Source organism: Legionella drozanskii LLAP-1 (assembly GCF_001467585.1).
Classification (GTDB): domain Bacteria; phylum Pseudomonadota; class Gammaproteobacteria; order Legionellales; family Legionellaceae; genus Tatlockia; species Tatlockia drozanskii.
The window spans coordinates 780,246-895,588 of the sequence record NZ_LNXY01000020.1; the positions used below are offsets into that span (position 1 = coordinate 780,246).

The following is a 115,343-nucleotide window of genomic DNA, read 5'->3' on the forward strand; positions in this document are numbered from 1 at the left end:
CCTATCCCTCTGATAGTAGGAACAAAGGCCGAACGAGCCATTTGGACAGCCGCTCTAGCTTCTTGAAGTCGAGCAAATACGGCTTTTAAATCCTGGTTGCCAAAAGTTAATTTATTTTCTAATTCATTCAACACCGGATCGTCAAACACCAGCCACCAAGCGCCTACTTTATTGAGAGCAGCCAATCCAGCACCGGGTTTCCAATCCTTATTTTCTTTATAATGCACAGGAACTGGCATAGGCGGACGTTTATATTGAGGTGCAAATGAGCAAGCCAACAAAAAATGAATGATTAAACCGAGAAAAATAAATCGATTAATGTTTTTTTTGTTCATTTTAAGGGCGGCTCTTTTGGTGCTTCATTATCTTCAGGTGCCAATTGAACTTTTTGTCCTTCAATCAGGGAATCTGGTGGATTTAAAATAATGCGCTCTCCGATATTAAGTCCGGAATTCACTTCAACCTCATTACCAAAATCTCGACTGATTGTTATTGAACGAAGGCTCACCTTATTGTCCTTATTCACAACCGCAACCTGTAAATTCTCCGATCTAAATAGGAGAGCGTTAACCGGTATATGAATAAGTTTTCGCGAAAGTGGCATCTTAAAGTGCATTTCTGTAAAACCGCCTGGCAACAACTCCCCGTCTGGATTGTCCGCCCAAAATTGAGCAAGCAAAGTCAGCGACGTAGCATTGATAGCATCCGCTGTTTTATAGAGCTTTGCGGGAAAACTTTTGCCTGGATGTTCAGAAAAACTCAAAGTAACTATCATATCGGGTTTGATGTTAGAAACATAAGTTTGCGGGATTTGTACATAAACACGCAGACGTTTCGATTGCACGATATGAAATAAGGGAAACACCCCTGTACCACTGCCAGCATTGATCAGTGAACCAATATCAATAGATCGCTGGCTAATAATGCCGTCAAAAGGAGCGATAACTCGTTCGTAGCGCACCAAATCACGTAAGCGATCCCGGTTGGCCTGCGCCGATTGTTTCAAGGCCGCTGTTGCTTCTTGCCCGCTGATTTTTTCATCCGTTTCTTGTTTTGAGACAGAGGATGTTTTTAATAAATTGACCCAACGTTTTGCTGTGATAATCGCGAGGTTTTCATTAGCTATCGCAGTATTAAGATCCGCTTCTGCTTGATTTAACTGAGCATTCACTTCAGGCGCTTCAATTTCAGCAAGCAAATCACCTTTTTTAACATGAGAACCTATGTCGGCATACCATTTCCTAATATATCCATTTGTTCGTCCATAAATAGTGGCTTCATGCCAAGCTTGTACAGTGGCGGGTAAAATAATTTGCTCAATGGCAGGACCAGGTTTTGTAATCAAGGTAGCGACTACTAGGGTTGCTTGGATATTGGTATTTTTGCGTAGCTTATGATTCGCTTGAATACGCGAAAAGATAATTATCAGAGCAAGTATTAAAAATAATCCAAGCACCAACACTAGGTGGCGCAAGAATTTGGATTTTTTAGGCAAGTGACTTTCGTCAGTCATGCTTTTCTCCCTGCTCTTTCTTATATCTACGACTATGAATTATGCAAAAAATAGTAGGAACAAAAAACAAGGTAGCTACTGTAGCAAAGGATAAGCCACCAATCACAGCACGTCCGAGTGGTGCATTTTGCTCGCCGCCTTCTCCCAGACCAAGTGCCATGGGAAACATACCAATAATCATTGCTAAAGCAGTCATCAATACCGGGCGTAATCGTGTAGTACCGGCTTCAAGCGCGGAATGATAAGGATCATTTCCTTCTTTCATATGATCACGCGCAAAACTAATTACCAGAATACCATTTGCCGTAGCGACCCCCATACACATAATTGCCCCCGTTAAAGCAGGAACGCTTAAAGTAGTATGAGTAAGAAATAGTAACCAGACAATACCGGCCAAAGCAGCAGGAAGTGCAGTAATAATAATAAAGGGATCAAGCCATGATTGGAAATTAATCACGATTAGTAAATAGACCAAAACAATAGAAAAAATAAGTCCTATGTACAAACCTGTAAAAGCTTCATCTTTTGTTTCCATTTGCCCACGTACCACGACAGATGAGCCAAGGGGAACATCTTTTTTTGTATCCTTAAGAATTTTATGAATCGCTGTAGCCACCGAACCCAGATCCGTATCTTGTATGGAAGCAAAGATATCGATAACCGGCTGAACATTATAATGAGAAACTACTACCGGATTTATTGTGCGCGTATTTTTGCTTAGCGCACCTAAAATCTGTGCCTGAGCATTAGTTAATGGACTGGTGATAGGAATATTGCGCAAAGCTTGTAACGAATCCATGTAATATTGCGGTGCCTGAGTAGCGATGGGGTAAGAGACATGATTTTTTGGATTCACCCAAAAGTTAGGCGTCGTTTGGAAACTCCCAGAAAGAGTGATTAATAAATTATTCGCTACATCAAATTGGCTAAATCCTAGTTCGCGTGCTCGGCTCCGGTTAGCCTCCACAGCTATCGTCGGATAATTAAATGCTTGTCGAAAATGTGCATCGACCACGCCTGGCACATGCTTCACTTTTTTCAGTAGCATCTTGGCGTGTTCTATATTCTCCTTTGCTTTCCATCCAACAACTTGGATATCAATGACCGAAGGCAAACCAAAATTAAGAATTTGGTTAACGATATCTGCAGGTAAAAAAGAAAAAACCACACCGGGAAATTCTTTTTGTAATAGCGGCCTTAATTGACGAATATAATCTTTTATTGGTTTATGAACTTCATTCAGCGAAATCAAAATATCGGCATCACTTGGACCATTTGTGGCTGAATTACTATAAGACAAGTTAATACCACTGGTAGGTAAGCCAATATTTGCAACAATATTATTTAGCTCTTTTTGAGGAATGAGTCTGCGTATCATCGCATCAATTTCCCCCGACAAACGCGCCGCTTCCTCAACCCTCGTTCCCGTTGGTGCTTGAAAATGCAATTTAATTTGCCCAGCATCCACATCCGGGAAAAAATTGGAGCCAAGCCAAGGCCCCATTAGCGCAATTGAAACCAAAATGAAGGCCAGAAAAGAAAGCACAAAGAGTTTTCTATTGATTAAGGCTCGCTTTAGTAAGTTATGGTAGCCCTGGCGAAATTGATCAAACCGTTTTTCAAAACGACCATGGAAGCGAACAAAAGGATTAGAGTTTTCTTCCGCAGAATGACTTAAATCATGTCGCTTTAGTAAATATTTAGCCATGGTCGCAACGAGTGTTCGGGATAAAATATAAGACGCCAACATCGCAAAAATGACCGCTTCAGCCAAAGGAGCGAATAGGTACTGGGCTACTCCCCCCAAATAAAACATAGGCACGAAAACGATACAAATACAAAGCGTTGAAACCAAAGCAGGTATAGCAATTTGTTTTGCGCCATCCAAAATTGCCGTCTCTACATCCTTACCTTGCTCTAAGTTCCAATTAATATTTTCAATGGCGACAGTCGCATCATCAACCAAAATACCGACTGCGAGAGCTAAACCACCTAAAGTCATAATATTAATTGTCTCTCCTAGCGCTGATAATATCGCCAGGGAAGCCAAGATCGACAAAGGAATTGAAAGAGTAATAATTAAGGTGCTACGCCAACTTCCAAGAACTAGTAAAATCATCAATCCAGTTAAACAAGCAGCAATAGCACCCTCTCTGATGACGCCTTTTATTGCAGCAATCACAAAGACAGACTGATCAGCTATCACAGACAAGTTTAAGGCCGGAGGCATCATCTCTCTTAATAGGGGGATAAGCGCCTTAACTCGACTGACAATATTTAAAGTTGAAGCGGTCCCGGTTTTAATCACCGACATCATTACTGCGCGTTGACCATTGACCGTCACCACATTGGTTTGCGGAGGGAATCCATCGCGCACATGGGCAACATCGCGAATGTAGAGCACCCCATTTGGAATTGCCTTCAGCGGAAAATTGTTCATCTCATCAACTGTTTTGGGGCTGGCATTCAACGTGACATAGTACTCAAACAGTCCGATTTTTTGCGTTCCTGCAGGTAAAATAAGATTCTGCGCATTAATAGTATTGCTTATATCTTGCGCAGAAACACCATAGGTCTGCATTTTCCTTAAATTCAAATCAACCTGAACCTGTCTAACTTTACCGCCATAAGGAAAAGGCAACGCTGCCCCTTGGACCGTTGCAAGTTGAGTACGGATGAAATTATTGCCTAAGTCATTGAGATCTTGCTCAGGCAAAGTTTTACTCGATAAAATCAATTGGAGAACAGGAACCGACGAGGCATTATAAGCTAGGATTTGGGGCGGTGTAGTTCCTGGCGGCATTTGTTTCAACAACGTTTGACCTATTGCTGTCACCTGGCTTAAGGCTTGGGCAACATCAACGCCAGTATGAAAAAAAAGTTTGGTAACACTAATTCCAAAAAGCGATGCTGATTCAATATGCTCAATATCGTTGACTGTGGTAGTTACCGCGCGCTCAAAAATGCTCGTTAAGCGATCGGCTAGATCTTGTGGAGGCATGCCAGCATAAGACCATAAGACACTGACCACAGGGATATTAATATTAGGAAAAATATCAGTTGGTGTTCGTAATATCGCTAATGGCCCAATGATTAATAACATTAAAGCCAGCACGATGAAAGTATAAGGCCTAGATAAGGCAACCCAGACAAGCCACATAGCAATCCATGCATTGAAGATAAGAAATTAAGATATCTCGAACAGATAACTTCCTCATTATACTCAAGATACTTTAAAATACTAGAATGTAAAGTATCGCTTTTAAAACCCTTGATATTTTACAATAACATCGATAAATCCTGTTCGTGCCGCCAGGGGTGACGTTCTAAGTAATCCGCCGCTTGCATTTCCTGCAATCGACTTAGCGTGCGCTTAAACTCCCCTTTCACCTCACCATTTAAATACAAACTCTCTAACGGCACTGCTGCGGAAATGATTAAGCGAATTCCTCGATCGTAGAGTACATCAATAAAGTGAATTAATAAGAGGGCATGCACCGTATCATTTTCAGTTAACTGCGGGATATCACTCAAAAACACCGTATCAAAGCGCTCAGCAATTTCTAAATAATCCAAATTACTACGAGGTAAATTACAGATCACCCTAAAATCAAACCACACCTCTTGTTCACCGCATTTGATATAAGGTATCTCGCGATTTTGGATAAGCAAGACACCGTTATCTTGGACGATTTTGTTCAAACTGGCAAATTGCTCCGCCAAAATCGCATTATTTTTTTCATTGAGAGGATAGAGATAAGTTTCAAGCATCCGTGCTCTTCCCAGACGATAATCTTTGGGGTGGCTTAAGCTAATCACTTCACATCTTTTTTTGATGAGCTCGATCGCCGGTATAAAGCGTTCACGATGCACTCCGTTGAGATATAAATCATCAGGTCTAGTATTTGCAGTCACAACAATAATGATGCCGTTCGCAAAGAGTGCCTGCAAAAATTCGGCTAGAATCATCGCGTAAGCAATATCATGAACAAGAAATTCATCGAAACATAATATGCGAATACTTTTAGCAATATCGGCAGCAATATAGCGTAAGGGGTCTTTTTTTCCTTGTCGCTTGCGTAACTGAGCATCGATTTGTTGCATAAAATGATGGAAATGGAAGCGAGCTTTGTGTTTCTCATTGACGTCCTGATAAAACATATCCATTAGATAAGTTTTACCTACACCGACAGGACCATGCAAATAAATGCCTTTTATGGGTGCTTTGCTTCGCAAAGAAAACCAAGAAGGTTTGGGTTGTTCTAACTCTTCCAATAGTCTTTGCATAGAAAGCAAAACCTGGCGTTGTGCAGCGTCGTCCCTAATATCGCCTCGTGCAACGGCTTCTTCATAGTGCAGCACTAAGGTCATGGCCTGACCACCACATCAGAGATCGATTGAATGAGATGCTCTTTTAGTTCGATTAATTTACCGTGAAAAAAATGGCCTGTTTCTGCAAAACGAGAAACCGGTAATGGCGGCGAAAACTTCTCTGAAAAATCAAGAACAAGCGATAAAGGCACTACTTCATCGTTATCACCTTGAATCACTAGCCAGGGATAAGGCGCTGTAAATTCGCAATAATTATAATGATGAACAGGCGGGGCAATCGTGATTAATAACTTAGACTCAGACTGGGCTGCTGCTCGATAAGCGACATAGGAACCAAATGAAAAACCAGCAAAGATAAATTGTGCTTCGGGCATTTCTTGTTGACACAGACGCTTTAAGGCCAACAGGTCTTCGCTTTCACCTAAACCCGCGTCATAAACTCCTTCCGATTGTCCAACTCCGCGAAAATTAAACCGCAAACTAGGAATTCCGAGTTCTTTAAAAGCACGAGCCATGGTAGTAACCACTTTATTATTCATCGTCCCACCCTGCAAAGAATGGGGATGCCCAAGTAAAGCGAGATAAGGTCGATTGGCTGCAGCCGGCATGGTCAATACAGCTTCCAACTGCCCCGCTAAACCGGTAAAAATAAAAGGATGCTCTCCAGGGCTATTTAATTTATCGGTTAGGATCATAAAAAAACTCTTTTGATCTGAATCAAAGAATCATAACCTAACTTGCATTTTCGTGCGCGTGATTTATGATCTTAGATAAGCAATTTAGTTTTCTAATTGCTAGAGCGCCGACTTTTTAGAAGCGGTGACCCTATAAATTATTTGTGGAGGACTTGATCCATGCGACAGGTACCTAAATTTCTTATATGTTTCTTTCTTTTTTCTGTCACTCCTAGTTTAAGGAGGACGGCATGAAAATCCACGATTTCAAACGAAAAAAACAGTTACAAAATAAAATAAGCATGCTGACTTGTTATGATTATCCTTCCGCGCGCATTATTGCTGAATCAAATATTGATTGCGTTTTAGTGGGTGATTCCGTCGCAATGGCAGTGCACGGTCATGAAACTACCGTTACGGCAACTATGGATATGATGGAACTGCATACTAAGGCGGTCGCTCGTGGTTTGAAGACGCATTTTTTAATTGCCGATCTGCCCTTTTTAAGTCATCGCCTCTCGCAAGCAGACACCGTTAGCAATGTCAGGCGCCTGCTGCAAGCCGGAGCGCAGGGGGTAAAAATCGAAGGCGGCGATGCGGATACTTGCCAGACCATTTCCCATCTTGTTACAGCAGGTGTCCCCATTATTGGACACATTGGTTTAACCCCACAGTCTGTGCATCAATTAGGGGGCTACAAAGTACAAGGTAAGGAACAAGAGCAGGCTGCTCGTCTTATGCAACAAGCTGCCGATTTGGAAGCTGCGGGCTGTTTTGCCTTGGTCATTGAATGTGTACCGGCACAATTAGCAAAAGCAATTACGCAGTCCCTAACTATTCCAACCATTGGTATTGGCGCTGGCGCTGACACCGACGGTCAGGTCTTGGTTTGGCACGATCTTTTAGGGTTACAAACCGAGTTCAAACCCAAGTTCGTGAAACAATACGCACAAGGCAAAGACCTGCTCTTAGCAGCTATTAATGCCTATGCCCAAGAAGTCCAAAGCGCTAATTTCCCGACGAAGGAATATGCATTTTAGATCTCGTTTTGCTGATACGGACTGCATCCACTAGCATGGAGTCCGTAAGGAGTTTTACATGCAAGTTTTTCATGATCTTCAGGAGTGGATAACGGTTCGTCGTTCCTTAGATCCCAAGCTCTCGATCGGTTTTGTACCCACCATGGGTAACTTGCATCGCGGTCATGGCTCATTATTTACACATTCAAAACAAGAGAATGACTACACGGTTGCGAGTCTTTTTATTAATCCCACTCAGTTTAATCAACGCGATGATTTCACTCATTACCCGCGAACTTTAGATGCTGATCTGAAGCTTCTTGAGCAGGCTGGTGTTGATTTTTGCATCCTCCCCACGGAACAAGCCATGTACGCAGATGGCTATCGCTATCAACTACAAGAAACTGAGCTTTGCCAACTTATGGAAGGCAAACAAAGACCCGGGCATTTTACTGGTGTTCTCACTGTGGTGATGAAATTACTTCAGCTTGCCAGACCTCATCGCAGTTATTTTGGTGAAAAAGATTATCAACAATATTTGCTAATTCGCGACATGGCTGCCGCTTTTTTTATGAATATAGAAATTAAGGCCTGTCCGACTATTCGCGAAGAAAGTGGTTTGGCCTACAGCTCACGCAATAGCCGGCTTTCCCAGTCTCAAAGGCTCGAAGCAGAGCAATTCGCTAGAATTTTTCATCAGCTAAATGATTGTGAACAAATTATTGCAGCGCTTAAAAAACAAGGCATCCACGTAGAATATATTGAAGAATATGCAGGTCGGCGTTTTGCTGCAGTGAAAATAGGAGAAATTCGCTTAATTGATAATTACGCTCTCCGAAATGAGCAAAGCCATCAAACTTGACTTGCTGTTGATGGGTATAAGCCGCAAGGGCTGCTGCGATACGAATTTGTTGCAGCCCCCAAATCGATACCAGTTATTAGACAATCACACTGAAAAATGAATGAAAACTATTTGAGTTTATTTCAAGTTTCTATGCAAGAGGTATAGAAGAAACAGGCGAAAGCGGTGTCTCTATTGGATTCCCTTTGTAGATAAAGAAATAGACTCAAATCAGTTGCTACACCAGGATTTTGGCTATAATTTATTAATAGCTGCAACAGGATTTAAGAAGGCTAATTGGAAAGGGAGAACAATTAATTAATGGAACTTAATACCCAAAAGAAAATCGCCTTCATTTTCCAGCATAAAGCTCGAAATAATCCTGCAGAAAATAAAATCCTTTCCGAGCAAATCCAGTTGTTTTATAAGCAAAATTCTTTCAGCATCGTCATTCATTTCTTTGCAGCAATTTTCCTAGCCATTTCACAATGGTCTGTGGTTTCACATCCGTTGATAACCGCTTGGCTGGTTTATATTCTAATTGTCTATAGTGCTTGGTACCTGGCTATCTACTATTATCGAAAAAATCATGATTTTTTTACGCAAAATAGCTGGTTTTCCTTATTAGCAATTTTTGCATTTTTTGCTGGAATAGGATGGGGATTTTCAGGCTCGGTCTTGATTCCTCCGAACAATATTCTCCATCAAACATTTGTGCTTATTCTTATCTTCGGTTTAACCGCCGGATCAATACCCTTTTTTTCGCCAATTCTGTTGGTTTATGCCCTTTTCCTTTTTCCTACGTTTATCCCGTTAATCATTTGGCTTTTTGCTCAAGGAGGCGTCTATACTCTGTTAGGATTATGCGGACTTATCTATTTACCCATCCTTTTTGTTTGCTGTTATTATGTGAATAAATTTTTAATTAATACCCTGAGGCTTCGTTATAAAAATATAAATCTTGATACCTTGAATCAGCTACTAGAAGAACGAGTTAGTCGACGTGCAGATGAATTAGAAAAAGCACTGGCCATCACTAAATCGACACTGGAATCGACAGCCGATGGCATCTTAGTGGTCGATCTGAAAGGTCATATAGAATATTACAATCAAAAATTCTTAGATATGTGGCAAATTCCTAATTTATTCACTACAAGTCCAAACTTACAATTATTCATGGATGAAGCATTAAAACAAATAAAAAATCCAAAAGAATTTCTTGAAATAGTTAAGGAAAACAATAACAATCCTTCACACGAAAGTTTTGATGAAATAATAATTAGTAAAAACAAAGTATTCGAATGGTATTCTAAGCCTCATTGGCGACGTAACTTAATCGTTGGAAGAGCTTGGAATTTTCGTGATATAACGCTCAGAAAGCAGATGGAACAACAACTCGCCTTCCAAGCAACCCATGATCTCTTAACTGGGCTTCCTAATCGAACGTTGTTATATGATCGTATTAATCATGGCATTTCCTATGCCAAACGATATCAAACTAAATTGCACCTATTATTTCTTGATATTGATAATTTCAAACTAATTAATGACAACCTTGGTCATAATTTAGGAGATATTTTACTCAAAGAAATTGCTAAACGTCTTAAAAATAATACGCGTGAAAGTGATACAGTTTCCCGCTTTGGTGGCGACGAATTCATTATTTTATTTTTCACTAATAAATACAGTGATATATTAAAACTTACACAAAAAATGCTTGATGCAATCACCAAACCAATGCTGTTATTACAGCAAGAAATCGTCGTTACAGCTAGCATTGGTGTAAGTATTTATCCTAAGGATGGAGCCGACGCAGCAACTCTGCTAAAAAATGCGGATATCGCGATGTATCTTGCCAAGACCCAAGGTAGAAATAATTTCAAACTTTATGATCAAAGCATGAGAAGGCACACTGAAAAAAGCCTAGCGATGCAAATTGAATTGCGCAATGCCGTAGTTAATAATGAATTTTTTTTGCTATATCAACCTACCATCGACTTAAAATCCGGACAAATTACTGGTGTTGAAGCACTTGTTCGTTGGAAACATCCCAAGAAAGGTGTAATACAACCATTGCAATTTATCCCCATCGCGGAAGAATCAAGAATTATTGTACCCTTAGGTGAGTGGGTTTTTCGTACCGCCTGTTTACAAAATAAGGCCTGGCAAGACATGGGACTTAAACCCATTTCTGTCGCTATTAATGTTTCAGGAATGCAATTGATGCGCGAGAATTTTGTAAATCAAATCGAACTCGCTTTACATGAATCAAAACTCGACCCTAAATACGTAGAAATTGAGCTAACCGAAAGTGTCATCATGGATGATAGAAAACAAAACCTACACACTTTAAAAAAACTAAAAGAAATGGGGCTCAGTCTTGCAATTGATGATTTTGGTACCGGCTATTCCAGCCTAAATTATTTACGCGAATTTCCTGTTGCTAAACTGAAGATTGATCAATCATTTGTACAAAATTGCAACGTTAATAGCAGCGATGCCTCACTCGTCGAGGCAATCGTTGCGATGGGGCATGGCTTAAAATTGAAAGTACTTGCTGAAGGCATTGAAACTGTTGGACAACTGCGCTTTTTAAAACATTGCCATTGTGACGAGGGCCAAGGTTTCTTATACGGTCAACCCATGAGCGCTAAAGTATTTGCCAAACTTTTAAGTAGCAACTTGACCTACGATTAAGCTCGCAGAAAACGCTAAGCGCGGGCAAAAGTTTCCTTCGCTAAAGTTAAGCGTTTTTCAACCTCTCCCAACTCTGCTTTAAGCGACAAAACCACTTGGCTGTCACCCCTAGTCTGCATCTGTTGCAGCGATTTACTCATCGCTTCTTGCTGCTCAGTTAAACGATTAATATCCTGTTGTAATGACTGTAACCACTGTTGCCGAGTACTTATGCTATTCAATCCAAAACTCGGTTTCTTTTCATTTTTGGGTTTGTTTGACTGCAAATGACAAAGCGTAACCAAGACATTAATTTTTTGTTGGATTCGTTGGGCAAGATAATAGGCGCCTGAGGCCATTTTTTGTTCTGCTAAAGCTCGAATATCCGCTTTAATTTCTTCGATACAATTTGCTGCTGTGACTTCTAAACGAGGACGAAATAATCCTCTAGGAAGTGAGTGATTTGAAAGAGACTCTTCAAGTGCAGATATTTTCCATTCCAATTCAGGTAGCCGTGCAGTCAACTCCTGCAATAAAACCCTATAGTCCATGACTTATCCCAACTATGCCATTTTCTGTTGCAAAGCCGATACACGAGCCTGCCGCCAGGAACAGATGAAGGGTGGTAAGCACATCAAAATTAATCCAAACACTAAAGTGAATTCATAACGAGTTACGCTACCGACATTAATCCCCTCAGGAGGCATAAAACTCACAACTAATGTGGTCAAGGCACCAATAATTCCCACGCCGGCTACAAATAACATACCGTATAACCCTCCAGGGATTTGAAAAGCTCTGGGGTGATCGGGCGCACTCAATCGTAATTTTATCGCAGCAATAAACATGAGAAGATACATCAACATGTAGAGCTGAGCTGCTAAAGCTGTTAATAACCAATAGGAGCCATTGACGCTAGGCATAAAAAGAAACAAGGCTGACAAGATTGTGACGATAATTGCCTGAGTAACTAACATAACAACTGGCGCTCCCTGACGATTCGCGCGTTGGAAAAATTCTGGCAAATTACCATCTTCAGCAGCCACTAATAAACCTTTTGTTGGTGCAATAATCCAATTGCTCACGCCACCCAGTCCGCCAAGTACTAACATGATCGCCACAATTGGCATAAACCATACTAGATGGTATTTGGCAAAAAACGCATCAAAAGCTTGCATAATGCCCGCAACCAAATTGATTTCGTTTTGTGGCAAAACAATCGCGATAGCCAGTGAGCCTAAAATCAAAGTGCTTAAAATAATCAGCACAGAATAAACCAAGGCTCGCGGGAAAGCGTGCTGAGGATTATCAACATCATTCGCATGAACAGTCGCGATTTCAATACCGCAAAATGACATCATAATCGCAGTTAGCGAAACCCAGAGTGAGCGATCTTGCCAATGTGGGCTAATGCTCTGTACATCAAATTGCACTTGTAAAGGATTACCACCGACAATCCAAGCAGCGCCTAGACCAATAATTAAAGCCATCGGTAATAATAAACCCGACAATGCACAAATATTGCTAAATACTGCAGAAGAATGCATGCCTCGTAAGTTTAAAAGAGTCGCGCCCCAAAAAGAACTAATGATGACTACCCACAAAAACCAGGGGTTAGAAGCCATTGAAGGATTAATAAGATAGCCAATCGTTCCTGCCACAAAGGATAAAATGGTTGGATACCAAATCACATTTTCTATCCATTGCAACCATATCGCTAAAAATCCGGTTTGCTTCCCAAACGCTTCTTTAACCCAAATATAAATTCCACCTTGTTTCGGCCAACCCGAAGCCAATTCTGCAGAGACCAGCGCGGTTGGGATTAGAAAAAACAAAGCTCCCATAATGAAGAAGGAAATCAATTGACTGCCAAATAAAGCGGTGGCGGGTAAATTACGAATACTATCTACAGAGCCTACAGTAATCATTGTTAGGCTAAAAATGGTCAACGCGTGCTTATTAGAACTCATTGCATTCCTTCTCTGCTATTGCAAATACTTGGGTAACATCCTTTAGTAAGGACAAAACTCAAAAAAATCTTTCTACCTCTATCTCATTTCGAATACATGCGTGATTGTGTACTCAATCACGGTACGTCGAAATGTAGAAACCTCATTTTATCTGTTCTTTTATTTTTGTCCGCACAGAGAAAACTTTATTGTAACGAGACAAGCTTAAGATAATCTTAATAATCGTGTAAAAAATAATCAAAACCGTCTTACTCTACTTGAGTCTGCAAGCTTTGTAAATCACTAAAACGAGATAAAAATGGATAAATAGTTAATGATTTTAACAAATTTATGTCAACTTGTTTTTTAAATATTCCAAAAGATGTTTTATCAGAGATTTTTTATAAGGGTTGGGCCAAGGCCCAACAAATTCACGGAACGTTGAAAGCTGAGAAAATGTTGGGCTTTCGCCCAACCTACACACTAAATTCTCATTGAAGAGGCAGCTTCAATAGACTCATGGAAAGCTTCCGCTAAACCACTCTCTAAACGAATTTCACCTTCCTCTACAGGACGCCGCCAAAAAGAAACCGTAGTTTTACGCTGCGGAGGAATTTCATTACCAATTTCTTGGTACCCTGAAGAAATTTCTTCATGCTGGCTCACTGCTGGTTCTCTTCGCGAGTCAAGATTGTAATGAGGCTTGCCGATTTCCTTACTTCTCTTAGTATGTTCTGTTCGCCTCTCAACTAGCATAAGACGCAAACTCTCATAGCTGTCTGAGTCTTGTACCTCCACCATCACGTCATGGGCAAAAGCTAATTTTTTTGTGGAAACATCTTTGTTTCTAAAAATAAAAGTAATTATTTGTTGAAACCAGCTTGTGCGTAATTGAATATAATTCAACAAGGGTTGATAAATTTTTTGCTTTTCTTCACGGGGCATTTCATAGCCTTCGAGAGATAAAGACTCTTGGCCATAAACTGCTTTTAGGTCCTCAATAAATTGAATTGTACTGGTATTTTCTTCCGCTTTTCTTTTAAAAATGTTTCTGGAACTAGTAATGGTTGCTCCATTTTCTTCCAACCATGCGTCTATTTGTGTGCTAATAGTGCCGTTTGTTATCGTTAAAAGCCGTTGCTTTAATGCTTCCAACGCGTCAATTTTGTCTTGGGCGCTACGGCGAAACCAGTTCGCTGGTGAGCGAAACTGTTGAATATGTTGATCGATTTCATTAATGACTGAGAAAACTGGATCTTGAATAACAAATCGCTTCCGCAGTTCATTTTTTAATTTCTTAGCGAAAGCAGCATCTTTATTGTCTGATTCGTCAGCCTTAGATTTGGCCAGATCATAAGCCCCAGTAGCATTCATATTGTTATAATCTACATTACTAAAATCTGAAGCTGAAACTGTGTGCTCAGAACTCTCATCTTGTTTTGGTAAAAGCTCAGGCTTAACGATGGCAGCTCGACAGGCTGTAAGATAGTCAAAAGCCTGAGGAGACTTTGTGCCAGACTGATACTGTCGGGTTGCTATTTCGACAATTCTATTAAGATCTCTTAGGGATAAATGCGACATTTTTTTACTTCCTTAAAATACGATTTATATTCGCGGCGTATTTTACCCTATAAGTCATAAAAAAATCTAATTATTTATTACTTAGAATAATTGATTTTATTTTGCGCAAACATAAATCGGTTATGAATGCCTATTTTTTAATTTATCAGACTTAATATTGACCTAATAAATTCTCTTTATAATGCTAACCAGTTTCTATCAACACCAATGTGCTTATGTTAAGAAAAACACTAGTTCTTATTTCTCTTTTTCTCTTTTCATTAAATTCTTACAGCTATAAATTTGACACTATCGTCAGCTTTGGTGACAGCTTGTCTGATAATGGTAATTTATATCAGTTTATAGGCCAGATCATTCCTAAATCACCGCCCTATTATGAAGGCCGTTTCAGTAACGGGCCGGTATGGATTGAAAATTTATATCAAACTTATTTTGCTAATAGTAAACCAGAGAACCTCCTTGATTTTGCAGTGGGAGGCGCCGGAGCCATCCTCTCTTATAAAGAAAATTTACCTTATACCTTGGACGCAGAGCTCAATGATTATCTGTATTTACATAATTTTACTAATAAAAATAAGACCTTATTTATTGTTTGGATTGGCGGGAATAACTATCTTAATGGCCCCACCAATGTGGATGAGATTACCACCTCTGTAGTGGATGCTATTGGGAATAATCTCAAAGCATTAGTTGAGCGTGGTGGGGTCATGTTTTTAGTCGTTAACCTACCTGATCTGGGTAAAACACCAGAAGCCGCAAGAAGTAATAGTCAAGATTTGTTAACTAAATTAACCCTCACGCATAATCAAAAATTACTCGATAAATTGAATGCATTGAAAGAAGAATACCCTAATGTCAGTTGGACTTATTTTGATGTGTATAGCTTGCTAAATCAGGTGATGGACTCTCCTCAACAATATGGCATGAGCAACATCACTCAACCTTGTTATACAGGGGGTTTCTACGGTAGTTCTGCCGCTGCAAACGCTGCAAATAATCCCGTGCAACTTAATAATTATTTAACTCAGCAAGCGCAAATAAAAGATGTCAATTTAGACGAAAAAACGAAACAAGCTATTCTTGAAAATCCAGCGCTTAGAGAAGCGTTGAGTATGAGTTATCAAAACCAAATTCAACCCAGACTAGCTGCTGACAATGCTTCTTGTGAAGGTTATTTATTTTGGGATCACGTTCATCCTACAGCGCCTATTCATCAATTAATTGCGCAAAATGCAAAATCGGTATTGGATGAAGCAGGATTGGATCCGATTAAATAGCTAGAAAGCATTGGCGAACCAGATCATGCCGCGAGTTTCTCCAGAAGGTAAGTTGGGTCAAGCTCAGCTTACCATTCAACCTAGAAAATCAAACAAACCTCAGCTAAGATGTAACCCGCAACAAAGTTCCAGTATACTTATTTACTAAGTTTTCGATTCGGTCAACCGATGAATAATTATTCCCTCTATCATATTTTTATTTTTCTTGCAGCAGCCTGCATCATCATACCGCTGGCTAGCCGTTTTAAAATTGGTTCAGTGTTGGGCTATTTAATCATCGGGGTTCTTATTGGCCCTTTTGGCTTTAAATTGATAGGTAACGCTGAACAGATTATGCACTTTGCTGAGTTTGGCGTCATTATGATGCTTTTTCTTATCGGTTTGGAACTTGAACCAGAAACCTTATGGCGACTGCGCAAAGCAATAATCGGCTTAGGCAGCCTTCAAGTTATTTTGACTGCTTCAATTCTTACGCTTGTAGGCATCCTACTCGGCTATGATTGGCGAATTAGTATAGCGGCTAGTATGGCCTTGTCCTTGTCTTCAACTGCGCTGGTTTTGCAATCCCTGCAAGAAAAGAATTTAATGCATACAACAATCGGTGAAACGTCTTTTGCTATTTTATTGTTCCAAGATATTGCCGTTATTCCAATTCTTATCATCTTGCCATTATTGGTTATGGAAGGCGTAACCCCCATAGCCAAAACTGGTCTGCTTAGCTCCTTGCCCGGCTTGGAACAAGCTGGGATTGTCGCCGCTCTTATTGCTACTATCATTGTGATCGGGTATTTTTTTTCGCATTATTTTTTCTACATTATTGCGCAAACCAATTTGCGTGAAGTCTTTACTGCAACGTCATTAGCTTTGATTGTTGGCATTACTTTATTGATGCAGACAATAGGCATTTCGCCAGGTCTCGGAGCGTTTGTTGCCGGTGTCGTACTTGCAAACTCCGAATACAAGCGCACTTTAGAAACTGATATTGAACCATTTAAAGGTCTATTGCTTGGATTATTTTTTATCTCTGTGGGTATGAGAATGGATTTTACCATTCTCGCTCAGCATCCGGTTTATTTACTGGGAACTATCGCTCTTTTTATTACAATCAAAGCATTAATTCTTTTATTTCTCGGTCGTAGCTTTGGGCTCAGCAGAGTACAATCCATAGGAATAGCTCTTTTGTTGTCTCAGGGAAGTGAATTTGCTTTTGTCTTATTCCAATTTGCTTCTTCTTCGGAAGTTATCACTGAACCTTTAACAGATTTCTTTATTTTTGCGATTGCCTTATCTATGGCGACGACACCTTTATTGATGATGATTTACAGGCGTTTCATAGTTCCACGTTTTATGAGCAACCTACCCCCTCGATACGATACTATCGATGAGCAACACGCTGTTATTCTCGCTGGTTACGGACGTTTTGGCCAAATTATTGGCCGTTTCCTTAATGCTCAAGGGGTTAATCTTACCGTGTTGGAAAATGATCCTGAGCAAGTTGAATTACTGCGTAAATTCGGATTTAAAGGTTATTTTGGTGATGCCTCACGGTTGGATTTACTTAAAAATGCAGGCGCCGATAAAGCAAAATTGCTTATTGTCGCTGTGGATGATCCTGACACGAGTTTAGATATAGTAAGACTTGCTAAACAAGAGTTTCCTCAGATAAAAATCTATTCCCGTGCCCGCAACAGACGACATGCTTACGAATTACATAAGGAAGGTGTCGATTATTTTAGACGAGAAGTGTTTGATTCTTCCTTAACTATGGCGCAAGAAGTCATGACATTTTTAGGTTATAACCCTGATACTATGCGCAGAAAAGCACGTACCTTTAAACATTATGATGAACGTAATTTAGTGAAGTCCTTCGAGTTTTTTGAAACGGAACACGAGTTGATAAATTTTTCACGACAGGCTACAGGCGAGCTTGAACGGGTATTGCAAGAAGATAGAATATCGACAACTAAAATAAAGAAGCGTGATGGGATAGTTGGGTCAAAATGACCCAACCGTATTTACCGTCTAACTAATGTTATGCATTTTGTTGTAGCGCTCGATACTGGATAATATTTCTTGTCGAGCGGCTTCAGGACCTTCCCAGCCATTTAATTTGACCCATTTTCCTTCCTCAAGATCTTTATAATGTTGGAAGAAATGTTCAAGGGAGAGTAATAAATGACGAGGAATATCTTCAAAAGTCTTTATTGAGTCATACATTTTACTCAATTTGCTGGTAGGAACAGCCAATAGCTTCGCATCAACGCCTGCTTCATCCGTCATTTTAAGCATGCCTACTGGACGACAAGGAATAACTGCTCCACTGATTAAAGGAACTGGCGTAACAACTAAAACATCAACAGGATCACCGTCTTCAGATAAGGTGCTGGGAACATATCCATAATTAGTAGGATAGAACATTGCTGTTGTCATAAAACGATCAACAAACAAGGCCCCCGTTTCTTTATCGACTTCATATTTTACCGGCTCCCCATGCATAGGGATCTCAATGATGACATTGATTTCATTAGGAATATTACGACCGCTTTTAATATCCATTAAACCCATTTTTAGATCTCTCAATTAATAAGACTCGCTATTATGCGCAAAATAGGTTTAAAAGGCAAAATTTAACCCATCGATCGATTTCAGAAATTTATGTAAACACAGGGTCTGTTGTCAATTCCTTTGTCAGGGTATAATCCTTCGTTTAGCTAAAACCCATCAGGACGATCATGAGCTGCTTATTTTGCAAAATTGTATCAGGAGAAACTCCAGCGAAAGTGGTATTTGAAGATCCAGAAATAATAGTCATTCGGGATATAAAACCACAAGCACCCACGCATTTGTTGATACTTCCTAAGCAACATATTGCTACAATTAATGATACGGATAGCAAAGATGAACAACTTTTAGGGCGCATGATACTTACGGGAAAAAAGATGGCTAAGGCGGAAAAGCTTAGCGACGATGGGTACCGTTTAGTTTTTAATGTTAACTCTGGTGGCGGGCAGGAAGTTTACCACATTCATTTACACGTATTAGGTGGTCGTCAGATGACATGGCCTCCTGGTTAGGGCAAGAAACAATGCAAGAACTGTACAAACAAATTTTAGAATCAATCGGTGAAGATGTCGAGCGTGAAGGGTTGCGAGGTACGCCAGAGCGAGCTGCCAACGCACTTCGCTATCTTACGAAAGGATACCACGAAAATCTTGATGAAATTATTAACGATGCGTTGTTTGACTCCGATATGAGTGAGATGGTAATCGTTAAAGATATTGAAATGTATTCTATGTGTGAGCATCATTTACTCCCTTTTTTAGGCAAATGTCACGTAGGTTATCTACCTAATGGGAAAGTGTTAGGCTTATCTAAGATTGCACGTATCGTAGATTATTTTGCACGACGATTACAAATCCAAGAGCGTTTAACCTCAGAAATCGCTGATTGCATTGCCTCAATTACAAATGCACGCGGTGTCGCAGTTGTGATCGAAGCAAAACATCTTTGCATGATGATGCGCGGTGTTGAAAAACAAAATTCAATTATGACGACCTCAGTTATGCGAGGTGAAATGCGTGATAGCTCCTCGAGTCGCAGTGAATTTTTACGTTTAATTTCTAAAAGCTAATGGTGAAGCAAATAGCTTCATCATTCTAGCCTAAGTTACTTTTCTTAATATTTTGATCATTTTGATCAATTTTCGTCATTCTTACCTATACTGATAATAAATCGACTTAGCTGTCTATTCTAATCAAAAAGTTAGAGCCTTTTACAAGGAGGTTGCAAATGCAAAAACTAGGCATTGTTGCACTTTCAGTTTTTCTGGTGAGCTGTACAACAACTGGTAGTGGAAACTTACCCACTGGAGGGCCAGCAGTTACTTCCGTTTTATTTGATAAGCCCTATGGTACTTCGGCACCATTAGACAATCCACCGGTTGTATACACTGATCAAAATGAAAAACCGTTGAATTCCCAAGACATCAAAGCAATTAATGAAGCAATAGCTGCGGGACATCAGAAAAACTGGGCACCACAGGAAGAGGTTATGCAACAACACATGAGCGATGAAATTTAATTCTTTTTATCACAGCGCATTAGGACCTAAAACAAGAGCCGATGCGCTTCACCTTTTCAGCTCTATCTTCAAATCTCACAATAAGATCCTATAGATATAGTTTTATTGCTTTCACAAAAGATATAAGAACTACCAAGTATGAAATCACCTTTAATCCCTCAACGGCACTAATTACTGAAATTGCGGGGTAATCATGCCATCACCTAAAAGTAAACCTGCCCAATAATGCCAACATAGAAACATGCGGTAGAGTTTGCTGTAAGTCATAAATAGGACTCGTTCCTAAGTCGCTGTATACAAGACCAGTGCAGCTAAAGATAAGGGGAGAAGTTTTTGCCTTTCATCGGCATCCCTCCCATTTATCTAACACTAATTCTATAGAGTATAATGACTTTTCCGAGTTTGACAGCACAAATCAGGTTTCGATTAGCACAGCGTTAAGAAATTTGTTGTCACCCTGCGAAAGCTGGAATGACAATTCAAACATTAAGAGGCTCCGAGATTTCATTCACTCGGAGCTCTCTACAGGACAAATTACTCTTCTGATTTATCTTCTGCTTCCGCTTCAATTGAACCTGTTTCTTCAGATTCTTGTGCTTGCGGAGCATCAGTTTCTGCTGTTTGTGGCTTATCTTTCCACTCCAGCTTCACTCGGCCTTGTTTATCCACGCCAGCAACGTAAACCTCAATTTCTTGTCCTTCACTTAGCACTGCCTCAACTTTTTGTGAGCGATCAGAACAAATTTGCGAAATATGCAGAAGTCCATCTTTACCAGGTAATAAATTGATGAATGCACCAAAATCAACAATCTTACTGACTTTCCCTTTATAAGTTTGTCCCACTTCGACTTCAGCAATTAGGGCCTTAATTTGACGTTGAGCTTCTTCCAAAGCATCTGCATCAGGTGAAAATAGCTGTACAACACCACTATCATCGATGTCGATGGAAACCCCAGTGCTTTCGATTAGACCTTTAATCGTGCTACCACCTTTACCAATGATTGTACGAATTTTATCTTCAGCAACTTTCATAGTTGTAATTCTAGGAGCATGTTTTGACAACTCCTCACGATGTTCAGAGAGCGCAGTATTCATAACGCCAAGAATATGAATTCGGCCGGCTAATGCCTGATCCAAAGCCTGCTCCATAATTTCTTTTGTAATCCCAGTAATTTTGATGTCCATCTGCAGAGCAGTAATACCTTTTTCAGTTCCTGCAACTTTAAAGTCCATATCGCCCAAATGATCTTCATCACCAAGAATATCCGTCAGTACTGCGAAGCGATCATTTTCTTTAATTAGACCCATGGCAACCCCAGCAACTGGTGCTTTTAGAGGTACGCCAGCGTCCATTAAAGCCAAACTTGTTCCACAAACAGTTGCCATTGAACTTGAACCATTCGATTCAGTAATTTCTGACACCACACGGAGAACGTAGGGAAATTCACTTGCAGTAGGTAGCACCGCCATTAAGCTACGTTTAGCTAAACGACCATGACCTATTTCGCGTCGTTTTGGACTTCCTACCATGCCGACTTCACCAACAGAGTATGGAGGAAAGTTATAATGCAACATAAATCTATCTTTTGATTCACCACTGAGGCTATCTAAAGTTTGTGCATCACGTTCATTACCCAGAGTAGCTGCTACAACGGCTTGAGTTTCACCGCGAGTGAATAATGCCGAACCGTGCGTTCTTTCTAAGAATTTGGTACGAATTGCAATTGGACGTACAGTTTTTTGATCACGTCCATCGATACGTGGCTCTCCAGCAAGAATACGATTTCGTACAATTGCTTTTTCCAATGAACCTAAAACGTCACTTATTTGATCTTCTTTGAGCTCTTCACGTTCGCTCATTACTCTATCAACAAGCTGCTGTCTAATTTCATTCAGACGCTGATAGCGCTGTGTTTTATCTTTGATTAGATAAGCTTCGTTAACTTGGTCGGTAGCTAATTCTGCTACTCGTGTGGCAAGTCCAGTATCAACTGGCGGTGCCGTCCAATCCCAGCTTGATTTACCAACTTCTGCTGCCAACTCTTTTATTGCTCTAATTACGCCTTTCATCATCTCATGGCCATATAATACTGCACCAAGCATGACTTCTTCACTTAATTCTCGTGCTTCTGATTCAACCATGAGAATGGCATCTTCAGTTCCGGCTACAACTAAATCGAGATCAGATTCAGCTATTGCTTTAAAGCTAGGATTAAGTGTGTAGATACCCTCTTTATAACCTACACGCACTGCGCCAATAGGGCCTTCGAAAGGAATACCAGAGATGGCTAAAGCCGCTGAAGCGCCAATCATAGAAATAATATCAGAGGGCACTTCAGGATTTAATGACATCACTGTTGCAATAACTTGCACTTCATTATAGAAACCATCTGGGAATAAGGGTCTCAATGGTCTATCCATTAATCGTGAAGTCAAGGTTTCAAGTTCACTTGGACGACCTTCTCGTTTATTAAAGCCACCTGGAATTTTACCCGCGGCGTAGGCTTTTTCTTGATAGTTAACTGTCAAGGGGAAAAAATCATTGTTCTCCGCACCCTCTTTCTTAGCTACCACCGTAACCAGAACTTGTGTGCCTGCCATACTGGCAAAAACGGCACCATCTGCTTGTCTTGCTATTTCACCTGTCTCGAGCACAAGTGTATGCTCACCCAATCGAACTTCTTTAGTGATTTTAGCCACGTGAGTCACCTCTTAAAATTGGAATCCTAAAACCGCGATACAATCTGCCGCCAAAGCTGCAGCGAATCTTAAAGTATTTTTGATAACTTCCTATTTCACTCTATCAATGAAATATATTCCTCATTATCAAAAAAACTCTAACACTCACAGCTTCTGCATCCTCGCGCCAATCAACGCGATATTTAGGATGTTAATAATGAAAAAAAGGCGCAGAATACTGCGCCTTTCCTTTGAATTAGATCGTTGAACATGTTAGCTCTATTGAACATTGCTTTCTTATCAATAGGAATCTCGCAAGCCCAAACTTTGGATCAGAGTTTGATAACGCTCATGATCATTTTTTTTCAAATACTTGAGCAACTTGCGGCGCTTATTTACAAGCTCTTGCAAGCCTCGTCGCGAATGAAAATCTTTTTTATTAACTTTAAAATGGTCTGTTAAATACTTAATACGACCCGTCATTAATGAAACTTGTACTTCTGGTGAGCCAGTATCATTCTCAGCTCGCTTGTACTCATTAACAATTTCTGCTTTTTGTACGCTAGTTAGCGACATATTCACTCCCGAAGATAGCTATGTATTCTTTCAAAGGGGAGCATTCTACCAAGGCATGAGAATAGACACAAGTATTAGATGATAATTTGTGCAATATTTTATTTAAATAAATAAGCACTTGAGAGGAGTTCATCTCGCTTTAAAATGCCAGCAGACGTCTCACGCTCAAGCTACCATCCTCTTTTAACTCACCTAAGCCAATAAATTCATCCTGCAAATAAAGACGAACCTCTCCCCTAATATTACTTTCTTTTCCTTGAATCGCCTTTCCCTGACGTAGTGCCAATAACTCATCCGCATCTAATTGAACAAGAGGTAAATAATTTACCGCACGCTCCATTGGCAATAAGTAACTTGCTAATTCGGTCGTTGCGTTTTGTAAATCATCTATAGTATACATCCGCTCATCGACGAATCCTGCCGTGTTTATTCGATGAAGTTTAGTGACGTGTGCCCCAACACCAAGAAAATCGCCGATATCCTCAACTAAATTACGAATATAGGTTCCTTTTGTACATGACACCTTAATGTCGAAACTCATTCCATCAAAAGCAATTAACTGTAACTTATGAATGGTAACGTCACGCGCTTCACGCTCAATTGAGACTCCCTCTCTTGCGTATTTATACAACGGTGTTCCTTTATGTTTTAAAGCAGAAAACATCGATGGAATTTGTTTAATTGGGCCTGTAAATTGCTGCAGAGCAGAAAGCACTTCACTTTCTGTTAACTGAAAAGGGGGCGCTTGCTCAAGCACTTCTCCCATAGCATCACCAGTATTCGTTTTTATTCCCAATAAACCCGTTGCCTCATAAGATTTATCCGCATCGAGCAAGTATTGGCAAAACTTAGTCGCTTCTCCAAAACAAATCGGTAACATACCTGTTGCTAAAGGATCAAGACTCCCAGTATGACCTGCTTTTTTTGCACGGTATAATCGCTTCACTTGCTGTAAAACAGCATTTGATGATAAGCCTTGAGGTTTATTTACTAACAAAATTCCATTGATCGCTTGATCGCACTCAACCTTGTTCATCTTCATTATCAGTTGGATTTAAATTATCGATCAAACGGCTCAGACGTCTACCGTATTCTACTGATTCATCATAGACAAAATGCAGTTGTGGTACTGTGCGAAGTTTTACACTTCTTGCTAAGGCAGTGCGTAAATAACTCGCAGCAGAGTTTAAAATTGCCGTTGTTTTTTCAACATCGGCATTTAAAACTGTAAAATAAACTTTTGCATGTCCTAAATCCGCGGCCACCTTTACTGCCGAAACTGTCACAAATGGCGGCAAACGCGGATCTTTGATTTCCTGCTGAATAAGTTGCGATAGCTTGCGTTGCATCATTTCTGCAACGCGGTCTATACGCTTAAAGTCATTACTCATAAATCACGCTTAATTTCTATTGTCTCAAATACTTCGATTAAATCACCACTCTTAACATCATTGTAGTTCTTCACGCCAATACCGCATTCAAATCCTTGGCGTACTTCGATAACATCGTCTTTAAATCGTCGTAATGATTCTAGTGTTCCTTCATAGATAACCACGTTATTTCGGAGTACACGGATTGGATTATTACGCTTAATGATTCCTTCAACAACCATACAACCTGCAATTGCACCCAGTTTTGGTGAACGGAATACATCACGAACCTCAGCAATACCGATAATCTCTTCTTTAAATTGAGGAGCAAGCATACCGGTTAGAGCACCTTTCACTTGATCCACAATGTCATAGATAACACTATAGTAATGTAAAGATACGCCTTCCTGTTCTACCAAACGCTTAGCACCGCTATCCGCTCGCACGTTAAAACCAATTAACAAGGCATTGGAAGCAATTGCCAAATGGACATCGGACTCAGTGATACCACCAACCCCACTTGCAATGATTTCTACCTTGACTTCATCTGTAGAGAGTTTGACTAAGGCATCTGCAATTGCTTCAACAGAACCTTGTACATCGGCTTTCAATACAACATTAAGTATCTTCGCCTCAGCTGTCGTCATGGTTTCCAGAATACCTTCGATAGTCGATTTTTGTCGTCTAGCTAATTTAACATCGCGGTACCTTCCTTGACGGAATAGAGCTACTTCACGAGCTCTTTTTTCATCAGGAACCACAACAGCATCATCACCTGCATGAGGAATTGCTGAAAGACCAAGAACTTCAACAGGAATAGAAGGGCCTGCGCTATCAACTTGAGTACCATTATCACTTACTAATGCACGGACACGTCCATACTGCAATCCAGCGAGTAAAATATCGCCTTTATGTAGAGTTCCACTTTGAACGAGAATAGTCGCCACTGGACCGCGACCTTTATCGAGTCGTGATTCAATTACTACACCTTTTGCCGCCCCGTCGGTATTAGCAGCTAACTCTAAGACTTCAGATTGCAATAACACAGCATCTAATAATTCATCAATACCATCGCCTGATTTTGCTGAAATTTTTGCGAACATGGTATCGCCGCCCCATGCTTCAGGGATGACATCATGCACTGACAACTCATTCATTACTCTATCAGGATCAGCATCTGGTTTGTCCATTTTATTAACAGCAACAATAATAGGAACATTAGCTGCTTTCGCATGCTGAATTGCTTCAATTGTTTGAGGTTTGACTCCATCATCTGCAGCTACGATCAAAATAACGATATCAGTTGCTTGCGCACCACGGGCTCTCATCGCGGTAAAAGCGGCATGTCCTGGGGTGTCAAGAAAAGTAATTTTTCCTTTTGGAGTAACCACATGATAAGCACCAATATGTTGGGTAATTCCACCGGCTTCGCCTGCAGCTACTTTGGTTCTGCGGATATAGTCAAGCAAAGAGGTTTTACCATGATCCACATGACCCATGATTGTCACAACGGGAGCACGAGACTCCATGAGACTACCTTTACTTAACGCGTCACCTAAATCTTCTTCAATCGTATCTTCTTTAATTGGTCGTGGCCTGTGCCCCATTTCTTCGACGACAATAATGGCAGTATCTTGGTCAATTACCTGGTTGATAGTAGCCATTGCTCCAAGCCCCATCATCGCCTTAATCACCTCTGCTGCTTTAACTGACATGCGCTTTGCTAATTCAGCAACAGTGATTGTTTCTGGAAGTGCCACATCACGAACCACCGGGGCAGTAGGCATAGCAAAACCGTGCGTTAAAGCCTCTTCTGCTTCACGATACTTATCTGATTTTTCATTCGGCTTACGCTTCTTCACTTTGCCACGCTTATGACGACCTTGTACACCGCGTTCATCCTCGTCTCGCTCAGGCAATTGATATTTACTTTTTTTCTTAACTTTTTTGTACTCCATCTCGGATTCGACATCAGTTTTTTCGCTATGCTTTTTCTTGGAAGTTTTTTCTACTTTTTCCGAAGCATCCGGAGTAGCAGGCTCATTGGTTGTTGTAAGTTCAACATCAGTTTGGCCTGATAGATTTTCTTTTTTCTCTTCTGAATTGGTCTCAGTGAGCTTTTGATCGATCTGTTCTACTTCCTGCTCAGTCTTTTCGCCCTCTGTCGATGCAACCTCTGTCTCAACTGGAATTTCTGTCTCTAAAGCAGTTTCAACCCCATTATCTGTTTCAACTGGAAGTACTTGCTCTTCTTCATGCTCATCTTCTTGTTGCTGATCAACGAGTGTACTGCGTTTAACGTAGGTGCGTTTTTTACGTACCTCGATACTCACGGTTTTTCCACTATAACCATCATGACCAACTTTGACCTGCGTCAAGCTTTTGCGCTTTAAAGTAATGCGTTCTGGAGTAGTACGTGATTCACCATTAGCATGGCTCTTTAAATGAGTTAGCAATATCCGTTTCTGCTCTTCATTGACCGTTTGGGTATCATCAGTAAATGATAACCCTGCTTCTTGTAACTGGGTCAATAGGCGCTCAACAGGGATACCAACGACCTGCGCCAATTGTTTAACCGTCACATCCGCCATAAATTTAACCCCCCTTCAGCAATTTCTATCTATTAAATTGCTTTTAATTCTAATGATTCGTACGCTAAATCAGCGCAAGAAAAATAAGGCATCTGTTGCCTCAAATAATTTTCAGCTAGGTAAATGATAATATTATATTCGCCTAGTTTTATTGAAACCAAGGTTCACGAGCTTTCATGATTAATTCACCCGCTTTTTTTTCTGTCATTCCAGGAATATCAAGTAATTCATCGACTGAATGCTCAGCTAGCTCTTCCATGGTTGTTATTCCTTTACTTGCTAAACTAGTCGCCAATTCTTCTGTCATTCCTTCCATTGTAAGAAGGGAATCAGAAGGACTACCAGCTAAACCCTGACCAGAAGTTAGTGCTTGAGTTAATAGCATATCATTTGCTCGGTTTCTTAACTCTTCTACGATTTCTTCGTCGAACTCTTCGATTGCCATTAACTCTTCTTTGGGAACATAAGCAATTTCCTCTAATGAAGAAAATCCATGTGCAACCAAGAGACTGGCAATCTCTTCATCAATTTCCAGGGTAGAAGTAAACAAGTTAATGATCTTGCTTGATTCTTCCTGGCTCTTATTGTTGAATTCTTCGATAGTCATAACGTTCAACGTCCAACCTGTAAGCTGGCTTGCTAATCTTACATTTTGTCCATTTCGGCCAATTGCTTGTGACAATTGATCCTTTTGTACTGCCAAATCCATTGTATGGCTATCTTCATCCACAACAATAGATGAAATTTCAGCAGGTGCCATAGCATTGATAACGAGTTGAGCAGGATTATCATCCCACAGAATAATATCAACTCTCTCGCCGCCCAATTCGCTAGAAACAGCCTGTACCCTTGCTCCACGCATACCAACACACGCACCTACAGGATCTATTCGTCCATCATTTGTCTTAACAGCAATTTTAGCACGATTGCCAGGCTCACGTGCAGCTGCTTTGACATCGATTACGTTCTCACCAATTTCAGGCACTTCTATTCGGAACAATTCGATAAGCATTTCGTTACGAATGCGGCTGACAAAAAGTTGTGGACCTCGCGATTGCGGAGTTATTTCATACAAATAAGCACGCACTCGATCGTTTGGTCTGAACATTTCATTTGGAAGCATTTCTCCACGTGGCATAAATGCTTCTGCTTTTCCGCCCAAATCAATAATTATGTTATCGCGAGTTACCTTTTTAACCGTACCATAAACCAGCTGACCAAATTTATTTTTAAACTGATCAACTACTTGTTGTCTTTCCGCTTCACGAACTTTTTGCATAATAACTTGTCGAGCCGTTTGAGCAGCAATTCGACCAAATTCAATCGATGCCATTGGCTCTTCAATTTTTCCACCAAGATCAATGGTGGGTACACGCTCTTTGGCTTGCTCTACTGTAAGTTCTCTCTCTGGGAACTTAAGCTCTTCATCAGAAACAACATCCCAGTATCTGAATGTTTCATATTCTCCAGTTCGAGGATCAAGCCTCACTCTCACACCAATATCTTTATCGGTAAGTTTACGAGTGGCAGATTCAAGCGCAGCCTGAATCGCTTCCAAAACGACTTCTTTGCTTACACCTTTCTCGTTGGATAATGCCTCAGCAACTAATAACAATTCTTTGCTCATTGTTCGCCTCTCACTCACCTATCAAATTTGCTTTTACTATATGGGAAAATGGTATTTCTATTTTTTCTTCGCCCATTTGTAGTATCAATACATCTTCACTTACATCTAAAATGGTACCCTTTAATTTACGACTACCATTGACCGGTTTGAATAGTTTAATTTGAACATCCTGTCCTAAATATCGTTTATATTGTTCTTTATAAAATAGAGGACGCGGTATGCCGGGAGAAGAAATCTCCAAACTATAGTTACCCGGAATAGGGTCTTCAACATCCAGGTATGCGCTTATTTGCTTACTTACTCGTTCACAATCTTCAACGTTAATTCCATCCTCTTTATCTATGTAAATACGTAGTAGAGAATGTTTACCTTGCGATAAATATTCACATCCCCAAAATTCGTATCCTAGATCTTCAACAAGAGGCATTAACATCGCTTCAATTTCGTTTCGTATCATAACCTACTCATTAGTCGGCTTTTCTAAATCTAAACTAGATTCAGGCACCCTTTTCGAAATGATTATCTTTAACGAGTCATCTTGATGAATATGGTAGTACCCAAAACTACCGAATAAAACATAATAAAAAACCCCAAAAATGGGGTTTAATAAAATTGGTAGCGGGGGCAGGATTTGAACCTACGACCTTCGGGTTATGAGCCCGACGAGCTACCAGGCTGCTCCACCCCGCATCAACTGAGGGGAAGTATACTCACCCTTCCTAAACTTATCAAGTATTTTTATTGGTTAATACAGAATTCCTTACACATATTCATAAATGTCTGTTTTCAGTTAAGCCTAGCCGTACGAAATTAGGGAGAAAGGTTTCTCAGGTTCTTGTTTATGGTGTCTGGGCCACGTCAAATAAGGCTTCATGGAAACTGTCATCGCAGTACGGGCTGTCCTGGATCATTCGTAAAACTCAGCTTGAATGGATTTGTTCAATATATTAAACCTACCTGTCTAGGGTTAGGTAGAAACCTGGCTGTTCTAATAGTGCAAAAGGAAGAAGTAGTCGTATGGTTGAGCGCAATGGCACTTATCTCTAGGGCCCTAGAACCTGAGGTAACGTGCCTTTGGATAGAAAGGGTACCTAAGGCAGTTGTACAATGCAACCATACAAAATTGAGAAAATGAGCCTGCCTTTAGCTTTTCCTTAACCAGAAAAAGCATTCATACAAGCAGTCATTAATGCCGATGGAAATATTCCAAAATACAGTAAGGCAAGACAATTAATTGAATATATTATATTCATCGGAACAGAAAGCTTAACCGGTGTATTATCGGCCGCTTCATCAAAGTACATAACCTTAACGATGCGCAAATAGTAATAAGCACCAATGACCGCAAAGAAAAGACCAAGCACTGCAACCCAAGTTAAATTGACATCAACTAAAGCTTTTAAAACTAGCAACTTAACAAAGAAACCAACTGTTGGCGGTACACCAGCCATAGAAAACATAACGATCAACATCATAAACGCGAGCCATGGATTTCTTTTGTTCAATCCTTTTAGGTCATCAACGTTTTCAATTTCTAATCCTTTATTTGACATCAATGTGATTAAGCCAAACGCAGCTGCTGTCATGAGAGAATAAATCAATACATAATAAAGAGCGGCAGCATAGCCTTCAGGAGTAGCAGACAAAAGCCCGAATAAAGAATAACCTAAATGCGCAATGGCAGAATAAGCAAGAAGACGTTTTATATTATTTTGTACAACTGCTAATAGATTACCTAGACCCGTTGATAATAATGCCATTACTAATAAAAGTTGTTGCCATTGCTCTATCAAACCAGGTAATCCTAACCCTATGATTAGTATACGCATGGCCATACCAAGGGCCGCAATTTTAGTCGCAGTACCGATAAATAAAGTCACTGCTGTTGGAGCACCTTGATAAACGTCTGGAGCCCACATGTGGAAAGGTATTGCGGCTAATTTGAATCCAACACCGGCGATAATAAAAACTAATGCAAATGTTAACAATGCGCCATGCTGTTGTATACCGTTGCTGGAAATTGCATTGGCAATATCCATAAGATCAAGTTTGCCAGTCGCTCCATAAAGAAGTGACATACCATAGAGTAACATTCCTGATGCGATAGCTCCCATAACAAAATACTTTAACGCAGCTTCAGTAGCATCACTATTGGAACGACGTATTGCGGTCATTGCATAAAGTGGCAGAGACAATAGTTCCAGCCCTAAATAGATTGTCAACAAAGAATGCGCCGAAACCAAAACCATCATTCCTAGTGTAGAAAAAAGGCCAAGTACATAATAATCACCTTCGGGCATTTGGCGTTCAATAAGATAGGATCTCGAATAGATAAAACTCAGAAAAACAGAGATATAAATGAATACTTTCATTAGTTGAGCTAGATCATCACTAATAAACTGACCACCTAGAATTACTGTTTTAAAATTACCAATAAATAAAAGGCTAACACAGGTTGCAAGTGCTAATCCTATGGTAGTGCATATTATGGTAATCGCTGGAAGACGATGACGAAGAAAAAGGTCAGCAAGCAAAGCAATGCAAGCCGTAACCAATATAATCATCTCTGGTAATGCAAGATGCACATTTTCAAGTAATGCTATCGTCATGTTTGTATAACCTTCCAACCTGAAGTTAATTTATAGTTTTGATTTATCTGCCTGTGCAAGCGTATGACTTACGGTTTGATGCACATAATCCAACATTGGCTTAGGATAAACACCTAATGCTACAACCATAAAGGCTAGCAATGTATAGGCAGATATTTCAAAGCCTGAAAGATCTTTTAATTGAGCTACTTTTTCATTAGTCACAGGTCCGAAAATTACCCGCTTATACATCCATAGCGTGTAGGCGGCTCCAGTAATCAGGGTTGTCGCTGCCCAAAAAGCAATCCAAAAGTTTGATTTAATACTTCCTAGTATTACCATAAATTCGCCTACGAATCCGGAGGTTCCAGGAAGGCCCGCATTGGCCATCGCAAAAAGCATGAGAAAGGATGCAAATATCGGCATCGTATTAACGAGACCACCAAAGTCTTTAATTTGACGAGTGTGCATCCGGTCGTAGATAAAACCCACGCCAGCAAAGAGGCCGCTGGAAACAAACGCATGTGAAATAATAATCACAATGGCACCTTCAAGCACTAGACCCGCATTATTTAAGCTAGATTGATGGGCAATACTGAATATTGCGAAACATCCTAAAGTTACAAAACCCATATGCGAAATTGACGAGTAGGCAATCAAGCGCTTCATGTCTTTTTGAATAATTGCTATCAAGCCGATATACACAACAGCGATAAGTGATAAAGCAATCATCACCATTGCATATTTATTACATGCATCAGGAACGATGGGCAATGCAAAACGAATAAAACCGTATGCCCCTAGCTTGAGTAAGATTGCTGCTAATACTACAGAACCACCAGCCGGTGCTTCTGTATGTGCATCAGGTAACCAAGTATGCACAGGAAACATGGGTATTTTCACTGCAAAGCTAAAGAAAAACCCGATTAAAATCAGGGTTTGCGCAGTCATACCTAGTTTAAGTGCATAGAATGTTTCAATTTTAAAATTACCAGCTTGGTATCCCATATATAAGAATGCAGCAAGCATTAACACTGAACCAAGGAAGGTATAAAGGAAAAACTTAATTGCAGCATAAACTCGGTTGGATGAACCCCAGATACCAATAATCAAATACATTGGAATTAAAGTGGCTTCCCAGAAAATATAAAATACGATGGCATCGGTTGCTGCGAATACACCAACTAATAAACCTTGCATAATTAAAAACGCAGCCATGTATTGACCCACGCGCGTTTCAATACTTTCCCAAGTAGCAAGAATGACAATGAGAGTAGTAAAAATGCTTAGGACAATGAGGAGTAACGATAATCCATCGATTCCTAAACTATAATTAATTCCCAAAGCAGGCATCCAAGCAATGTCTTCAATGTATTGCATGCTATATGTATTAATATCGAATCCGGAAACCAACGGAATGCACATGATTAACGTTAAAATTACCGTAAATAACGATAAATAACGTGATACATTTGGATTCTTGTCATCACCAGTGAGAAATACAAACACTCCTCCGATGATAGGTAACCAGATCAGTAAATTGAGCAAATGATGCATACCTTCACCTTATAATCAGCCAAGTAACAACCAGCATAGGAAAACAAAAAGACCTAACACCATAAAAGTTGCATAATGGTATAAATATCCACTTTGTATATTTCGGCCCTTTTGTGCAAACCATCTAATCGTGCGGCCCGTTCCATTAACAACCATACCATCAATAAGTTTTTGATCACCTATCTGATAGAAGAATGCGCCTAAGCCTTTTGCACCACGAACGATAACATGATCGTTGAATGCATCAAACCAATATTTGTTCACTAGAGCTCTATAAATCCAAGAAAACTTTTGTGAAATTTTAGTTGGTATAGTTGGAACAGCAATATAACAAATCCAAGCCACAGCAATCCCGGCAATAACTAGCCAGAAAACTGGAGTAAGAACAGAATGTAATGCAGCTTGCAAAGGTGAGCCCACTTCTCGCGCTATCTCTGCCATAACATTAAGATCTGGAAGTACAAATAGAGTATTACCAAACAAAGAAGGGGTATTAAAAAGCATTGGCTTATAGAGAATGTAGCCAATGATTACTGAAGGAATAGCTAGCAGTACTAGAGGCAACCATACAACCCAAGGTGACTCATGGACATGAGAAAAACTATGTTCGTCCATTCGTGGCTCACCATGGAAGGTCATAAATAAAGCTCTAAAGGTATAGACTGCTGTGACAAACGCTCCCATTGCCACGCAAAAATAAGCATAGCTTGAACCCGGAATCTCAGACAATTTCGCGGCTTCAATAATGGTATCTTTTGAATAAAAACCAGCAAAAGGCGGAATAGCACAGAGAGCTAAACTACCAATTACGAAAGTAATATAGGTAATTGGCATTTTTCGCCATAGTCCACCCATTTTACGCATATCTTGTTCGTGATGCATACCAATGATAACGGAACCTGCTCCCAAGAATAATAGCGCTTTAAAGCACGCATGAGTCAATAAATGGAAGATACCAGCGTTAAAGGCAGAAGCTCCCATTGCCACCATCATATACCCTAGCTGCGATAAGGTTGAATAAGCAATAACGCGCTTAATATCATTCATTACTATTGCTAAAATCCCTGTAAATAAAGCACCTGTTGCGCCGATAACAAGAATTACACTCAGTGATACAGTTGATAGCTCAATCAAAGGTGAAATTCTTGCGATCATAAACACCCCAGCGGTAACCATCGTTGCAGCATGGATTAACGCCGAAATAGGTGTCGGACCTTCCATCGATTCGGGTAACCACACATGAAGCGGCACTTGCGCTGATTTACCCATAGCACCCACGTAAAGCAATAAACAGGTGACTGTGATTACGGACCAAGGATGACCAGAGAACAATTCTATACTTTGATTTGCTAAACTGTTTGCACTACGGAATACAGTTTCATAATCTAAGCTTCCGGTATAGCTAAAAACCATCGCAATACCTAGGACGAATCCGAAATCGCCTATGCGGTTAACAATGAATGCTTTTAAACCACCCTGAATCGCTGATTCTTTTTGGTACCAGAAACTGATAAGTAAATAAGATACTAAGCCTACACCTTCCCAGCCAAAGAAGAGCTGCAAGAAGTTGTTAGCTGTTACTAGCATTAACATCATGAAAGTAAATAGCGATATATAACTAAAGAAACGCTGATAACCGTCATCATCTACCATGTAGCCAATGCTGTAGATATGAACTAAAAAGGATACGAAGTTAACCACTACTAGCATAATGACTGTAAGTCGATCGATCAAAAACCCAATGTTAAATGAGTAAGGAAATATATCACCGCCATTTGCCCAAGTATACAGATTGACATTGACTGCTTCGGATGCCCCACTCAGCATTTGTGCGGCAACATATAAAGATAGTAAAAGAGATATGCCTACGCCAGCAATAGTAACAGTCTGAGCGCCAATTCGGCCTATTTGGTTACGAAAAAAACCTGCAATCACTGAACCAATCAGAGGTGCCAGAACAATTATTAGACATAGTTGTTGAATGTTCACGTTGTTAACCTTTTAAATGATTCATCTTATCAACATCGATATTGCCCCGATTACGGTATAGCAACACCACTATAGCCAAACCGATAGCTGCTTCCGCAGCTGCAACGGTTAGTATAAAAAAGACAAATATCTGTCCAGCTATCCCTCCATAATAATGAGAGAATGCAATAAAGTTAGTGTTTACAGCAAGCAGCATTAACTCAATGCATACAAGCAACAGTATGATATTTTTGCGATTTAACATAATGCCGACAAGGCCGAGGCCAAACAAAATTGCAGCCAATATCAGATAATGGAGTACTGGTATCATTTATCTTCCTAGTGTTTATTTCTCTGATTTCATTTTGATAAGTTTTACTCTGTCTTTAGGACTCGTCATAATCTGCTGTTTGATATCTTGGCGCTTAGAGCGAATTGCTCCACGATGCGCTAAGGTAACTGCAGATATTATCGCCACTAAAAGTAGAGCCGCTGCAATTTCAAATGCAAGGATATAATCGGTATAAAGCACCAAGCCTATTCTTTCAGTATTAGATGGCTGAATTACCGGCGCTAAATAATTCTCATTAGTGCTAGATTGATAGGTTTCTGTAACCGTGCCTTTCTCAACACCATTGGTAAAGCTTCCTTCTGGTAAAGCAACTAATAACAAGCCGACAAGGAGGGCAACCAAAATAAGGGCGAAGGGCAAATATTTTAGAAAATGTATTTTCATCGACTCAACATCAATATTGAGCATCATGACTACGAATAAAAACAAGGTCATTACAGCGCCAACGTAGACCAAAACAAGTATCAAAGCTAGAAATTCAGCTTCTGCAACTATCCAAATTACTGCACTTGCGAAGAAAGTTACTACTAAAAAAAGTACACAACGTACCGGATTATTTTGAGTAATAACCATCAATGCCGACAGAATTGCTAATCCTGCGAATCCATAAAAAACAATCTGTAAAAATATGTCATGCATTTTCTAACCCCGTTAGCGCCATTCTTTATCTGCTTCTCTGTCTGCAGCTAATTTCTTTTCCATTAAATCACCCACAGCAAGCAATTTTTCTTTTGTCATTATATTTTGCCCACGTTCGCTAATATGATAATGGTGAATTGGTGTAACAACGATTGAATCAACCGGACAAGATTCTTCACATAAACCACAGTTAATGCATTTAAACATGTCTATATCATAGCGTGTAGTGCGGCGTGAGCCGTCTGCTCTTGGCTCTGATTCAATCGTAATAGCTAGTGCAGGACAAACCGCTTCACATAATTTACAGGCAATACATCTTTCTTCACCATTCGGATAACGACGCAGTGCAAGTAATCCTCGGAATCGTGGTGACAAAGGGGTATGTTCCTCTGGAAATTGCACTGTCACTTTTTTCTTAAAGAAATACTTTCCCGTTACTTTCAAACCGGATAATAGTTCCAGAAGCAGAAAGCTGCGAAGATAATGTTTGATGTATCGATATACTTTTTTCATTAGCCTGCTCAATTACTGGTTAAAACCACGGTTTAAGGTGTGTCAGGACCATTAATGCTGTCACTACAATCCACACAATAGTCATAGGAATCAGTACTTTCCATCCTAACCGCATTAATTGATCATAACGGTATCGCGGGAAAGTGGCACGAATCCACAAATAAACAAACAGAAAGAAAGAAATCTTTAATAATAACCAGACAAATCCCGGGACAAAAAAGAAAATATCTTCGAGTGCAGGTATTCCTTCAAAAGGTGATAACCATCCTCCAAGAAATAATAACGCCATGATCGCAGAAATAAGAATCATGCTGGCATATTCAGAAAGGAAAAATAGAGCAAATCCAATTCCTGAGTATTCTACATGGAATCCAGCCACGATCTCTGACTCACCTTCAGCCAAGTCAAAAGGAGCCCGGTTTGTCTCAGCGATTCCTGCAATCCAAAAGGTCATGAATAAAGGAAATAAGGGTAAAAACCACCAATGCCAAATACCGCCACGTTGTGATATAACAATATCACTTAGATTCAAGCTGCCTGCGGCTAGTAAAACACCAACAATTGAAAAGCCCATTGCAATTTCATAAGATACGGTTTGTGCAGCGCTTCTTAGTGAACCGAACATGGCATATTTTGAGTTGGATGCCCAACCAGCAATTAATACGCCATATACGCCTAATGAACTCATAGCAAACAAATATAGAAGCCCAGCATTGATGTTTGAAAGAACGATGCCCTGCGAAAAAGGAATTACAGCCCAGCCCGCTAACGCAGGCGTCAATGCAAATAAAGGAGCTATCACAAAGAGATATTTGTTCGATTTTGTCGGAACAATGATTTCTTTTGTAATCAGTTTAAGCAAATCAGCAAAGGGTTGTAATAATCCTTTTATACCGACGCGATTAGGTCCTATTCGCACCTGAATATAACCAATGACTTTTCGTTCAGCATAAGTCAGGTACGCAACTCCAAGCAAAAGTGGAATCACAATGATTAGAATTTTTATAATAATCCACAACAAAATGCCAATGTCTTGTAGCATATTTTTACCTGTTAGCGCTTGATTGTTATTGCAGCAAAGGAATAACCTAAGTCTGCGGTCTCCGGCATTGCATTCGCAACCCATATTACATCGGGTGCTATGCGCTCATCGCGTTTAAGCGGCAATGTTATCTCAATATCACCCTGAGATACAGTAGCAACTTCATCTAATTTCAAACGATTAGCCGTATTTGGATGTATTCTTATGCAGGCAGATTCCGCTGCTGCACAAGTTTGTAGTGCTTGCGCATGTCGAACGATTGCATCTGAGCGATACAGAGGCCATTCGCCAACACGAACCAACTCTTGGTTTCCTACAGGCAGTGACTCAGAAAAGTACGGCTCATATTTCGTTTCAGCAGTCATAGACGCTAAAGACTTCAACTCGTTGAGCACATCTTCCGAAGAAATATAATCAAAGCCTTTGCAATGAAGCAAATTGGCAATTACTCTTAAAATTTTCCACGCTGGTCGAGCTTCACCGTAAGGTTTTTGTGCACCTTTTACGGATTGCCATACCTTATCAACATTAACATAGGTTCCTGAAGTTTCTGCATAAGGAGCCATTGGTAAAATAACATCAGCATAATCATGCATAGACTCATTTTCAAAAGCAGAGAGCATAACAACAAATTCCGCGCCTAGCATCGATTGTCTAGTCCGATAGGGATTAGCAAAATCAAATCCTGGCTCAACGGCTAATAGAAAATAGCCTTTCAACTTAGCATCCAAGGCTGTTTGTACGTCCATACCAGGGATATTAACAGTCTTAGCCGCTACTGTTCGATGAGGTAACATTCCTGCGAAACAAGCTCCTGCGCTGTTTGCCCCCGTAGTTAGGCGTAATACTTTGACCTGACTAGTCTCTCCGATTAGATGAAGCAAAGCTCGCAATATAGAAGCATCAGGATGATTTTCGCAAAGTGCACCGGTAACTATTGCTGCATTAGGTTGTCTTAATGCTTTAGCAATAGTCTTAGTTGCCTTGTCTGGTTGTAGTCCTAACAATAATTTTTGCACTTCTTCAGGCAATTGCTTAACGTCTTCTGTCATTGCAAGAAGAAGCTTAGCTAGCTGCATGACCATTTCTTGTGGAGATACAATTACCTTTTCACTAAGATCAAAATGATAGTCATAATCAACAGGATTAATGGCATATAAGGTTGCGCCATTTCTAAACGCTTTTCGTGCACGAATGCCTGCTAAGGGTACTTCTCGATCAATATTACAGCCTAAGATAAGAATCGCTCGTTGATTCTCTAACTCACTGTATTTTAGTGAGCTACTAGGCATTGTTGTTTGTGTATTTTGATCACGAAAATCGGTTTGTTGAATACGGTGATCAAGATTGTTAACACCTAATTCACGCATTAACTTTTGTAATAAATAGTGCTCTTCCAACGTCGATGAGGGGGATGAAAATGCGGCGAACTGTTCAGGGCCGTGTTGTTTAATAACCCGACTTATACCTTCTGCAGCAAATTTAAGTGCCGTTTGCCAATCCACTGTTTCCCATTGACCATTTTTCTTGATTCTAGGTTGACTAGCTCGAGCTTCGATATTGGTTAATCCCAGATAACTAAATCGATCTCTATCAGAAAGCCAAGTTTCATTGATCTCTTCATTTTCTTTAGGTACCGCACGCATCAGATCGTTGCGGCGTACATGCAAATAGACATTTGAGCCTAAGCAATCATGTGGAGCAAGGCTATCGTGTTGCGTGACTTCCCAGGCTCTTGCTGTAAAACGATAAGGTTTTGACGTTAGAGCACCAACTGGACATAGATCAATAATGTTACCAGAAACTTCGGAGGTGATGCTGTGCTGAATATAGGTCCCAATTTGCATATCTTCACCACGACCTGTAGCACCTAGCTCCCTTAAACCTGCAACTTCTTCTCCAAAACGCACACAACGCGTACAGTGAATACAACGTGTCATTTCAGTTGCGATTAAAGGACCAAGCTCATCGTCAGTGACTGAGCGCTTTGACTCATTGTATTCTGAAGCGTCATGGCCAAAGCCCATGGAAAGATCTTGTAATTCGCACTCACCACCTTGGTCGCAAATTGGGCAGTCAAGAGGATGGTTAATCAGTAAGAACTCCATCACTGCTTGTTGTGAACGAACAGCTTCTTCTGACTTTGTAAAAACTTTCATGCCATTAGTAATGGGGGTAGCACAGGCAGGAACAGGCTTGCGGCTATTCTCTACCTCAACTAGACACATGCGACAATTTGCTGCAACAGATAATTTTTTATGATAGCAGAAGCGTGGAATATAGATCCCGGCCTCATCTGCTACTTCAATGATCATCTTGCCATTTTCTACTTCAAATGTTTTACCGTCGATTTCAATGGTAGCCATTGTTTAAACCTTCTCAATTATGCTGCGACGACCGAGCGTTTGTGCTTAATGAAATAATCAAATTCATGGTAAAAATGCTTAACAAAACTTTGTACTGGCCATGCAGCTGCTTCACCTAGAGCACAAATTGTGCGTCCTTCAATTTTGTCAGCCACATTAGCAAGTTTTTCGATATCACCAGGCTCACCATGTCCTTCCTTTATGCGATGAATTAAACGAACTAACCAGCCCGTTCCTTCACGACATGGGGTACATTGACCGCATGATTCATCCATATAAAATTCTGATATACGATACAATGCATCAACCATACAGGTGGTTTCATCCATAATGATCACTGCCCCTGAACCAAGGCCTGAACCTGCCTTTTGAATGCTATCGTAATCCATATCAAGGTTCATCATGATATCACCAGGCAGTACTTTCATTGAGGTACCGCCGGGAATAACTGCTTTAATCTTTCTTCCTTCTCGCACTCCGCCTGCTAGTTCCAACAACGTCTTAAACGGTGTGCCAAGCGGGATCTCAAAATTCCCTGGTTTGTTAACATGACCACTTACACTGAAGCATTTTGGACCACCGTTATTAGGTTTACCTAATCGTAGAAACCATTCTCCTCCTTTCTCCATGATGACAGGAACCGAGGCGAAAGTTTCAGTGTTGTTAATCGTTGTGGGTTTACCATATAAACCATAATTAGCTGGGAATGGTGGTTTAAAGCGCGGTTGACCTTTTTTCCCTTCAAGAGAATTTAATAGCGCAGTTTCTTCACCGCAAATATAGGCACCGGCACCTAAGTGATTATATAAATCAAACCTAAAACCACTTTCCAAAATATTGTTACCTAATAAACCTGCAGCATAGGCTTCTTTTAGCGCAGACTCCATTCTTTCGTACGGCAGCCAAAATTCACCACGAATGTAGTTATAACCTACAGTAGCACCCATTGCGTAACCCGCAATAGCCATGCCCTCTATCAATTGATGTGGATTTCGGCTCAAAATTTCGCGATCTTTGCACGTGCCTGGTTCACCTTCGTCGGAATTGCAAACGACGTATTTTTGTACCGGTGAATTTCGATTCATGAAACTCCATTTAAGCCCTGTAGGAAACCCTGCCCCTCCGCGACCACGCAATGCTGAAGTCTTTAATTCTTCAATAATATGTTGAGGTTCTATTTGATCTTTTAAGATACGGCGCCATGCACTATACCCACCTACACTTTCATAAGCCTTAAGTGTCCAAGGTTCCTCTAAATGGAATGTTCGGTAACAGACTTGATTTTGTTCAACCATGACAACTACCTCTATCGTTCATTCGTACTGTTCCAAAACTTCGTCAATTTTTTCAGTGGTCAAGTTCTCGTGATAATTTTTATCGACTTGCATCATTGGTGCATTGACACAAGCACCAAGACATTCAACCGACCGAAGAGTAAATCGACCGTCTTTTGTTGTCTCACCCAACTGAATTCCCAATTTTTTCTGCAAATGGTTTACAATTTCTGATGAACCACAAAGTTTGCATGAAATATTTGTACAGACATTGATTAAATGTCGGCCAGTTGGCTTATGTTCATACATGGTGTAAAAAGATGCCACCTCATACACTGCAATTGGAGGCATTCCTAAATATTCAGCAATAGCATCCATCAGCTCTGGTGTTAAATAACCTTTCTCTTCCTGCACTATTCGTAAAGCTGACATTACTGCCGATTGCTTTTCTTCTTTTGGATATTTTGCAATCCAATGGTCAATCTCATCCAAACGAGCAGACGATATCAATTGACGAAGTAACTTTGTTGAATTATCGGGCATTCTTTCTAACCTTTAATACGAATTAATCAAACGAGAAAATCTCACTTAATTTATCGGTCAATTTCACCAAATACAATGTCTTGGCTTGCCAAGATTGCAACCCCATCTGCAAGCATATGGCCCTTAACCATTTCATCTAAACTGGATAAATGAGCAAAACCTGGAGCACGAATTTTCATGCGATATGGCTTATTAGCACCATCCGAGACTAGGTAAATACCAAACTCACCTTTAGGAGCTTCAACCGCAGAATAAACTTCTCCACGCGGTAAGCAAAACCCTTCAGTAAATAATTTGAAATGATGGATAAGTGCTTCCATATCATGTTTCATTTTTTCTCGAGTTGGCGGTACAATTTTATAATCATCTACTTTAACCGGACCAGGATTATTACGCAGCCATTCAATACATTGTCTTACGATCCGATTTGATTGGCGTAACTCTTCGACGCGAACCAAATAGCGGTCATAACAGTCTCCTGTTTTTCCGACAGGAATATCAAACTCAACTTTATCATAGGCCGCATAGGGTTGTTTCTTACGTAAATCCCATGCGACACCTGAGCCTCTCAACATGGGACCTGTAAACCCCCACTCCAAAGCCTGTTCAGGTGACATAACGCCAATATCAACAGTACGTTGTTTCCAAATACGATTCTCAGTGAGTAAATTCTCGTACTCATCAACACATTTTGGAAAGCGTTCAGTAAACGCCCATAAAAAATCAAGCAGGGAACCTTGTCGATCAACATTCAGTTTTTCAACTTCACGATCATTATGCCAACGTGAAGGTTTATATTGTGCCATGGTATCTGGTAGATCTCGAGCGACTCCACCTGGGCGATAATAAGTTGCATGCATGCGGGCGCCAGAGACTGCTTCGTAGCAATCGAATAAATCTTCACGCTCGCGGAAGCAATATAGGAATACCGTCATTGCTCCGATATCTAAAGCCACAGCACCTAACCATAATAGATGATTCAGTATTCTTGTCACTTCATCAAATAGAGTACGAATGTATTTTGCTCGCAATGGAATATCAATGCCGAGCAATTTTTCGATTGCCCTAACATAGGCATGTTCATTACACATCATGGAAACATAATCTAGCCTATCCATGTAACCAATGCTTTGAAGATAAGGCTTAGTTTCGACCAATTTTTCCGTAGCTCGGTGTAATAACCCTATGTGTGGATCCGCACGAACAATGGTTTCGCCCTCTAATTCGAGTACTAAGCGCAATACACCATGCGCTGCTGGATGTTGAGGACCAAAATTAAGGGTGTAATTTTTTAATTCAATCATTTTTCACCCCCGTGATGCTGTATATCAAGATAGCGATTATCATTACGTATCACTTTAGGCACAAGTATTCTCGGCTCTATATCTACAGGTTCATAAATTACTTTTTGTAAACTAGCATCATAACGCATTTCAACATAGCCACTGAGAGGGAAATCTTTACGGAAAGGATGGCCAATAAAACCATAATCCGTAAGAAGTCGTCTTAAATCAGGGTGATCTTCGAACAAAATACCATACAAATCGTATGCTTCTCGTTCAAACCAATTCGCTGCTTTCCAAATATTATGGACTGAAGGAACAACAAGCTGCGATTCTTCTACAAACACCTTGACTCGTAGACGCTGATTTAGTTTTGTTGATAATAAATGGTAAACCACGGCAAAGCGAGGTTTAGTCATTGCATAGGCTTTGGCTTCTTGTCGCTCAACACCGCGCGAAAATCCACTTTCAGTAGCAGATTCCGTTTCCCAATCGTATTCACCGTACAGTAAATAATCTACCGCACAAATATCGATAAGTTGATCGAACGCCAATGCTTCATGCTTGCGCAATTGATATAAAACATCTTTTAAATGCTCAACTTTACATTCAAGTGTAATCTCTTCATTTTCTAATGAAATGCCAGAGATTTGCTCATTCAATTCTGTTTTTAATCGTTCAGCCAAGTCTGTTAATTTCGTCATCTTTTAGGTACCTGTGCTGGTCTTATACTTCAATTACTTTTTTACGTCTGATCTTATTCTGCAGCTGAATAATACCGTAAAGCAGGGCTTCAGCAGTTGGTGGGCATCCAGGAACATAGACATCCACAGGTACAATGCGATCACAACCACGAACTACTGAATAGGAATAGTGGTAGTAACCACCCCCATTGGCGCAAGAACCCATAGAAATAACCCATCTTGGTTCTGGCATTTGATCATAGACTCTGCGTAAAGCAGGGGCCATTTTATTGCACAAAGTTCCAGCCACAATCATAACGTCTGACTGACGTGGACTTGGCCTGAAAATAATACCAAAACGGTCTAGATCATAACGGGCAGCTCCAACATGCATCATTTCAACAGCGCAGCAAGCCAGACCAAATGTCATTGGCCACATTGAGCCGCTACGTGCCCAACCAAGCAGCTTATCTACTGATGTTGTAACAAAACCAGTTTTCTGCAATTCAGCAACAGCCATAGCAAGCCTCTAAAAAATAGTTTGGGTTAACAATAACAACTTCTGGGTCACTCGATATAACTTTAATAGGAAATTAGAGATAATCACTCCCATTCCAGTGCGCCCCGTTTCCATTCAAAGATAAAGCCAATTACCAACAGGCCAAGAAAGATCATCACTGCGGAAAAGCCGAACCAACTAATCTTACGTAATACTATAGCCCACGGAACAAAAAAGGCAGTTTCTAAGTCAAATATAATAAATAGTATAGCAACTAAATAGAATCTTACGTCAAAAGGGATATGAGCATTTTCAAAGGCATCAAAGCCACACTCGTAGGGAGAGTTTTTTGCTTTATCCGGATTATGCTTGCTCAACAATGCACCTGCACCTAGCATGACCAGGCCTATTACAAGGGCAAGTATGATAAAAATAAGTATAGGTAAATATAATGATAGCATTTTTTTCTCGGATTTAATGGTGCCGAAGGTCGGACTCGAACCGACACGGCTTACGCCACCGCCCCCTCAAGACGGCGTGTCTACCAATTCCACCACTTCGGCTTGTTTAGTTATTGTTTTCCGCTTGTACTGCTATCAACCGGTACTGGAACTTTTGATTCCGGTACAGTGGTTTGTTGAGGTATGACTTGTTGCTCTGTTTTTTGGTATTGAGAGGATACCAAATAAGAAAGAGACAAGCTTGTGACAAAAAAAGTCAAAGCCAAACCACCGGTTAATTTAAATAAAAATGTTCCTGTACCTTGGCTACCGAACACTGTATTTGATGCGCCGGAACCAAATGCGGCACCGATGTCGGCACCTTTACCATGCTGTATTAAAACTAATGCTATCAAAATGATAGCTACCAGCACGTGAACGATTAAAATCAATTGATACATTTTACGATTTCCACAAACTGTTGTGCATTAAGGGACGCACCACCAACTAAGCCGCCATCTACGTCTGGCATAGTAAATAATGAAGCAGCATTTTTTTCATTTACACTGCCGCCATATAAAATTGACAAATGACGCGCATCGTCCTGGTCTAATTCAGCGACTAGCGATCTAATTGCCGCATGAACTTCCTGTGCTTGCTCAGGTGAGGCTGTTTGCCCCGTTCCAATTGCCCAAACTGGCTCATAGGCTATCACGCAATTTTTAAAACAATCCTTGCCATGCTCTGTAACTGCAAGCAGTTGTCTAGCAAGAACTTGCTCCGTAAACCCTTGTTCTCGCTCTTCTAGGGTTTCGCCCACACAAAGAACCGGTATCATACCATGTTCTTTTACATGGTGGAATTTATCAGCAACAAATTTTTCACTCTCACCAAATAAACGTCTTCGCTCAGAATGTCCAACTAAAATATAACGGCAATCATAGTCTTGTAGCATTGGAGCTGATAACTCTCCTGTAAATGCGCCGGCTTCTTTGGGATAGACATTTTGCGCGCCCCATTTAATTGGGCTTTTACATAAATATTCTTTAACCATGGGAATATAAATCGACGGCGGGAGTACCACACAATCGACAGATGTTTGCTGATCCAATAAACTCAGTAGCTGTTTTAATAAAGAACTGACCTGCTCGATCCGGCCATTCATCTTCCAATTACCTGCTACAATTTTTTGTCTCATTTTACCCCCAGCTGTGCTTCATAGGGGTTGGTCTTTTGCGAAATTAATGGTGCTTATTGTTGTATCAGACCTATGTTCAAACAAACCATTCATCCCGGATTCCCTATGGCTTTAATCGGGCCGGACTATACATTAAAGTCTTAGGAAATCCTAGTCTTGAGGGTTTTTTTTATTAAATACGAAGCTAAGCCGTGTATTATTAGCCCGAACTGATCTTCATTAGGCCATTCTTAGATCTGCAGTCATCCTCGGTCCATTGCTGTGAGTTTCTGGGTTAAATGCTTTTTTCAAAGTGGATAATCTCATCACTTAAGCGCTGTGCGTGAGATTGTACTTCTTTACTGTTCTGGCCTTCTACCATCACTCTCAACATAGGTTCAGTGCCTGACGGACGCAATAAAACACGACCCTCTCCTTCTAGCTGATTAGACAGCGTAGTAACCATTTCAATTACTTTGGGATTAGTTGCCAATACTTGTGCATTTTCTGTTTTGATATTGATTAATGTTTGAGGTAATAACTGTATCCCATCGCATAATTCTGCTAAAGATTTTTCTTGCTTAACCATGCATGAAAGTACTTGTAGAGCAGCGATAATACCGTCTCCCGTCGTTGTTTTATCAAGACAGACGATATGGCCAGAAGGTTCTCCTCCAATTTTCCAATCCCGTTCTTTTAAAGTTTCTAGTACATAACGATCGCCCACTTTCGTACGCAAAAACTGAATCCCAAGCTCTTTAATTGCTTTCTCTAATCCAAAATTACTCATCATGGTTCCTACAACACCACCGTGTAAATGCTCTCGCTGATGACGTTCTTTCGCGATAATATAGAGAATTTGATCACCATCAACCGTATGACCTTCAGCATCGACTAAGATCAATCGATCTCCATCTCCATCGAGGGCAACCCCAATATCCGCTTTGGTTTGCAAAACAAGTTCACGCATCGATTCTGGGGAAGTGGAACCACATTTTTCATTGATATTAAATCCATCAGGCTTATTGCCCATGGTAATAACTTCGGCTCCCAATTCACTAAATACATTAGGTGCGATGTGATAAGTTGCACCATTTGCACAATCCACTACAATTTTTAAACCTGACAATCGTGTTAATGAGGGGATGGTTGATTTACAAAATTCAATATAACGACCAGGAGCATCTTTAATGCGAGTTGTTTTCCCTAATTTAGCAGAGGTAACCGTTTGTAGAGGTTTTTCGATTTCATTTTCTATCGCAAGCTCCATTGTATCAGGTAATTTCGCCCCGTCTGCTGAGAAAAATTTTATTCCATTATCTTCGAATAGATTATGGGAAGCACTAATAACAATACCTGCGTTGGCACGAAGGGTTTGTGTTAAGTAGGCAATTGCAGGGGTAGGCATTGGTCCAAGCAAGCAAACATCAATGCCTGCAGCAGAAAGGCCTGCTTCCAGCGCGGACTCCAACATATAACCAGATACACGTGTATCTTTACCGATAATAATTTTTTTACGCTTCCCATTGGCAAGGACTCGACCGACGGCCCATCCAAGTTTTAAGACGAATTCAGGATTAATATTCGATAAACCAACCCGGCCGCGGATTCCATCTGTACCAAAATATTTTCGCTGACTCATTATGTTGCCCTCGCCTTATTATTTACCCCCGCCCCATCAATGGCCTGTACCATGGTTAGCGCCTGATTAGTCTCAGCAATATCATGAGTTCTAATCATTGCGACTCCATTTAGCGCACTATACACCGCGACTGCCAATCCTCCGGCTAATCGCTTATCGACAGGGGTGTTAAGAATTACTCCAAGAGTGCTTTTACGTGAAACACCAATCATCACCGGCAAATTGTGTCGCTGGAATTTCGTCAATTGATTTATAATGCGCATATTATGCTGAGACGTTTTTCCAAAACCAAAACCTGGATCAAGTATTATATTTTTACGTTTTATCCCAGCAGCTAAGCATGTTTCTATGCGCTGCTGGAAAAAACTATTAATTTCATCCACTACATCTTGTGTATATTGAGGATTAGTTTGCATATCCTGCGGAGCTCCTTGCATATGCATTAAACAAAGAGGCACATCTAATTCAACCGCCATCGCTAATGACTCATCAGATTGAAAACCAGATATATCATTAATTATAGATGCCCCTGCATATACAGCTTCATGCATTACTTGTGCCTTTTTTGTATCAATTGATATGCAAATGTCGCTTTCTTTACGTAGTTGTTTAATGACAGGGATTACTCTAGACAATTCCTCGTTACAGCTTATAGCCTGAGATCCTGGTCTTGTGGATTCCCCACCAATATCAATGAGGTCAGCACCTTGTGCAATCATTGCAAGTGCTCGTTCCAGTGCAGATTCCGGTTGAAAATACTGTCCACCATCTGAAAATGAATCCGGAGTAACATTAAGCACCCCCATAATGAGAGGCCTTTGTCGTTTATTGGTTAACCTAAATGGGCTATACGATTCACACCATTGCTTAAATTGCGCTGTATTCACGGATCTCTCAACAACAAAAAACCATCAAGTTTGTTTTAGTAAACTTGATGGTAAGAATTAAAAATTAGAATTCTAAGATGAGTGTTCACCAGCTGGGTGATCGATTGTTTTACCATTGACTGGTTTAGACGTAGTGTCTTCACCTTTTTTATCATGATCCAATTTTTTTGGAGCTTCCCAATCTTCGGGTGGAGAAGGAGCTTGGCCTGCCATGATTTCTGCAATTTGCTTAGCATCAATGGTTTCATACTTGATCAAGCCTTCGGCCATCATGTGTAATTTATCCATATTGGCCAGAAGAAGTTCTTTCGCTCGCTGATAGTTTCTATCAACGATCTGTCTGACTTCTTCATCGATTTGCTGAGCGGTTTTATCAGAAATTTCTTTATGCTGACTTACAGATCTGCCCAAAAATACTTCACCTTCTTCTTCACCAAAAGTAAGAGGCCCAAGATTGGAGAGACCCCAGGTAGTAACCATTTTTCGTGATATTTCGGTAGCACGCATAATATCGTTGGACGCCCCTGTCGTTACACTTTCGCCACCAAAAATCAGCTCTTCAGCGATACGACCACCAAATAAACTGGATAATTGACTTTCCAAACGTCTCTTAGAATGGCTGTAACGATCTTGCTCGGGCAAAAACATGGTCACTCCGAGAGCACGACCACGAGGAATAATGGTAACTTTGTAGACAGGATCGTGTTCGGGCACTAACAAACCAACAATAGCATGACCTGCTTCGTGGTATGCTGTTAATTTTTTCTCATTTTCGTCCATAACCATGGAACGACGCTCGGCACCCATCATGATTTTGTCTTTTGCTTTATCAAGTTCAACGATGCTTACTTTACGTTTGTTCGATCGTGCGGCAAATAAGGCTGCTTCGTTTACAAGATTTGCCAAATCAGCACCAGAAAAACCTGGAGTTCCACGAGCAATAGGTAGAATTTCAACGTTTTTATCGATGGGAACTTTTTGCAAATGCACTTTAAGAATCTGTTCGCGGCCACGTATGTCAGGTAAAGGGACTACAACTTGACGGTCAAAACGACCTGGTCGCAATAGGGCTGGGTCAAGTACATCAGGACGGTTCGTTGCAGAGACTACGATAACCCCTTCATTTCCTTCAAAACCATCCATCTCGACTAGTAATTGGTTAAGCGTTTGTTCACGCTCATCATGTCCGCCACCAAGCCCTGCGCCACGATGACGTCCTACCGCATCAATTTCATCGATAAAGATAATACAAGGGGCATGTTTTTTAGCTTGTTCGAACATGTCACGCACACGGGAAGCACCCACACCCACAAACATTTCCACGAAATCTGAACCTGAAATGGTGAAAAAAGGAACTTTTGCTTCACCTGCAACTGCTTTAGCGAGTAAGGTTTTACCGGTTCCAGGGGGTCCAATGAGCAAAACACCGCGGGGAATACGTCCGCCAAGATTTTGGAATTTCGTTGGATCACGTAGAAAATCAACTAATTCTTTCACTTCTTCTTTCGCTTCATCGACACCAGCAACATCAGCAAAAGTGATTTTAACCTGATCCTCACCCAGTAAGCGTGCCCGTGAGCGGCCAAATGACATCGCACCTCGTCCACCGCCTCCTTGCATCTGGCGCATAAAAAATACCCAAACGCCAATCAGGAGTAACATGGGGAACCAATTGATAAAGAGATGCAACAAGAAGCTTTCTTGTTGTTTTTCTTGGCCACTGACATCAACTTTAGATTTTAATAATTCGCCCAATAAAGCATCATCTTGCATGGGCATATAAGTTACAAATCGATGATTATTCTTTGTAACTCCTTTAATAACTTTAGAATCCTCGATGGTCACAGAGTTAACCATGCCTTGATCAACTTCTTTTAGGAATTCACTATAGGAAAGCTTTTCGGCTGAGGTATGGCGTGGACCAAAATTACTGAATACCGAGACCAGTACGATAGCTATTATTAGCCACAAAAATAAATTTTTTACCATGTCGTTCAAAGCATTGACCTCAATTGTGACGTATTTCTACGACGTTAGAACGATAAAGTTACTATAAATTATAGCCCTTAGCTAGCAAATAGGTTTCGCGCGAACGAGACCGTGAAGCTAAAGGCTTACGAATAACGACCTGCTTAAACTGAGCACGCGCTTGTTTAATGAGTTCGTCAAATCCAGCTCCGTGAAAAACCTTCATAAGCATGGCTCCTCCAGGTTTTAGCATTTTATTACCAAAATCAAAAGCCAACTCAGCCAAATACATAGCCCTTGGAATATCAACTGCCGCTGTACCACTCATATTTGGGGCCATATCCGATAAAAGCAAGTCTACTCCGTGTTCTGGTACTAAATTAATTAATTCTTGGAGGACCGAATCCTCCCGAAAATCACCCTGAATAAAACTCACTTCGGGTAAAGCATCCATGGGCAGTATATCTAATGCAATAATGATACCACGACCATCTAGTTTTTCTGCAATGTACTGTGTCCATCCTCCGGGAGCGGCCCCCAAATCGACCACTGTCATGCCAGGTTTTAGCAAATGCTCTTTTTCATCGACTTCTTTTAGCTTATACACAGCCCGACTTCGATAACCTTCAGCCTGAGCTTTTTTGACATAGATATCATCAAAATGTTCATGTAACCAGCGTTTACTACTTTTAGTGCGAGGCATAACCGTTATTATACAGAAAGGAAATAGTGCATGATACTTAATTTTACTACCTTTTCCCAGAAAAACGTGCAATAATCCGCCATTTCTGCGATTAACCCACATGAATACAGCATTCAAGCAAGCTTTAAAAGCTAAAGCACATCATTTAAAACCAGTCATTCTTATAGGCGCTAAAGGTCTCACAGCTGCAGTTATTGAGGAAACTAACGTTGCCTTAATCGCGCATGAACTTATTAAAGTAAAAATTAATGGGGCTGAAAAAAAGGACAGGCAGCATATGGCGACAGAACTTTGTTCTCAATTGCAGGCTGAGCTGGTCCAGCTTATTGGAAATACGGCAATTATTTACCGCAAGAACGAAGAAAAGAGTTAATTGTTGCCCCTCGTTCACTGGAAGTTCATTGATTCTTATACTTTCTGTCGAGAGCCTAGATCTACACCTTTCCTGAATCGGTGCTGACGCAAGATTTTTCTTGAGGATCTCCTCCCACAACTTGAGCATCGCTTGGCTCTCCGCAAATCGGAGGCCAGATTCAACCCTTGTAATCACAAAGACAGGTTGCCCCTTGTAAATGATAATGATTATCATTTATATTAACTCCATTACTATCTTTGGGAGTAAATATGGCTTTAGCTTATGGTGGTTTCCAAGGTTTGAATCATCAATTGCGATTTCTATTATTCGAATTAGGGATTGCTCTTCCCCAAAACTCCATTGACAGTTTTATTAGTGGGGCACATCGTCAATGTTTACAGCAATTGCAGCAAAGTGTAGTGATTGAAGGTTTATCTGACGTGTTAATACCTAGTCATCATGTAGATGATTTTCTTGCACAATTACAACACCAACTTAAACAGGAAAATTCGGCTTCCCTATTTTTCAATTGGCAATTTTTGCATGAAGAAATGGAAGCAGCCATTGCTAATGAAGCAATGGCTCAAGCTTATCGGCAGCGCTGGCAAATGGAATTAAAGCGTCAAATTGGCGCTGAGCGTAGTTTTTGGGAGTGGCTCTGTAAGGTAAAAAATGCTCAGGAATCCCTAGAGCTATTAGAACAATGGGGTTGTATTGGTTTTACTTCTTCTGGTTTTCAAGCAAAGTTAGGATTTAGCCGTCGTGAAGTTTTACAATATTCAGCGGAATTTAATGCTCAGACAAGTTTGCATTGGTGTGCCATCGATAAGCAAGTTGCGAATACTTTCTCTGTGGACCTGACTTATCAAGACTTGATAAAGCAGCAATTTTCTAAAGAGTATAAACTTTGGCAAGAAAAATTGAGATTTATACAGCAAAATCCAGACAATTATTTCCCTTTACCTGTTCATCCTTGGCAGTGGCGTAATCAAATACAACACTCTTTTGTTTCACTGCTTGATAATAAGCAACTGATCTTGCTCCCCCATCATCAATCAGTAAAACCCTCCTTCGCTATCTCTTTGATGATGCCGCAAGCTAAAAACGCCTGCTATCTTAACCTTAGTTTAGATCTGGAGGGTGCCCCACCAATTGCATCGATTTGTCCTTATTCTAAAGAATTAAACAATTTATTGGAAAAACACCAGCATTATCAGAAAAGTTTATTTATCTTGAGTAAGCTCGCCGGATTAACCGTCGACTGTGATGCAATTCCGGCACATCAACAGAAAAAACTGGCTATTGCCTTAAGTAAAAATCCAAACCAGATCTTACAAGAAGAAAGGCAACGCATCGTTCCCCTGGCCGCTCTATTTGCCAATTCGCCTATTTCTGATGCCCCTTTGCTGCTTGAAATTATTGATGCCTCTCAACTCAGTCCTGAATCTTATTTTCAGCACTATTGTCAAAAACTCTTGGAAGGCCAACTTCATCTTTTATTGCAATATGGTCTAGCCTTGTCTGGTGATAGGCATTCGACTCTTGTTTTATTTTATGAAAATCAACCACAGGCCTTATTATTTCGCGAGTTAAATGAGCTAGCTATTGCTAATCAACCTTGCTACCAACAACCTAGACAGGACGCCTTTTCTGCAATTGCGACACGCGAGCTCGATGAAGTCTGTCAGCAATTTATTCAAACCAATCTCCAAAATAACTTGAGCCATTGGATTAGGTGTTTGAGTCAGTATTATGATCTAGAGCCGCTCAAATTATGGCAAATGGTTGCCAGTACTATCAAAAATAACTTTGAGCGCCTGGCCCCAGGCCTTCCTTCGGAGGTATTGGCAAGGCAATATAAGCAGTTAATGTCACAGCCCTGGGAGCATATTTGTTTCTTATCGATGAAACTGCAAAGGAAAAAACAGAAAATTCATCAATTAATTCCTAATCTTTTAAATGAAAACTAAGAATTGCTGAGCCTCAATTTTGTTCAGAGCGTGACAGTGACGCCAGTATTGTATACACTTTATAAACTGTCTCACTAAAGCTTAAATGCTAATGGTGCAACACTATACATCATTGCCCTAAAGCGATGGGCGTATTAAAAGTCGTTTACCTATGATATTGAAACATTTACCTAATGCACTTACCTTATTTCGGCTAGTATTGATAGCACCTTTTCTGGTGTTTCTTTACAGGCACGAATACGTCAACGCTTTTTACATGTTTATGCTAGCAGGGCTTACTGATGGATTGGATGGTTGGCTAGCTAGGTATTTCGATTGGCAAAGTCCATTGGGTTCTTTTATTGATCCTTTAGCAGATAAACTACTAGTTGCTTCGAGCTTTATTTCTTTAGCCCTACTTGGCGAATTACCCTGGTGGTTAGTTATTCTCGTTTTTATGCGTGATGTTACTATATCCATAGGTGTCATGGCTTGGTATTGGTTCGTACAGCGTAAACTCGATTTTGAACCCACTGTGTTAAGTAAAATTAATACAACACTTCAATTGGCACTGGTCACTTTCTGCCTTTTTGAATTAGCCTTTTTTGCCTTCCCCTCTTATGTCATTAATACGCTTATGTTAATCACAGCGATTACAACCTCTGCGACCTACATTGACTATGTTTGTACCTGGGGTAGAAAAGCGTACTCCATTGATCATTTAGCAAAATGAATAGTCAGTTGGCTTTAGCAATTCAGCTTAATAATGAAGCAACCTTGACTGATTTTTGCTGGGGTTCTAATCATCTTTTAGAGCAGCAAATAAAGAACTGCTTAACAGGGACGGGCGAACGATTGTTTTATCTTTGGGGGCATGCCGGCTGTGGCAAATCTCATTTGTTGCAAGCTTGTTGTCAGGCAATGCCCGATGCAACAGCGATTTATTTACCTCTACCCCTTCTTAAAGAATGGGGGCCAGAGAGCCTTGATAATCTCTCGGAGCAAACTTTAATTGCAATTGATGATATTGATGCCATCGCTGGTGATAAAATTTGGGAAGAAGCGCTGTTTCATCTCTACAATAGAATACGCGATAATGGCAGAACCCTTCTTTTGATGAGCAGTAGGAAATCACTTGCCAATCTAAATATTCAACTCGCTGATCTTAAGTCACGCATAGCGTGGGGGATAGTCGCTCAACTCAATGAGCTAGACGATGATTTAAAAATTAAAACGATTCAGCAACACGCCAGCAAACGTGGTTTTGATTTACCCACCTCTGTTGGACAATTTTTAATTAATCGTTGTGCGCGTAATATGCATGATTTACAAAATATTCTTGATTTCTTGGATAAAGCGTCCTTAGCGGCACAGCGTAAAATTACCGTTCCTTTCGTTAAAGCAATTTTAGGGATTTGACTTTTGTAAATCTTCTTTTTAACTTAATGACTTATGCTTTTTTCTAAGGAGGGAAAAATGAGTAGTTCTTTAGCTTTACGCACAGAATTAATAGAAATTGATACTTATTTACCCTTATCTGATAGTTTGGCCTTCAGTCTTGAGCAATTTACGCGAAAACATTACCGCATCACCAACCATCATCAATTTAATGAAAACATTTTAAGTCCTGAAAAAGCAGGATCATTGGGTATTTTCTACGATCTTAATAATAAAATTGTTGGTTTTTCGCGTATTTGTCGGCATGTAATTCAGATAAAAGACAGGCATATTACCGCTTATATAGGGGGAACTTATTATGATCCCAGAATGGATCTTAGCTTTACTGCAGCAAGATTTTGCTTAGCAAAAGCAATGCGCTACAAATTGGAGCGCCCTTCCGAGGATATGGTTTATTTTTCGCTAGCAAGTACACCAACCCGCTACCAATTTTTAGCAAAATTGAATAACGGTATCTATCCCAATGAAGATAAACCTATTCCCGAATTGGTTTTAGCACTTGTTGAGCGCTTAAAAAGACTCAATCATTGGGAAACTAATGATAAGCATCCCATGTTGCTCAATAATCAAATACCCTTGCTCAATCCACCCTCTTTACAGGAAGAATCAGATCCTTTGATAAATTATTATCTTTCGTTAAATCCGAACTATTATACCGGCACCTCGCTACTGATTTATTTACCGATTAATTTAGAGAACATCAGCTTAGGGATTAAACGGGTGCTTATGAAAATGCGCCCGCCTCAAACACATTTGCAGGAGATGAGCGAAGCAACTTTTTTTTAGATCAAGCTATTGAGACTCATCAATCATTAATATAACGATCTAATCGAGACGCGCTGAGCCACATCAATACGCCAATTCCCAGAGTAACCAAACCAATATAGGCAAAAACTTGCGTATAGATAGCCAAGGATTCAATGCCTGGCGTAACATTGGTAGGAAGAGCGGTAAAAGAAGCAACAGAGGCACCAATAAACCCGGCTACTGAAGTCGTTAGGAACCACATTCCCATCACAAAACCCGTAATTTGACTTGGAACTAACTGAGCAACCATCGCAACTCCCAATGCAGATACCAACAACTCCCCAGTACTCTGAAAAAAATAACTCGCCACTAGCCACCATGAAGAGACTAGCCCCTGACCATCATGCATATATCTAGCAAAAAAAAGTAAACTAAAACTTAATCCGCAACTCAGCATTCCTGCGGCGAATTTGTAAGGAATCGAAAAAGAATAACCATGATAATGGAGCTTATTATACAAGATAGCCAGTACAGGACTCATGATGATAATCCAAATGGGGTTCAAGGCCTGGAAACTTTGCGGATCAAGGGGAACTCCTAAAAGAAAAGGGTTCACGTTATTAACGGCAAATAAATTTAATGAAGTGGGCATTTGCTGATAAAGCGTGAAAAAAACCACCGCTTCCAGCATCAAGATAAGGGCAGCTAACATACGTCTAAAAGAGGATTTTTGTTCTCGACGCATAAAAATAAAATAAAGTCCCACAACAAAAACAGTGACTAGCCAAACTAAATTCTTTGCAAGAATAACATGTTGTAACAGGTATGCTGATATCAAGGTAATTGCTAGGATTCCACCAATAACAATAGTCCATTGCCAGAAGGGAATAAGCTTATTATCGGCTGGCGTATGGATGTGAGCAATATGCTGACGCTGAAACCAATAATTTACTAATCCAAGCAATAACCCAATAAAACTACTGAAATAAGCATAAGAATACCCATAATGGCTTACCAAGGCGGGGCCAATAAATAAGGCAAAGGTGGAGCCTAAATTAATTGCCATATAATAAAGCGTGAATGCACCATCCAAACGGGAATCATCTTTTTCATAGCATTTAGCAAGTAAGTTCGACGGGTTTGCTTTGAACAAACCATTACCTACACAAATAAGTCCTAAGGCTAAAAAAACATGTTGCTTATCGACCAAAGCTAAAGAAAGATAACCGAGAGCCAGAGTAATTAACCCTAAAACAATAGTGCGTTTGGTGCCTAATACTTTATCCCCGAGATAACCACCTAGAGCTACCATTCCATAGACAAGCGCAGAGAAAGCACCGAAGGTAAAATAAGCTTCCGTATCATTAAACCCTAAATAGCGAATGAAAAACAGGGTAAGAATACCTTGCATGGTATAGTAACCGTAGCGCTCCCATATCTCGAGCATAAAAATCATATGGAAAGCGCGGGGTTGTTTACGGAATAGGGAAAGCATTTATAACCTTGACTCCCTAAAAAGAATAGCTAACGCTATACTAGTTAAAAATGAAATGCAACACTGATTTTAAACAGTTTTTGCCGAAGGCTAATGAGTTAAATGTTTGAGATTTGATTCGGGATCGTTATCTTGCATACAAGCCGCACTCCAATTTAAAGCCTGCGAAGATTGAACAAAATGAGCTGACTGATAAGGCAAAGCGGTGACTCCCCTATCGATTAAAACCCTCGTTAAGGGTGGATAGCTTAATAACTGATCCACATCCTGTTTAGTTACCTCATTATTGCGCAAGGTCTGATTAAGTACCTGCAATGCTCGCTCGGTATTAGTGAAATAATTGAGGAAAATTATTATATCTCCTTCGGTGGCTTGATGGAATTGAGTGTATCTCGCCATGTCGCTAAAAAAATAAATAATTTTTGGTACATCCTGTCTTTCAATATAGGTCGACAGGTTTTTATCAATTTGCTCTAGGCTTTTCCTGTGTTGTTCTTGCTCGCGCAATGTTTCGATCGCCTCTTTCTCACTAAATAGTGTGAGCATTGTTAAACTGGTCGAAGCAAGGTTTCTATCTTCCGTTACTCCACTGTCAAAAAAGTTGAGCTCTTCGAGGTTCGCAACTTGAGCTAACTCTTGCTTCTCAATTAATGGCTGCAACTCATCGGTCCGAGTGGACTCCATAGCGAATTTAGCTCTGAATTTTTCAATGACAATTGGAGTAAGGAGATAAGTTACTAGGCCAATAATATAGACACCACTTGCCGCGGCACTTATCGCGAAAAGGACTAAACCAATATGCGGAAAGAAAAGAGCCAAAGCTAAACCAATGACCCCCGCCATTGCTATGGCCATACCAACCGTTTTATCCCGAACCCCGCTCCACCCTAATTCATTCATGAATTGCAGGTTTTCGAATTGCTTGTCATATAGGCTTTGGAGTTTTTCTTTCCTTCGTTCCAGCTTCTCTTGTAATGGTTTAAGTTGAATCACATAATACGGATAATTAGTTTTTTCTTTTGGATCATGAAGTAAAATAGATAATTGTTGCGCTTCTCGTAACAGAACCCGCAACTTCGACTCCGCCTTATCAATATCTATAATACTCTGCCGCAAGGCTTGCTTAGTTTGATAGCGATCATAAAAATGTTTAACAAAAACGAAAACACTGACAGCAAAAGCAAGGCATCCTGCTGCTAGTGCAATAAATGGGGCTACGGTGATTGGGGCTAACACGCCAGCAAGTGCTAATCCCAAGACAACAGTGGAATATAGCCATCGTCCTGTATGCGATAAAGTCACTGGTAGAGGGCGATTTAAAAGCCAAGCGGCAAGAAACATCAGGGGAATGCGGATAAAATCAACCAAGGCGATGATAACGCCAGCAACGCGAAAACCCGAGCTGATTTCGCCTGCTAATTCATTTCCTTTTATATAAGCTAACTTACTAACTGCTACGCCTGTTCCATCAATACTGCGCAAGAAGCCAGAAAGAAAGGGAACTTTTTCCAACAACGCCATCGCTAAAGCATCTTCCGGCAGGGGTGTAAGTACAAAGCTAAACGGTTTTTGCATCTCCAAAGCTTGCGCGCGCGCTAATAAAAGCTCTGTGTCTGTCACGTCTAAAATCATCGACCGCTCAAAATTTTCCCTTAACTCAAACTTAGTTTTACTCATTAACAAGTACCGAAACACTCTATTGCTGCGCAATTATATCACAACATGCGAAAATTACAGACTCTCTTGCGAGTAGAACTCTTTCTGTTAAAGTGGAGCATTAAAAAGCTGACAAGCCAAATAATATAGTTGCTCAAATGAAATTTTTGCTTCTGGCACACCTAAGCGACCTAAAAATAGTTCTCAATTCTTATTTGTATAAAACATCCAAACTTAACAATAAAATCTAGTTAATGGTTTTTAAAGAATTTTTCTGATAAAAACTGCTTGCCAGATCCCTGTTTCGTCAACTATATTGCCCTAATCCCCCCAAAAAAATAAATTGACATGGCTAGTAGAAAAGCTCTTTTTTTGGCCGGAGGTGGAGCACGTGGCGCTTATCAAGCAGGAGTGTTGAAAGCCATTGGCCATATTTTGCAAGTTAAAACGATTCCGTTTGAGATGATTTGCGGGGTCAGTGTTGGCTGCCTGAATGCTGCAGTGCTCGCTGAAATGGCCCATGACTTTCCAACTGGATTGGAAAAACTTGAAGCAATGTGGGCTGAGATTCATTGTCATCACATTTTTAATGCGTCTAACTACGAGCTCAGTAAATCCGTTCTCCGTAATATGAGTCATTTAATTGTCAAACAACGCCAATCAGGTCATCTTCTGGACACTAGCCCATTACGTGAATTTATTACTTCAAATATTGATTTTAATTTAATCGAAGCCAATATCGCTGAGAACCGTTTGGAAGCGATGGAGGTCATCAGCCACTGCTATGAAACCCAACAAACCATTTCTTTTTATCGTCATGATTTTGCTGGGTTTGAAGATTGGCACTACCCACGGCATGTCAGCCAACAAGCCACACTGAAGATGGAACATATCCTCGCCTCAAGCGCTCTACCTCTCTTCTTTCCTACTGTTAACATTGATGGCTTTCATTATGGCGATGGCAGTATTGGCTTGGTTTCGCCTCTCCGCGGGGCCTTACGCTTTCAGGTTGAAAAAATACTTATCTTGGGCACGCGCCAATTGCCGGTGTTCCATGATCCCGACCAATTACGAAACGGCGAAATTGGTTTTGCCCATATTCTTGGTGGAATGTTAAATGGTTTATTTCTCGATAATCTTGATCGAGATATTGAGATGGTCAATCGCATGAATGATATTGCCCGTCTATTATCCATGTGGAAAAAACGCCGCTCTCCCTGGCGTCCGATTGAAACACTTCATTTAAGACCAAGTATCGATATTGCTGACATTGCTCAGGCACAATACGCGAGCATGCCTGCTTTGCTACGTTTTTTACTGAATATTTTGGGTGCCAAAAATAAATCCGGCGATTTACTCAGCTTTTTATTATTTGAACCTGGATTTACCCGCGAGCTTCTTGATTTAGGTTATCAGGACACCCTTACTGCCGCTGATCAAGTCAATAAATTCTTTGCATCGTAGTAGTTTTAAAAAACCTCTCCCTTGAAGGGAGAGGGGATAAAAAGATTACGCGACAGCGACTAAAAATAACGTGAGTAAATTGCTAAATATGTTCCATCATTTTGCATGTCATTCAACGCGCTATTGATTCGAGCAATGAGGGCACCTGAATTGAGATTAGCCATAATTCCATAACCCAAACCAAAGGGTATCGCTGGACCAACAAGTTTAAACACTGTAGGGTTGCTATTAACCCAATAGGATGCGCTGATAAAGTCAAACATAATAAAGTCAACATTTTGATCAGCCAAATCTTGCAACATGTCTTGCTGCTTACTGTACTCAATCACCTGAACCTTATCAAAGGTAGTTTCTAGTAAAGCCTTATATACCGTACCCGCTTCAATAGCGACGCGTTTGCCATTGACGTCGACACCAGAATTAACAGTTGTAAATAATTGGGCTTTGGTTTGCAAGTACGGTTGGCTAAATAAAAAATAATTGAGTCGTTCTTGGGTAATAAAAAAACCATCGATGCCTAAATCCACTTTTCCTTCTGCCACAGCTTTCATGATGTTTGCGAAAGTCATGGGTTCAAAGTCACAAGTCGCATTGATGCGACGACAAACCTCATTGACGAGATCAATTTCAAATCCAGTAAATACTTTATCCTTAGTCGCTTGACTTTCCATCGGCGGGTCGAAAGGTGAAGTGCCGACAACCAGTCTTTCAGCGTATGAACTTGAGCACATCAAACAAGATATCAGCAGTGCTGCTAGTATTCTCATAGACAAATTCCTCATTTATCAGCAGATTTTGCACGACTCAAGCTTAAAGAGAGCCCGCCCTAATTCTCTATCTAGTTTGTAAGCATCATTCTCGAAGTCTAGTCGATAGAAATCGAGCTTAGATGTTTTTCCTTAACTCTTGTAAAACGGCGCGTGCATCAGGCTTCACGCCATGCCAAATTAAGAAGGCTTCCGCTGCCTGCTCCACAAGCATGCCCAAACCATCCGCCCCCGCAGTTCTCTGCTCATGAGCCCATTCTACGAAGGGAGTGGGCGCTTGACGATTGTAGGCGAGGTCATAGCAAAGCGTCGTTGGTTTTAATAGGGAAGGAGCTAAGCCTAATTTCTCTTCGGCTATACTGGCCGAGGTCGCATTGATGATTAAATCAAAATGACCGGCCAACTCGGAGAAAGAACTGCATTTTATTTGCGCAAAATCCGCTTTTAACCGTTTCGCATTTTCTTCGCTACGATTAGCAATAACAAGTTCTGCTACTCCTGCCTCCAACAAAGGAGTGATAATTCCTCGCGCAGCGCCACCTGCTCCAAGGAGCAGCACGTGTTTTTCCGCCAGATTAAGATAATGGGAAAGATCCCTGATAAATCCAATGCCATCGGTATTATCCGCATGTAATTGCCCATCCTGCATCCAAAGTGTATTGACCGCCTTGGCTTGCATAGCTCGAGGTCGAAGCACAGCTGCCATAGCAAACGCTCGTTGCTTGAAGGGAAGCGTAATATTTAACCCCTTCCCTCCTTGAACAAAAAAATGAGTCACTTGCGCTTCAAAATCATCTTCAGGCACTAAGATTTTTTCATAACTCAATGCGATACCTGTTTGCTCAGCAAACTGCTGATGAATAAAAGGCGATAAGCTATGAGCGATGGGATTTCCCATCACTGCAAAACGATTTCTCATATTTAATCCACCAAACTTTTCTCAACCATTTCGCCTAAATCGGGAGATAAATCAAGTGCCGCAAGTTGCTTAAGCTGCTTTTTCATTAACTGTTGCCGAGTCGAATCAAAACGACGCCAACGCGTAAACGGTGTGGCTAAACGGGCAGCAATTTGTGGATTTATTTTATCCATCTGTTCTAAAATCTCTCGCAAAAAGACATAGCCACTCCCATCAGCGGCATGAAAATGACGCGGATTTGCTTGACAGAAAGCAGCGATTACCGCACGGACCTTGTTAGGATTTTTCAGGCTAAATGCCGGATGTTTAATTAGAATTTTAACGCGCGCTAAAGTATCCGTTAATTCACTGCAGGCCTGAATTGAAAACCACTTATCAAGGACCAAGTCATTTTGCGACCATTGGCGATAAAAGTTGTCAATAGCCTGTTCTCTTGCTCTGCCTTGCGAACAATTATTTAAGGCGGCAAAACTAGCAATTTGATCAGTCATCGTTTTTGCCTTGATAAATTGCTGCTGACAGATGCTTAGCGTGTGGGCTTCATCCGCTTTCATCATTAGCCCTAGACAAACATTGCGTAGCTTCCTTTTGCCATAGGCTTTAGCGTACATACCATGATCCTCTTCTTGCCAGAGGGTCAGATACGTCATTTCTAAATCCTCATAAAGATGTTTACCTAATTCAACTCGGAAAAAATCTCGGGCTTTTTCTACCGCATCCACATCAACCGTGGTCAAGGTAGCGGCTACTTCCTCAAACCCAGGAGGGATAAGTAAATCAGCTCGTAAAGCATAATCAAGGGATTCATCGTCTAAAACATGACGATAAGCGGCAAGTAATGATTGAGGAATAGTCCATTCATTGCTTGGGGTATTAAAATAATGATTAATGCAATCCAGAGCTAAGCTCTGGGCGGCATCCCATTTGGCATAACCATCTGACTCAAATCGTAGCAACGAAAGTAACTCATCTTGGCTTAGCTGGCACTTTAATTTCACTGGAGCAGAAAAATCACGCAATAAGGAAACAATCGGTTTGGCTGTCAAACCAGAAAAATGAAAGGTTTGTTGCGCTTCTCGCAGCTCCAAGACCTCTTGCTTAAGCGGCAATGATTTGCCTTGTTCATCAAATAAAGCGATTCGGATTGGAATGTGAAATGGTTTTTTCTCTTTACATTCCGGCGTTGGGGGGCAAGATTGCGTCAGAGTTAATTTGAGATTACCTGCGTCATAATCGATAGTTGCTTGAATTTCTGGAGTACCGGCTTGACTATACCAGAGTTTAAACTGCGTCAAATCCACTTTATTGGCATCTTCCATCGCTGCCACAAAATCATCAATGGTCACCGCCTGGCCATCATGACGTTTAAAATATAAGTCCATACCCCGGCGAAAACCTTCTTTGCCGAGTAAAGTGTGTTGCATACGAATGACTTCGGCGCCCTTATTATAAACTGTTGCTGTATAGAAGTTGTTAATTTCTTGATAAGAGTCAGGTCTTACCGGATGCGCCATAGAGCCGGCATCTTCTGGAAATTGGGTGCTGCGAAGCACCTTCACGTCTGCAATACGATTGACGTCACGCGAATTCATATCGCGTGAAAACTCTTGATCACGAAATACAGTTAATCCTTCCTTCAAACTTAATTGGAACCAATCACGGCAAGTGACGCGATTCCCTGTCCAATTGTGAAAGTACTCATGGCCGACAACGCCTTCAACATCGGCAAAATCTTGATCGGTGGCCGTATCCGGTCGCGCAAGAATATATTTGGAATTGAACAGATTTAATCCCTTATTTTCCATCGCTCCCATATTAAAATCACTGACTGCAACAATCATATAGATGTTTAAATCATATTCTCGACCATAAACTTCCTCATCCCAGCGCATTGCATTTTTCACAGACTCCATTGCATGGGTGCATTTGTCTTCATTACCCGGTTCCACGTAAATCCGTAAATCCACTACTTTACCTGAGCAGGTAGTGAATTTATCTTGGACACAAGCGAGGTCACCAGCAACCAAAGCAAATAAATAAGAGGGCTTTTTGAAAGGATCTTCCCATTTGACCCAATGACGACCATGGTCTAAATCGCCAGAATCAATTAAGTTTCCATTAGAAAGAAGTATGGGATACTTGGTTTTGTCCGCAGCAATACGCGTTGTATACGTTGCTAAAACATCAGGTCTGTCGAGATAAAAAGTGATTCTGCGAAATCCCTCAGCCTCACACTGCGTACAAAAAAGTTGCTGAGAACGATAAAGACCAGACAATTGCGTGTTATCTTGCGGACGAATGCGCGTGACCACTTCGAGGGTGAAGTTATCTGGGCAATTTCCGATAATTAGGTCATCTTTCTCTAAATGATAGTCATTTTTAGAAAGTTGTTTGTCATTCATCGTTATGCTGATAAGCTCTAATTCATCACCATAAAGATGTAAGTCGCCGGCACGTTGACGATGTAATCGCATGCGATTTTTAACTAAAGCATGGTCATCATGCAAATCAAAATCCAGATCGATAGTGTCTACAAGAAAACTTGGAGACTGGTAATCTTTGCGATAAGTGGTTTGTTCTGGCATAAACTTTGCTCCTGTATCTGAAAGGGCTTACAACTTTAACGTTTAATACTATACTAATCAGAGAAATACAAAAAGAATCAAAGAATAGCGTGCCCAGCGCTAGACATAAGTAAAGGGGATGGCTTATGAACACAAATGAATTTTTGGCGAATTATACAAAACGCTTTGTTGATGATAAAGCGGAAGAATTAAGTCTGGATGAATACCTAGAATTGTGTCGTAGTGATCCTTCTGCCTATGCGAACCCTGCTGAACGCTTATTAATGGCGATTGGCGAACCAGAAATGATTGATACTCGCCATGATCCAATACTTTCCCGTATTTTTTCTAATAAAGTCATGCCGCGCTATCCTGTTTTTAATGAATTTTATGGCATGGAAGAACCTATCGAACAGATTGTTGGTTTTTTAAAACATGCAGCTCAAGGTCTAGAAGAAACCAAACAAGTCCTTTATTTGCTCGGTCCAGTGGGGGGCGGTAAATCATCGCTAGCGGAAAAGTTAAAAGATTTAATGGAAAAAGTTCCCTTCTACGCGATCAAAGGCTCACCCGTCTTTGATTCCCCGCTTTCTTTATTTAATCCGGATGAAGACGGCGAATTGTTACTTGAGCGCTTTAATATCCCAACCAGGCATTTACGTTATGCCATATCGCCCTGGGCTGTTAAACGTTTACACGAATACAACGGCGACATTAGCCAGTTTCGTGTGATCAAAGTTAAACCGTCACGCATGAAGCAAATTGCTATCGCCAAAACGGAACCGGGAGATGAAAATAATCAGGATATTTCTTCTCTAGTCGGCAAAGTCGATATTCGTAAATTGGAAGAGTTTTCTCAAGATGACCCCGATGCCTATAGTTATTCCGGAGGGTTATGCCGCGCAAACCGCGGTATGCTTGAATTCGTTGAAATGTTCAAAGCACCAATCAAAGTCTTGCATCCACTATTAACCGCTACCCAAGAAGGTAACTATAACGCGACAGAAGGCTTATCAGGCTTACCCTTTGAAGGGATTATCGTTGCCCACTCTAACGAATCAGAATGGCAAACGTTCCGTAATAATAAAAACAACGAAGCCTTCATTGACCGTATTAACATTGTTAAAGTACCTTATTGTCTACGTGCTAGTGAAGAATTGCGCATCTACCAAAAATTACTGGATAACAGCTCGCTGAAAGAGGCATCCTGCGCACCCGGTACCCTGGATATGCTTGCCCAATTTTCAGTATTAACCCGTTTAAAAGAGCCACAAAACTCAAGCATTTATTCCAAAATGCGTGTTTATAATGGTGAATCATTAAAAGATACCGACCCCAAAGCAAAATCCTATCAAGAATACCGTGATTTTGCCGGTGTTGATGAAGGAATGAGCGGCATATCAACTCGTTTTGCTTTCAAAATTTTATCGAAGGTTTTCAACTTTGATCATTCTGAGGTTGCCGCTAACCCGGTTCATTTGCTCTATGTGTTAGAGCGTCAAGTTGAACAAGAGCAATTCCCACAAGAATTACATGAAAAATATTTAACGTTTATCAAAGAGCATTTAACACCGAGATACGTTGATCTCATTGGCAAAGAAATTCAAACCGCCTATCTTGAGTCTTACTCAGAGTATGGTCAAAACATTTTTGACCGCTACATTACTTATGCGGATTTTTGGATTCAAGACCAAGATTATCGCGATCCGGATACTGGCGAAATCTTTGATCGCCCATCACTTAATTTAGAGCTAGAAAAAATAGAAAAACCAGCAGGAATATCCAATCCCAAGGATTTTCGTAATGAAGTGGTGAATTTTGTACTCAGAGCTCGAGCCAATAATCATGGTAAAAATCCGGTGTGGAATAGCTATGAAAAATTAAAATCGGTCATTGAGAAAAAAATGTTTACCAATACCGAAGACTTATTACCTGTGATTTCTTTTAATGCCAAAGCGTCTGAAGACGATAAGAAGAAGCATGAAGAATTCATTGCGCGAATGGTCGATAAAGGCTATACCCGTAAACAAGTCAGGCTATTGTGCGAATGGTACCTACGGGTTAGAAAATCACAATAATCACCTCACTGACTTTAGCGGGCGCTGAATAAGGACGGATTTTTATGTCGCAACTGATAGATAGACGGCAGAATGCAGGTAAGAAAAGCACAGTCAATCGCCAACGCTTCCTGCGCCGTTACAAAAGTCAAATCAAACGCGCAGTATCCGATGCAGTAGGTAAACGTAGTATTACGGAAATTGATCAAGGGGAACAAATTAGTATCCCTGCCAAGGATATCTCTGAACCCCGGTTTCACCGTGGTCAGGGAGGGCGAATTGAGCGTATTTTACCGGGCAACGATGAGTTTATAACAGGCGATCGAATCAAGCGTCCCTCTAATGGCAACGGTGGTAGCGGCAGTCAGGCCAGTGACACAGGCGAAGGAGAAGATGACTTTGTTTTCGAACTATCGCGCGAAGAATTCCTTGAATTATATTTTGAAGACTTAGAGCTTCCTGATTTGATAAAAAAAGAATTAGCACGCCTCACCACTTTTAAAACTGTGCGAGCAGGAGTTAGCACCAGCGGTATTCCTGCCAATATCAATGTTGTTCGCTCCATGCGTCAAGCTGCAGGAAGACGAATGGCTTTAGCTTCTCCTTATAAACGACAATTACGCGAAGCCGAGGAAGAGTTAAAACAACTCGAAGTCTCACCCAGCCCCGACAAAGTGGATTTATTGCGTTTACAACGAGACATTGAATTTTTGAAAAAGAAAATCAAAACCGTGCCTTTTATCGACACGATCGATCTTCGTTACAATAACCGCATTCGCATTCCAGCCCCATCAACTCAAGCTGTAATGTTTTGTGTCATGGACGTATCAGGTTCGATGGATGAGGCAAAAAAGGATGTGGCCAAACGCTTTTTTATTTTGCTCTATCTTTTTCTTACCAAAAACTATGAAAAAATCGAGCTGGTTTTTATTCGCCACCATACATCGGCAAAAGAAGTCAATGAAGAAGAATTTTTCTATTCTCGTGAAACGGGTGGAACAGTCGTCTCGAGCGCTCTGGAATTATTGCATAACATTATCGAAGCTCGCTACCCACCAGCATCGTGGAATATTTACGTTGCTCAAGCATCGGATGGTGATAATTGGAATGCGGACTCCCCGTATTGCCAAGAACTCTTGCAAGAAAAAATTATGCCTTTGCTGCAATATTTTGCCTATATCGAAATTATGCCTCGTCACCACCAAAGCCTATGGGAAGTTTACCAGCAAGTGAAAAATAACTATCCAAATTTCGCTATGGAAAATATTGATAATGTCTCTGATATTTATCCTGTGTTTCGCGAATTATTCAAAAGGAAGACGGCATGAGGAGAAAGAAACCTTTATCGACTGGTGCTGAGTGGACGTTCGAGCTTATTCAAGCCTATGATAAAGAAATTGCAGAGCTAGCAAAAGATTTCAAATTAGATACTTATCCTAATCAGATTGAAATTATCTCAGCTGAGCAGATGATGGACGCCTATGCCTCGGTGGGTATGCCAATTGGATATCATCACTGGTCATTCGGCAAACATTTTGTGGGGGTCGAGAAAAGTTATAAACGCGGACAAATGGGTTTAGCTTACGAATTAGTTATTAACTCTAATCCCTGTATTTCCTATCTCATGGAAGAAAATACTATGGCGATGCAAGCTTTAGTCATCGCCCATGCTTGCTATGGCCATAATTCTTTTTTTAAAAACAATTATCTTTTTAAAATGTGGACCTCCGCGGATGCCATCATTGATTATTTGGTTTTTGCAAGAAATTATATTAGTGAATGCGAAGAACGCTTTGGTATTGATGAGGTAGAAACAATTCTCGATGCCTGCCATGCCTTAATGAATTATGGAGTCGACCGCTACAAACACCCTACCAGTTTATCCATGCAGGAAGAAAAAATTCGCCAGCAAAATCGTGAGATTTATTTGCAATCACAGGTTAATGAGTTGTGGCGTACTATTCCTCAAGGCAAGCATGTGGATGAAAATGGGCATAAAAAACGCTTTCCAGAAGAGCCACAAGAAAACATCCTTTATTTTATTGAAAAAAATGCTCCTCTATTAGAATCTTGGCAACGTGAACTTGTGCGAATCGTCCGCAAAATAGCTCAATATTTTTATCCTCAAGGTCAAACTAAAGTGATGAACGAGGGTTGGGCTTGTTTTTGGCACTATACCCTTTTGCATGGGCTTTATGATAAGGGACTAGTCACTGATGAATTTATGTTGGAAGTACTGCAAAGTCATACCAATGTAATTATGCAACCTTCCTTTAATAGTCCTTATTTTAATGGCATCAATCCTTACACCTTAGGCTACCATATGATGCAGGACATTAAACGCATTTGCGAAAATCCAAGCGAGGAAGATAAGCATTGGTTCCCTTATTTAGCAAATACTGATTGGCTTACTAGTCTTGATCTTGCTATGCGCAATTTTAAGGATGAGAGTTTTATCGCCCAATATTTATCACCACGATTAATAAGGGATTTGAAGTTATTTTATATTGTCGATGACGATAAAAATCCGGATTTAATGGTGGGGGCTATCCATGATGAGCATGGCTATCAAACCATACGTGAATCCTTGTCGCGGCAATACAATCTCGGTTATCTCGAACCTGATATCCAAGTGTATTCGGTAGATGTAGAAGGCGATCGTTCTTTAATGTTGCAATACGCCCAACATAATCGCGTACCCCTAGGCACAAATACTCAAGAAGTGCTAAAACATCTTTATACCTTATGGAAATTCCCAGTGACTCTACAAGCAGTAGACCTACAAGGGCAAATTACTGGCGAATACCATTGCCCCGCCTTGCCGTCCAGGAAACCGACGGCGAAAGATACGCCTACTTAATTTGGCGTATCAAGCAAACCGTAGCTGGAGGCCAGGGCCTTGGACCAACTTACATTAATTAAGCAGTAGATCATCCACAACTTCTAAACAAAGCTCGTCGTACTGCTCCAAATCCTGGTTTTCTTGACGAATAGCTTGCATTTGGTAAATGGTTTCTTTGATTTCGATAGGCAAGTTTTCATCAGGTTCGTGCTCGCCCGGCCATGCTGCGTCACGAGTTGCTTTATCAGGCCAGCGTGAATAAGCTACCCAAAGCCCATCCTCACCTTTATGTAAACAGCAACCAATTGCACCGCGATGTTTTACAAAATAATTAACAATCGTACGCCAATACTGCTCATAACTTTTCTCTTGTTGCGGTTTCAATTTGAAACGATAAATGACTGCGAACATAACCTTCCCTTGTTGTATCCTCATTTTCACCTATATCCGCACGGCCTCAAAAAAATGAGGCCTGAAGCGCAGTGCTATTTACTTAGCTAACTCAATGGTGAATGCTAAAGCTAATTTAGTGAAATTGACCAAGTGTTCGGTATTCAATAAGCTCATCGTATCTGCGCCAGTATGGATGTAGGGATTATGATCGGCAAAACTGGTTTCACAAGGGAAAGCAGCCGGAATACCTGCAGCCATCCATGAAGCGTGATCACTGCAGCCATAACCGCATTTTGAATAGGCGACGGGGACCTTGATGTAGGTTTGGATTAACTCTGCCAAAAAACCACTCAACTGCGGGTCAGTATAATCACGGAAAATCCACATTGTAGGGTCTGTATCATCACTGCGATAGCCTGTCATATCAAATTGGATAGCTGCTTTCACAGGAATTTTTTTATCCATGAAATCTTGAACAACAAACTGGGAACCAACTAAACCGCGCTCCTCAGCAGCATACCAAACGATATAGATAGGGTGTTTAAACTTCGTTTGCGATGCTAATAAAATACGGGTCATTTCCAGAATAGTTGCTGAACCACTGGCATCATCACCCGCGCCTGGCATGCGACCGTCCAAAGTATCCATATGAGCACCGATAACAATAGCCGGTTCCTTGTTGTCTTTGCCAATCACGGTGACTAATGAAGGTTGACTATATCTAGTACCTGTAGCCACAAAATAAGTTTCAGTATCTTGACGACCATATTCCATAGCCAAATGCTCAAACTGCGATTTCAACCATTCTGCTGCTTCTACGCCAGTCGGTTGTGACGCAGATCGATTGTAATAGCTCGTTAAATGAGTCAGCGTTTGCCAGATAATAGCAGCGTCAATTTTGGATAAGGCTTTATTAACAGTAGCTTTATGCTGGATTTTATAGCCTTGCTCTGATTTAACCAGTGTTTTAACATCAGGCTTTAATAGCAGTTTAGTTGCCAGCTGCTGCTTTTTGGTTAGCTCAAGCCTTGCAAAATGATGGCTGAGATTCACGAATCGCCCACAGCCAGCCTGGTCCGCTAATAAGGCTAATGGATTGATCTCGCTTGAGGGTAGTTCGATGATTTTAAACTCACCGTTCTCCGCAAGTACGGGATAAGTTTGAGATAATTTTGCTGCTAAACATTGAGGTAATTGTATCTGCTCTATAGGTGGTGTTTGGGCAGAGACTAGAGGGCTTAATGCCATGAGCAAACCACTAGCAAGGTATCTTAGCCTAAGAAAACAAAACATCTTTTCTCCAGAAAAGGGATAAAAATTTGCACTGATAGTACACGAGAATGAAAAGGATGCAATATTAAATGCTTGGTTGCACCCTCGCTCAGCATTACATGGCGGTCGGGTAAAAAAAAGATTGGGGGGAGCCTAGGCCCAACTCTATTTTTTGACCGGGGGCTAATAGTGTTATTTCAGGATTACTAAATCTTTTTCACTATTTGATAATAGAGTTTATCCGGACTCGTCTTATTTAATTCATCATGGGGATTCATTTCTAAAACAGAAGTGAGGAAAATGGTTTTTTGCCAGATTTGCAGATTATTAAATCGGTATCGTTCTTTGGATACTAAAATTAAAATTCTTCCTTCGGTTTCTTTAACATTTCCCCAATATTTATACATCAAACTATTAGTACCAAAAATATGCGCACCTATAATGGGGTAAATCGAATCGGATTGTCCATGTTGAAAAAATTTTTCCTGATAAAAAGCAAATTCACTACCAATATTGTAGGTATCCAAAGGCACTATAATAGGAGAACTCTTAGTATTAAATTCTATATCTTTAGCCAGATTTTGTATTTGAGAAGTTAAATTCTCCCAGGGTAATTGTTTAGCAAAAGTGTATTGATGAATTGCTTGCGGTTTGCCGAAATAAACACAATAAATAATGCTGGCATAAAAAAACAGCAATCCACTTAGTGTAAAGACCCAATTTTTACTCATTGAAAAGCGATTTTTATAGTCTTCATTCATTAATATTTGCAACCAGGGAATAATTGCCAAAAGACTAGGTCCTATCCAATTGAGTTTAAGCTCGTGGAACAAACTAAATACGGAAAAAACGAGAAGAGGAATCAGACTAAATAGTTTTAAAAACCGTTTATTATTATCACTTATTTTTATCGCGGGTGAAAATTTGTTACTAACTAATTGCCACCCTTCCCAGACACCGATTGGGGCTAGAAAAACAATTACTAATCCGACTAGTGCATGGAAAGAAAAAACATAGTGATTTTCTAATCTTCGTTTACTTTGAAATAAGAATGAAGCCCATTCATGAGTCCAATTCCAATAAATAACGGGCATAAATAATATAATAGCGAACAACGCGCACAAATAAGGTTCTTTACGGCTAAACCATTTCCGTGAAAAAAGTATCATATAAATAAGGGTTGAAAACCCTAGCAGAGCAATTGTATATTTCGATAAAAGCCCCAGACCAATCCATAATCCAGCCCAATACCAACTATTCGGCTTCTCTAAAACAAGTGCTTGATAAAGAAAATATAAGGTTGCAGACCAGCATAAAATGAGGGGTACATCTGGTGTAATAATTAAAGAGTGAATGAAGAAAAATGGGAGAATTGATAACAAAAGTATTGAATACTTTCCTGTGCCTTTTTGAATTAATTCCGTTAATCGATAACTAAAAAAAACTGTTAATAGCCAACAAGGAATCGTCGCGACTCGAACACCTAATTCATTGGTTCCGCAAATTAAAGTGCCCAATTTTATGAGTAAAGCAACCATTGGAGGATGATCGAGATAGCTAAAATCCAAATGGTTAGAATAGTTCCAATAATACGCTTCTTGGACCAATAAATCGGCCTTTAAAATAAAAAATAGTCTCAACAAAACAGAGATAGTTATTAAGAGAATTGGAACTTTAAAATTGCTTTTCATAACTTCAATACTTAGGACAAGCTAATATAGCGTTTTAATTCGTTGAATCGTAGATTGCATAATACCCGAATTGAATCAAATATGCTGTAAGCAGGTAACTTACTTTTGCCTTTTTGTCTGTCGATAAAATGAATTGGATATTCTAAAATAGAGAGTTTATTTTTATGCAATAACCATAAAAGTTCTATTTTATAGGCATAATTTTGCGATATAAACGCTGAAGGCAATGCTTGGATGAGCGCATTTTTGCGCGTTACTCTAAAGCCACTAGTAAAGTCTTTATACTCTCTCGTCAACATTAAACGAGCAACCTGGTTGCCTAAAATGGATAATAGTTTTCGGCTCCAAGCCCAGTTTTTTGCAATGCTCCCGCCCATGATATAACGACTACCAATGACCACATCATAGTGTTGTAGCGCTGCAAACATTGGCGGAAGATAGATGGGTTGATGTGATAAATCGGCGTCGAATTCAACAATAACATCCGCCTGTAACTCATTTAAAGCATAAGTCATCGCCTGAAAATAAGCAGAACCTAGACCTGATTTTGATTCTTCTGTTTTGACATGTAATTGAGAAAAGGTTTTTTGCAGTTTGTATAAAATATCCTGCGTTCCATCATTAGAATTGCTATCAAAAACTAATACTTGGACCTCTAAATTAGAAACATGAGCTACTTCGAGAAACACTTTTTCTATAGTTTCCTCAATAATAGCGGCTTCATTGTAGGTAGGAATTATAATTACAGCTTTTTCTTTGTTCATTTGGAGGATACTCAAACGTGATCCTTAGCTTTAAAGGCCATTATTTCTTTCTTAAAATTTATTGTCAATTTATACAAGCTATAAATTCTAAGAAACCTATTGTTTGTTTAAATAAATCGAACGGGATGGTCCCATTAAAATCCACCTTAGGCCACAATGCTTTTTTTTTAATCTCATTCTTATTGATAATCATTTTCATTTGTTATAAAGTTTCACTTCCTCTTAAAACTGCTTTGCGGGGTGAATAATGACTCTAAGAAAACTACTCTACTATATAAACCTAAGAAAACTACTTTACTATACCCTTATTTTACTTTTTACCGCCGGCGCCAGCTTAATTATCGCTTTTTTAAGCTTCACGGGTCTATTGGCGATCGTGTCTGCTCTTCCTTTAGCGATTAGCTGTTTCTTTTTATCCGGTGCCTATGAGGGAGAAATTTATCTACAAGGCATTAAAGGCGCTCTTAATAAGTTATATTTTAAGCCAAATTATCTAATGTATTATCTTGCTAACGAATATCTCCTGAAGTTATTTGCTAAAGGGCTTATTGATACGTCAGCAGAGAATTGTCCGCAATATTTTAAAGATTATGAAACCCTAGTGCGCTTATTGCATAAGTTCGATCATAAACACTTAGATGAAGCTTCAAAACTGCGCAAAAAGCAAATTGAAAAAACATTGCGTGACATGGAAAAATGGTTTGCTGTTCAATTGTTTTCATTGGATGAAGATACCGAATTAACCCGGTATGCATCTGAGCTGCGTGCTTGTCTCAGAGAGAACGGGCAGGCAGAGGTTCAAGCACTACTACAATCTCGACAAAAAATATTTAATGGTGTCAAAATATTCAGTGTGCTAGCCGGGATCTTCATGAGCTTGGGCACGACCTATCTTTTAGTCGATGCCTTTGCTGTTCTTCCTATCCTTGCAGCAATATCAATTACAACTTTGCCTGCAATAATTATCCCTCTGGCTATTTTAGCTGGCGCGGCTTATACCTTCCTCATTTATAATGCAGTAACCGATATGATTAATAACGATTCACTGCGTAAAGGGTATAGCAAAGTACGTAAGGATCTCGATAAAGGAATAACAGTCCGTAGCGTCACCATAGCAGTTTCTGCTGTGGTTTTACTTTCTTTAACCGTTGCTCTTACTGTCTGTACGGCAGGTACTTGGTGGACCGTCGCTAAACATACTCGCCCACTCTATGCTTGGATGGGTAAAATTCCCAATATTATTGCCAGTGGTATTGCTCTTATTACTGGAATTGCCCAGCTTTTCTTTAACCTGGAAAATGTCATTACCTCATTGAAACTTATCCGTGATGCTTTTAAAGCAGAAGACGGTTTTTGGAAAAGGATGGGGCATATCTTTTCTAAAGAATTTAAGGCTTTGCGCAACAATGAAAATCTGCTGCAATTACTCAATTTACCGCGTTTAATTTTACTCCTGACGTTTGTCCCATTGCGTCTAATTTTATTTTTAGGTCATTTAATCAGCATTGCAGTCTCTTCAGACAGAGTTCCTGGTATCCCTGAAACTGTTTCGACAGGGCTTGGATTTACTAGCGAATTTTTTGAAGATTTGCATTTTTTCCTCGGCGATCTTTTCCATAGTCATAAACATGGCCATGACACTAAAAGTCTTATTAAAGAGCGACTTAAAGAAGGCCATGGGCATGATCACAGTACAGATATCCCAACTCAGTTGCTTAAACTGCTCTTTTTTCCACTTTTTTACGCTGCAGCAGGTTGGGATTGGGCGGCGACACGCTTAATGACAAAACCTCAGCAAGAATGTGATCTTTTGCAAATGGATACCAAACCGCACAAATTTAAGGAGTTAGCACTACAAGGCAAAAGCGCAGTGATTTTACATAATGATCAACTCTATTATGCCGACGTAAACAAGGAAAAAGTCACCAAGATTAAGTCAAATGAAACTAATCAAGATGCAATTGCCGAGCTCAAATCAGCAATAACTGAACCCCATGAATCAGCAAATGCTCAACAGCTTGATCTTATCTTTTCTCTAACAGGCATCCACAATAGTGACACAACCCTTTCATGGGATGAAGCTTTGCGAAGGCAAACAGGGAAAGCCAAAGAAGAATCAATCACTTTCAAAAAGGAGGCTAAACAATCCTCTGCTGAATGGAAAGTGGAGCATTCTGCTCAGCAAATTTCCAAATATATCGACAAGCATTTAAGCGCGGTGAGTTTAGATCCTCAGGGGCTTGCGTCAGGGAAAATTGAAAAATTGAAACAGCTTCGTAGTAACCTTCTTCATCTGGATAACCCATCTGAAGAAAGCATTAAAGACTGTATATCTGCCGACGCCGAAACGAATAAAGATGAATTCTATAACAAGCAGCGACACGATTACTCTTTCTTCCGAGCCGAGGGCAATACACGTACACAAACCTTCCTTGAAAAAGACTTACCTCAACGAATTGGCGCACCTGCAGCTTAATCTTGAGGGAGATCCTCTAACTCCGCGAAAGCGAGTGTCTAAAAAAAGTAGGTTGGCCAAGGTCCAACCTACGACTGCTCTAATAAATTCTTTAATCCCGCCAAATGCGATTGGGCCAGTGCTTTTGATTTGGCTTCATTACGCTCGCCTTTTCCGAACCATTCCAACTGATCCTGGGGTAATTCCTCTAAAAAACGGCTTGGCAGGCAATCTTGTAACTCGCCTAAACGCCGACGTTGTTTTGCCAAAGTAAAACATAAACCTTTTTGCGCGCGGGTAATACCTACATAGGCAAGGCGGCGCTCTTCTTCAATTTGTTCAGCATCGATGCTCACACGATGGGGTAATAGTTCCTCTTCCATGCCAACCAGATAAACAAAGGGAAATTCCAAGCCTTTTGACGCATGCAAAGTCATCAATTGTAGGCTTTCGGCATCCTGTTCATCAGATTGTTCTAAAATATCAATCAATATAAGTTTGTTGACTACATCGGCCAAATTATTGCTAGGATCCTTAGCGAGCAATCGCCCTACCCATTCCACTAATTCCCAAACATTATCCATGCGCTTTTGGGCCTTTGCAGGCGTGTCACATTGCTCATAAATATAGGCTTCATAGCCACTGTCCTCAACCATTTGGCGTAAAACCTCGACAACCGATTCAGTCTGAGTGCGTGTCTTAATATGCTCGAACCACCTTTTAAATCCTTGTAAAGCCGCTCGCGGCTTATCGGCGAGATGCTCGCCTAGGGCCAGATGTTCGGCACAGCTATATAAGCTTTGCCCTCTTGATTGCGCATAATGCCCCAAAGCATCCAAACTCGTATCACCAATGCCCCGTTTTGGCGTATTGATAACTCTTAAAAAAGCAGCATCGTCTGCTTCATTACAAAGTAACTTAAGATAAGCAAACACATCTTTTACTTCAGCACGAGCAAACCAGGATTGTCCGCCACTAATGCGATAAGAAATACCATGATGGCGCAGCACTTTTTCGAACACGCGTGATTGGTGATTACCGCGATATAAAATGGAGTAATCTCCATATTGAGTACGCTGACGTAATTTATGACTAATCAAATCGGCGACCACTTGCTCTGCTTCATCATTTTCATCTTTACAACAGAGAACGCGTAATAATTCCCCATGACCTAATTCAGACCATAACTTTTTTTCGAACAGATGGGGGTTGTTAGCGATTAAATGATTCGCTACATGCAAGATTCTACTGGTGGAACGGTAGTTTTGTTCCAATTTAATCAACTTTAAACGGGGATAGTCTTGCTTTAGCTGAGCTAGATTCTCGGGCTTTGCCCCGCGCCAAGCATAGATGGATTGGTCATCATCACCCACAACCGTAAATTGTGCTCGCGCGCCGACCAGTAATTTCACTAGTCGATATTGGCTGGTGTTCGAATCTTGATACTCATCAATCAATAAATGACGAATTTTATTTTGCCAATATTCGAGGGCTTCTGGATGATCGGCTAAAAGCTTAACTGGTAAACGAATAAGATCATCAAAATCGACTGCATTATACGCTTTTAAAGCTTGCTGATAACGTGGATAAATGAGTAAAACCTCATCCCAAATTGGGGTAGTTGCTGGATAATGAGCGACCTCTTCAGGGTCTAACAAATCATTTTTCCATTGAGAAATTTGATGCTGAACCTGCATCAGGTAGTCACGATCACTTGCTTTACCCACTGGCAAAAAACTTCGCAAAAGCTGCTGACAATCTTCGCTATCAAAAATAGAAAAACCCTTTTTTAAAGCGCACAAAGCTACATTTCGTTTTAGAATACTTAAACCTAGAGTATGAAAGGTGGCCACTTTCAAGCCGCGTCGACTAGATGCTGGTAGTATTGAAGCCACACGCGCACGCATTTCATTGGCTGCTTTATTGGTAAAAGTCACTGCGCAAATGGTGTGTGCAGCGTAACCGCATTGCTCAATGAGATAGGCAATTTTTTGAGTAATCACCCGTGTTTTGCCACTGCCTGCTCCGGCCAATACCAACAATGGACCATCGATGTATTTAACCGCCGCCATTTGTTGTGAATTAAGCATGTCTTCGCCCGAACAAAAAGGGAGCATTATCGCGCGCCCAGCGCAGGCAGGCAATCTTCTTTATGCTAGAATAGTAGATTAATTGATTTTAAAGTATCTTGAATTTAGAAGGCTACTATGAAAGACACAGATTCTCTGCAACGTTTTATGTTTGAGCATGCCAGTATTCGCGGTGAAATTGCTCATCTGAAAGAAACTTATCAAACGATTTTAAATCAACGACCCTATCCACCGATGGTGAAGAATTTATTAGGAGAAGCCATGATTTCCTGTCTTCTTTTAACAGGAAGTATTAAATTTGAAGGGGATATAAGTCTGCAGTTTCAAGGAGATAAGCGGCTACCTTTACTGCTTGTTCAGTGTAATCATCAATTACATTTAAGAGCCTTTGCACTTTATCAAGAAAATCTTGAAATCGCTGATTACGCAGAAGCCTTTTTAAAAGGCAAAATGGTTTTAACCATTAACCAACATAACAGCACTAAAGCCTATCAGAGCATGGTTCCGCTCCAATCGACCTCGATGAGTGAGAATTTAATGTATTATTTTGCGCAATCAGAACAGGTCGCTACTCGTTTGTGGTTAGCAGTCAACGACGATATGGCGGCAGGTATGTTGCTGCAATTAATGCCCGATCAAGATACAGTTCAACGTGAACAATTTTGGGAGTATGCAGTCCAGCTCGGTCAAACGGTCAGTGAAGATGAATTATTGAATTTAAATAACGAAACGCTTTTACATCGCTTGTACCATGAAACAGAATTACGCATTTTCGATAGCCGCAAAGTCAGTTTCAAATGTCGCTGTAGTGAAGAGAAAATGAAAGATGTATTGAAAATTCTTGGTGAAGAAGAGGCGCAAAAATTATTACAGGAAAAAGGGAAAGTAGAGATAAGCTGCGATTTTTGTAATAAACAGTATAGCTATGATCCTATTGATATTACGATGTTATTTCGTAAGCCTTGAGAGGATTAGTCTAGGAATCTGGTTCCCCGCGCTCGACGCCGCAGGTTTACGCTGTTATAAACTATTTTCCTTACTTAAAGTCATTGTCACTGCATGGGGGGTCGTAAATATCAAACCAGAAGCACCCCGCTTGTGGAGGGTTAAAATCAGTGATTGGCGAGGAGCATCTCGGTTTGGAATGGTAGAAAGTCTATTGTACTGGAAGATCTGGTGGAGAAATAATGACGCTGTCCACAGCAGAAAATTGAAAGAACTCATTACGCATCGCTCGTAATATTTGTTGCATCGTCAAAAATTGTTCGCTTAATTGAAAATATAATCCTGCTTGGCTTTCGTACAATTCCCCAACGGTTAAATAAGCTGCTTGGCCCATATCAGCGAAATAATTCAAGCTGACATTGCGCTTCTTGGCCATACCTGGAAAAAGACCGCAAAAAAGTAAGCTTTTATCACCCACCTCGCGTAACAATTCAGCCTGCCGACGTCTTGTGGTTCGTAGTGATTCAAGAAAATCGAGCGCCATAACGGATTCAATTAATTGACTACCTTGAGAAAAACGCATAAGCAGAAAAACCAAATAACTTTCCGTGTTTTCGTTAAGCACTAAATCAGTTGTGGCCTGCGCTTCATTCACCAATGCATGCCATTGACTCATCTCGGTGGGATGCAAAATTAACTTTCCCATTATATCCCCCTGCCTATACTTCCTAACTTTAGTGTAGCAAACTGTATACCAGAAATAGTTAATCCTTTTTTAAGCCTTCACACCATAGCGCCGCAGATCTCAGCAAGAGAAAACTTTGCATGTTCCATCACCTACTATTATCAGTTCCATTTAAGATCCCAGGCGTCGTATACACGGTTCCATTACTATTCACATTGTTCGGTACAGTATTAGGTCCAACTGAACCGGGATTATAGTAACGTACCCCGCTATCATTCACATTAAAGTGAACTGCATTTTTCTGTTGAGGTACACCACTAGGAGCAGCGCTACCCGGTAACGACACTTGGGTTGGATCCGCATTGGCAGCCGGTGCAAAGAAAACGATAACCACTGTTATTAGTGCAACTAATGCACCATTAAATAACCTGTTCATACCAACCTTCCTGCAAAACTTGTTTCCCTACTTTAAGTTTAGTTTCTTTTTTACTAAATGGAGGGCCTTGTTTTCGCTTTGTAGATAGAGATACCTCCAAAACTAATCTCAATCATAAGTCCATTCCCCGACCTCATCCACTAAGACCTTAGAGCCATCCGTCACTTTAAGATGGCCATCTTCAGAGATAAAATAAATGGTATTGCCATTGGTGAATTCATAGCCAAGAGAATGACAGGGAGTTACTTTATCGGCACACATTTGCATAAGTTGCCTGCCGACTAAATGAATGGTCGCCTTTTTTTCTTTATTGGTTCCATCATAACTTGCCCGTTCACAACCCGCTTCAGACTTAGAATCCAGGCAGTTAATTAATATTCTAAAATGAGCCGTATCCAAAGTTCGAGCCACTGCTGATCCCCACACAAGTGAACTCAGTAATCCCATGATTATTATTTTCATTTCATATCCTTATAATTTAAATCGAATGGATATACTTATAGCCTAGTCTAAAACCAAACTTTTGCGGTTAAATTCCGATAAGTTCAAATAGACCATAGTGAATTTGATTGGAAGATTTTTCTAAGGCAATCGGCTCTACAAAGCTATCCATAAAATGCTGCCAAAAATCATAATAGAGATGGCTTTGCAAAGGATGATCATCAGAGATGGGAAAACAGGGACCATGGTTTGCTTCTAAAAGCCATAAATGTCCTTGATCATCGACGATAAAATCAAAGCCATAAATTGCTAAATGACGACGTTTATCGCAGACAAAAGCTTGGGGATGTAGTTGCTTTAATCCCTTAATAACAGAGGAGATAAGGGTTTTAATTTGCGGATACAAGCTTGCAAATAACTCAAAACGCTGCGAAGGGATTTGGATCACATTGGACTCCTCTTCCTCTAGGTGCTCATTGGTTAAATGGGGTCGCAAATCAGAAAAATCCTCCGGCGCGAAGCGGTGCATGGCCACATTAAAATAGCCATGAGGATACAAATAGGTGCCGGCATAATTGGTGATAACAACAAACATGCGAATACTGTATTTGCGATCATCTCTTAATAAATGGGGATGGGTAATATACTGCTGTAAAACATGCTCGCCACCTAAGCGTTTAGAACTCAAATAATGCAGCTCAAGCTCGCTTAATTTCTTAAAAATTTTAATCTCTTTTCCATTATTAAGAAGAGCCGGTTTCAGAATCCACGCCAAATCATCAATTAGATCAGCAAATTGATCGTGGAATAAATAATATTTATTGGCAATTTTATTTAAAACTAGCGGCCAATTTTCATCATTAATACAATAGGTTATTGGCATCACTTCAGGGCAATACTGTGTAACGAGCTTCGCCAATAAGTGTTTAAATTCAAGCGACTCTGCCGCTTGGGCATTAAACTGCAGATTATCATCGCTAAAATTAGCTTGCTCTTGAGAAGAACAGGTCTGCCAACCTCGCTCTTGCAAATAACGATGTAAATTATAATGCGTAGGGGACTGTGTTTGTTCTAAGCAAAATAGAAGTTCGCTATTCATCATCAAAAATTCCTCTCATACTAGCCAGAATAACAACTCAGATCTTTGCTAAATCTCGCTTAGCAGAAAGTATAGTTGAATTGATAATATAGCCTAAACTACCTGCCACTAGCCCCCAAAATGCAGCGCCAATACCCAATAAAGAGATACCCGAAGCAGAGATAAGAAAAGTAATGAGCGCTGGCTCGCGGTGAGTTTCATCATCAACTGCCAATTTTAAACTTCCACCTATTGCATTTAATAAAGCCAAGCCCGCTATCGCTAACACTAATTCTTTGGGAAAAGCAGCGAATAGAGCCACAACAGTAGCACCGAAGATACCTGTTATTACATAAAATACACCAGCCCAGACCGCAGCACGATAACGTAGCTTGGGATCCGGGTCAGCATCTTTACCCATGCAAATTGCCGCGGTAATGGCTGCTAAGTTAAGCGCATAGCCTCCAAATGGGGCAAGGATTAAAGTAGTAAGCCCTGTCCAGCTGATTAAAGCTGAGATCGGCGGATTATAACCCGAGGCATGCAGTGCCGCTACACCGGGAATATTTTGCGACGTCATGGTCACTATGAATAACGGAATACCAATACTCATCAGCACGGGCCAAGAAAATTCAGGCATAACAAATTGTGGTGTTGATAGAGCGACATGAAAATTCGCTAAATTAAATAAACCCGCGTAACTGGCAATGAAAATACCTAATAACAAAGAAAAAATAATGACATAACGAGGAAATAAGTGCTTGCCCACTAAATAACTGACGAACATTGCAATCACTAAGACGAATTGATGTTCCATTGCTACAAATAAATTCATCCCAAACTGTAATAAAATGCCGGCAAGCATTGCCGAGGTCAGTGAACGCGGAATCCGGGCCATAAGCTTTTCAAACCATCCGGTAAATCCTGATAGGATGATAAGTAATGCTGAAAAAATAAACGCTCCTATCGCTTCAGGCATCGATACGCCTGTTAAGCTTGTAGCCAGTAGCGCAGCGCCCGGTGTTGACCAGGCAGTTAATATTGGAACGCGATATAAAAGTGAGAGTCCGATGCTTGTTATACCCATGCCGAGTCCGAGCGCAAGCAACCACGAACTCACCTCAGCAGAATTAGCACCCGCTGCCGCTGCCGCTTGAAAAATAATCACTACGGAGCTGGTAAAACCAACCATGACCGTCACAAATCCTGCAGTAAGATTGGCAAAAATGAACTTATTGAACATAATGGTCTTCCTAGTGGAAAAATTGTGCGCTATAACGCACATTCTATCTTAACCCAAGCTTGTGCGCTATAACGCACATACTTTTTTGGAGTTATTTTGAAAAATATTTCCCATCATATCGCTGAAACCTTAAAAAAATTACGTCATCAACAGGGCTGGAGTTTGGACAAAACGGCGCAGGAAACGGGGGTTAGCAAAGCAATGCTAGGTCAAATTGAACGCGGGGAATCCAGTCCCACTGTGGCCACACTCTGGAAGATCGCCAGTGGTTTTCAAACCTCATTTTCTTCTTTTATCGAGGAATTCCCTATTGAATCCGCAGGCATGATTTATCGTTCGGTTCAAACTCAAAGCCTCAGTCACGTTAATGAAAAAATTCACATTACAACGCTTTTCCCTTTTGATCAACAATTGCGCTTCGAGCTTTTTTCGATTGAATTACCACCCGGCTGTGAGCACTTATCAACGGCTCACGAGCCAGGGGTGATTGAACATGTTATTGTAGTGAGTGGAGAGATGGAGGTATTGCTGAATAATATTTGGCAAACTTTACAGCAAGGAGATGCCTTACGTTTTACTGCCAACCAAGCACACGGCTATCGCAATAAGGGCTCTGTCAGCGCGGTTTTCCACAACATTATTCATTATCCAACTTAGACAGAATAACCCATCGCCACGTTTTGCTCATAGTTTATCAGCGTACAATCTGGGCGAATCTCTTTTTTATAGTCTTCATATGCACTTCGGAACGCATCTTCCTCCAAGCGGGTTTGAAAATATTCGATAGCATGGGTATCTCGATAACTAACTGCTAGATCAAGCCAATCAAATCCCACTGTCCAATCTCTTTGAATGTCAACGCTATCAAAATCAACGTAAACATTTTTATCCATAACGGTTTTTAGCATTTTAATATCAGCAAACTGGATGAGAGCTACTTCAAATTGAGCTCCACTATAACGCTGTCTGCGACTAGAAATGTTTCTAATGCGTGAAGCGTCTCTGATAGCTTCAGCAAAATAGTCATTAAACGTTATTTCTATAATCTCTGGTTTACTGGATTGTTTAGATTTAGAAATTTTAGAAGTTAATTGGTCTTTCTGTTTAGATCGGGGATTTTTCTCGCCAAAAAAACTGATTTGTTTCCTCTCTTTAGGCATGATGATTACTCGCTCAAAATTATCACAATCGCACGCTTATGCTTGCATAAACGGCAATTTTAATTCATTTTTTGCAGATAACAACCATTTTTTGTAGGCAGCAGTTACTATTAACTGCCCCCATGACGGGTTCTACCACAATGATAAAACCAAGCAAATACCAGGCGGTGTAACAGTCCCATGCCCATTCCTCACCATAAATAGCCGAAGCCCTGACGAACTCAGGGTATACATCCATACATTCAACTCATGGTAGAGTTTTTTAATCAACAAGGCGCCCAATTCCCTCACAACAGCCTAATTAAACTTGCAAATTGCACGCAAATTGTGTATAAAGGAAATTGCCTGCAATTTATTTGTACATTAAGACAACAAAAGAATGAACGATTTATTAGTGATACAGTCTACTTTTTCAGTTCTTCCAATCGAGGTAAGTACTCTCGCTGTCGTCGTTGTTGTGGCCCCCGCGGCCATCTAACTAACCCCCCCCACAATTCGCTTTTAACACCTAACCAAACCAAAATTGGGAAACAGGACATGCAACAACAATACAAATCCATTTTAATCTACGGCTTCGCAATCTTCGCGATGTTTTTTGGCTCCGGCAATCTAGTTTTTCCACTGCAAATTGGCTTTGCAGCCGGCGATGGCTGGGTTATGGGCTTTGTTGGTCTTCTTTTAACAGGGATTTTACTCCCCCTTATGGGACTTTTTGTTATCAAACTATATCAAGGAAATTACCATGCTTTCTTTGGCAGTGCTGGAAAGTTAGCAGGAATCCTTTTACCTCTTATCATGCTTTCACTTCTTGGCTCATTTGGAGTCGTACCCCGTTGTATCACTGTGGCCTATGGCAGTTTGAGTTATCTTATGCCGCAAATAAAGTTAATGCCTTTTAGCCTTTTGTTCTGTTTTATCACCTTTGTTTTTTGTCTCAATGATAAAATGATGATCAAAATTTTGGGAAAATGGATGAGTCCCATCTTACTCATTACCTTAATTCTCATGATTGTTATTGCTGCAATTAAAGCGCCTAGTCCCGAAACCACGGTCTTAGCCAAGACTGCATTTATGAATGGCTTTACTACTGGTTATCAAACAATGGATTTATTTGCCGCCTTTTTCTTTTCAGCACTAATTTTTACGCAAATCCAGCAACAGCTACCCAGTGCAACCAATCGAGAAATTCTTTTGTTTGCGATTAAGCCGAGTATTTTGGGCGCGTCGCTGCTTGCTTTAATCTATTTTGGTTTTGTCTTTTTAGGCTCACATTACACCTCGCTCCTAAAAAATACCTCTCCTGAATTGATGTTACCCAGTATTGCCTCTCAGGCAATGGGTACCTATGCCACTCTATTCATCGGCATTGCTATGTTTTTTTCTTGCCTGACAACAGCAGTTGCTTTAAACAACTTATATGCTCGATATCTTTGCTCCCTTTTAAAAATAAAAGAGGATAAATTTTATATTCTTCTGCTTATAACGACGGGAGTCTCTTTTGTGATTTCTCTCCTCGATTTTAAAGGAATTGCAGCCTTCCTATCTCCCATTCTCGAGCTAACTTATCCCGGTGTTATCGCGCTGACTGTCATGGCGATTTTGCTCAAAGAAAGGCATTTTTTGAAAAAAACGGTATTTTATATGATGACCTTTTTTATGTGTGTTCCGATGGCTATTCATTGAAGGTTTGTATAATCCGTTCTGGCTGAGGAGGCCGGTAGTCTGTCTCGACGTCTTATTCTGATTAAAATAGTTAGTTGGACCTTGCTGGCGAATCCCGTGGCTTGACCACGGGGGCGATTCGAATAGAGCTAGAAAAGCATTTGTGAACAAGATCGATGGCCCCGTGGTCAAAGCTACAGGGATCCGCTTGTAATAACTCCATTTTCCTCTTAGCTCAATGAATTTGTTGAGCCAAAGCCCAACCTACGTAGGATTTACAGAGCAATCCGTGTATAATGTCAAATCCATGAACAATACTCTGCTTTTGCTTCACTGCTCAAAAGATAGATAGCCCGCTTTATCGCTCAAAATAGGTCAATTATGATTGAACAAATTCGAAATATAGCCATTATCGCGCACGTCGATCATGGTAAAACTACATTAGTAGACAAATTATTGCAACAAACCGGCACCTTGAACGAACGCGCCCCCAAGGTCGAACGTTTGATGGATTCTAACGCTTTAGAAAAAGAACGTGGAATCACCATCTTAGCTAAAAACACCTGCGTACACTGGCACGGTCACCAGATTAATATCGTTGATACTCCTGGACATGCCGATTTCGGTGGAGAGGTCGAGCGTATTTTATCGATGGTTGATAGTGTTTTACTCTTGGTTGATGCAGTCGATGGCCCTATGCCACAAACACGTTTTGTTACTCAAAAAGCTTTTGCGCGCGGCTTAAAACCAATTGTCGTTATTAATAAAATCGACCGCCCAGGCGCTAGACCTCATTGGGTTATGGACCAGGTATTTGATTTATTTGATAACCTTGGCGCTACCGATGAGCAATTAGATTTCCCTGTCGTTTATACTTCTGCTTTAAATGGCTATGCCAAATTGGACTTGGAAGATGATTCCACCGATATGGCACCCCTATTACAAACGATCATTGATCGCGTTGCACCTCCAGATGTGGATGAAGAAGGTCCATTCCAGATGCAAATCAGTTCCTTGGATTATTCATCTTATGTGGGCACAATTGGTATTGGCCGGGTTCGTCGAGGCCACATTAAAGCCAAGGCCCCGGTGAAAATTATTGATAAGGAAGGAAACATACGCAATGGCCGTTTGTTACAACTTCTTGGTTTTAAAGGACTTGAACGAGTCGAGATCGAAGAAGCTAATGCCGGCGACATCATTGCGATTACAGGCATAGAACAACTTAATATTTCTGACACCGTCTGTGATCCAAATGTTGTTGAAGCTTTACCCGCCCTAACCGTGGATGAGCCGACAATTAGCATGACCTTTCTCGTTAATGATTCACCTTTTGCGGGACAAGAAGGAAAATTTGTTACTAGCCGAAAAATTCGTGAACGCTTACAAACTGAATTACTTCATAACGTTGCATTGCGCGTAGAAGATACTGAGGATCCCGATAAATTTAGAGTATCGGGGCGTGGTGAGTTACATTTATCAATTCTCATTGAAACCATGCGCCGTGAAGGGTTTGAATTAGCCATTTCCAAGCCCGAAGTAATCATGCGTGAAGAGAATGAAGAGATTTTGGAGCCTTACGAACGTTTAACGGTTGATGTCGAAGAAGCGCATCAAGGCAGCATTATGGAAAAACTGGGTGAGCGACGTGGTGAACTCCAAAATATGTTACCTGATGGTAAAGGCCGTGTACGCTTGGATTATATTATTCCAACTCGCGGTTTAATTGGCTTTCATACTGAATTTTTATCAAGTACCTCCGGTACTGGATTAAATTACCACGTTTATGATCACTACGGACCTGCGGTACGTGGTCGCATTGGCAAGCGAAACAATGGAGTACTCATCGCGAATTGCCAAGGTACTGCTCGTGCATTTGCCTTGTTCAACTTACAAGATCGTGGCCGCCTATTTATCGAACCTCAAGTGTCATGCTATGAAGGGATGATTGTTGGTATTCATGCTCGTGATAATGACTTAGTGGTTAATGTCACCAAAGAAAAGCAATTAACTAATATCCGTGCCTCAGGAAGCGATGAAAACATCATTCTTACCCCGGCAATTAAGCTTTCCTTGGAGCAAGCACTCGAGTTCATTGATGATGATGAATTGGTGGAAGTTACTCCCCAATCAATTCGTTTGCGCAAAAAATCGTTGAAAGAAACTGAGAGGAAGCGGGCATCCCGAGCGGCAAGCGAAGATTAATGCATGCTAGACTAATTATTAGTGGCAGAATGAGTTAGCTTTAAAACATTATTTGAAAGGATGCAAAATGTTGATGACAGCCATTTTTTTATTCATTATTGCTCTATGTTTTGGCATAGGCCTATTGGTGACCGTTTTATCCGATCGCCCCACCTCTAGGCCTGTGGTTTTAATTCATGGAGGCGCTGCACTACTTGGTTTACTCCTAATCATTGCCTATATACTCAAGGGGAACTTCCAGCCGCTGCTCGTCATTAGTGTTGTATTATTCATTGTCGCAGCACTGGGAGGTTTAACTTTGTTTATCTTTGATATGCGTGCTAAACCCATTCCCAAAGCCTTGGCGATTCTTCATCCTTTATTAGCTTTAACTGCTTTTTTAACCTTAATTATCTATATCTTGCCGTAAACTTAAAGGACAAATAATGAGCAGCTTGTGTTGTTTTTCGGATAAATCGAGTCAAAAAAATCATGCTCAAATTTGACCGCATTAAAAAAGGCTAATGAAATTCTTGCCTGTGATTTAGAACATTGAATTGGTCCAATTAATTCGCTAAATATATTTAACATTTGTTGGGTTGATATTCTAAAATTCACACTTGAATAAGAGCGAATCCATTCTAAATAACGGTTATCCGATAGGCCATGAACTACATTAATATTCTCCCCTAATTTCATATAGACATAGAAACAAGCGAGATGACTCGCGACCGCTTCTGCAACAGGCTCCTTTTCAGCCTGCCTCAATAGGTAACTGGTATACTCACCCACTACAGGAAGCTCTTCTACCCCGTTTGATTTACACTGATTAAAAAGAGAATAAGGCAGTATCTTTTTTAAGTATTTATCATGTAATTCTTGTTCCGTTTCGATTATTTCTTCTGAAAATTTCCTAAACCTTTGCCGATGATTTGGCTCATGCAAGCGTTCGGATAAAATGTGCAACGACTTGGCGCATTTTTGTAAATAGCGTTTGTCTTGCTCAAGGTATTTTTTGAAAACCAAGGTCGGCAAATTACCCTTTTTAACTCCGAGATTAAAGGGATGGCGAGCTATTTCAGAAATAAGCGGAGCACTAGGCTTAAGGATGTCAGCCATCGTGAAATGGACTGGCGATTGATGACTCTTAAGGGAAAAATTGGATATTGAAAAAAAACGAACATCTCGAGTTCTCACTACTTAACTCCTTAAAAACTTAAAGAAATAGGGAGGCAAGCAGCAAATGACAGCTAGTCATCTCACTCTCCCTCCGCAGGCATTACCCAGAGCAGGTTCTAAGGGTTTTTCTCAGCTTTGACTAATCAAAGCACCCCTGGTGAATCTCAGTGACAGTCTAGCTAGACGATCGTCACACTGTCAAAGATTTTTTGAGCAAAAAAAATATTAATGTAGAATAGGATTAATTTGACTTCCAACTACGTTACTCAAACCGGCAATCATGAAACAAAAATTCAAACGAGTCATCCTCTATGCACGCCAATACCGCGCTAATGAAGGAGTTACTGAAAGCTTGCATCGTTTAGTTGATTTTTTACAAGCTCATAAGATAGATACATTTTTAGATATCGATACCGCAGCCAGTTTTGATATTAAATTACCCATCCTGGAGAGAGGCCAGATGGGGCAAAAGCACGATTTGATTGTGGTTGTAGGAGGCGACGGAAGTCTACTTTCTGCTGCGCGAATGGCAATTAAGGTTAAGGTCCCCGTTATCGGAATTAACCGCGGTCGACTGGGCTTTTTGACCGATATTACACCCAACAATATAGAAAGCCACTTAGCCTCCGTGCTCGCTGGAGAATATGAGGAAGAAGAACGTTTTTTACTCTACACTCGCATTCACGATGGTGAAACGATCTATTTTGAGGGCGATGCGCTGAATGATGTGGTTTTAGGGCGTGGTAACGAAACGCATTTAATTGAGTTTGATATCATTATCAATCAACAATTTGTCTGTCGCTATCGTTCCGATGGCCTAATTCTGTCCACACCGACTGGTTCTACCGCCTATGCTTTATCTGCCGGAGGACCCATTATGCATCCGCAATTGAATGCCATTGTCTTAGTACCTATGTTTTCACATAGCTTAAGTTCTCGTCCTTTAGTGGTTGATGGGGAAGTTAAAATTGATTTGAAAATCAGTACACGCAATGAAAGTGATTTACGTGTAAGTTGCGATGGTCACGAATCACGCATGGTCAAGCCCGGACAATTAGTTTCGATTGAAAAAAATGCACAGAAGCTTCGCTTATTGCATCCACGCGATTATCATTATTATGATACATTACGAATCAAATTAGGATGGGAATCCAAACACCAGGGATAACACGATGCTTACCACCTTACGCATTGAAAATTTTGCGATTGTAAAACAATTAGACATTGATTTTAACAGTGGTATGACTGCATTCACTGGTGAAACAGGCGCAGGTAAATCCATTATGATTGATGCGCTTATGCTAGCCCTAGGTGGGAGAGCCGATGCCTCAGTCATTCGCGTGGGTGAAGAAAAATGTGATATTAGCGCCTGTTTTTATTTTGATGCGCAATCCGAACCTGCTCAATGGTTAGTCGAGCATGATATTCAATGCGAAGAAGGCGAAATTCTCCTACGTCGTGTGCTTTATGCGGAAGGTCGCTCTAAATCCTACATCAATGGCCAACCTTTTCCCTTACAAAAAGTCAAAGAATTGAGTGAAATACTGGTCCATATTCATGGCCAACATCAACATCAAACCTTGATGCAGCACCAAACGCATAGACAACAACTTGATAGCTATGCAGGTCATGTTGAACTGCTCGATGAAGTTGGTCAGCTTTATAAAGAATGTCAAAAAACAAAGCAGCAATTAGACCTTTTACAAAATCTCGACAATCAAAATGACAAGCTGGATCTATTACATTTTCAAATTGAGGAATTACTCACGCTTGATTTAAAAGATGGAGAAATGCAGGCCTTGCATGAGGAGCATCAACTTCTACATCATGCACGGGATTATTTGCAACATGCTCAGCATATTCATCATTTATTAAATGCAGACGATGAACCGAATATCTGTCAGGGATTAAATCAAGTTTTACAAGCGTTACATGCCTTGCCGCAAGAACAACCACAAATAAAAAATGCCTGTGAACTGATTAATTCAGCATTAATTCAATGCGAAGAAGCGCTTAACGAAATGCAGCAATTTTCAGAGCAGGTTCAATTGGATCCAGAGCGCTTACATGAGGTTGAGTCACGCATTAGTGTTTTACATCAAGCGGCACGTAAATATCATGTTGATGCAACTCAGTTAGCGGCTCATGCTGCAAGCCTCCAGCAGGAATTGGAAAAATTAAAAAACTCAGAAAGACAGCTCGACAAATTGCAGCAGCTCTACCGTCAGCAAACGCAAGGTTTCGAAGAAGTTGCGCTAAAATTGAGAAAATCTCGGCAAATTCATGCTAAAAAGCTGGGCGATGAAATTACAAACAGTATACGCCAATTAGGCATGCCGAAAGGCCAAGTGCAAATTGAGATTAGTACTTTAGAAAAAATGCAGCCACAAGGTTTGGATAAAATCGAATATAAAGTTTGTACTAATCCTGGAACAATACCCGATTCTTTAGCAAAAATTGCTTCCGGCGGTGAGCTTTCGCGGATTAGTCTTGCGATTCAAATGATTACCGCACAACGGGGTTCCACACCCACCTTACTTTTTGATGAAGTTGATGTCGGAATAGGCGGTGCAACTGCTGCACTCGTGGGGCAGTTATTGCGTAAATTAGGTGAACGATTGCAAGTTTTTTGTGTCACCCACCAACCGCAAGTAGCTTCCTGTGCTCATCATCATTTCATTGTTGAAAAACATTCGGATAATAAACAAACTTTTTCACGAATTGTGAAATTATCTCAGGCTGAAAAAGTGGATGAAATTGCTCGTATGTTAGGCGGATTAACGATTACTGAACAAACGCGATCTCACGCTAAAGAATTGCTTTTGGAACATTCGGATTAAACGGCTAAATCACTTCTTGGCCGAAAGGATCACTGTGATAAATTTTAATTGCCAGATAAATCATTGTTATATTGTATACAATATTGATCCCTACAAAACAAATAACTGCTCCCATCAAATCGTATAAAGGAATTAAAATAAGGCAGGCCAAAAATTGCAACGATAACATAGCAATAGTTAATTTTGCCCCTATTTTATTTCCCCGTTTTGAATACTGAATCACCCTGGATAAAGGCATAGAAATAGAGAAAGTAATAATATTAATTAAGCAAAAATAAGTATAGGGTAGCGCTCTAATAAAACCTGATTTATACAGCAGAAGAATCTCCTTAGCACTAAAGGCAACAATCAATACAACAACCAGGGACACTAAAAAGCTGAGTAATATATACTTAGTCACTGTTTTCTTTAAAACCTCGCGGGTTTGTGCAAAGGCAGCAGAAATCTCCGGCCCAATCAAAATACCAATGGGATTCAGGGCGATAAATGCCAAAGAAACAATAGACACTATCGCTGAAAATAATCCAACGGATTCTTTTCCAGAACCGAATAATTCAATCATCAATAAAGGAATGGTAGAAAAGACATACCTATTCAAATTCTGCAAAGTATAGCCATACATTTTTTCTTTCCAGTTCAAACTACCCATCACACCTTTTTTGTAATAAAGCTCCTTTAATTCTGTTTTTTTCTCAATCGCGAAAGACACCCATACAATAAGTACATAACTTAGAATAAAACCAATCAGCATCACGTGCGGAAAATAATGTCGATTATCATGAAATAGAACTGGATATAGAAAAAAATAAGTAAATAAAGTGAGTAGAAAATAAAATATTGTTTGCGTTAAACTTAAAAGAATCGCCGTGCGCATATAATCAACGGCACGAAAAAATTGAATAAATATTGAGTATAAAGAGATACCGACAGCCCCCCAAAGAAATAGGAAAAAGGGATGCGAAATCTCGAAAAGACTAACATCCCCAATTGCACGGCTCAATGCAATAATCGCAAGACTTAAGAGGACTCCGCCGAGGAAAAGCGTCCTATAGATCGGTTGCAAAAATGTTCTCAACGAGGTGGTTAAATCAGCGATATCATCGAATCTTTTTCGCACAAAATATTTCGGCACATAATAGGCAATGATTGAGTCGATACCGAAGGTGACAATGGTTGCTAATAACAACAACGACCTGGTCGCTACAGAAAAATCACCAAATAACTCTTCACCTGCATGACGAGCTACCAACATGTTGATAATGAACAACATGCATTGATCAGCGATGATAATAAATAAATTTAACGAAAAATCCATATATATCCACACAGCCTATTTGAGTTTGATTTTATAGTACCTGTCGCAGCATTTTAAATTCTAAGCAATTAAGTCTTGGTCAATATAAAATGCCTATCCTTAACTGTAGCAAAGATTTGTTCATACGATAAATGAATAAAATATTCGAGCTATTGGCCTTCCCTTAGTTGAATTCTGTCTATACTAGAAAGAGTTGAGTTTTTAAAAGGGGATTATATGACCATTAAAACCCTCGAAAACCAAGCCCATCTAGACGGGACCGTGATGTTTCTGAATGCAGCAATCAAAACCTATCTCAATCGCCCGACTAACCAAAAAAGAACTGATGGGCCCTTCGTAGACCTCAAAACAATGATGGCGCAAAACTTATACATTAGTGAACTAAGATGTGCTGATAAAGAAGGTGAAGAATATAATCAAGTTGATTTGATTGGTTTCAAAAGTGGGGAAGCTATTTGTTTTACTCTGTATACCAATTCAAGGCTTACCGTTGTTGATTTTAAAGAGGCTAATTGGAGTCAAATGTCGGATTCGACGCAAAAACTGGCAATCAGTTTAAAAGAGGAATCTGAAGAATCTGTTAAAACCCCCGATGCAAACCTGTAAGTTATTATCCTAAATCTCTTTCTTTTTTATTCGGCTAATAAATCCTGTCGCACAAAAGTTGACACAAGGAACAATGAACCCAACCAATAACCATTGTAATTGATAGATAGCTGAGTATTGATTATTGATTAGGTAATGAAAAAACAGTTGAACTAACAATAGGGCGACCAAACACAGCAAAGTAGCTAATAATTTATGCGATCGAAAAGCGGCCACCACTTTTTTACTAGCAATTTGCTCAGCAATTGTGAGTCCCCAAAGACCATAATAGCTAACCCAAACATAGCTTAATATTTCGCCAGCACGCCAATACATATAAGCCATTAACAGGGTGGCTGCGCCTAAGATATACCAAGGCGTATTTTTAGGCCATTTCAAAAAAGCGAAATAATAACTTATGAGCAATAGCAATGCGAAAAAGGCACCGGCAAGGACTTGATAATAGGTATGGTAACCAAAATGCACCAAGCTTAAGGCTATCCCAATTAATAAAGCTGCTATGGCTAGGCTGAGCCACCAATTTTTTACCCTAAAAGCTAGCCAGGTATACAAAGTAGTCACTAGCTGCATATGCCCACTAGGAAAAGCATACCCCTTTTTATGCAAGGCAGGAGAGAGAGGAACTTGAAAGCTCAGTTTTAATGCAACATTCACCAGGATCGTTAGAAAAATTAAACAAACAGCATGGTAAAAAGTGATCCTATTTAGCCAGATAAAGCCCATAATAAGCAAAGGAATGATAATAATGTCATTGCTGAAAAAAAGAAAAGCTTGGGCGATTTGATCAAGCATAGACTATTGTAGATGAGTTTCGATGCGAAATCATATAAAAAGCAGGCTAATAAGACAATGACTTGAGCCATTTTGTCACGCAAAATGTAGAATCTGTCTTGAGAATATCGTCTATTTAGCACAGCGAATCCCAGCGGCTTTGATCGCGGGGTTCATGCCGCTCCTAGCCCAATTGAAAATGGAAAAACCGTGGTCAAGCCACGGGGATTTGTAGACTAGCGTAGCAAAAGTCTTAAAAGACAGTTACTCCATTTTGTACGCCTCTCTCGCGGGTTCATGTTGGTATAAATCAGAGCAGGAAGCTAAGCTCAAGTTTTTTCAAGAATTCAACTAGAAACCCACAGAGTTATCCACAGAATTTGTGGATTAAAGGATAATAAGCTTTGCCATTGAAATCCTTTTAAAATCAGAAGATTATTAATTTTTATGTGTTTTTTTTCCTCTATCAATCCAATTTTGTGCAAACTTATCCACAAGGCCTTATTTTATATCGATTTTCTCTAAAAAATCATTCAATAAGTGCCCTTATTGCATTAAGGTTTGCCTCTACAGGTTGAATTTTAGTCGGTTTAGCCAACAATCGTTGTAGTTGTGGTGATAGGGGAACTTTGGCGTTAATAATAGGCTCAATCACCTTATCAAACTTACAGGGATCTGCGGTTGCAACGACTATCCAGGGTTGTTCTTTTAAGTGCTGGCGAGCATAAAATGCAGTTGCTGTATGAGGGCAGCAAATATAAGCCTCCTCATCATAAATCCGTTTTATCGTGTTTTGGATTTCCTTGTCTTTCACGCTAAACGCTTTGACCTGTTGTTTAAAATCGTTAAATGAGCCCAGTAAATACTCTAAGCGCTCGAGATTAGAGGGATTACCCACATCCATTGCATTAGCCAGGGTGGCAATACTGGGTCGAGCTTGATATTTCTCAGTCCGCAAATAATCCACTAAAACGCGATTAGCATTGGTCGTTAAAACAAGCTCTCTTATTGGGAAACCCATCGCTTTTGCCCAATAAGCGGCCGTCGCATTTCCTAAATTTCCACTCGGGATAATAAACCCAGGTTTCTCTTGATATTGTCTAAAAAACGCCATAGAGCTATAAGCATAATAAACAATTTGTGGCAAAAGCCTGCCGATGTTAATGCTATTCGCACTGCTCAATCCTGGCCCTTGCCAATGCGGATCTCTAAAAGCGGATTTAACTAATTGCTGGCATTGATCAAAACTACCATCGACCGCGAAAGCAAAAATATTTTCACCCCAGCAAGTCATTTGATGTTCTTGTTTAGCTGATATTTGACCATTAGGATAAAGAATGACAGCGCGATAATTTAATTTTCGATAAAACGCACTGGCGACCGCTGAACCAGTATCCCCCGAAGTGGCCACCATAATCGTCTTGCGACAATCCGCAATCGCCGATAAGCATTCGGCTAAAAAATGCGCACCAAAATCTTTAAACGACGAAGTCGGGCCGTGAAACAGCTCGAGCACGAAAGTGTTGGAATTGAGTCGCTTCATGGGCACAGGAAAATTAAAAGCCCGATTACAGAATTGGATTAATGAAGGAGCAAGCGCATCATCTTTAAAAAAATAACTGAGCAATCGATTTGCAAATTCAGGATAAAATAATCCCGCAGGAAAGGAAGAATGAGAGAAAGTAGGCATTTGTTGCGGAATAAACAAGCCATCGTCAGCAGCCAAACCTTCGGCAAGGGCTGCAGACAAGCCTCTTGGAGTAGTTTGATTACGAGTACTGATAAAATACATAATAGTCTCCAATATTGCTTAAATCAGACGAGCAGCTCTTTCACTAATCGGTGAAATCCACCAGTCAGAGCCAAGGTTTTCCTCTTGCAGGTGCAAACGCATTGCCTCTTTAATGAGCTCGGCCTCTTTCATCGTTCGCGCAAAAGCAAATAAAGCGGGACCTGAGCCAGAAAATGACATACCTAACGCCCCCGCCTGCAAAGCAGCCTCTTTGATTTTATAAAAATTCGGGACAAATTGAGCACGTTGCGGCTCAATAATGACGTCATTCATTGATTGCTGTAGCCGTTGATAGTCGTTTTCGTATAAAGCAGAAATAAAAGATGCTAACTGAGCGGACTGTTGGACCTGTTTCTTTAAACTAATTTCCTTTGCGAGCGCATTTCGGGCATCACGAGTAGATACCTTTAAATGAGGGTGAATAAGCACGCAATAAAGTTTCGGAGTAGGTAACTGAATTACTTTTAAAGGATCTTGGCAATGAATTAAAGTAAGACCACCGAAAAGACAGGGAATAATATTATCTGCATGCGCTTCTCCACTCGCTAATTGCTCGCCTAAACGAGCCAACTCTGCTAATTCATAAAGTGACAATGGCGATTGCAGAAATGCATTGCAGGCAATCAAAGCAGCAACAGCGGAAGCCGCTGAACCACCCATCCCCGAACACAGGGGGATCCCTTTTTTAATATGAATTGAAAAGCCAAGATCTAAGTTTAAGCTTGAACAAAATTTTTCAATAACCAAGGACGCCGTATTTTTATCATTAGCCAATGGCAAATTATCTGGGGAATCGATGGATTCAATCACAATTCTGTGGTCGTCACGCTTAATCAGCGTGACTTCATCCCCAACCCCTTCAAGGGCAAAACCCAAAATATCAAATCCAACACCCACATTCGCACAAGTGGCCGGGGCAAAGGCCTTGGCGCGCTGTATTTCTGAATTAATCATATTTCCCCCTCACGACAAAAAAGAGACTAAACGTAATAAATCAGCAAAAATACCTGCAGCGGTGACTTCTGCACCTGCACCTGGGCCTTGAATAATCAAAGGTCTCTCCTGGTATCTTTTAGTGCGAAAAATAATCATATTATCCGTTCCTTCAAGTCTAGAAAATGGATGTTCTTTGGGTAAGGATTTGATGGCTACTTGCAATTTGCCTTCTCGATTGATGGAACCAACGTAATGCAAATGCTGATTTTTAGTTTTTGCTTGCCTTAGCCATTCGCCCATTGCATGATCATAGTTAGTTAAATTAGCGAGAAAGGCTGCCAGATCACAATCTTTTAATTCCGCGGGAACTAAGTCATAAATCGCCACCTCATCCAAACTCAAGTCATGACCTATTTCGCGGGCTAAACAAACCAGTTTTCTTGCCACATCCATTCCAGATAAATCTTCACGAGGATCTGGTTCAGTAAATCCTCGATTTTTTGCATCAATCACCACTGAAGAAAATGAACGTCCTTTTGCCATTTCATTAAAAATATAACTTAAAGTTCCTGACAAAACGCCTTCAATTTCTTCGATCACATCCCCTGTTTTGATGAGATCTTGTAAAGTCGAAATCACTGGTAAACCTGCACAAACAGTCGCTTCGTAGAGATAATGATTATTTAAATTTCTCAGCGCTTTTAATTGCTTGTAATACGATAAATCATCAGCGTTAGCATGCTTATTTGGTGTAATAACATGAATGCCTTGTTGCAAAATAGACTGATATTTATGAGCGACGGCTTGACTTGCAGTGCAATCAATAATCACATTATGCGGAATCGATCCCTGAGCGAAATGCGCAATAAAACTTGCCGGATCGGCTTTGACGGCCTGGTTAGCAAAACTCTCTTGCCAATGCTCTAGATGAATCGGCCTATCACTTAACCACATTTTCTGACTATCCATAATCCCTAAGACTTGGAGATTCATCTGATAGGCAGTGCTTAATTGATTTATCGTTTCTTGCAGTTGTTGCAGTAATTTTTTTCCTACGGCTCCCGGACCAATTAAGCCAATAGCCAGCGTTTTACGCGAAAGGTAAAACCCAGCATGCACAGCTTGCATTGCCTTTTTGATCTCTGTATTTTTGATAACCGCCGAGATATTGCGCTCTGATGAACCTTGTGAAATAGCACAGATATTGATATTCGCTTTTGCTAAAGCAGTACAAAACTGGCCAGCGACACCAATAGATCCTACCATTTCGTCTCCTACCGCGGATAAAATGGCGCAATCTAGCCGAGCATAAATTCCTGCGATGTGCTTACGTTCGATATCTGCATGAAGATGCTCAAACAACGCATCGAGTGCTTTATTGAGCAATAAATTGGGAACGGCAAGGCATATCGAATGTTCAGAACTCGCTTGCGAAATCAGCAAAACTCTAATCTGGGCTCGATATAAAATATCTGAAACACGTGAAGTCAGCCCAGAAACACTAATAAGACCACTACCTTCGATATTGATCAAGGCTACCTTTTCAATGCAACTTATACCTTTAATGAGCTGCGTCGATTTTTCTGGTTGAGCTGAAATAAGCGTTCCTTTTGACTGTGGATTAAAACTATTTTTGATAAATAAAGGAATTTGCTTTTCCACAAGCGGTGCGATGGTCATCGGATGTAAAACTTTCGCACCAAAATAAGCAAGCTCAAGCGCTTCTTTGTAAGATAAGGACTCAATCATAAATGCAGAGCGCACAAGATTCGGATCTGCGCTATAAATTCCATCCACATCAGTCCAAATTGTTAGTAGTTTTGCATCAAATAAATTTGCAAAAATAGCCGCAGAAAAATCACTGCCATTTCTTCCTAAAATAGTTCTTTTTCCATCTATTGATGAAGCAATAAATCCAGTAATAACAAGTTGATTAAAATCAGCAGATTCCATATAAGTAGATAAGGCCGTTCTGCTTTTCTCCCAGTCGATACAAATCACCCCTTCTTTTTCATAAATAAATAAGACTTTTGAGGCATCCAAAAATGAAACTTTATTATTCTGACCAAGATATCCATTTAAGATATTTGCCGACCATAATTCACCATAACCTAAAATGAGATTTTGCACTTCTTTTGAATAAGAGCCAGTTAAATAAACCGCATATAAAATATCCTTTATTTTAAAAAAATCATTTTGAATCGTCGTAATAAGATTCGTTTTCTCGATTGCTAATTCATTGATTAGAGAGAAATGGTTTTCTTCTATTTTCTCTAAAATTTCGATATAGGCCAGGCTAGATTTTGCTTCGTCAAGAGCCGATTGCAGAGAGGAAGTAGTTCCCTGTGTGGCTGAAACGACGATGATTTCTTTATTACCGGCCAGCAATGTCTCGATTTCTCTAAATTTTCTTGCATTTGCAAGACTAGAACCACCAAATTTATGAATAGAATAAAAATGATTAGATATCATGATTGACCACCTAAATTTAATAAAAACTTATGCGCGCAAAATGTTTAAAAAAACATGAGCATTTTAATTTTTTTGTTTATAAAAATATGAAATAAAATCGTTTGATTAAGCGGTGGTGGTTGTGGTGGTAGCGGTGAAGAAAGAAGAGGATTTGCTTACTGAAATGAAAATAGATTGTTGAGAGGCTGCAAAAGAAAATCGCCAGCATTGATTCGGTACCATCATTAATTCTCCGAAGTTAAAAGATGTTTTCAGGCTAGCATTTATATTCTTATCCTGTCAATATTTTGTCAGATTTATTCAAAGATTATATTAATGAGTAGGTTGAGCTAAGACCCAATCTACAATGCAATGACGGCAAGTGATTCACTCCATAAATTCCGGACAATCAGCAAGAATATCCTGCCATAAAGGTTCAAAATTAAACTGACCTATTAAAGGAAAACCAACGGCTTGATCTCTCGTGTGCTCTGCTACTTCCCGTTTAATCAACTTTAGAGGATTTCCTGTAGACTCAGCGAGTATTTGCATTTGGCAGCACCGTTCCATGGAAATAAACCACCAAGCAGCAGCCTCAACGGTCTCTCCGACTGTTAATAGCCCATGATTTTTTAGTATCACGGCTTTCATGCCCCCCAGTGTTGTAGCGATACGTTCGCCTTCTGATAGAGCGACAACTACCCCGGAGTAATCATCAAATAAAGCATGATCCTCATAAAACGCACAAGCAGTTTGAGTGATTGGATCAAGTAATCGCCCCAATGTCGACCAAGTTGATCCGTAAAGTGAATGGGCATGGGCTGCTGCTATGACATCGGGTCTTGCTTTATGAATATTTGAGTGAATGGCGAAGGCAGCTCGATTGAGCCGATTATGTTTTCCTTCAATGATTTCCCCTTCACTATTACTTAAAATTAAATCAGATACTTTGATTTGGTTGAATGACAGACCGAAAGGATTAACCCAAAAACAATCAGTGAATTCAGGATCGCGAACAGTAATATGTCCTGTTATTCCCTCGCATAGCCCTAATTTGCCAAAAATACGAAATGCGGCGGCCAATTTTTGCTTTCTGTGCAGGCGCTCCGCGGGAAGGGTTTCTTTTTGTGGTGCAAGATTACTAAAACGTTCAGGATTTTTTATAGGCATCATAGACAATTCATTTGATTCTTTATCAAACTTTAGCAAACTATTTAGGATAGATCACGTAAGTTGGGCCAAGGCCAAACCTACTAATTGAGGGAGACAACTCAATTTGTCCCCCTCGCCGCCACAAGGAACCTGAATAATTAGATGATATCCTTCGCGGGAGGGTTGGGGAGGGAATTAATAGATTTTAGCTAGCTAGAAAACTTAACAATAAAACCAGCGCAATAACTAGTATTACTTTGAGATAAATCGCCGTCTTTCCTTTCGCACAAAGATGGGAAAAATAGGAAAATGGATGGCGAAAAATCAAATATTTAAGCACTTTTCTCGTAACTTTCACTGGCTCGCCATGAGGAGGTACTTCATGGAGTGTAATATCAGGATTAAAATTAGCCTCAAGAATTAGCCATTTTGTGCTGGCGAAGGACTGATTAATATCTTCGCATAAAACATCCAAACCCACATAATTTAATCCCACTTTTTTAGCGATTTGACAAAGAACTTTCGCATTTTGGGGATGTATTTTTTTACCATGTGAAAATATATCTCCACCCCGACCCGTATTAACGGTGTAACAAAGTTGAATTGTTTTTCCTTCGGGCACAACCGTATCAAGATCTAAGCCCTGATCGCTAAGACAATTTTTATATTCTTCATCGACAATCATAGGATTATAGGCGAGAAACTTTTCATTTTCATTCATTCTGGCTCTTTCTTCATTCGCTAAATCAATTAATTCAGCAATGCTGTTCTGTCCATTACCCACTATTTTAGCCGCAAAACGCTCTACAACCCCAATAACTTTAGACCGGAAAATCAACACTCTATATTCTTTTAAACCACCATGATACTCTTCAATTTGCAGAACTGGATGCTCATTAAACGATTGATTAAGATAGTTAGAGAGTGTGCTTAGGTTTTTGATATTCGATAAAACCCCTCTTCCTCGACCCAAATTCAGAGGTTTTACCACCAATGGAAAATTAAGACCTGCGATCAATTCTTCTAAAGGATAAGCGCTATACTCTTCTTTGCTCATTGCAATTGCATGAGGAACAGGAAAATTAGCTTGAGCCAGCGTTTTATTTAATAAGTATTTATTTTTTGATAAGAAACTACTAGCACCATCATTAAATGGAGTGATGGTTGCCAGGAAATAATAATTTCTTTTACCCAGATAGATGTTGATCAGTTCCAGATCCGAAGAATAAGTGGCTGGCAAATGCAAGGCAAGCGCATTTTCGTAATATAAACACAGGTTTTGCTTAGCAACCATGCTCTTCTCCCCTCGCCTGCTTTATTCTTTATTCAGATAAGTGCGGCGATCCTGCATTGTTTCGATGCTGTTTAACACCGTTTGATGACAAATTTCATGCATAATGGGTATGTCGACCAAGGGATGGCCGGTATAAATTGCATAAGCGATAAAAAAACTATCCTGCCAGATTTTTTCATTTTTACGTATTTTTGACCGCGCCCATAATGCCGTCCATAAAAAATGGAAAAGCCATCTATCTCGATGGGGTTCCAGCTCATGTTCAAAAACCTCCGTTCTTGCATCTACCAAAGTGCAGACTTTCACACCTTCAACAAATGTACAGCAACGATTAACTAATTTATCAACATGAGCATTTTCGATATACCAGGACTCAGCAAAACGCTTATTTTTTATCCATGTTTTGGAACGTTTGAAAGACGCTTGCATCTCTTCAGACGTAAAAGGATTGATTTGTACACTTAGATCTTCAACAATATAGGGGATATTGATCGAGTTAGGTTGAAAATGAATGCCGATCAATTCCTGTATTTCCAGTAAGTGTAAATCAGGCATTAAATTTTGACTGATAGTCAAATCTAAAAAATGTCCAACTATCATCATTATGTAAGAGAGATCAACTTCACGAAGTGTCACACTGTCATCAAAGGCTTCGTCGTAATATTTATGAACCTCTTTTGCACCAATTTCAGGGGTTATCCAGGCATCTTTAATACCAAGCTCTTGTTTTAGTAATAAACCAGCAAGCCGGTTTTTTTTATTTATCTTGATATGGATAAAAATTCCCTGAGCCCCACTTCCATCCACTTCACTGGCTTTAATTCGTATCGATGGTTTCTTAGTTTCAGTATTGAAAACAACCCCTTTCTTACGTTGAATTTTAATCCATTGATTAAATTGCTCGTGATAACTTGCAGGGTACCAGGTTTTAATGTTTTTTAAGCGCGAGAGTGAAGCAGAGCTTAAGGTAATTTTGTCGATCAGATGTTCGAAAGTCGCAACAACAACCTCACGAACTTCCTTCTTTGGATGTAACAAGGTTAATAGCGCAATATCCTGTCCTTCATCAATAGAGTAGAGATCAAGAATAAGGTCGGTAAAGAAATCGGCAGGCATGGCATAGCTTTGGGCGAAAAAATTTTCCGCAATGTCGTAAACCGATAAGTCCGACAACTCCTCGATCATTTCGCGAATAGAATTTAAATGTTCTGTCTCATTTTCTGATATTAAATCTTCTTCCTGACCCGCTAAATCTAGATAAGCATGTTTCAATTCTGGGGATAGTTCCACATGAACTTCATAAAAGGCGTTTAAAATAGGTAGCCAAAAACTCAAACTGTGTTCACCTTTATTTATTGCTTGGGTAATTTTGGACATTAATTGATCTAAGGTTTTACCAGCGGGTTTAGACCCGTTTTCTTGCGCGGATTGCAATTGAGCGACACAAATGTCTAAGGCAAACACACAAGCAGAATAATAGGCTTGCTCTTGATCTACTTCATCAGCAAGAGTTTCAATTAATTCGACGAGGCGTAAAGACAGATTAGGTTCTTGTAAAAAAGGCGTGTAATGTTGTGGATCAGGTTCGGCACTTTGTTCAATTAAAGTAGCCATCGCTTGGATCCACTCTTTCAAACTCTGCAGATCAGCGGTCATTTTTTATCATATACCTGTCTTGGCTCGCCCTTTTCATCAATAGCAACAAAAACAAAAGATCCCTCAGTGACTTGAAGATGTTCTCCGCTATCCGAGCGCATTGTCCAAACTTCAACATCAATGGTCATCGAGGTTTTACCGCATTTGCTTAATTCCACATGACAACTTACCACGTCCCCAACATGGACGGGTCTAAGAAAACTCATAGAGTTGATAGCGACTGTCGCTGCACGGCCACGCGATATTCTTTTAGCCAGCACTCCTGCGGCCAAGTCCATTTGTGAAACGAGCCAACCACCAAAAATATCGCCATTGGCATTGGTATCCGCTGGCATTGCCAGCGTTTGAATAGTCACTTCGCCGCGTGGAGCAGTTGCCATTTTAGGAACCACGCTTTAATTTAGCCAGCGCATCGGCCATGGCGGTGTTAAAGACAGTTTTCTTAGCAGCGGCGGGTTTCTTAGCTTCCTCAGCTTTTTTATCCAGCTCTTTTTTCTTGGATCCTTGTGATTTTTTCATCGGCTGAGACTGTTTTACTTCTTTCCTCTGTACCACTGCCCCTTTTTCTTCAGTCAATCTCATGCTCAGTCCGATTCGGCGTCGTTCCTTATCCACTTCAACTACTTTAACCGTCACAATATCTCCGGCTTTCACCACAGCATGTGGATCAGTGATAAAACGATTCGTCATTGCAGAAATATGCACTAAACCATCTTGATGAACACCAATATCCACAAACGCTCCAAAATTGGTGACATTGGATACCACGCCTTCCAAAATCATTCCTTCATGTAAATGGCTAATATCTTCCACACCTTCTTTGAAATTAGCTGTTTTAAATTCCGGTCTTGGATCGCGGCCAGGCTTTTCTAATTCACGCAACACATCGCGGATTGTTGGGAGCCCATAATCACCACTCACATAACGCTCTGCATTGATACTTTGTAATAAGTCACGATTACCGATGACTTGGCGAATGTCCACTTTTTGATCGGAGAGTATTTTCTCCACCAAAGGATAGGCTTCAGGGTGAACTGCGGAAGAATCCAGAGGATTATCACCCTGCATAATTCGTAAGAAACCCGCCGCTTGTTGGAAGGTTTTTTCGCCCATTCGTGAAACATTTTTCAATTGCTCGCGATTGGCAAAAACGCCGTTCTCATCACGATATTGCACTAAATTTTTGGCGAGTGTTTCATTTAAACCAGAAACTCGTGTTAAGAGCGCTGCCGAAGCGGTATTCACATCAACACCGACGGCATTCACACAATCTTCGACGATACCATCGAGACTTCGCGCTAAACGATTCTGATTCACATCATGTTGATATTGGCCAACACCTATCGCTTTCGGCTCGATTTTTACCAACTCGGCTAATGGATCCTGGAGACGTCTAGCAATAGAAACTGCACCGCGTAAAGTAACATCCAAATCAGGAAATTCCTTCGCCGCTAATTCTGAGGCAGAATAAACAGAAGCGCCAGCTTCACTGACAATTACCTTGGACAACTTAAGATCAGGATACATTTTAATTAGATCTGACACTAAGCGCTCAGTTTCTCTTGAACCAGTACCATTACCCACACTGAATAAATTCACATGGTGTTTAGCCGCTAACTTAGCGAGCTCAGCAATAGCCTGATGCCATTCATTCTGAGGAGGCATGGGAAATACTGTGGTGTAATCCAACAATTTACCGGTGATATCCACAACCACGACTTTAACACCAGTACGAATTCCGGGATCGAGTCCGATAGTCACTTGCGGACCTGCTGGAGCTGCCAACAACAAATCACGTAAATTGCGGGCAAATACATTAATTGCTTCTTCATCTGCGGATTCACGCAAACGAGCCAATAATTCCAACTCCAGCTTGGTAAATAATTTAACTTTCCAAGTTAGACGTACTGTCTCAAGCAACCACCGATCTGCTGCCCGATTTTCATTGGCGATTTTAAAGAAGGAAGAAACTCGTTTTTCGCCATATTCTACATCATCAAGCGTTAAGGCTAATTGCAGCACACTCTCGCGTCGGCCACGAAACAGAGCTAAGGCACGATGTGAAGGAATCTTTTTAATCGCTTCAGCGTATGCAAAATAATCGGCAAATTTGTTACCGGCTCCTTTCTTGTCGGCACTGCCGGTTGATTTTAGTACACCGTTTTGCCAGAGGTACTCTCGCAGTTCATTGATGAGCTCGGCATCTTCAGCAAAAAGCTCCATCAAAATTTGCTGTGCTCCGTCGAGCGCCGCTTTCGTGTCTTCAACACCGGCTTCAACATTAATAAATTGCTGCGCAGAGGCTTCTGGATCTTGAGTAGGATCTTGCCATAAAGCTAGGGCCAAAGGCTCCAAGCCCGCTTCTCTAGCGATCTGTGCCTTAGTCCGACGTTTTGGTTTATAGGGAAGATATAAATCCTCTAAGCGTGTTTTACTATCAGCAGCCAGAATAGCTTTTTCGAGCTCTGGTGTTAATTTTTCTTGCTCACGAATGGATTGGAGCACGACCTCTCTGCGCTCATCCAATTCTCGTATATAGTGCAACCGTTCAGCAAGTAATCGCAATTGAGTATCGTCAAGCCCTTCTGTCGCCTCTTTGCGATAGCGGGCAATAAAAGGAACCGTTGCACCTTCATCCAATAAGTCTATTGCCGTTGCGACTTGCGACACTTTGACTTTAAGCTCCTGCGCTATAATTGCTGCTGAGGCTTGTATCTTTTGAGCCATTCACATCCCCGTAAAACATGATAAAAAAACCCAGTTATTATATACTGATTACTTTTCATTTTGCGAATTTTAGCCAATCTGAATGCACAAATACCGCAATAATGTAGTTACTCTAAGCTTGCTTGAGTATTTTTGTTTTTGAACTTGACAGAATCAAATAAGCAATCACCCTCACTCCACAGTCACCGATTTCGCCAGATTCCTTGGTTGATCAACATCCGTTCCTTTTGCGACAGCGACATGATAAGCCAATAATTGTAAGGGAATTGTATAAATAATTGGTGCTACCCATTGACCGCAGGTAGGAACATGGATGAGCTTTGCACCATTAGGTTGCCAGGCTTGTGAATCATCAACAAAAACGATTAATTGCCCCTCTCGAGCACTCACTTCATGTAAATTTGATTTTAATTTGTCGAGGAGTTCGTCATTGGGTGCTATCGCAATAACAGGCATTTTCTTATCAACCAAAGCAAGTGGTCCATGTTTCAGTTCACCAGCAGGATAGGCTTCCGCATGAATATAAGAAATTTCTTTTAATTTTAATGCACCCTCTAGCGCGACAGGATATTGTACACCTCGACCTAAAAAGAGCGCATGCTCTTTGTGCACAAAAGTAGCAGCCAAAGACTTTATTTCATCGCTCATTTTTAATACCCGTTCGCAACAGGCAGGTAATTCTTGTAGCTGGGTTAAGACTTTGGTCGCACGCTCATCTTTACACAAAGCAGCGGACAGCATCAGAAAAGCGGCGAGCTGGGTAGTAAATGCCTTTGTTGAAGCGACGCCAATTTCAACCCCTGCTCGAGTCAAAAACACGCAATCGGCTTCACGGACTAAAGTGCTGGTTGCTACATTACAAATGGCTAAAGTAGCCAAATAATTGGTTTCTTTTGCTTTACGCAGAGCAGCCAGGGTATCGGCTGTTTCACCGGATTGCGACACGGTAATAAAAAGCGTTTTATCGCAAACAACCACATCCCGATAGCGGTATTCACTGGCGATTTCCACAGAAGTAGGCAAGCCAGCTAGGGATTCAAGCCAGTAACGAGCAACTAAACCGGCATGATAACTCGTCCCACAGGCGACAATGTGAATTTGTTTAACTTGATTAAAGACTGAGGAAGCTCGCTCACCAAAACTAGCGCGTAGCACCTCTTGACTTGAAATTCTTCCTTCCAAAGTGTCCGCCAGTACCTTGCTTTGCTCATAGATTTCTTTCAGCATGTAGTGACGATAGGGACCTTTAGTTATCGCATGGCTATCGCCATCCAGTGGATAAACTTTACGCTCTCTTCTTTGCTTTGCTGCGTCAAATAATTGAACCTCGCCATTAATGAGACGTACGCTATCTCCTTCTTCAAGATATAACACCGCTTGCGCAAACGATCGCAAAGCAAGCGCATCAGAAGCAATAAAGAGCTCATCAATCCCCAAACCAACCACTAAAGGACTACCCTTTCGTATCGCGACAATTTCTTGAGGCCGTTGCTGATGAATTACCCCTAAAGCGAAAGCACCATGCATTTCTTGAGCAGCGTCTTGCACGGCAAGCAATAAATCTTCGTGTTGTTGATAATAATAATGGATTAGGTGTGCAGCAACTTCGCTATCCGTTTCAGAAGTAAATTCGTAACCCGCTTGCTGTAATTTCAGGCGTAAACTGTCGTGGTTTTCAATAATGCCATTATGCACAAGAGCAATCTCATTGCGCGACATATGAGGATGCGCATTTTGCTCGCAGGGTTTTCCATGCGTTGCCCAACGGGTGTGGGCAATACCAACTGTACCTGATATAGCAGTTTCTTGTATGGCATCAGCTAAAGCTTGCACCTTGCCTTGTATTCTCACTCGCTTTAAATGGCCTGCTGCATCAATCACTGCAATACCGGCAGAGTCATAACCGCGATACTCTAGACGTTTTAATCCATCTATTAAGATTTTAGAAATATCACGCTGTGATACTGCTCCTATGATCCCACACATAATTACTCCTTTATACCACCTAATATTCTTAGTTTAGGATTAGATGATAGGTTCGTAAAATTGGCGAATTATGCCACAACCAAAACCAACTGACATTAAGACCTGCTATCTCACTCTCTAATTGTGCTTCTTCATTACGCGCGCGCGATCGCGTTGCCAATCTCTGTCCTTAATGGTATCGCGTTTATCGTGTGTTTTTTTACCTTTTGCTAAAGCAATCTTTATTTTTACGCGGTTATTCTTCCAATAAAGAGACAAGGGAACTAAGGTATAGCCCTGGCGTTCCACGCTCCCAATGAGTTGATTTAACTCTTTGCGATTGAGTAATAATTTGCGAGTTCGATTAGCCTCAGGAAAAAGATGAGCCGCCGCTGTCGGCAGGGGTTGGATTTGTGCGCCTAATAAAAAAGCTTCGCCATATTTTATAATGACGTGAGCATCCGATAAATTTATTTTGCCCGCACGCAAACTTTTTATTTCCCAACCTTGGAGAACTAAGCCGGCCTCATAGTCATTTTCAATGAAGTAGTCAAAATGTGCTTTTCTATTAAGCGCTATGCTTGTATTTTGTTTTTTGGTAGTCATAAGACACCCGAATTAATTTATTAAACCAAAAGTGAATATACCCATCCTACGATTTGATTTTTGTGCCTGAGAAATTTTTAAAAGCGATAGCAAAAACAGTATCTTCAGGTAGGATGGTTTGATTATACATAGTCCCAAGCGAGTGCGAAATGCTAGCGTTGAACAACGCTTGGATTCGGTGAATAATTCTTGAAAAATTATCCAGCGAACATGATTCACCGGTTTTGGCCTCACACGAAAGTTAAAAAGCGAGCAATTACATGCAGGTTATTGCATGCACCGAGCTCATTGCTCTAGCGTAGAGTTACATTACAAGTTTCTTGTACGGCAATTAAAGATTTACTTCTTTCATACCCAAACTGCCCCCAAAAGGTGACTCGACTTATTCTAGGTATATTAAGTGCTCTATAAAGCTCAGAATCCTGATCGCTTGAAGCATCAATAATATTCTGGCAGAACTCTGTATCGCTGGAAGTTTTCTCTAAGTTTTCAATAGCAGAAATAATCGCATCCAGTTTTGCGCTACATCCTATCCAATAGGGATTCCAACTGTTTTTACCTAGAGCTAGCCTATCCATTACGGCAATTAGCTTCTCACCAACTTCACCTTGTACAACTAATCTATCTATTATTTGATAAAACCTAGGAACTTCAGTTCCTTCTGGAGATGATTTTGCATAGATTCGGGCGATTATGTTGACTGGAATTTGATACAAAGCTCGATACTCTTCTACTTTATTAGGGTCGGCTCCCTCCACAAACCCAATAATTGCAGCATATTGAAGTTTTGAATTACCGCCATATAATTCAAATAAAGCTCGTAGCTCTTTATATTCCTTGTCTTTAGCTAAGGTGATAGCTATGAAATGGATATAATTTCCAGAACCCTTTCTTATCTCTACTTCAATCTGTTTTTTCTGCTTTGCCTCTTCATATTCAGTATAAACTTGCTTAAGATCTCTACTCTGTTTATCTAACATTTAATCAACCTTTGAAAGATTAGCTAACTCTCTGTCAATATCAAAACCATAAGTTTTATTATTAAACAAACGCGAAACTATAAAAGATCAAACTTGCTAATGCAACTAAATATATCCTGAAAACAATCGATGGTGCATCCAGTAATTATCCATTAGGCAAACCCTCTATTTTGCACTAGGATATTCCTATTGAATTTTAAGGAGAGACTCATGAAAGTTGGCGATAAATTACCCCCACAAACATTTAGCGCAACTAGCGATTTGCAATCCTGTCTAAGTGCTTATAAAGGTAAGTGGTTAATTTTATATTTCTATCCTAAAGACGCAACGCCAGGCTGCACTACCGAAGGTCAAGAATTTCGTGAAGCCTATGCAAAGTTCAAAATGCTTAATGCCGAAATATTCGGTGTTTCTCGTGACAGTTTAAAATCACATGAAAACTTTAAGTGTACACAACAATTTCCTTTTGAATTAATCAGTGATAAAGAGGAAATTTTGTGTCAACTTTTTGATGTCATTCAAATGAAATCCATGTACGGAAAACAAGTAAGAGGGATTGAACGAAGTACTTTCCTTATTGATCCACAAGGTGTTTTGCGATACGAGTGGCGAAAGGTAAGCGTTAAAGGTCATGTTGATGAAGTGATGAAAACTCTAGAAAATTTACAAATATCTTAAAGAAAAAGAGGAGTGAACGCTTTTATTTAACCCATTATTTTTATTCAATTTATTAGAATATTTGGCAGGATTAATGCTTGACTGAGTAGGCAAGCGTCATCACAATAAATAATTTAGCTTAAAGGTGAAGCATGAATAATGAAAAAAGAGAGGCTAAACTTTTTGTACTCGATACCAATATTTTAATGCATGACCCCACGGCTATCTATCGCTTTGAAGAGCATGATATCTACTTGCCCATGGTCGTATTAGAAGAATTGGACACTCACAAAACGGGTATCTCTGAAGTAGCACGCAACGTGAGGCAAACCAACCGTATGTTGGTTGAACTCATGAGCAATGCCAGCCATAAAGAAATTGTGGCTGGTCTCACCATCCCTAGTTTTGCATCCTCGGACAAAGAAAGAAGTAGTGGTCGATTGTTTTTTCAAACGGATGAATTTGAACAGCTTCGACCCACTTCACTGCCGGGCCACAAAGCAGATAATACGATTCTTGCCACTGCTTTAGGATTACAAAAGCAACATCCTGAGCGACAAGTTGTTATTATTTCTAAAGACATTAATTTACGCATTAAAGCAGGAATTCTCGGTATTCCTGCAGAAGATTACTATAATGATAAAGTGTTAGATGATGTAAATCTTTTACACAGCGGTTTACATATTCTCGAAGATGATTTCTGGGATAACCATGGTAAAGACATGGAAGCTTGGAAGGAGGATGGGAAAACGTTTTATCGTATCAGTGGCCCACTAACGAATCAGTGGAATTACAATGATTGTATCAGTACCAATGACAGCCAATTTCAAGCCATTGTAAAAGAAATTCATGAAGGGACTGTCGTCGTCCAACTCGCTCGTGACTTTAGTCATCCTAAGCATTCAGTATGGGGTATCAATGCGCGTAACCGCGAACAAAATTTTGCCTTAAACCTTCTTCTTGACCCAGATATTGATTTCGTCACTCTTCAAGGTTCAGCAGGAACAGGAAAAACATTATTAACTATCGCCGCAGGTTTAACGCAAGTTTTAGATCAAAACCGTTATAGTGAAATTATAATGACAAGGGTCACTATTCCTGTCGGCGAAGATATTGGTTTTCTACCCGGTACTGAAGAAGAAAAAATGACTCCGTGGATGGGCGCCTTAATGGATAATTTAGAAGTACTGCACGGTTCGCAAGAAGGAGGCAGTTTTGGACGCGGTGCAACGCAGGATCTGCTGCAAAATAAAATCAAAATTCGCTCTCTCAATTTCATGCGCGGTCGAACTTTTCTAAACCGCTTTATTATTATTGATGAGGCCCAAAATTTAACTTCAAAACAAATCAAAACGCTGGTGACTCGTGCCGGACCTGGATCTAAAATTATTTGCCTTGGCGATATCAAACAAATCGATACGCCTTATTTAACAGAAACCACTTCTGGTCTGACTTTTGCCGTAGATCGGTTCAAACATTGGCAGCATAGCGCCCACATGACTTTAACACGAGGCGAACGCTCAAGGCTTGCATTCTATGCAGCAGAGCATTTATAGGGGGAGATTGAGTTAAAATTACTTGGGTATATAATACCTGCCCAATAACTGTGCTTTTAGAGAGGATACCTCATGAACAATCAAGCCATCACTTTCGATGATGTTTTGTTAGTTCCTGCTTATAATCATCATGAGTCTAGACGAGTCGTTGATATCGGTATGTCCGACAGACTAGGCAAGCTTAACGTTCAATTACCAGTGATTAGTTCTAATATGGATACCATCACTGAAAGTAAAATGGCCAATTTCATGCACAGTAAAGGTGGTATTGGCGCTTTACACCGTTTTTTAAGCATTGAAGATAATATTGTGGAGTTTAAGCGTTGTGTAGGACCAGTCTTTGTTTCAGTTGGCTGTACTGATTTGGAATTACAACGTGCAGAAGCTTTGCGTGATGCCGGAGCAGATTATTTTTGCGTGGACGTTGCTCATGCGCATGCGAAATACGTCGGAAAGACCTTAAAAAATCTAAGAAAACTGCTTGGAAGTCGCTGTATTATGGCAGGAAACGTTGCAACCTACGCGGGTGCTGATTATCTTGCTTCCTGCGGCGCTGATATTATTAAAGCAGGTATAGGCGGTGGTTCAGTGTGCAGCACTCGTATCAAAACCGGTTTTGGCATTCCTATGCTTACTTGTATTCAAGACTGCGCTCGCACCGATCGCTCAATTGTAGCTGATGGCGGTATTCGCACCTCCGGTGATATTGTTAAAGCACTGGCATTTGGTGCGGATTTTGTCATGATTGGTGGAATGCTGGCAGGCACGGAACCGACGCCGGGAGAAGTCATTACTAAAGAAAATGGCAAACAAGTCAAGCGCTATCGTGGTATGGCATCCCGTGAAGCACAAGAAGACTTTTTAGGCCAAATGCAGGAATGGAAAACCGCTGAAGGAGTCGCGACGGAAGTTCCATATCGTGATACTCATGATGCAATTATTGCAGATATCATTGGCGGTTTGCGTTCAGGTTTAACCTATGCTGGTTCAGATACCATAAGTGAGCTTCAACGCAAACTCAATTATGTTCTGGTTACCCAAGCCGGTAGGTTAGAAAGCTTGCCACATAAGCTGCTAGAAGGTTAAAACCACTTAAACAAAAAAGAAGGGCTACAAGGCCCTTCTTTTTTAAGAATATTGGAGATATTAGACCCCACCACCCAAAGACTGCCCAATTTCAGAAACTGCGGCGTCCTGACTCTCGTCACTTGCTCCCGTACCATTAACACTCTGAGCTGCAGCACTATAGTCATCAGTATTTGAAGCGGCCAGTTCCTCAGCCTCAAACGGCTCCATTTCTACCTCTTGATCTTCCTCATCGCCTGGCTCTTCTAGTTCAGCTAATTCTTCATCTTCCCAGTCTGCTCCGTTAGGTTCGGGCGCTTCCTCTGCTAGGTCCACCACATCGTCTTCATTATCCTCTTGTTCTTCATCTTCCTCTTCTAGCTCTTCGTGCTGTCCTTGCTCTTCTTCTAATACTTGATCGTCGTCGAATCCATCTGCTGCCGCAGCATCTGGCGTAGGATTATTTTGTACCGCTTGCGCAGCAACTCCCGGAGTAGCAGCTGCTTGAGCTGGCTGCGCTGGTTGAGCGGGCTGGGCCGGTTGAGCTGACTGCTGTTGCTTCTGAGCAGCATCATCAGGCTCATCGGTTTTAGGCTTGTTGCCCATTATCTTATCTTTAAGAGAACCAAGAGAATCCTTTATAAAACTACCAATACTACTCCTTAAATTAGACATGGCATCTTGCATGGCTTCAGAGGTTCTTAGCAGCATTCTCATATGGACTTTATATAAGTCCTGATCATCATCCTCATCTTTTTTGGGTGAGGGTTTTGGTAGTGGTGTATTTTGTTGCGGTTTCTGATTGGGCTTAGGCTGCTGCCCCTTTTTAGCGGTAGTTGGCGGCGCCCCTTTCTTAGTGCTGTCTTGTTGTCCCCCGGTACCACCGCCTGTACCACCCCCAGTACCACCGGTACCGCCTGCTGTATCAACCATATAATCACCTTTACTTCAAAATTCATTTAATCTATTAATTTAAACATAGCACATAAGACAGCGCGCTATTTTTTAGCTAAAATTAGTCTACTTATTATTATAATCCATAGCGATTTCTAAATCCTAAGCCGAGTATTATTTTTTATTAATAGATGACCTCTTTTGCCAGCTTAGATCAAGGTATTTTTTAATCATAGCAAATTGAGAATACTGAAAATTATCGTTATGCTTTATTTACTGTTTTTTTGCAAAATTTTTAATCAAAGGGAATTTATGAATATCGATGCCTTCCGCTGCATGCGTCAAGGGAAACAACTGTTTACCTTAAATCAACAAGACTCTTTTCTTTTAGCGCCAATCGAACAGAGGAATAGTAAAACTCATCGTGCTTTATTGTTACTGCATGGTTTTTCATCTTCACCGGCGGTTTTTCGCCTTTTACTTCCTTCGCTTACTCTTTACTATGATGCTGTCGTCTGCCCTGCGTTAATAGGCCATGCAGAAAATCTTGATTCATTTGCGAATACCAAAGCCGAGGATTGGATTTCACAAACTGAACAAACCTGTGAATTTTTAACCAAGCAATTCACTCAAGTTGACGTGATGGGGCTTTCATTGGGCGGTATATTAGCCTGTCATTTGAGTACACGATTCAATTTACATCATCTTTATTTATTAGCGCCCGCACTCGATTTACGCTTAGGATTGAACCATTGGCTTAAAATAGCCAAAGCATTAAATTGGCTAGGTTTCAGAAAAATACGCTCAGCCGCAGGCAATTTATACAGTTCTGAAAACTGCGAAATTGCTTATCGGCAATTACCAATTACAACCATCATTGAAATATTGACCTTAATCCAGCAATTTCAATTCGAAATACCCACCTGTCCCACCGATTTATTCTTGGGATGTCATGATGAGGTCATTTCTTCCTGGCGAGTTGCCGATCGCTTTGCAGATAAAGAGAATATTAATATTCACTGGCTTCCAAACTCAGCCCATGTACTACCTCTAGACGGAGATCAAAGTTCTATTCTTGCTTGCATCAAACAGAATTTAGCAAGCAAGAAAGCTGAAGCATGAGGGGGGTTCTCGATAGGCTTTAAGCGAATGAATTCCCGTAACCACGATGCATTACTTCGAAAGACCGGCAATTAAAGGTACCTCTCCTGGCGCGGAGC

Annotated in this window: 98 protein-coding genes, 2 tRNA genes, 2 pseudogenes and 1 riboswitch (2 of these 103 cut by a window edge); of the genes and pseudogenes, 30 read left to right on the forward strand and 72 right to left on the reverse strand. The window is 40.5% G+C overall.

What is annotated here, in order from left to right; translation table 11 throughout:
• The 5 genes from Ldro_RS07835 to Ldro_RS07855 form a co-directional block, all read right to left on the reverse strand.
• Positions 1-335, reverse strand: the 5' portion of a protein-coding gene (locus Ldro_RS07835; RefSeq protein ID WP_238583990.1) for an efflux transporter outer membrane subunit. 1,156 nt of this gene lie to the left of the window's left edge; 335 of the gene's 1,491 nt are visible here — the first part of the coding sequence; its start codon is at positions 333-335; its stop codon lies off the left edge, out of view.
• The gene (locus Ldro_RS07840) at positions 332-1,513 is read right to left on the reverse strand and encodes an efflux RND transporter periplasmic adaptor subunit (protein WP_058495840.1); all 1,182 of its coding nucleotides are present in this window, start codon (positions 1,511-1,513) and stop codon (positions 332-334) included. Before Ldro_RS07840 ends, Ldro_RS07835 begins: the two co-directional genes overlap by 4 nt.
• Positions 1,506-4,673 (reverse strand): efflux RND transporter permease subunit, encoded by a 3,168-nt coding sequence (locus Ldro_RS07845; RefSeq protein ID WP_058495841.1) that lies wholly within the window; start codon positions 4,671-4,673, stop codon positions 1,506-1,508. The genes Ldro_RS07840 and Ldro_RS07845 overlap by 8 nt, the downstream gene beginning before the upstream one ends.
• Positions 4,674-4,792: 119 nt before the next feature.
• Positions 4,793-5,884, reverse strand: coding sequence for a cell division protein ZapE (gene zapE / locus Ldro_RS07850; protein ID WP_058495842.1), 1,092 nt, complete (start codon positions 5,882-5,884; stop codon positions 4,793-4,795).
• On the reverse strand, positions 5,881-6,540 hold the full coding sequence (locus tag Ldro_RS07855) for an alpha/beta hydrolase (protein WP_058495843.1): 660 nt from the start codon (positions 6,538-6,540) through the stop codon (positions 5,881-5,883). The genes zapE and Ldro_RS07855 overlap by 4 nt, the downstream gene beginning before the upstream one ends.
• A 230-nt stretch (positions 6,541-6,770) precedes the next feature.
• Here Ldro_RS07855 and panB point away from each other — a divergent pair, with 230 nt between their 5' ends.
• The 3 genes from panB to Ldro_RS07870 all read left to right on the forward strand — a co-directional run bounded on the left by panB (position 6,771) and on the right by Ldro_RS07870 (position 11,076).
• Positions 6,771-7,559, forward strand: a complete 789-nt coding sequence (gene panB, locus Ldro_RS07860; RefSeq protein WP_058495844.1) for a 3-methyl-2-oxobutanoate hydroxymethyltransferase — start codon at positions 6,771-6,773, stop codon at positions 7,557-7,559.
• A 58-nt stretch (positions 7,560-7,617) separates the two neighbouring features.
• Entirely contained in the window at positions 7,618-8,400 is a 783-nt protein-coding gene (gene panC, locus Ldro_RS07865) for a pantoate--beta-alanine ligase (protein WP_058495845.1), read from the forward strand.
• Positions 8,401-8,700: 300 nt separating this feature from the next.
• Positions 8,701-11,076, forward strand: a complete 2,376-nt coding sequence (locus tag Ldro_RS07870; protein WP_058495846.1) for an EAL domain-containing protein — start codon at positions 8,701-8,703, stop codon at positions 11,074-11,076.
• Between the two features lie 14 nt (positions 11,077-11,090).
• On the opposite strand, the gene priC is transcribed toward Ldro_RS07870, so the two are convergent.
• The 3 genes from priC to Ldro_RS07885 form a co-directional block, all read right to left on the reverse strand.
• Positions 11,091-11,606: a primosomal replication protein PriC gene (gene priC, locus Ldro_RS07875; protein WP_058495847.1), complete on the reverse strand. Its 516-nt coding sequence runs from the start codon at positions 11,604-11,606 to the stop codon at positions 11,091-11,093.
• A 12-nt stretch (positions 11,607-11,618) separates the two neighbouring features.
• Positions 11,619-13,025 carry an APC family permease gene (locus Ldro_RS07880; RefSeq protein ID WP_058495848.1) on the reverse strand — a complete coding sequence of 469 codons (1,407 nt, stop codon included), beginning with the start codon at positions 13,023-13,025 and terminating at the stop codon, positions 11,619-11,621.
• Between the two features lie 462 nt (positions 13,026-13,487).
• On the reverse strand, positions 13,488-14,585 hold the full coding sequence (locus Ldro_RS07885) for a hypothetical protein (protein ID WP_058495849.1): 1,098 nt from the start codon (positions 14,583-14,585) through the stop codon (positions 13,488-13,490).
• Between the two features lie 215 nt (positions 14,586-14,800).
• On the opposite strand from Ldro_RS07885, the gene Ldro_RS07890 reads away from it, so the two are divergent.
• Together Ldro_RS07890 and Ldro_RS07895 are read left to right on the forward strand one after the other, a co-directional pair.
• Entirely contained in the window at positions 14,801-15,862 is a 1,062-nt protein-coding gene (locus Ldro_RS07890; RefSeq protein WP_058495850.1) for an SGNH/GDSL hydrolase family protein, read from the forward strand.
• A 168-nt stretch (positions 15,863-16,030) separates the two neighbouring features.
• Positions 16,031-17,866 (forward strand): monovalent cation:proton antiporter-2 (CPA2) family protein, encoded by a 1,836-nt coding sequence (locus tag Ldro_RS07895; protein ID WP_058495851.1) that lies wholly within the window; start codon positions 16,031-16,033, stop codon positions 17,864-17,866.
• An 18-nt stretch (positions 17,867-17,884) separates the two neighbouring features.
• On the opposite strand, the gene ppa is transcribed toward Ldro_RS07895, so the two are convergent.
• On the reverse strand, positions 17,885-18,427 hold the full coding sequence (gene ppa / locus Ldro_RS07900) for an inorganic diphosphatase (protein WP_058495852.1): 543 nt from the start codon (positions 18,425-18,427) through the stop codon (positions 17,885-17,887).
• Between the two features lie 167 nt (positions 18,428-18,594).
• Here ppa and Ldro_RS07905 point away from each other — a divergent pair, with 167 nt between their 5' ends.
• From Ldro_RS07905 to Ldro_RS07915, 3 genes are all read left to right on the forward strand, one after another.
• Positions 18,595-18,936 (forward strand): histidine triad nucleotide-binding protein, encoded by a 342-nt coding sequence (locus Ldro_RS07905; protein WP_058495853.1) that lies wholly within the window; start codon positions 18,595-18,597, stop codon positions 18,934-18,936.
• Between the two features lie 11 nt (positions 18,937-18,947).
• Positions 18,948-19,493, forward strand: coding sequence for a GTP cyclohydrolase I FolE (folE, locus tag Ldro_RS07910; RefSeq protein WP_058496092.1), 546 nt, complete (start codon positions 18,948-18,950; stop codon positions 19,491-19,493).
• Between the two features lie 158 nt (positions 19,494-19,651).
• The gene (locus Ldro_RS07915) at positions 19,652-19,942 is read left to right on the forward strand and encodes a hypothetical protein (protein WP_058495854.1); all 291 of its coding nucleotides are present in this window, start codon (positions 19,652-19,654) and stop codon (positions 19,940-19,942) included.
• 534 nt (positions 19,943-20,476) lie between these two features.
• Here Ldro_RS07915 and pnp read toward each other — a convergent pair.
• The 30 genes and pseudogenes from pnp to rlmE all read right to left on the reverse strand — a co-directional run bounded on the left by pnp (position 20,477) and on the right by rlmE (position 50,909).
• On the reverse strand, positions 20,477-22,642 hold the full coding sequence (gene pnp, locus Ldro_RS07920; protein WP_058495855.1) for a polyribonucleotide nucleotidyltransferase: 2,166 nt from the start codon (positions 22,640-22,642) through the stop codon (positions 20,477-20,479).
• Positions 22,643-22,921: 279 nt separating this feature from the next.
• Positions 22,922-23,197, reverse strand: coding sequence for a 30S ribosomal protein S15 (gene rpsO, locus Ldro_RS07925; RefSeq protein WP_058495856.1), 276 nt, complete (start codon positions 23,195-23,197; stop codon positions 22,922-22,924).
• 139 nt (positions 23,198-23,336) lie between these two features.
• Positions 23,337-24,233, reverse strand: a complete 897-nt coding sequence (truB, locus tag Ldro_RS07930; protein ID WP_131764239.1) for a tRNA pseudouridine(55) synthase TruB — start codon at positions 24,231-24,233, stop codon at positions 23,337-23,339.
• Positions 24,220-24,588, reverse strand: coding sequence for a 30S ribosome-binding factor RbfA (gene rbfA / locus Ldro_RS07935; RefSeq protein ID WP_058495858.1), 369 nt, complete (start codon positions 24,586-24,588; stop codon positions 24,220-24,222). Before rbfA ends, truB begins: the two co-directional genes overlap by 14 nt.
• Positions 24,585-26,582: pseudogene (gene infB, locus Ldro_RS07940) on the reverse strand (translation initiation factor IF-2); the annotation flags it as partial. The pseudogene infB and the gene rbfA, both read right to left, overlap by 4 nt.
• A 152-nt stretch (positions 26,583-26,734) precedes the next feature.
• A pseudogene (locus tag Ldro_RS16995) lies at positions 26,735-27,158 on the reverse strand (translation initiation factor IF-2 associated domain-containing protein); the annotation flags it as partial.
• Positions 27,159-27,306: 148 nt separating this feature from the next.
• Entirely contained in the window at positions 27,307-28,785 is a 1,479-nt protein-coding gene (gene nusA, locus Ldro_RS07945) for a transcription termination factor NusA (protein ID WP_058495860.1), read from the reverse strand.
• Between the two features lie 10 nt (positions 28,786-28,795).
• A complete protein-coding gene (gene rimP, locus Ldro_RS07950; protein ID WP_058495861.1) occupies positions 28,796-29,242 on the reverse strand; it encodes a ribosome maturation factor RimP in 447 nt (148 codons plus the stop codon).
• 156 nt (positions 29,243-29,398) lie between these two features.
• A tRNA-Met gene (locus Ldro_RS07955) sits at positions 29,399-29,475 on the reverse strand.
• Between the two features lie 464 nt (positions 29,476-29,939).
• Positions 29,940-31,394, reverse strand: a complete 1,455-nt coding sequence (gene nuoN, locus Ldro_RS07965) for an NADH-quinone oxidoreductase subunit NuoN (protein ID WP_058495863.1) — start codon at positions 31,392-31,394, stop codon at positions 29,940-29,942.
• Positions 31,395-31,424: 30 nt separating this feature from the next.
• On the reverse strand, positions 31,425-32,930 hold the full coding sequence (locus Ldro_RS07970) for a complex I subunit 4 family protein (RefSeq protein ID WP_058495864.1): 1,506 nt from the start codon (positions 32,928-32,930) through the stop codon (positions 31,425-31,427).
• A gap of 15 nt (positions 32,931-32,945) precedes the next feature.
• Positions 32,946-34,919 (reverse strand): NADH-quinone oxidoreductase subunit L, encoded by a 1,974-nt coding sequence (nuoL, locus tag Ldro_RS07975; RefSeq protein WP_058495865.1) that lies wholly within the window; start codon positions 34,917-34,919, stop codon positions 32,946-32,948.
• A gap of 4 nt (positions 34,920-34,923) precedes the next feature.
• The gene (gene nuoK, locus Ldro_RS07980) at positions 34,924-35,229 is read right to left on the reverse strand and encodes an NADH-quinone oxidoreductase subunit NuoK (RefSeq protein ID WP_058495866.1); all 306 of its coding nucleotides are present in this window, start codon (positions 35,227-35,229) and stop codon (positions 34,924-34,926) included.
• Between the two features lie 15 nt (positions 35,230-35,244).
• Entirely contained in the window at positions 35,245-35,889 is a 645-nt protein-coding gene (locus tag Ldro_RS07985) for an NADH-quinone oxidoreductase subunit J (RefSeq protein WP_058495867.1), read from the reverse strand.
• A 12-nt stretch (positions 35,890-35,901) separates the two neighbouring features.
• Positions 35,902-36,402: an NADH-quinone oxidoreductase subunit NuoI gene (nuoI, locus tag Ldro_RS07990; protein ID WP_058495868.1), complete on the reverse strand. Its 501-nt coding sequence runs from the start codon at positions 36,400-36,402 to the stop codon at positions 35,902-35,904.
• 19 nt (positions 36,403-36,421) lie between these two features.
• On the reverse strand, positions 36,422-37,444 hold the full coding sequence (gene nuoH, locus Ldro_RS07995; protein ID WP_058495869.1) for an NADH-quinone oxidoreductase subunit NuoH: 1,023 nt from the start codon (positions 37,442-37,444) through the stop codon (positions 36,422-36,424).
• An 11-nt stretch (positions 37,445-37,455) separates the two neighbouring features.
• Positions 37,456-39,810: an NADH-quinone oxidoreductase subunit NuoG gene (nuoG, locus tag Ldro_RS08000; RefSeq protein WP_058495870.1), complete on the reverse strand. Its 2,355-nt coding sequence runs from the start codon at positions 39,808-39,810 to the stop codon at positions 37,456-37,458.
• 17 nt (positions 39,811-39,827) lie between these two features.
• Positions 39,828-41,105 (reverse strand): NADH-quinone oxidoreductase subunit NuoF, encoded by a 1,278-nt coding sequence (nuoF, locus tag Ldro_RS08005; protein WP_058495871.1) that lies wholly within the window; start codon positions 41,103-41,105, stop codon positions 39,828-39,830.
• Positions 41,106-41,123: 18 nt separating this feature from the next.
• Positions 41,124-41,627 carry an NADH-quinone oxidoreductase subunit NuoE gene (gene nuoE, locus Ldro_RS08010; protein ID WP_058495872.1) on the reverse strand — a complete coding sequence of 168 codons (504 nt, stop codon included), beginning with the start codon at positions 41,625-41,627 and terminating at the stop codon, positions 41,124-41,126.
• 50 nt (positions 41,628-41,677) lie between these two features.
• Positions 41,678-42,931: an NADH-quinone oxidoreductase subunit D gene (locus Ldro_RS08015; protein ID WP_058495873.1), complete on the reverse strand. Its 1,254-nt coding sequence runs from the start codon at positions 42,929-42,931 to the stop codon at positions 41,678-41,680.
• On the reverse strand, positions 42,928-43,614 hold the full coding sequence (locus tag Ldro_RS08020; protein WP_058495874.1) for an NADH-quinone oxidoreductase subunit C: 687 nt from the start codon (positions 43,612-43,614) through the stop codon (positions 42,928-42,930). Before Ldro_RS08020 ends, Ldro_RS08015 begins: the two co-directional genes overlap by 4 nt.
• A 22-nt stretch (positions 43,615-43,636) precedes the next feature.
• Positions 43,637-44,113 (reverse strand): NuoB/complex I 20 kDa subunit family protein, encoded by a 477-nt coding sequence (locus tag Ldro_RS08025; protein WP_058495875.1) that lies wholly within the window; start codon positions 44,111-44,113, stop codon positions 43,637-43,639.
• Positions 44,114-44,196: 83 nt separating this feature from the next.
• The gene (locus Ldro_RS08030; protein ID WP_058496093.1) at positions 44,197-44,553 is read right to left on the reverse strand and encodes an NADH-quinone oxidoreductase subunit A; all 357 of its coding nucleotides are present in this window, start codon (positions 44,551-44,553) and stop codon (positions 44,197-44,199) included.
• Positions 44,554-44,570: 17 nt separating this feature from the next.
• A tRNA-Leu gene (locus Ldro_RS08035) sits at positions 44,571-44,655 on the reverse strand.
• A gap of 8 nt (positions 44,656-44,663) precedes the next feature.
• Complete coding sequence (gene secG / locus Ldro_RS08040; RefSeq protein ID WP_058495876.1) at positions 44,664-44,993, reverse strand: preprotein translocase subunit SecG; 330 nt, start codon at positions 44,991-44,993, stop codon at positions 44,664-44,666.
• Entirely contained in the window at positions 44,981-45,730 is a 750-nt protein-coding gene (gene tpiA, locus Ldro_RS08045) for a triose-phosphate isomerase (RefSeq protein ID WP_058495877.1), read from the reverse strand. Before tpiA ends, secG begins: the two co-directional genes overlap by 13 nt.
• Before the next feature lie 274 nt (positions 45,731-46,004).
• Positions 46,005-47,351, reverse strand: a complete 1,347-nt coding sequence (gene glmM / locus Ldro_RS08050) for a phosphoglucosamine mutase (protein WP_058495878.1) — start codon at positions 47,349-47,351, stop codon at positions 46,005-46,007.
• A complete protein-coding gene (gene folP / locus Ldro_RS08055; RefSeq protein ID WP_058495879.1) occupies positions 47,351-48,238 on the reverse strand; it encodes a dihydropteroate synthase in 888 nt (295 codons plus the stop codon). Before folP ends, glmM begins: the two co-directional genes overlap by 1 nt.
• Before the next feature lie 72 nt (positions 48,239-48,310).
• A complete protein-coding gene (ftsH, locus tag Ldro_RS08060) occupies positions 48,311-50,227 on the reverse strand; it encodes an ATP-dependent zinc metalloprotease FtsH (protein ID WP_058495880.1) in 1,917 nt (638 codons plus the stop codon).
• Between the two features lie 61 nt (positions 50,228-50,288).
• Complete coding sequence (gene rlmE, locus Ldro_RS08065; RefSeq protein WP_058496094.1) at positions 50,289-50,909, reverse strand: 23S rRNA (uridine(2552)-2'-O)-methyltransferase RlmE; 621 nt, start codon at positions 50,907-50,909, stop codon at positions 50,289-50,291.
• 100 nt (positions 50,910-51,009) lie between these two features.
• Between rlmE and yhbY the strand changes: the two genes are divergently transcribed.
• The 5 genes from yhbY to Ldro_RS08090 all read left to right on the forward strand — a co-directional run bounded on the left by yhbY (position 51,010) and on the right by Ldro_RS08090 (position 55,457).
• The gene (gene yhbY, locus Ldro_RS08070) at positions 51,010-51,282 is read left to right on the forward strand and encodes a ribosome assembly RNA-binding protein YhbY (protein WP_058495881.1); all 273 of its coding nucleotides are present in this window, start codon (positions 51,010-51,012) and stop codon (positions 51,280-51,282) included.
• Positions 51,283-51,533: 251 nt separating this feature from the next.
• Positions 51,534-53,234 (forward strand): IucA/IucC family protein, encoded by a 1,701-nt coding sequence (locus Ldro_RS08075; RefSeq protein ID WP_058495882.1) that lies wholly within the window; start codon positions 51,534-51,536, stop codon positions 53,232-53,234.
• Between the two features lie 151 nt (positions 53,235-53,385).
• Entirely contained in the window at positions 53,386-53,946 is a 561-nt protein-coding gene (locus tag Ldro_RS08080) for a CDP-alcohol phosphatidyltransferase family protein (protein WP_058495883.1), read from the forward strand.
• A complete protein-coding gene (hda, locus tag Ldro_RS08085) occupies positions 53,943-54,632 on the forward strand; it encodes a DnaA regulatory inactivator Hda (protein ID WP_058495884.1) in 690 nt (229 codons plus the stop codon). Before Ldro_RS08080 ends, hda begins: the two co-directional genes overlap by 4 nt.
• 57 nt (positions 54,633-54,689) lie before the next feature.
• A complete protein-coding gene (locus tag Ldro_RS08090; RefSeq protein ID WP_058495885.1) occupies positions 54,690-55,457 on the forward strand; it encodes a hypothetical protein in 768 nt (255 codons plus the stop codon).
• A gap of 19 nt (positions 55,458-55,476) precedes the next feature.
• Here the strand turns inward: Ldro_RS08090 and Ldro_RS08095 are convergent, their stop codons facing one another.
• Together Ldro_RS08095 and Ldro_RS08100 are read right to left on the reverse strand one after the other, a co-directional pair.
• On the reverse strand, positions 55,477-56,913 hold the full coding sequence (locus tag Ldro_RS08095; protein WP_065235911.1) for an oligopeptide:H+ symporter: 1,437 nt from the start codon (positions 56,911-56,913) through the stop codon (positions 55,477-55,479).
• A gap of 90 nt (positions 56,914-57,003) precedes the next feature.
• Positions 57,004-58,590, reverse strand: a complete 1,587-nt coding sequence (locus Ldro_RS08100) for a hypothetical protein (RefSeq protein WP_131764241.1) — start codon at positions 58,588-58,590, stop codon at positions 57,004-57,006.
• 327 nt (positions 58,591-58,917) lie between these two features.
• On the opposite strand from Ldro_RS08100, the gene Ldro_RS08105 reads away from it, so the two are divergent.
• Positions 58,918-60,033, forward strand: a complete 1,116-nt coding sequence (locus tag Ldro_RS08105; protein ID WP_058495887.1) for a patatin-like phospholipase family protein — start codon at positions 58,918-58,920, stop codon at positions 60,031-60,033.
• Positions 60,034-60,092: 59 nt separating this feature from the next.
• Here the strand turns inward: Ldro_RS08105 and Ldro_RS08110 are convergent, their stop codons facing one another.
• The 3 genes from Ldro_RS08110 to pepN all read right to left on the reverse strand — a co-directional run bounded on the left by Ldro_RS08110 (position 60,093) and on the right by pepN (position 64,304).
• Positions 60,093-60,800 carry a transporter substrate-binding domain-containing protein gene (locus Ldro_RS08110; RefSeq protein ID WP_058495888.1) on the reverse strand — a complete coding sequence of 236 codons (708 nt, stop codon included), beginning with the start codon at positions 60,798-60,800 and terminating at the stop codon, positions 60,093-60,095.
• 118 nt (positions 60,801-60,918) lie between these two features.
• A complete protein-coding gene (gene aroE / locus Ldro_RS08115; RefSeq protein WP_058495889.1) occupies positions 60,919-61,719 on the reverse strand; it encodes a shikimate dehydrogenase in 801 nt (266 codons plus the stop codon).
• A gap of 2 nt (positions 61,720-61,721) precedes the next feature.
• A complete protein-coding gene (gene pepN, locus Ldro_RS08120) occupies positions 61,722-64,304 on the reverse strand; it encodes an aminopeptidase N (RefSeq protein ID WP_058495890.1) in 2,583 nt (860 codons plus the stop codon).
• A gap of 125 nt (positions 64,305-64,429) precedes the next feature.
• Here pepN and Ldro_RS08125 point away from each other — a divergent pair, with 125 nt between their 5' ends.
• The 3 genes from Ldro_RS08125 to Ldro_RS08135 are packed head-to-tail and all read left to right on the forward strand — an operon-like array spanning position 64,430 to position 69,200.
• The gene (locus Ldro_RS08125) at positions 64,430-66,361 is read left to right on the forward strand and encodes a PrkA family serine protein kinase (RefSeq protein WP_058495891.1); all 1,932 of its coding nucleotides are present in this window, start codon (positions 64,430-64,432) and stop codon (positions 66,359-66,361) included.
• Between the two features lie 44 nt (positions 66,362-66,405).
• Positions 66,406-67,668: a YeaH/YhbH family protein gene (locus tag Ldro_RS08130; protein ID WP_058495892.1), complete on the forward strand. Its 1,263-nt coding sequence runs from the start codon at positions 66,406-66,408 to the stop codon at positions 67,666-67,668.
• Positions 67,665-69,200 carry a SpoVR family protein gene (locus tag Ldro_RS08135; protein ID WP_058495893.1) on the forward strand — a complete coding sequence of 512 codons (1,536 nt, stop codon included), beginning with the start codon at positions 67,665-67,667 and terminating at the stop codon, positions 69,198-69,200. The genes Ldro_RS08130 and Ldro_RS08135 overlap by 4 nt, the downstream gene beginning before the upstream one ends.
• Positions 69,201-69,254: 54 nt before the next feature.
• Here the strand turns inward: Ldro_RS08135 and Ldro_RS08140 are convergent, their stop codons facing one another.
• The 4 genes from Ldro_RS08140 to Ldro_RS08155 form a co-directional block, all read right to left on the reverse strand.
• A complete protein-coding gene (locus Ldro_RS08140) occupies positions 69,255-69,593 on the reverse strand; it encodes an antibiotic biosynthesis monooxygenase family protein (protein ID WP_058495894.1) in 339 nt (112 codons plus the stop codon).
• Between the two features lie 78 nt (positions 69,594-69,671).
• Positions 69,672-70,868 (reverse strand): aminopeptidase LapA, encoded by a 1,197-nt coding sequence (lapA, locus tag Ldro_RS08145; RefSeq protein ID WP_058495895.1) that lies wholly within the window; start codon positions 70,866-70,868, stop codon positions 69,672-69,674.
• A gap of 185 nt (positions 70,869-71,053) precedes the next feature.
• On the reverse strand, positions 71,054-72,538 hold the full coding sequence (locus tag Ldro_RS08150) for a glycosyltransferase family 39 protein (RefSeq protein ID WP_058495896.1): 1,485 nt from the start codon (positions 72,536-72,538) through the stop codon (positions 71,054-71,056).
• A gap of 11 nt (positions 72,539-72,549) precedes the next feature.
• The gene (locus Ldro_RS08155; protein ID WP_058495897.1) at positions 72,550-73,302 is read right to left on the reverse strand and encodes a polyprenol monophosphomannose synthase; all 753 of its coding nucleotides are present in this window, start codon (positions 73,300-73,302) and stop codon (positions 72,550-72,552) included.
• 247 nt (positions 73,303-73,549) lie between these two features.
• Here Ldro_RS08155 and Ldro_RS08160 point away from each other — a divergent pair, with 247 nt between their 5' ends.
• The gene (locus Ldro_RS08160) at positions 73,550-75,778 is read left to right on the forward strand and encodes a hypothetical protein (RefSeq protein WP_058495898.1); all 2,229 of its coding nucleotides are present in this window, start codon (positions 73,550-73,552) and stop codon (positions 75,776-75,778) included.
• Positions 75,779-75,846: 68 nt separating this feature from the next.
• On the opposite strand, the gene Ldro_RS08165 is transcribed toward Ldro_RS08160, so the two are convergent.
• Positions 75,847-77,847: a UvrD-helicase domain-containing protein gene (locus tag Ldro_RS08165; protein WP_058496095.1), complete on the reverse strand. Its 2,001-nt coding sequence runs from the start codon at positions 77,845-77,847 to the stop codon at positions 75,847-75,849.
• A gap of 117 nt (positions 77,848-77,964) precedes the next feature.
• On the opposite strand from Ldro_RS08165, the gene hslO reads away from it, so the two are divergent.
• Complete coding sequence (gene hslO / locus Ldro_RS08170) at positions 77,965-78,813, forward strand: Hsp33 family molecular chaperone HslO (protein WP_058495899.1); 849 nt, start codon at positions 77,965-77,967, stop codon at positions 78,811-78,813.
• Positions 78,814-79,003: 190 nt separating this feature from the next.
• On the opposite strand, the gene Ldro_RS08175 is transcribed toward hslO, so the two are convergent.
• From Ldro_RS08175 to Ldro_RS08195, 5 genes are all read right to left on the reverse strand, one after another.
• Positions 79,004-79,498, reverse strand: coding sequence for a hypothetical protein (locus Ldro_RS08175; protein ID WP_058495900.1), 495 nt, complete (start codon positions 79,496-79,498; stop codon positions 79,004-79,006).
• 127 nt (positions 79,499-79,625) lie between these two features.
• Complete coding sequence (locus Ldro_RS08180) at positions 79,626-79,913, reverse strand: hypothetical protein (protein ID WP_058495901.1); 288 nt, start codon at positions 79,911-79,913, stop codon at positions 79,626-79,628.
• A 108-nt stretch (positions 79,914-80,021) separates the two neighbouring features.
• Positions 80,022-80,375, reverse strand: coding sequence for a hypothetical protein (locus tag Ldro_RS08185; RefSeq protein ID WP_058495902.1), 354 nt, complete (start codon positions 80,373-80,375; stop codon positions 80,022-80,024).
• A gap of 67 nt (positions 80,376-80,442) precedes the next feature.
• Positions 80,443-81,456: an ATP-grasp domain-containing protein gene (locus Ldro_RS08190; RefSeq protein ID WP_058495903.1), complete on the reverse strand. Its 1,014-nt coding sequence runs from the start codon at positions 81,454-81,456 to the stop codon at positions 80,443-80,445.
• A gap of 34 nt (positions 81,457-81,490) precedes the next feature.
• Positions 81,491-82,675, reverse strand: a complete 1,185-nt coding sequence (locus Ldro_RS08195) for a benzoate/H(+) symporter BenE family transporter (protein ID WP_058495904.1) — start codon at positions 82,673-82,675, stop codon at positions 81,491-81,493.
• 96 nt (positions 82,676-82,771) lie between these two features.
• On the opposite strand from Ldro_RS08195, the gene Ldro_RS08200 reads away from it, so the two are divergent.
• A complete protein-coding gene (locus tag Ldro_RS08200; protein ID WP_058495905.1) occupies positions 82,772-83,332 on the forward strand; it encodes a helix-turn-helix domain-containing protein in 561 nt (186 codons plus the stop codon).
• On the opposite strand, the gene Ldro_RS08205 is transcribed toward Ldro_RS08200, so the two are convergent.
• Together Ldro_RS08205 and Ldro_RS16320 are read right to left on the reverse strand one after the other, a co-directional pair.
• Positions 83,329-83,835, reverse strand: coding sequence for a hypothetical protein (locus Ldro_RS08205; RefSeq protein ID WP_058495906.1), 507 nt, complete (start codon positions 83,833-83,835; stop codon positions 83,329-83,331). The genes Ldro_RS08200 and Ldro_RS08205 overlap by 4 nt on opposite strands.
• A 64-nt stretch (positions 83,836-83,899) precedes the next feature.
• A complete protein-coding gene (locus Ldro_RS16320; protein ID WP_157066475.1) occupies positions 83,900-84,073 on the reverse strand; it encodes a hypothetical protein in 174 nt (57 codons plus the stop codon).
• Positions 84,074-84,372: 299 nt separating this feature from the next.
• Between Ldro_RS16320 and Ldro_RS08210 the strand changes: the two genes are divergently transcribed.
• The 3 genes from Ldro_RS08210 (at position 84,373) to Ldro_RS08220 (ending at position 88,111) form a co-directional block, all read left to right on the forward strand.
• Entirely contained in the window at positions 84,373-85,518 is a 1,146-nt protein-coding gene (locus Ldro_RS08210) for a branched-chain amino acid transport system II carrier protein (RefSeq protein ID WP_131764244.1), read from the forward strand.
• Between the two features lie 360 nt (positions 85,519-85,878).
• Entirely contained in the window at positions 85,879-87,702 is a 1,824-nt protein-coding gene (typA, locus tag Ldro_RS08215; RefSeq protein ID WP_058495908.1) for a translational GTPase TypA, read from the forward strand.
• 67 nt (positions 87,703-87,769) lie between these two features.
• Positions 87,770-88,111: a hypothetical protein gene (locus tag Ldro_RS08220; protein ID WP_058495909.1), complete on the forward strand. Its 342-nt coding sequence runs from the start codon at positions 87,770-87,772 to the stop codon at positions 88,109-88,111.
• A gap of 2 nt (positions 88,112-88,113) precedes the next feature.
• Here the strand turns inward: Ldro_RS08220 and Ldro_RS08225 are convergent, their stop codons facing one another.
• A complete protein-coding gene (locus tag Ldro_RS08225) occupies positions 88,114-88,878 on the reverse strand; it encodes a TenA family protein (protein ID WP_058495910.1) in 765 nt (254 codons plus the stop codon).
• Positions 88,879-88,928: 50 nt separating this feature from the next.
• Positions 88,929-89,026: riboswitch (TPP riboswitch) on the reverse strand.
• 114 nt (positions 89,027-89,140) lie between these two features.
• Here Ldro_RS08225 and Ldro_RS08230 point away from each other — a divergent pair.
• Positions 89,141-90,028, forward strand: coding sequence for an NAD(+) kinase (locus tag Ldro_RS08230; RefSeq protein WP_058495911.1), 888 nt, complete (start codon positions 89,141-89,143; stop codon positions 90,026-90,028).
• 4 nt (positions 90,029-90,032) lie between these two features.
• Positions 90,033-91,700, forward strand: a complete 1,668-nt coding sequence (recN, locus tag Ldro_RS08235; protein WP_058495912.1) for a DNA repair protein RecN — start codon at positions 90,033-90,035, stop codon at positions 91,698-91,700.
• Positions 91,701-91,704: 4 nt separating this feature from the next.
• Here the strand turns inward: recN and Ldro_RS08240 are convergent, their stop codons facing one another.
• Entirely contained in the window at positions 91,705-93,015 is a 1,311-nt protein-coding gene (locus Ldro_RS08240) for an MATE family efflux transporter (protein WP_058495913.1), read from the reverse strand.
• 216 nt (positions 93,016-93,231) lie between these two features.
• On the opposite strand from Ldro_RS08240, the gene Ldro_RS08245 reads away from it, so the two are divergent.
• The gene (locus Ldro_RS08245) at positions 93,232-93,621 is read left to right on the forward strand and encodes a hypothetical protein (protein ID WP_058495914.1); all 390 of its coding nucleotides are present in this window, start codon (positions 93,232-93,234) and stop codon (positions 93,619-93,621) included.
• 9 nt (positions 93,622-93,630) lie between these two features.
• Here Ldro_RS08245 and Ldro_RS08250 read toward each other — a convergent pair whose 3' ends face one another.
• The 12 genes from Ldro_RS08250 to Ldro_RS08305 form a co-directional block, all read right to left on the reverse strand.
• Positions 93,631-94,413 carry a phosphatase PAP2 family protein gene (locus Ldro_RS08250; RefSeq protein WP_058495915.1) on the reverse strand — a complete coding sequence of 261 codons (783 nt, stop codon included), beginning with the start codon at positions 94,411-94,413 and terminating at the stop codon, positions 93,631-93,633.
• Positions 94,414-94,921: 508 nt separating this feature from the next.
• A complete protein-coding gene (gene thrC, locus Ldro_RS08255; RefSeq protein WP_058495916.1) occupies positions 94,922-96,184 on the reverse strand; it encodes a threonine synthase in 1,263 nt (420 codons plus the stop codon).
• 18 nt (positions 96,185-96,202) lie between these two features.
• Positions 96,203-97,138 (reverse strand): homoserine kinase, encoded by a 936-nt coding sequence (locus Ldro_RS08260; protein WP_058495917.1) that lies wholly within the window; start codon positions 97,136-97,138, stop codon positions 96,203-96,205.
• 9 nt (positions 97,139-97,147) lie between these two features.
• Positions 97,148-99,592, reverse strand: a complete 2,445-nt coding sequence (thrA, locus tag Ldro_RS08265; protein WP_058495918.1) for a bifunctional aspartate kinase/homoserine dehydrogenase I — start codon at positions 99,590-99,592, stop codon at positions 97,148-97,150.
• A gap of 366 nt (positions 99,593-99,958) precedes the next feature.
• On the reverse strand, positions 99,959-100,744 hold the full coding sequence (locus tag Ldro_RS08270) for a class II aldolase/adducin family protein (RefSeq protein ID WP_058495919.1): 786 nt from the start codon (positions 100,742-100,744) through the stop codon (positions 99,959-99,961).
• A 184-nt stretch (positions 100,745-100,928) separates the two neighbouring features.
• The gene (locus Ldro_RS08275; protein WP_058495920.1) at positions 100,929-102,017 is read right to left on the reverse strand and encodes a hypothetical protein; all 1,089 of its coding nucleotides are present in this window, start codon (positions 102,015-102,017) and stop codon (positions 100,929-100,931) included.
• Between the two features lie 21 nt (positions 102,018-102,038).
• On the reverse strand, positions 102,039-103,673 hold the full coding sequence (locus Ldro_RS08280; RefSeq protein WP_058495921.1) for a hypothetical protein: 1,635 nt from the start codon (positions 103,671-103,673) through the stop codon (positions 102,039-102,041).
• Positions 103,670-104,053: an acyl-CoA thioesterase gene (locus Ldro_RS08285; RefSeq protein ID WP_058495922.1), complete on the reverse strand. Its 384-nt coding sequence runs from the start codon at positions 104,051-104,053 to the stop codon at positions 103,670-103,672. The genes Ldro_RS08280 and Ldro_RS08285 overlap by 4 nt, the downstream gene beginning before the upstream one ends.
• 1 nt (position 104,054) lies before the next feature.
• The gene (locus tag Ldro_RS08290) at positions 104,055-106,400 is read right to left on the reverse strand and encodes a Tex family protein (protein WP_058495923.1); all 2,346 of its coding nucleotides are present in this window, start codon (positions 106,398-106,400) and stop codon (positions 104,055-104,057) included.
• Between the two features lie 171 nt (positions 106,401-106,571).
• Positions 106,572-108,386, reverse strand: a complete 1,815-nt coding sequence (gene glmS / locus Ldro_RS08295; protein ID WP_058495924.1) for a glutamine--fructose-6-phosphate transaminase (isomerizing) — start codon at positions 108,384-108,386, stop codon at positions 106,572-106,574.
• Between the two features lie 117 nt (positions 108,387-108,503).
• Positions 108,504-108,971, reverse strand: a complete 468-nt coding sequence (smpB, locus tag Ldro_RS08300) for an SsrA-binding protein SmpB (protein ID WP_058495925.1) — start codon at positions 108,969-108,971, stop codon at positions 108,504-108,506.
• A 293-nt stretch (positions 108,972-109,264) separates the two neighbouring features.
• Complete coding sequence (locus Ldro_RS08305; protein WP_058495926.1) at positions 109,265-109,951, reverse strand: hypothetical protein; 687 nt, start codon at positions 109,949-109,951, stop codon at positions 109,265-109,267.
• 210 nt (positions 109,952-110,161) lie between these two features.
• Between Ldro_RS08305 and Ldro_RS08310 the strand changes: the two genes are divergently transcribed.
• The 3 genes from Ldro_RS08310 (at position 110,162) to Ldro_RS08320 (ending at position 113,250) form a co-directional block, all read left to right on the forward strand.
• Entirely contained in the window at positions 110,162-110,629 is a 468-nt protein-coding gene (locus Ldro_RS08310; RefSeq protein WP_058495927.1) for a peroxiredoxin, read from the forward strand.
• Between the two features lie 131 nt (positions 110,630-110,760).
• Positions 110,761-112,164, forward strand: a complete 1,404-nt coding sequence (locus Ldro_RS08315) for a PhoH family protein (RefSeq protein WP_058495928.1) — start codon at positions 110,761-110,763, stop codon at positions 112,162-112,164.
• A 72-nt stretch (positions 112,165-112,236) separates the two neighbouring features.
• On the forward strand, positions 112,237-113,250 hold the full coding sequence (locus Ldro_RS08320) for a guanosine monophosphate reductase (protein WP_058495929.1): 1,014 nt from the start codon (positions 112,237-112,239) through the stop codon (positions 113,248-113,250).
• Between the two features lie 60 nt (positions 113,251-113,310).
• Here the strand turns inward: Ldro_RS08320 and Ldro_RS08325 are convergent, their stop codons facing one another.
• Positions 113,311-114,162 (reverse strand): hypothetical protein, encoded by an 852-nt coding sequence (locus Ldro_RS08325; protein WP_058495930.1) that lies wholly within the window; start codon positions 114,160-114,162, stop codon positions 113,311-113,313.
• A 273-nt stretch (positions 114,163-114,435) separates the two neighbouring features.
• Between Ldro_RS08325 and Ldro_RS08330 the strand changes: the two genes are divergently transcribed.
• Positions 114,436-115,245, forward strand: a complete 810-nt coding sequence (locus Ldro_RS08330; protein WP_058496096.1) for an alpha/beta hydrolase — start codon at positions 114,436-114,438, stop codon at positions 115,243-115,245.
• 51 nt (positions 115,246-115,296) lie between these two features.
• Here Ldro_RS08330 and Ldro_RS08335 read toward each other — a convergent pair whose 3' ends face one another.
• Positions 115,297-115,343 carry the 3' portion of a GIN domain-containing protein gene (locus tag Ldro_RS08335; protein ID WP_058495931.1) on the reverse strand. It continues 928 nt past the right edge of the window, so 47 of the gene's 975 nt are visible here — the last part of the coding sequence; the start codon falls outside the window, past its right edge; its stop codon occupies positions 115,297-115,299.

Excerpts from the sequence above, each read along its gene's own strand:
- yhbY (WP_058495881.1), top strand. The coding sequence starts at position 51,010 with ATGAATACAGCATTCAAGCAAGCTTTAAAAGCTAAAGCACATCATTTA.
- Ldro_RS07985 (WP_058495867.1), bottom strand. The coding sequence starts at position 35,889 with ATGCATGACATATTTTTACAGATTGTTTTTTATGGATTCGCAGGATTA.
- hslO (WP_058495899.1), top strand. The coding sequence starts at position 77,965 with ATGAAAGACACAGATTCTCTGCAACGTTTTATGTTTGAGCATGCCAGT.
- Ldro_RS08330 (WP_058496096.1), top strand. The coding sequence starts at position 114,436 with ATGAATATCGATGCCTTCCGCTGCATGCGTCAAGGGAAACAACTGTTT.
- Ldro_RS08195 (WP_058495904.1), bottom strand. The coding sequence starts at position 82,675 with ATGTTCAATAAGTTCATTTTTGCCAATCTTACTGCAGGATTTGTGACG.
- Ldro_RS08090 (WP_058495885.1), top strand. The coding sequence starts at position 54,690 with ATGAGTAGTTCTTTAGCTTTACGCACAGAATTAATAGAAATTGATACT.
- Ldro_RS08275 (WP_058495920.1), bottom strand. The coding sequence starts at position 102,017 with ATGGTTGCTAAGCAAAACCTGTGTTTATATTACGAAAATGCGCTTGCC.
- Ldro_RS08320 (WP_058495929.1), top strand. The coding sequence starts at position 112,237 with ATGAACAATCAAGCCATCACTTTCGATGATGTTTTGTTAGTTCCTGCT.
- aroE (WP_058495889.1), bottom strand. The coding sequence starts at position 61,719 with ATGAGAAATCGTTTTGCAGTGATGGGAAATCCCATCGCTCATAGCTTA.
- Ldro_RS08140 (WP_058495894.1), bottom strand. The coding sequence starts at position 69,593 with ATGTTCGCAGTCATTTATCGTTTCAAATTGAAACCGCAACAAGAGAAA.
- Ldro_RS08290 (WP_058495923.1), bottom strand. The coding sequence starts at position 106,400 with ATGGCTCAAAAGATACAAGCCTCAGCAGCAATTATAGCGCAGGAGCTT.
- Ldro_RS08270 (WP_058495919.1), bottom strand. The coding sequence starts at position 100,744 with ATGATGCCTATAAAAAATCCTGAACGTTTTAGTAATCTTGCACCACAA.
- Ldro_RS08190 (WP_058495903.1), bottom strand. The coding sequence starts at position 81,456 with ATGATGAATAGCGAACTTCTATTTTGCTTAGAACAAACACAGTCCCCT.
- Ldro_RS08110 (WP_058495888.1), bottom strand. The coding sequence starts at position 60,800 with ATGAGAATACTAGCAGCACTGCTGATATCTTGTTTGATGTGCTCAAGT.
- Ldro_RS08325 (WP_058495930.1), bottom strand. The coding sequence starts at position 114,162 with ATGGTTGATACAGCAGGCGGTACCGGTGGTACTGGGGGTGGTACAGGC.
- Ldro_RS08150 (WP_058495896.1), bottom strand. The coding sequence starts at position 72,538 with ATGAAAAGCAATTTTAAAGTTCCAATTCTCTTAATAACTATCTCTGTT.
- priC (WP_058495847.1), bottom strand. The coding sequence starts at position 11,606 with ATGGACTATAGGGTTTTATTGCAGGAGTTGACTGCACGGCTACCTGAA.
- pepN (WP_058495890.1), bottom strand. The coding sequence starts at position 64,304 with ATGCCAGAACAAACCACTTATCGCAAAGATTACCAGTCTCCAAGTTTT.
- Ldro_RS08155 (WP_058495897.1), bottom strand. The coding sequence starts at position 73,302 with ATGAACAAAGAAAAAGCTGTAATTATAATTCCTACCTACAATGAAGCC.
- glmM (WP_058495878.1), bottom strand. The coding sequence starts at position 47,351 with ATGAGTCAGCGAAAATATTTTGGTACAGATGGAATCCGCGGCCGGGTT.
- panB (WP_058495844.1), top strand. The coding sequence starts at position 6,771 with ATGAAAATCCACGATTTCAAACGAAAAAAACAGTTACAAAATAAAATA.
- nuoH (WP_058495869.1), bottom strand. The coding sequence starts at position 37,444 with ATGCTACAAGACATTGGCATTTTGTTGTGGATTATTATAAAAATTCTA.
- Ldro_RS07890 (WP_058495850.1), top strand. The coding sequence starts at position 14,801 with ATGTTAAGAAAAACACTAGTTCTTATTTCTCTTTTTCTCTTTTCATTA.
- Ldro_RS07855 (WP_058495843.1), bottom strand. The coding sequence starts at position 6,540 with ATGATCCTAACCGATAAATTAAATAGCCCTGGAGAGCATCCTTTTATT.
- Ldro_RS08095 (WP_065235911.1), bottom strand. The coding sequence starts at position 56,913 with ATGCTTTCCCTATTCCGTAAACAACCCCGCGCTTTCCATATGATTTTT.
- Ldro_RS07840 (WP_058495840.1), bottom strand. The coding sequence starts at position 1,513 with ATGACTGACGAAAGTCACTTGCCTAAAAAATCCAAATTCTTGCGCCAC.
- Ldro_RS08285 (WP_058495922.1), bottom strand. The coding sequence starts at position 104,053 with ATGGCAACTGCTCCACGCGGCGAAGTGACTATTCAAACGCTGGCAATG.
- thrC (WP_058495916.1), bottom strand. The coding sequence starts at position 96,184 with ATGTATTTTATCAGTACTCGTAATCAAACTACTCCAAGAGGCTTGTCT.
- truB (WP_131764239.1), bottom strand. The coding sequence starts at position 24,233 with ATGAACAAGGTTGAGTGCGATCAAGCGATCAATGGAATTTTGTTAGTA.
- Ldro_RS08315 (WP_058495928.1), top strand. The coding sequence starts at position 110,761 with ATGAATAATGAAAAAAGAGAGGCTAAACTTTTTGTACTCGATACCAAT.
- nuoN (WP_058495863.1), bottom strand. The coding sequence starts at position 31,394 with ATGACGATAGCATTACTTGAAAATGTGCATCTTGCATTACCAGAGATG.
- Ldro_RS07905 (WP_058495853.1), top strand. The coding sequence starts at position 18,595 with ATGAGCTGCTTATTTTGCAAAATTGTATCAGGAGAAACTCCAGCGAAA.
- typA (WP_058495908.1), top strand. The coding sequence starts at position 85,879 with ATGATTGAACAAATTCGAAATATAGCCATTATCGCGCACGTCGATCAT.
- rbfA (WP_058495858.1), bottom strand. The coding sequence starts at position 24,588 with ATGAGTAATGACTTTAAGCGTATAGACCGCGTTGCAGAAATGATGCAA.
- thrA (WP_058495918.1), bottom strand. The coding sequence starts at position 99,592 with ATGATATCTAATCATTTTTATTCTATTCATAAATTTGGTGGTTCTAGT.
- Ldro_RS07870 (WP_058495846.1), top strand. The coding sequence starts at position 8,701 with ATGGAACTTAATACCCAAAAGAAAATCGCCTTCATTTTCCAGCATAAA.
- Ldro_RS08015 (WP_058495873.1), bottom strand. The coding sequence starts at position 42,931 with ATGATTGAATTAAAAAATTACACCCTTAATTTTGGTCCTCAACATCCA.
- tpiA (WP_058495877.1), bottom strand. The coding sequence starts at position 45,730 with ATGAGACAAAAAATTGTAGCAGGTAATTGGAAGATGAATGGCCGGATC.
- Ldro_RS08105 (WP_058495887.1), top strand. The coding sequence starts at position 58,918 with ATGGCTAGTAGAAAAGCTCTTTTTTTGGCCGGAGGTGGAGCACGTGGC.
- Ldro_RS08305 (WP_058495926.1), bottom strand. The coding sequence starts at position 109,951 with ATGTTAGATAAACAGAGTAGAGATCTTAAGCAAGTTTATACTGAATAT.
- Ldro_RS07845 (WP_058495841.1), bottom strand. The coding sequence starts at position 4,673 with ATGTGGCTTGTCTGGGTTGCCTTATCTAGGCCTTATACTTTCATCGTG.
- Ldro_RS08100 (WP_131764241.1), bottom strand. The coding sequence starts at position 58,590 with ATGAGTAAAACTAAGTTTGAGTTAAGGGAAAATTTTGAGCGGTCGATG.
- zapE (WP_058495842.1), bottom strand. The coding sequence starts at position 5,884 with ATGACCTTAGTGCTGCACTATGAAGAAGCCGTTGCACGAGGCGATATT.
- nuoK (WP_058495866.1), bottom strand. The coding sequence starts at position 35,229 with ATGATACCAGTACTCCATTATCTGATATTGGCTGCAATTTTGTTTGGC.
- nuoG (WP_058495870.1), bottom strand. The coding sequence starts at position 39,810 with ATGGCTACCATTGAAATCGACGGTAAAACATTTGAAGTAGAAAATGGC.
- Ldro_RS08020 (WP_058495874.1), bottom strand. The coding sequence starts at position 43,614 with ATGACGAAATTAACAGACTTGGCTGAACGATTAAAAACAGAATTGAAT.
- Ldro_RS07915 (WP_058495854.1), top strand. The coding sequence starts at position 19,652 with ATGCAAAAACTAGGCATTGTTGCACTTTCAGTTTTTCTGGTGAGCTGT.
- Ldro_RS07880 (WP_058495848.1), bottom strand. The coding sequence starts at position 13,025 with ATGAGTTCTAATAAGCACGCGTTGACCATTTTTAGCCTAACAATGATT.
- lapA (WP_058495895.1), bottom strand. The coding sequence starts at position 70,868 with ATGTTTTGTTTTCTTAGGCTAAGATACCTTGCTAGTGGTTTGCTCATG.
- Ldro_RS08160 (WP_058495898.1), top strand. The coding sequence starts at position 73,550 with ATGACTCTAAGAAAACTACTCTACTATATAAACCTAAGAAAACTACTT.
- Ldro_RS08210 (WP_131764244.1), top strand. The coding sequence starts at position 84,373 with ATGCAACAACAATACAAATCCATTTTAATCTACGGCTTCGCAATCTTC.
- hda (WP_058495884.1), top strand. The coding sequence starts at position 53,943 with ATGAATAGTCAGTTGGCTTTAGCAATTCAGCTTAATAATGAAGCAACC.
- Ldro_RS08030 (WP_058496093.1), bottom strand. The coding sequence starts at position 44,553 with ATGCTATCATTATATTTACCTATACTTATTTTTATCATACTTGCCCTT.
- Ldro_RS08125 (WP_058495891.1), top strand. The coding sequence starts at position 64,430 with ATGAACACAAATGAATTTTTGGCGAATTATACAAAACGCTTTGTTGAT.
- Ldro_RS08280 (WP_058495921.1), bottom strand. The coding sequence starts at position 103,673 with ATGACCGCTGATCTGCAGAGTTTGAAAGAGTGGATCCAAGCGATGGCT.
- Ldro_RS08185 (WP_058495902.1), bottom strand. The coding sequence starts at position 80,375 with ATGAAAATAATAATCATGGGATTACTGAGTTCACTTGTGTGGGGATCA.
- glmS (WP_058495924.1), bottom strand. The coding sequence starts at position 108,386 with ATGTGTGGGATCATAGGAGCAGTATCACAGCGTGATATTTCTAAAATC.
- Ldro_RS08165 (WP_058496095.1), bottom strand. The coding sequence starts at position 77,847 with ATGCTTAATTCACAACAAATGGCGGCGGTTAAATACATCGATGGTCCA.
- secG (WP_058495876.1), bottom strand. The coding sequence starts at position 44,993 with ATGTATCAATTGATTTTAATCGTTCACGTGCTGGTAGCTATCATTTTG.
- folE (WP_058496092.1), top strand. The coding sequence starts at position 18,948 with ATGCAAGAACTGTACAAACAAATTTTAGAATCAATCGGTGAAGATGTC.
- Ldro_RS08260 (WP_058495917.1), bottom strand. The coding sequence starts at position 97,138 with ATGATTAATTCAGAAATACAGCGCGCCAAGGCCTTTGCCCCGGCCACT.
- Ldro_RS08080 (WP_058495883.1), top strand. The coding sequence starts at position 53,386 with ATGATATTGAAACATTTACCTAATGCACTTACCTTATTTCGGCTAGTA.
- Ldro_RS08180 (WP_058495901.1), bottom strand. The coding sequence starts at position 79,913 with ATGAACAGGTTATTTAATGGTGCATTAGTTGCACTAATAACAGTGGTT.
- Ldro_RS08250 (WP_058495915.1), bottom strand. The coding sequence starts at position 94,413 with ATGCTTGATCAAATCGCCCAAGCTTTTCTTTTTTTCAGCAATGACATT.
- Ldro_RS08310 (WP_058495927.1), top strand. The coding sequence starts at position 110,162 with ATGAAAGTTGGCGATAAATTACCCCCACAAACATTTAGCGCAACTAGC.
- smpB (WP_058495925.1), bottom strand. The coding sequence starts at position 108,971 with ATGACTACCAAAAAACAAAATACAAGCATAGCGCTTAATAGAAAAGCA.
- rimP (WP_058495861.1), bottom strand. The coding sequence starts at position 29,242 with ATGATACGAAACGAAATTGAAGCGATGTTAATGCCTCTTGTTGAAGAT.
- Ldro_RS08175 (WP_058495900.1), bottom strand. The coding sequence starts at position 79,498 with ATGGGAAAGTTAATTTTGCATCCCACCGAGATGAGTCAATGGCATGCA.
- Ldro_RS08245 (WP_058495914.1), top strand. The coding sequence starts at position 93,232 with ATGACCATTAAAACCCTCGAAAACCAAGCCCATCTAGACGGGACCGTG.
- nuoF (WP_058495871.1), bottom strand. The coding sequence starts at position 41,105 with ATGGTTGAACAAAATCAAGTCTGTTACCGAACATTCCATTTAGAGGAA.
- panC (WP_058495845.1), top strand. The coding sequence starts at position 7,618 with ATGCAAGTTTTTCATGATCTTCAGGAGTGGATAACGGTTCGTCGTTCC.
- recN (WP_058495912.1), top strand. The coding sequence starts at position 90,033 with ATGCTTACCACCTTACGCATTGAAAATTTTGCGATTGTAAAACAATTA.
- Ldro_RS08205 (WP_058495906.1), bottom strand. The coding sequence starts at position 83,835 with ATGCCTAAAGAGAGGAAACAAATCAGTTTTTTTGGCGAGAAAAATCCC.
- ftsH (WP_058495880.1), bottom strand. The coding sequence starts at position 50,227 with ATGGTAAAAAATTTATTTTTGTGGCTAATAATAGCTATCGTACTGGTC.
- nusA (WP_058495860.1), bottom strand. The coding sequence starts at position 28,785 with ATGAGCAAAGAATTGTTATTAGTTGCTGAGGCATTATCCAACGAGAAA.
- Ldro_RS08130 (WP_058495892.1), top strand. The coding sequence starts at position 66,406 with ATGTCGCAACTGATAGATAGACGGCAGAATGCAGGTAAGAAAAGCACA.
- Ldro_RS07885 (WP_058495849.1), bottom strand. The coding sequence starts at position 14,585 with ATGTCGCATTTATCCCTAAGAGATCTTAATAGAATTGTCGAAATAGCA.
- Ldro_RS07895 (WP_058495851.1), top strand. The coding sequence starts at position 16,031 with ATGAATAATTATTCCCTCTATCATATTTTTATTTTTCTTGCAGCAGCC.
- Ldro_RS08230 (WP_058495911.1), top strand. The coding sequence starts at position 89,141 with ATGAAACAAAAATTCAAACGAGTCATCCTCTATGCACGCCAATACCGC.
- rlmE (WP_058496094.1), bottom strand. The coding sequence starts at position 50,909 with ATGCCTCGCACTAAAAGTAGTAAACGCTGGTTACATGAACATTTTGAT.
- nuoI (WP_058495868.1), bottom strand. The coding sequence starts at position 36,402 with ATGAAAAAAGTATATCGATACATCAAACATTATCTTCGCAGCTTTCTG.
- ppa (WP_058495852.1), bottom strand. The coding sequence starts at position 18,427 with ATGGGTTTAATGGATATTAAAAGCGGTCGTAATATTCCTAATGAAATC.
- Ldro_RS07970 (WP_058495864.1), bottom strand. The coding sequence starts at position 32,930 with ATGCATCATTTGCTCAATTTACTGATCTGGTTACCTATCATCGGAGGA.
- Ldro_RS08240 (WP_058495913.1), bottom strand. The coding sequence starts at position 93,015 with ATGGATTTTTCGTTAAATTTATTTATTATCATCGCTGATCAATGCATG.
- nuoE (WP_058495872.1), bottom strand. The coding sequence starts at position 41,627 with ATGCCCGATAATTCAACAAAGTTACTTCGTCAATTGATATCGTCTGCT.
- Ldro_RS08220 (WP_058495909.1), top strand. The coding sequence starts at position 87,770 with ATGTTGATGACAGCCATTTTTTTATTCATTATTGCTCTATGTTTTGGC.
- rpsO (WP_058495856.1), bottom strand. The coding sequence starts at position 23,197 with ATGTCGCTAACTAGCGTACAAAAAGCAGAAATTGTTAATGAGTACAAG.
- Ldro_RS16320 (WP_157066475.1), bottom strand. The coding sequence starts at position 84,073 with ATGGATGTATACCCTGAGTTCGTCAGGGCTTCGGCTATTTATGGTGAG.
- Ldro_RS08075 (WP_058495882.1), top strand. The coding sequence starts at position 51,534 with ATGGCTTTAGCTTATGGTGGTTTCCAAGGTTTGAATCATCAATTGCGA.
- Ldro_RS08135 (WP_058495893.1), top strand. The coding sequence starts at position 67,665 with ATGAGGAGAAAGAAACCTTTATCGACTGGTGCTGAGTGGACGTTCGAG.
- Ldro_RS08025 (WP_058495875.1), bottom strand. The coding sequence starts at position 44,113 with ATGGCTGTTGCTGAATTGCAGAAAACTGGTTTTGTTACAACATCAGTA.